Origin of the sequence: Paenibacillus sp. FSL R7-0048, assembly GCF_038004505.1 — a bacterium.
In the GTDB taxonomy this organism is placed as follows: Bacteria; Bacillota; Bacilli; order Paenibacillales; family Paenibacillaceae; genus Paenibacillus_AQ; species Paenibacillus_AQ odorifer.
The window spans coordinates 1,326,445-1,441,787 of the sequence record NZ_JBBORF010000001.1; the positions used below are offsets into that span (position 1 = coordinate 1,326,445).

General features: G+C 43.9%; 112 protein-coding genes, 2 pseudogenes and 1 riboswitch (2 of these 115 only partly in view). Of the genes and pseudogenes, 82 read left to right on the forward strand and 32 right to left on the reverse strand.

Going from position 1 to position 115,343, the window contains the following annotated elements:
* On the reverse strand, positions 1 to 392 hold the 5' portion of the coding sequence (locus tag NSQ91_RS05730) for a glutathione peroxidase (RefSeq protein WP_038569095.1). The gene continues 88 nt to the left of window position 1, outside the view; the window shows 392 of its 480 coding nt (coding positions 1–392); it begins with the start codon at positions 390 to 392; the stop codon falls past the left edge of the window.
* Positions 393 to 572: 180 nt separating this feature from the next.
* On the opposite strand from NSQ91_RS05730, the gene NSQ91_RS05735 reads away from it, so the two are divergent.
* From NSQ91_RS05735 to NSQ91_RS05765, 7 genes are all read left to right on the forward strand, one after another.
* Entirely contained in the window at positions 573 to 995 is a 423-nt protein-coding gene (locus NSQ91_RS05735) for an organic hydroperoxide resistance protein (RefSeq protein WP_036681676.1), read from the forward strand.
* 190 nt (positions 996 to 1,185) lie between these two features.
* Positions 1,186 to 1,464: a hypothetical protein gene (locus NSQ91_RS05740; RefSeq protein ID WP_036681678.1), complete on the forward strand. Its 279-nt coding sequence runs from the start codon at positions 1,186 to 1,188 to the stop codon at positions 1,462 to 1,464.
* 94 nt (positions 1,465 to 1,558) lie between these two features.
* Complete coding sequence (locus NSQ91_RS05745; protein WP_076308658.1) at positions 1,559 to 1,978, forward strand: thiol-disulfide oxidoreductase DCC family protein; 420 nt, start codon at positions 1,559 to 1,561, stop codon at positions 1,976 to 1,978.
* 79 nt (positions 1,979 to 2,057) lie between these two features.
* Positions 2,058 to 2,963 (forward strand): copper amine oxidase N-terminal domain-containing protein, encoded by a 906-nt coding sequence (locus tag NSQ91_RS05750; RefSeq protein ID WP_076304492.1) that lies wholly within the window; start codon positions 2,058 to 2,060, stop codon positions 2,961 to 2,963.
* A gap of 32 nt (positions 2,964 to 2,995) precedes the next feature.
* Entirely contained in the window at positions 2,996 to 3,433 is a 438-nt protein-coding gene (locus NSQ91_RS05755; RefSeq protein ID WP_340916829.1) for a DUF6526 family protein, read from the forward strand.
* Between the two features lie 185 nt (positions 3,434 to 3,618).
* Positions 3,619 to 4,782: a hypothetical protein gene (locus NSQ91_RS05760; RefSeq protein WP_339189933.1), complete on the forward strand. Its 1,164-nt coding sequence runs from the start codon at positions 3,619 to 3,621 to the stop codon at positions 4,780 to 4,782.
* Positions 4,775 to 5,152: a hypothetical protein gene (locus NSQ91_RS05765; protein ID WP_340916833.1), complete on the forward strand. Its 378-nt coding sequence runs from the start codon at positions 4,775 to 4,777 to the stop codon at positions 5,150 to 5,152. The genes NSQ91_RS05760 and NSQ91_RS05765 overlap by 8 nt, the downstream gene beginning before the upstream one ends.
* A gap of 359 nt (positions 5,153 to 5,511) precedes the next feature.
* On the opposite strand, the gene NSQ91_RS05770 is transcribed toward NSQ91_RS05765, so the two are convergent.
* The 3 genes and pseudogenes from NSQ91_RS05770 to NSQ91_RS31975 form a co-directional block, all read right to left on the reverse strand.
* Positions 5,512 to 6,231 carry a hypothetical protein gene (locus NSQ91_RS05770; protein WP_340916836.1) on the reverse strand — a complete coding sequence of 240 codons (720 nt, stop codon included), beginning with the start codon at positions 6,229 to 6,231 and terminating at the stop codon, positions 5,512 to 5,514.
* Between the two features lie 67 nt (positions 6,232 to 6,298).
* The gene (locus NSQ91_RS05775; protein ID WP_340916839.1) at positions 6,299 to 6,895 is read right to left on the reverse strand and encodes a hypothetical protein; all 597 of its coding nucleotides are present in this window, start codon (positions 6,893 to 6,895) and stop codon (positions 6,299 to 6,301) included.
* Positions 6,896 to 7,332: 437 nt separating this feature from the next.
* Positions 7,333 to 7,467 (reverse strand): annotated as a pseudogene (locus tag NSQ91_RS31975) (hypothetical protein); the annotation flags it as partial.
* A 109-nt stretch (positions 7,468 to 7,576) separates the two neighbouring features.
* Here NSQ91_RS31975 and NSQ91_RS05780 point away from each other — a divergent pair.
* The 3 genes and pseudogenes from NSQ91_RS05780 to NSQ91_RS05790 form a co-directional block, all read left to right on the forward strand.
* A pseudogene (locus NSQ91_RS05780) lies at positions 7,577 to 7,927 on the forward strand (transposase); the annotation flags it as partial.
* A gap of 291 nt (positions 7,928 to 8,218) precedes the next feature.
* The gene (locus tag NSQ91_RS05785; protein WP_340916842.1) at positions 8,219 to 9,175 is read left to right on the forward strand and encodes a hypothetical protein; all 957 of its coding nucleotides are present in this window, start codon (positions 8,219 to 8,221) and stop codon (positions 9,173 to 9,175) included.
* Between the two features lie 247 nt (positions 9,176 to 9,422).
* Positions 9,423 to 9,707 (forward strand): hypothetical protein, encoded by a 285-nt coding sequence (locus tag NSQ91_RS05790; protein WP_340916845.1) that lies wholly within the window; start codon positions 9,423 to 9,425, stop codon positions 9,705 to 9,707.
* A gap of 236 nt (positions 9,708 to 9,943) precedes the next feature.
* Here the strand turns inward: NSQ91_RS05790 and NSQ91_RS05795 are convergent, their stop codons facing one another.
* The gene (locus NSQ91_RS05795; RefSeq protein ID WP_340916848.1) at positions 9,944 to 10,540 is read right to left on the reverse strand and encodes a chloramphenicol phosphotransferase CPT family protein; all 597 of its coding nucleotides are present in this window, start codon (positions 10,538 to 10,540) and stop codon (positions 9,944 to 9,946) included.
* Positions 10,541 to 10,801: 261 nt separating this feature from the next.
* Between NSQ91_RS05795 and NSQ91_RS05800 the strand changes: the two genes are divergently transcribed.
* Complete coding sequence (locus NSQ91_RS05800) at positions 10,802 to 11,293, forward strand: hypothetical protein (protein WP_340916850.1); 492 nt, start codon at positions 10,802 to 10,804, stop codon at positions 11,291 to 11,293.
* Positions 11,294 to 11,444: 151 nt separating this feature from the next.
* On the forward strand, positions 11,445 to 12,074 hold the full coding sequence (locus NSQ91_RS05805; RefSeq protein ID WP_340916853.1) for a serine/threonine protein kinase: 630 nt from the start codon (positions 11,445 to 11,447) through the stop codon (positions 12,072 to 12,074).
* Positions 12,075 to 12,326: 252 nt separating this feature from the next.
* Here NSQ91_RS05805 and NSQ91_RS05810 read toward each other — a convergent pair whose 3' ends face one another.
* The 3 genes from NSQ91_RS05810 to NSQ91_RS05820 all read right to left on the reverse strand — a co-directional run bounded on the left by NSQ91_RS05810 (position 12,327) and on the right by NSQ91_RS05820 (position 14,177).
* Complete coding sequence (locus NSQ91_RS05810; RefSeq protein ID WP_340916856.1) at positions 12,327 to 13,100, reverse strand: hypothetical protein; 774 nt, start codon at positions 13,098 to 13,100, stop codon at positions 12,327 to 12,329.
* 384 nt (positions 13,101 to 13,484) lie between these two features.
* Positions 13,485 to 13,799, reverse strand: a complete 315-nt coding sequence (locus tag NSQ91_RS05815) for a hypothetical protein (protein ID WP_340916859.1) — start codon at positions 13,797 to 13,799, stop codon at positions 13,485 to 13,487.
* A gap of 246 nt (positions 13,800 to 14,045) precedes the next feature.
* Positions 14,046 to 14,177, reverse strand: a complete 132-nt coding sequence (locus NSQ91_RS05820) for a hypothetical protein (protein WP_340916862.1) — start codon at positions 14,175 to 14,177, stop codon at positions 14,046 to 14,048.
* A gap of 731 nt (positions 14,178 to 14,908) precedes the next feature.
* Here NSQ91_RS05820 and NSQ91_RS05825 point away from each other — a divergent pair.
* Entirely contained in the window at positions 14,909 to 16,171 is a 1,263-nt protein-coding gene (locus NSQ91_RS05825) for an FHA domain-containing protein (RefSeq protein ID WP_340916864.1), read from the forward strand.
* A gap of 27 nt (positions 16,172 to 16,198) precedes the next feature.
* Here the strand turns inward: NSQ91_RS05825 and NSQ91_RS05830 are convergent, their stop codons facing one another.
* Both NSQ91_RS05830 and NSQ91_RS05835 read right to left on the reverse strand, forming a co-directional pair.
* Positions 16,199 to 17,101, reverse strand: coding sequence for a TIGR01777 family oxidoreductase (locus NSQ91_RS05830; protein WP_445670808.1), 903 nt, complete (start codon positions 17,099 to 17,101; stop codon positions 16,199 to 16,201).
* A gap of 48 nt (positions 17,102 to 17,149) precedes the next feature.
* Positions 17,150 to 17,611, reverse strand: a complete 462-nt coding sequence (locus NSQ91_RS05835; protein WP_036681700.1) for a DUF2621 domain-containing protein — start codon at positions 17,609 to 17,611, stop codon at positions 17,150 to 17,152.
* 172 nt (positions 17,612 to 17,783) lie between these two features.
* Here NSQ91_RS05835 and NSQ91_RS05840 point away from each other — a divergent pair, with 172 nt between their 5' ends.
* The 14 genes from NSQ91_RS05840 to NSQ91_RS05905 all read left to right on the forward strand — a co-directional run bounded on the left by NSQ91_RS05840 (position 17,784) and on the right by NSQ91_RS05905 (position 33,334).
* Complete coding sequence (locus NSQ91_RS05840; protein WP_036681702.1) at positions 17,784 to 18,893, forward strand: deoxyribonuclease IV; 1,110 nt, start codon at positions 17,784 to 17,786, stop codon at positions 18,891 to 18,893.
* A 65-nt stretch (positions 18,894 to 18,958) separates the two neighbouring features.
* The gene (purU, locus tag NSQ91_RS05845) at positions 18,959 to 19,858 is read left to right on the forward strand and encodes a formyltetrahydrofolate deformylase (RefSeq protein ID WP_340012027.1); all 900 of its coding nucleotides are present in this window, start codon (positions 18,959 to 18,961) and stop codon (positions 19,856 to 19,858) included.
* A gap of 175 nt (positions 19,859 to 20,033) precedes the next feature.
* Positions 20,034 to 20,783 carry an SAF domain-containing protein gene (locus tag NSQ91_RS05850; protein ID WP_076307115.1) on the forward strand — a complete coding sequence of 250 codons (750 nt, stop codon included), beginning with the start codon at positions 20,034 to 20,036 and terminating at the stop codon, positions 20,781 to 20,783.
* A 12-nt stretch (positions 20,784 to 20,795) separates the two neighbouring features.
* The gene (locus tag NSQ91_RS05855) at positions 20,796 to 21,860 is read left to right on the forward strand and encodes a hypothetical protein (RefSeq protein WP_340916874.1); all 1,065 of its coding nucleotides are present in this window, start codon (positions 20,796 to 20,798) and stop codon (positions 21,858 to 21,860) included.
* Positions 21,857 to 23,302, forward strand: coding sequence for an ATPase, T2SS/T4P/T4SS family (locus tag NSQ91_RS05860; protein ID WP_340916876.1), 1,446 nt, complete (start codon positions 21,857 to 21,859; stop codon positions 23,300 to 23,302). Before NSQ91_RS05855 ends, NSQ91_RS05860 begins: the two co-directional genes overlap by 4 nt.
* Before the next feature lie 12 nt (positions 23,303 to 23,314).
* On the forward strand, positions 23,315 to 24,364 hold the full coding sequence (locus NSQ91_RS05865; protein WP_076185800.1) for a hypothetical protein: 1,050 nt from the start codon (positions 23,315 to 23,317) through the stop codon (positions 24,362 to 24,364).
* 11 nt (positions 24,365 to 24,375) lie between these two features.
* Positions 24,376 to 25,245: a hypothetical protein gene (locus NSQ91_RS05870; protein WP_036681711.1), complete on the forward strand. Its 870-nt coding sequence runs from the start codon at positions 24,376 to 24,378 to the stop codon at positions 25,243 to 25,245.
* Positions 25,246 to 25,302: 57 nt separating this feature from the next.
* A complete protein-coding gene (locus tag NSQ91_RS05875; RefSeq protein WP_076137569.1) occupies positions 25,303 to 25,512 on the forward strand; it encodes a hypothetical protein in 210 nt (69 codons plus the stop codon).
* A 5-nt stretch (positions 25,513 to 25,517) separates the two neighbouring features.
* Positions 25,518 to 25,661, forward strand: a complete 144-nt coding sequence (locus tag NSQ91_RS05880) for a hypothetical protein (protein ID WP_162636675.1) — start codon at positions 25,518 to 25,520, stop codon at positions 25,659 to 25,661.
* A 15-nt stretch (positions 25,662 to 25,676) separates the two neighbouring features.
* A complete protein-coding gene (locus NSQ91_RS05885; protein ID WP_076220818.1) occupies positions 25,677 to 26,057 on the forward strand; it encodes a hypothetical protein in 381 nt (126 codons plus the stop codon).
* A 20-nt stretch (positions 26,058 to 26,077) separates the two neighbouring features.
* Positions 26,078 to 26,575, forward strand: a complete 498-nt coding sequence (locus NSQ91_RS05890; RefSeq protein ID WP_076128182.1) for a hypothetical protein — start codon at positions 26,078 to 26,080, stop codon at positions 26,573 to 26,575.
* A gap of 35 nt (positions 26,576 to 26,610) precedes the next feature.
* The gene (locus NSQ91_RS05895; RefSeq protein WP_076304501.1) at positions 26,611 to 27,255 is read left to right on the forward strand and encodes a hypothetical protein; all 645 of its coding nucleotides are present in this window, start codon (positions 26,611 to 26,613) and stop codon (positions 27,253 to 27,255) included.
* Between the two features lie 13 nt (positions 27,256 to 27,268).
* Complete coding sequence (locus NSQ91_RS05900) at positions 27,269 to 29,527, forward strand: PKD domain-containing protein (protein ID WP_076304502.1); 2,259 nt, start codon at positions 27,269 to 27,271, stop codon at positions 29,525 to 29,527.
* 12 nt (positions 29,528 to 29,539) lie between these two features.
* On the forward strand, positions 29,540 to 33,334 hold the full coding sequence (locus tag NSQ91_RS05905; RefSeq protein WP_076304503.1) for a glycoside hydrolase family 78 protein: 3,795 nt from the start codon (positions 29,540 to 29,542) through the stop codon (positions 33,332 to 33,334).
* Between the two features lie 87 nt (positions 33,335 to 33,421).
* On the opposite strand, the gene NSQ91_RS05910 is transcribed toward NSQ91_RS05905, so the two are convergent.
* Complete coding sequence (locus NSQ91_RS05910) at positions 33,422 to 34,054, reverse strand: hypothetical protein (protein ID WP_036681725.1); 633 nt, start codon at positions 34,052 to 34,054, stop codon at positions 33,422 to 33,424.
* Between the two features lie 303 nt (positions 34,055 to 34,357).
* On the opposite strand from NSQ91_RS05910, the gene tkt reads away from it, so the two are divergent.
* Both tkt and ppnP read left to right on the forward strand, forming a co-directional pair.
* Entirely contained in the window at positions 34,358 to 36,400 is a 2,043-nt protein-coding gene (tkt, locus tag NSQ91_RS05915) for a transketolase (RefSeq protein WP_076128175.1), read from the forward strand.
* A 33-nt stretch (positions 36,401 to 36,433) separates the two neighbouring features.
* On the forward strand, positions 36,434 to 36,751 hold the full coding sequence (gene ppnP / locus NSQ91_RS05920) for a pyrimidine/purine nucleoside phosphorylase (RefSeq protein ID WP_036681729.1): 318 nt from the start codon (positions 36,434 to 36,436) through the stop codon (positions 36,749 to 36,751).
* A gap of 1,866 nt (positions 36,752 to 38,617) precedes the next feature.
* On the opposite strand, the gene NSQ91_RS05925 is transcribed toward ppnP, so the two are convergent.
* Positions 38,618 to 39,520: an NAD(P)-dependent oxidoreductase gene (locus NSQ91_RS05925; RefSeq protein ID WP_076206557.1), complete on the reverse strand. Its 903-nt coding sequence runs from the start codon at positions 39,518 to 39,520 to the stop codon at positions 38,618 to 38,620.
* A 235-nt stretch (positions 39,521 to 39,755) separates the two neighbouring features.
* On the opposite strand from NSQ91_RS05925, the gene NSQ91_RS05930 reads away from it, so the two are divergent.
* From NSQ91_RS05930 to NSQ91_RS05940, 3 genes are all read left to right on the forward strand, one after another.
* Positions 39,756 to 41,111: a glucose-6-phosphate isomerase gene (locus tag NSQ91_RS05930; protein ID WP_036681734.1), complete on the forward strand. Its 1,356-nt coding sequence runs from the start codon at positions 39,756 to 39,758 to the stop codon at positions 41,109 to 41,111.
* 146 nt (positions 41,112 to 41,257) lie between these two features.
* Positions 41,258 to 41,890, forward strand: a complete 633-nt coding sequence (locus NSQ91_RS05935) for a YigZ family protein (RefSeq protein WP_076099036.1) — start codon at positions 41,258 to 41,260, stop codon at positions 41,888 to 41,890.
* A gap of 3 nt (positions 41,891 to 41,893) precedes the next feature.
* Entirely contained in the window at positions 41,894 to 42,475 is a 582-nt protein-coding gene (locus NSQ91_RS05940) for a TetR/AcrR family transcriptional regulator (RefSeq protein WP_036681739.1), read from the forward strand.
* A 146-nt stretch (positions 42,476 to 42,621) separates the two neighbouring features.
* Here NSQ91_RS05940 and NSQ91_RS05945 read toward each other — a convergent pair whose 3' ends face one another.
* On the reverse strand, positions 42,622 to 43,023 hold the full coding sequence (locus NSQ91_RS05945) for a secondary thiamine-phosphate synthase enzyme YjbQ (protein ID WP_076099035.1): 402 nt from the start codon (positions 43,021 to 43,023) through the stop codon (positions 42,622 to 42,624).
* 208 nt (positions 43,024 to 43,231) lie between these two features.
* Here NSQ91_RS05945 and cysT point away from each other — a divergent pair, with 208 nt between their 5' ends.
* The 7 genes from cysT (at position 43,232) to NSQ91_RS05980 (ending at position 50,704) form a co-directional block, all read left to right on the forward strand.
* Complete coding sequence (cysT, locus tag NSQ91_RS05950; RefSeq protein ID WP_038569140.1) at positions 43,232 to 44,047, forward strand: sulfate ABC transporter permease subunit CysT; 816 nt, start codon at positions 43,232 to 43,234, stop codon at positions 44,045 to 44,047.
* Positions 44,044 to 44,841 carry a sulfate ABC transporter permease subunit gene (locus NSQ91_RS05955; RefSeq protein ID WP_076104839.1) on the forward strand — a complete coding sequence of 266 codons (798 nt, stop codon included), beginning with the start codon at positions 44,044 to 44,046 and terminating at the stop codon, positions 44,839 to 44,841. Before cysT ends, NSQ91_RS05955 begins: the two co-directional genes overlap by 4 nt.
* Position 44,842: 1 nt before the next feature.
* Positions 44,843 to 45,907: a sulfate/molybdate ABC transporter ATP-binding protein gene (locus NSQ91_RS05960; RefSeq protein WP_340916889.1), complete on the forward strand. Its 1,065-nt coding sequence runs from the start codon at positions 44,843 to 44,845 to the stop codon at positions 45,905 to 45,907.
* 308 nt (positions 45,908 to 46,215) lie between these two features.
* Positions 46,216 to 47,283 carry a sulfate ABC transporter substrate-binding protein gene (locus tag NSQ91_RS05965; RefSeq protein WP_076277702.1) on the forward strand — a complete coding sequence of 356 codons (1,068 nt, stop codon included), beginning with the start codon at positions 46,216 to 46,218 and terminating at the stop codon, positions 47,281 to 47,283.
* Between the two features lie 139 nt (positions 47,284 to 47,422).
* Entirely contained in the window at positions 47,423 to 48,208 is a 786-nt protein-coding gene (locus tag NSQ91_RS05970; RefSeq protein ID WP_076185771.1) for an MBL fold metallo-hydrolase, read from the forward strand.
* 313 nt (positions 48,209 to 48,521) lie between these two features.
* Positions 48,522 to 48,902 (forward strand): GNAT family N-acetyltransferase, encoded by a 381-nt coding sequence (locus NSQ91_RS05975; protein ID WP_076304507.1) that lies wholly within the window; start codon positions 48,522 to 48,524, stop codon positions 48,900 to 48,902.
* A 17-nt stretch (positions 48,903 to 48,919) separates the two neighbouring features.
* Complete coding sequence (locus tag NSQ91_RS05980; RefSeq protein WP_340916894.1) at positions 48,920 to 50,704, forward strand: ABC transporter ATP-binding protein; 1,785 nt, start codon at positions 48,920 to 48,922, stop codon at positions 50,702 to 50,704.
* A 73-nt stretch (positions 50,705 to 50,777) separates the two neighbouring features.
* Here NSQ91_RS05980 and NSQ91_RS05985 read toward each other — a convergent pair whose 3' ends face one another.
* Both NSQ91_RS05985 and NSQ91_RS05990 read right to left on the reverse strand, forming a co-directional pair.
* A complete protein-coding gene (locus tag NSQ91_RS05985; protein WP_036681768.1) occupies positions 50,778 to 51,581 on the reverse strand; it encodes a Cof-type HAD-IIB family hydrolase in 804 nt (267 codons plus the stop codon).
* A gap of 12 nt (positions 51,582 to 51,593) precedes the next feature.
* Positions 51,594 to 52,541 (reverse strand): DMT family transporter, encoded by a 948-nt coding sequence (locus NSQ91_RS05990; protein WP_340034100.1) that lies wholly within the window; start codon positions 52,539 to 52,541, stop codon positions 51,594 to 51,596.
* A gap of 228 nt (positions 52,542 to 52,769) precedes the next feature.
* Between NSQ91_RS05990 and NSQ91_RS05995 the strand changes: the two genes are divergently transcribed.
* The 6 genes from NSQ91_RS05995 to NSQ91_RS06020 all read left to right on the forward strand — a co-directional run bounded on the left by NSQ91_RS05995 (position 52,770) and on the right by NSQ91_RS06020 (position 59,908).
* Positions 52,770 to 53,483: a metal-dependent hydrolase gene (locus tag NSQ91_RS05995; protein ID WP_076128159.1), complete on the forward strand. Its 714-nt coding sequence runs from the start codon at positions 52,770 to 52,772 to the stop codon at positions 53,481 to 53,483.
* 59 nt (positions 53,484 to 53,542) lie between these two features.
* Positions 53,543 to 55,354, forward strand: coding sequence for a cache domain-containing sensor histidine kinase (locus NSQ91_RS06000; RefSeq protein ID WP_076307126.1), 1,812 nt, complete (start codon positions 53,543 to 53,545; stop codon positions 55,352 to 55,354).
* On the forward strand, positions 55,347 to 56,546 hold the full coding sequence (locus tag NSQ91_RS06005; RefSeq protein WP_340034101.1) for a response regulator transcription factor: 1,200 nt from the start codon (positions 55,347 to 55,349) through the stop codon (positions 56,544 to 56,546). Before NSQ91_RS06000 ends, NSQ91_RS06005 begins: the two co-directional genes overlap by 8 nt.
* Positions 56,547 to 56,735: 189 nt before the next feature.
* The gene (locus NSQ91_RS06010) at positions 56,736 to 58,067 is read left to right on the forward strand and encodes an ABC transporter substrate-binding protein (RefSeq protein WP_340916900.1); all 1,332 of its coding nucleotides are present in this window, start codon (positions 56,736 to 56,738) and stop codon (positions 58,065 to 58,067) included.
* Between the two features lie 107 nt (positions 58,068 to 58,174).
* Positions 58,175 to 59,050 carry a carbohydrate ABC transporter permease gene (locus NSQ91_RS06015; RefSeq protein ID WP_038569153.1) on the forward strand — a complete coding sequence of 292 codons (876 nt, stop codon included), beginning with the start codon at positions 58,175 to 58,177 and terminating at the stop codon, positions 59,048 to 59,050.
* Positions 59,051 to 59,080: 30 nt separating this feature from the next.
* Positions 59,081 to 59,908 (forward strand): carbohydrate ABC transporter permease, encoded by an 828-nt coding sequence (locus NSQ91_RS06020; protein ID WP_036681776.1) that lies wholly within the window; start codon positions 59,081 to 59,083, stop codon positions 59,906 to 59,908.
* Between the two features lie 90 nt (positions 59,909 to 59,998).
* Here NSQ91_RS06020 and NSQ91_RS06025 read toward each other — a convergent pair whose 3' ends face one another.
* Positions 59,999 to 61,000 (reverse strand): lipoate--protein ligase, encoded by a 1,002-nt coding sequence (locus tag NSQ91_RS06025; RefSeq protein ID WP_076128152.1) that lies wholly within the window; start codon positions 60,998 to 61,000, stop codon positions 59,999 to 60,001.
* Positions 61,001 to 61,227: 227 nt separating this feature from the next.
* On the opposite strand from NSQ91_RS06025, the gene NSQ91_RS06030 reads away from it, so the two are divergent.
* The 4 genes from NSQ91_RS06030 to NSQ91_RS06045 all read left to right on the forward strand — a co-directional run bounded on the left by NSQ91_RS06030 (position 61,228) and on the right by NSQ91_RS06045 (position 64,881).
* Entirely contained in the window at positions 61,228 to 62,316 is a 1,089-nt protein-coding gene (locus tag NSQ91_RS06030) for a pyridoxal phosphate-dependent aminotransferase (protein WP_340916904.1), read from the forward strand.
* A gap of 129 nt (positions 62,317 to 62,445) precedes the next feature.
* Positions 62,446 to 63,183 (forward strand): adenosylcobinamide amidohydrolase, encoded by a 738-nt coding sequence (locus tag NSQ91_RS06035; protein ID WP_340916907.1) that lies wholly within the window; start codon positions 62,446 to 62,448, stop codon positions 63,181 to 63,183.
* A 49-nt stretch (positions 63,184 to 63,232) separates the two neighbouring features.
* The gene (gene cbiB, locus NSQ91_RS06040) at positions 63,233 to 64,192 is read left to right on the forward strand and encodes an adenosylcobinamide-phosphate synthase CbiB (protein ID WP_076280084.1); all 960 of its coding nucleotides are present in this window, start codon (positions 63,233 to 63,235) and stop codon (positions 64,190 to 64,192) included.
* 8 nt (positions 64,193 to 64,200) lie between these two features.
* Complete coding sequence (locus NSQ91_RS06045; RefSeq protein ID WP_340395133.1) at positions 64,201 to 64,881, forward strand: histidine phosphatase family protein; 681 nt, start codon at positions 64,201 to 64,203, stop codon at positions 64,879 to 64,881.
* Between the two features lie 105 nt (positions 64,882 to 64,986).
* Here NSQ91_RS06045 and catA read toward each other — a convergent pair whose 3' ends face one another.
* The gene (catA, locus tag NSQ91_RS06050) at positions 64,987 to 65,646 is read right to left on the reverse strand and encodes a type A chloramphenicol O-acetyltransferase (protein ID WP_340916916.1); all 660 of its coding nucleotides are present in this window, start codon (positions 65,644 to 65,646) and stop codon (positions 64,987 to 64,989) included.
* A gap of 142 nt (positions 65,647 to 65,788) precedes the next feature.
* Here catA and NSQ91_RS06055 point away from each other — a divergent pair, with 142 nt between their 5' ends.
* The 8 genes from NSQ91_RS06055 (at position 65,789) to NSQ91_RS06090 (ending at position 73,189) form a co-directional block, all read left to right on the forward strand.
* Positions 65,789 to 66,337, forward strand: a complete 549-nt coding sequence (locus NSQ91_RS06055) for an AAA family ATPase (RefSeq protein ID WP_076128141.1) — start codon at positions 65,789 to 65,791, stop codon at positions 66,335 to 66,337.
* 112 nt (positions 66,338 to 66,449) lie between these two features.
* A complete protein-coding gene (pdxR, locus tag NSQ91_RS06060; protein ID WP_340916921.1) occupies positions 66,450 to 67,901 on the forward strand; it encodes a MocR-like pyridoxine biosynthesis transcription factor PdxR in 1,452 nt (483 codons plus the stop codon).
* A gap of 13 nt (positions 67,902 to 67,914) precedes the next feature.
* Positions 67,915 to 68,847, forward strand: a complete 933-nt coding sequence (locus NSQ91_RS06065; RefSeq protein WP_340916922.1) for a D-alanine--D-alanine ligase — start codon at positions 67,915 to 67,917, stop codon at positions 68,845 to 68,847.
* Entirely contained in the window at positions 68,840 to 70,003 is a 1,164-nt protein-coding gene (locus NSQ91_RS06070; RefSeq protein ID WP_076304518.1) for an aminotransferase class I/II-fold pyridoxal phosphate-dependent enzyme, read from the forward strand. The genes NSQ91_RS06065 and NSQ91_RS06070 overlap by 8 nt, the downstream gene beginning before the upstream one ends.
* Positions 70,004 to 70,098: 95 nt before the next feature.
* Entirely contained in the window at positions 70,099 to 71,160 is a 1,062-nt protein-coding gene (cobT, locus tag NSQ91_RS06075; protein WP_076104822.1) for a nicotinate-nucleotide--dimethylbenzimidazole phosphoribosyltransferase, read from the forward strand.
* Positions 71,157 to 71,705 carry a bifunctional adenosylcobinamide kinase/adenosylcobinamide-phosphate guanylyltransferase gene (cobU, locus tag NSQ91_RS06080; RefSeq protein WP_076137512.1) on the forward strand — a complete coding sequence of 183 codons (549 nt, stop codon included), beginning with the start codon at positions 71,157 to 71,159 and terminating at the stop codon, positions 71,703 to 71,705. The genes cobT and cobU overlap by 4 nt, the downstream gene beginning before the upstream one ends.
* Positions 71,702 to 72,517 (forward strand): adenosylcobinamide-GDP ribazoletransferase, encoded by an 816-nt coding sequence (gene cobS, locus NSQ91_RS06085; protein ID WP_076128130.1) that lies wholly within the window; start codon positions 71,702 to 71,704, stop codon positions 72,515 to 72,517. Before cobU ends, cobS begins: the two co-directional genes overlap by 4 nt.
* A gap of 345 nt (positions 72,518 to 72,862) precedes the next feature.
* Positions 72,863 to 73,189 (forward strand): YnfA family protein, encoded by a 327-nt coding sequence (locus NSQ91_RS06090; protein WP_076128128.1) that lies wholly within the window; start codon positions 72,863 to 72,865, stop codon positions 73,187 to 73,189.
* A gap of 1,264 nt (positions 73,190 to 74,453) precedes the next feature.
* On the opposite strand, the gene NSQ91_RS06095 is transcribed toward NSQ91_RS06090, so the two are convergent.
* On the reverse strand, positions 74,454 to 76,142 hold the full coding sequence (locus NSQ91_RS06095; RefSeq protein WP_340916930.1) for a methyl-accepting chemotaxis protein: 1,689 nt from the start codon (positions 76,140 to 76,142) through the stop codon (positions 74,454 to 74,456).
* 366 nt (positions 76,143 to 76,508) lie between these two features.
* Positions 76,509 to 76,554, forward strand: a riboswitch (PreQ1 riboswitch).
* Between the two features lie 10 nt (positions 76,555 to 76,564).
* Between NSQ91_RS06095 and NSQ91_RS06100 the strand changes: the two genes are divergently transcribed.
* From NSQ91_RS06100 to NSQ91_RS06145, 10 genes are all read left to right on the forward strand, one after another.
* Positions 76,565 to 77,278, forward strand: coding sequence for a queuosine precursor transporter (locus NSQ91_RS06100; RefSeq protein WP_340916932.1), 714 nt, complete (start codon positions 76,565 to 76,567; stop codon positions 77,276 to 77,278).
* A gap of 278 nt (positions 77,279 to 77,556) precedes the next feature.
* Positions 77,557 to 79,038 carry an AMP-binding protein gene (locus tag NSQ91_RS06105; RefSeq protein WP_339247037.1) on the forward strand — a complete coding sequence of 494 codons (1,482 nt, stop codon included), beginning with the start codon at positions 77,557 to 77,559 and terminating at the stop codon, positions 79,036 to 79,038.
* Complete coding sequence (locus tag NSQ91_RS06110; protein WP_340916935.1) at positions 79,035 to 80,186, forward strand: thiolase family protein; 1,152 nt, start codon at positions 79,035 to 79,037, stop codon at positions 80,184 to 80,186. Before NSQ91_RS06105 ends, NSQ91_RS06110 begins: the two co-directional genes overlap by 4 nt.
* A complete protein-coding gene (locus tag NSQ91_RS06115) occupies positions 80,183 to 80,584 on the forward strand; it encodes an FAS1-like dehydratase domain-containing protein (protein WP_076128119.1) in 402 nt (133 codons plus the stop codon). The genes NSQ91_RS06110 and NSQ91_RS06115 overlap by 4 nt, the downstream gene beginning before the upstream one ends.
* The gene (locus NSQ91_RS06120) at positions 80,559 to 80,900 is read left to right on the forward strand and encodes a MaoC family dehydratase (protein WP_076185731.1); all 342 of its coding nucleotides are present in this window, start codon (positions 80,559 to 80,561) and stop codon (positions 80,898 to 80,900) included. The genes NSQ91_RS06115 and NSQ91_RS06120 overlap by 26 nt, the downstream gene beginning before the upstream one ends.
* 2 nt (positions 80,901 to 80,902) lie before the next feature.
* Positions 80,903 to 81,724, forward strand: coding sequence for an SDR family NAD(P)-dependent oxidoreductase (locus NSQ91_RS06125; protein ID WP_340916942.1), 822 nt, complete (start codon positions 80,903 to 80,905; stop codon positions 81,722 to 81,724).
* A complete protein-coding gene (locus tag NSQ91_RS06130) occupies positions 81,725 to 82,525 on the forward strand; it encodes an energy-coupling factor transporter ATPase (RefSeq protein ID WP_076142165.1) in 801 nt (266 codons plus the stop codon). It begins immediately after the preceding gene.
* A complete protein-coding gene (locus tag NSQ91_RS06135) occupies positions 82,510 to 83,367 on the forward strand; it encodes an ATP-binding cassette domain-containing protein (protein WP_076142166.1) in 858 nt (285 codons plus the stop codon). Before NSQ91_RS06130 ends, NSQ91_RS06135 begins: the two co-directional genes overlap by 16 nt.
* On the forward strand, positions 83,360 to 84,163 hold the full coding sequence (locus NSQ91_RS06140; protein ID WP_340393483.1) for an energy-coupling factor transporter transmembrane component T family protein: 804 nt from the start codon (positions 83,360 to 83,362) through the stop codon (positions 84,161 to 84,163). The genes NSQ91_RS06135 and NSQ91_RS06140 overlap by 8 nt, the downstream gene beginning before the upstream one ends.
* A 6-nt stretch (positions 84,164 to 84,169) precedes the next feature.
* Positions 84,170 to 85,135 (forward strand): NAD(P)H-dependent flavin oxidoreductase, encoded by a 966-nt coding sequence (locus NSQ91_RS06145; protein ID WP_076302281.1) that lies wholly within the window; start codon positions 84,170 to 84,172, stop codon positions 85,133 to 85,135.
* Between the two features lie 84 nt (positions 85,136 to 85,219).
* On the opposite strand, the gene NSQ91_RS06150 is transcribed toward NSQ91_RS06145, so the two are convergent.
* Positions 85,220 to 86,314 carry a M24 family metallopeptidase gene (locus NSQ91_RS06150; protein ID WP_076128106.1) on the reverse strand — a complete coding sequence of 365 codons (1,095 nt, stop codon included), beginning with the start codon at positions 86,312 to 86,314 and terminating at the stop codon, positions 85,220 to 85,222.
* Between the two features lie 225 nt (positions 86,315 to 86,539).
* Between NSQ91_RS06150 and NSQ91_RS06155 the strand changes: the two genes are divergently transcribed.
* The gene (locus NSQ91_RS06155; protein ID WP_340397825.1) at positions 86,540 to 87,382 is read left to right on the forward strand and encodes an SDR family oxidoreductase; all 843 of its coding nucleotides are present in this window, start codon (positions 86,540 to 86,542) and stop codon (positions 87,380 to 87,382) included.
* A 25-nt stretch (positions 87,383 to 87,407) separates the two neighbouring features.
* On the forward strand, positions 87,408 to 87,911 hold the full coding sequence (locus NSQ91_RS06160; protein WP_076142169.1) for a GNAT family N-acetyltransferase: 504 nt from the start codon (positions 87,408 to 87,410) through the stop codon (positions 87,909 to 87,911).
* A 17-nt stretch (positions 87,912 to 87,928) separates the two neighbouring features.
* On the opposite strand, the gene NSQ91_RS06165 is transcribed toward NSQ91_RS06160, so the two are convergent.
* A complete protein-coding gene (locus NSQ91_RS06165) occupies positions 87,929 to 88,273 on the reverse strand; it encodes a winged helix-turn-helix transcriptional regulator (RefSeq protein WP_076128100.1) in 345 nt (114 codons plus the stop codon).
* A gap of 91 nt (positions 88,274 to 88,364) precedes the next feature.
* Here NSQ91_RS06165 and NSQ91_RS06170 point away from each other — a divergent pair, with 91 nt between their 5' ends.
* From NSQ91_RS06170 to NSQ91_RS06215, 10 genes are all read left to right on the forward strand, one after another.
* Positions 88,365 to 88,625, forward strand: a complete 261-nt coding sequence (locus NSQ91_RS06170) for a YqkE family protein (protein WP_076142170.1) — start codon at positions 88,365 to 88,367, stop codon at positions 88,623 to 88,625.
* A gap of 228 nt (positions 88,626 to 88,853) precedes the next feature.
* Entirely contained in the window at positions 88,854 to 89,801 is a 948-nt protein-coding gene (locus tag NSQ91_RS06175) for an ABC transporter permease (protein WP_036681839.1), read from the forward strand.
* A 2-nt stretch (positions 89,802 to 89,803) separates the two neighbouring features.
* Positions 89,804 to 90,748: an iron chelate uptake ABC transporter family permease subunit gene (locus NSQ91_RS06180; RefSeq protein ID WP_036681842.1), complete on the forward strand. Its 945-nt coding sequence runs from the start codon at positions 89,804 to 89,806 to the stop codon at positions 90,746 to 90,748.
* Complete coding sequence (locus NSQ91_RS06185; RefSeq protein WP_036681845.1) at positions 90,742 to 91,497, forward strand: iron ABC transporter ATP-binding protein; 756 nt, start codon at positions 90,742 to 90,744, stop codon at positions 91,495 to 91,497. The genes NSQ91_RS06180 and NSQ91_RS06185 overlap by 7 nt, the downstream gene beginning before the upstream one ends.
* Before the next feature lie 122 nt (positions 91,498 to 91,619).
* Positions 91,620 to 92,624, forward strand: a complete 1,005-nt coding sequence (locus NSQ91_RS06190; RefSeq protein ID WP_282579687.1) for a siderophore ABC transporter substrate-binding protein — start codon at positions 91,620 to 91,622, stop codon at positions 92,622 to 92,624.
* A 166-nt stretch (positions 92,625 to 92,790) separates the two neighbouring features.
* Positions 92,791 to 93,294 (forward strand): sigma-70 family RNA polymerase sigma factor, encoded by a 504-nt coding sequence (locus NSQ91_RS06195; protein WP_036681849.1) that lies wholly within the window; start codon positions 92,791 to 92,793, stop codon positions 93,292 to 93,294.
* Positions 93,287 to 94,480, forward strand: coding sequence for an anti-sigma factor (locus tag NSQ91_RS06200; protein ID WP_076128099.1), 1,194 nt, complete (start codon positions 93,287 to 93,289; stop codon positions 94,478 to 94,480). Before NSQ91_RS06195 ends, NSQ91_RS06200 begins: the two co-directional genes overlap by 8 nt.
* A 202-nt stretch (positions 94,481 to 94,682) precedes the next feature.
* Complete coding sequence (locus NSQ91_RS06205; RefSeq protein WP_076128097.1) at positions 94,683 to 95,189, forward strand: metallophosphoesterase family protein; 507 nt, start codon at positions 94,683 to 94,685, stop codon at positions 95,187 to 95,189.
* Between the two features lie 102 nt (positions 95,190 to 95,291).
* Positions 95,292 to 95,753 carry a GNAT family N-acetyltransferase gene (locus tag NSQ91_RS06210; RefSeq protein WP_076142175.1) on the forward strand — a complete coding sequence of 154 codons (462 nt, stop codon included), beginning with the start codon at positions 95,292 to 95,294 and terminating at the stop codon, positions 95,751 to 95,753.
* Positions 95,754 to 95,786: 33 nt separating this feature from the next.
* Complete coding sequence (locus NSQ91_RS06215) at positions 95,787 to 96,509, forward strand: HAD family hydrolase (RefSeq protein ID WP_076142176.1); 723 nt, start codon at positions 95,787 to 95,789, stop codon at positions 96,507 to 96,509.
* 321 nt (positions 96,510 to 96,830) lie between these two features.
* Here NSQ91_RS06215 and NSQ91_RS06220 read toward each other — a convergent pair whose 3' ends face one another.
* On the reverse strand, positions 96,831 to 97,937 hold the full coding sequence (locus NSQ91_RS06220; protein ID WP_076128094.1) for an FAD:protein FMN transferase: 1,107 nt from the start codon (positions 97,935 to 97,937) through the stop codon (positions 96,831 to 96,833).
* Between the two features lie 173 nt (positions 97,938 to 98,110).
* On the reverse strand, positions 98,111 to 99,043 hold the full coding sequence (locus tag NSQ91_RS06225) for a glycosyltransferase family 2 protein (RefSeq protein ID WP_340916954.1): 933 nt from the start codon (positions 99,041 to 99,043) through the stop codon (positions 98,111 to 98,113).
* Between the two features lie 236 nt (positions 99,044 to 99,279).
* On the opposite strand from NSQ91_RS06225, the gene NSQ91_RS06230 reads away from it, so the two are divergent.
* On the forward strand, positions 99,280 to 100,002 hold the full coding sequence (locus tag NSQ91_RS06230; protein ID WP_076142179.1) for a DsbA family oxidoreductase: 723 nt from the start codon (positions 99,280 to 99,282) through the stop codon (positions 100,000 to 100,002).
* Between the two features lie 139 nt (positions 100,003 to 100,141).
* Here the strand turns inward: NSQ91_RS06230 and NSQ91_RS06235 are convergent, their stop codons facing one another.
* The 9 genes from NSQ91_RS06235 to NSQ91_RS06275 all read right to left on the reverse strand — a co-directional run bounded on the left by NSQ91_RS06235 (position 100,142) and on the right by NSQ91_RS06275 (position 108,808).
* Entirely contained in the window at positions 100,142 to 101,722 is a 1,581-nt protein-coding gene (locus NSQ91_RS06235) for an oleate hydratase (protein WP_076128088.1), read from the reverse strand.
* A gap of 157 nt (positions 101,723 to 101,879) precedes the next feature.
* On the reverse strand, positions 101,880 to 102,449 hold the full coding sequence (locus NSQ91_RS06240) for a TetR/AcrR family transcriptional regulator (RefSeq protein ID WP_036681438.1): 570 nt from the start codon (positions 102,447 to 102,449) through the stop codon (positions 101,880 to 101,882).
* Between the two features lie 20 nt (positions 102,450 to 102,469).
* Complete coding sequence (locus NSQ91_RS06245) at positions 102,470 to 102,865, reverse strand: hypothetical protein (RefSeq protein WP_076185711.1); 396 nt, start codon at positions 102,863 to 102,865, stop codon at positions 102,470 to 102,472.
* A gap of 47 nt (positions 102,866 to 102,912) precedes the next feature.
* On the reverse strand, positions 102,913 to 103,434 hold the full coding sequence (locus NSQ91_RS06250) for a hypothetical protein (protein ID WP_076128085.1): 522 nt from the start codon (positions 103,432 to 103,434) through the stop codon (positions 102,913 to 102,915).
* A gap of 153 nt (positions 103,435 to 103,587) precedes the next feature.
* Entirely contained in the window at positions 103,588 to 104,568 is a 981-nt protein-coding gene (locus NSQ91_RS06255; protein WP_340916959.1) for an RluA family pseudouridine synthase, read from the reverse strand.
* Between the two features lie 101 nt (positions 104,569 to 104,669).
* Positions 104,670 to 104,858, reverse strand: coding sequence for a CLC_0170 family protein (locus tag NSQ91_RS06260; protein ID WP_076219379.1), 189 nt, complete (start codon positions 104,856 to 104,858; stop codon positions 104,670 to 104,672).
* 24 nt (positions 104,859 to 104,882) lie between these two features.
* Positions 104,883 to 106,106, reverse strand: a complete 1,224-nt coding sequence (locus NSQ91_RS06265; RefSeq protein ID WP_340916965.1) for a Ger(x)C family spore germination protein — start codon at positions 106,104 to 106,106, stop codon at positions 104,883 to 104,885.
* The gene (locus NSQ91_RS06270; RefSeq protein ID WP_076128078.1) at positions 106,099 to 107,202 is read right to left on the reverse strand and encodes a GerAB/ArcD/ProY family transporter; all 1,104 of its coding nucleotides are present in this window, start codon (positions 107,200 to 107,202) and stop codon (positions 106,099 to 106,101) included. The genes NSQ91_RS06265 and NSQ91_RS06270 overlap by 8 nt, the downstream gene beginning before the upstream one ends.
* On the reverse strand, positions 107,195 to 108,808 hold the full coding sequence (locus NSQ91_RS06275; RefSeq protein ID WP_340916970.1) for a spore germination protein: 1,614 nt from the start codon (positions 108,806 to 108,808) through the stop codon (positions 107,195 to 107,197). Before NSQ91_RS06275 ends, NSQ91_RS06270 begins: the two co-directional genes overlap by 8 nt.
* A 170-nt stretch (positions 108,809 to 108,978) precedes the next feature.
* On the opposite strand from NSQ91_RS06275, the gene recQ reads away from it, so the two are divergent.
* Both recQ and NSQ91_RS06285 read left to right on the forward strand, forming a co-directional pair.
* The gene (gene recQ, locus NSQ91_RS06280; protein ID WP_076137470.1) at positions 108,979 to 110,814 is read left to right on the forward strand and encodes a DNA helicase RecQ; all 1,836 of its coding nucleotides are present in this window, start codon (positions 108,979 to 108,981) and stop codon (positions 110,812 to 110,814) included.
* 15 nt (positions 110,815 to 110,829) lie between these two features.
* Positions 110,830 to 112,737: a B12-binding domain-containing radical SAM protein gene (locus tag NSQ91_RS06285; RefSeq protein WP_340395145.1), complete on the forward strand. Its 1,908-nt coding sequence runs from the start codon at positions 110,830 to 110,832 to the stop codon at positions 112,735 to 112,737.
* Positions 112,738 to 114,630: 1,893 nt separating this feature from the next.
* On the opposite strand, the gene NSQ91_RS06290 is transcribed toward NSQ91_RS06285, so the two are convergent.
* On the reverse strand, positions 114,631 to 115,343 hold the 3' portion of the coding sequence (locus NSQ91_RS06290; RefSeq protein WP_076128072.1) for an alpha/beta fold hydrolase. 238 nt of this gene lie beyond the right edge of the window; the window shows 713 of its 951 coding nt (coding positions 239–951); the start codon falls outside the window, past its right edge; the stop codon is at positions 114,631 to 114,633.

The following is a 115,343-nucleotide window of genomic DNA, read 5'->3' on the forward strand; positions in this document are numbered from 1 at the left end:
ACCAGAAACTTCGTAAAGTTCCATTTCACGCTTTTTGAGCCTAAGACACCAGGGGCTTCTTTGGATAAGTATTTGAATAATGGATGTGCTTCATCGCCTTTTACGTCAATCTTCTCGAACATAGGGAAGGTTACCCCATAATTAATCTCGCAGTATTCCGCAATTTCATCACTTTCGCCAGGCTCTTGTCCAGCAAATTGATTGCTTGGAAATCCTAAAACTTCGAACCCGCGGTCCTTGAATTTCTCGTACACTTCCTGAAGACCTTTATACTGGGGAGTAAATCCACATTTGCTGGCAGTATTCACAACCAGGAGTACTTTACCCTTGTACTTTGACAATGATTCCTCTTCACCCTTAAGAGTGTTGACCTCAAAATCATAAATACTCATGGATGACACCTCCATAGCTAATTTAAGTTTTTAACAATTTAATTGTACACTATTTATGGTCTGGAGCCAAATAAGAAAGTATTATGAATCATTCCTCATCATCGTTTCAAATCATACCTGTTGTTTAAAGTATAAAGTATGAGCATGACCAATACAGCTTGATGAAGGAGAAGATGACTCATGAAAGCATTATACACAGCAACTACAACAGTCCATGGCGGTCGTGAAGGCTCCATTGAATCCTCGGATGGCGTGTTAAAGCATAATCTAAGCATGCCTAAAGAGCTTGGAGGGCCGGGAGGTTCCGGTACCAATCCAGAGCAACTATTCTCGGCTGGTTATGGAGCGTGTTACGAGAGTGCACTAGCGAATATCGCCCGTAAAGAGGGCGTGAAACTCCATGACGTGGAGGTCACTTGTAATGTGTCCATTGGGAAGGATGACAGCGATGGAGGCTTTAGACTTGCTGTGAGAATGGATGTGAAGCTGCCAGGGATTGAACACGACAAAGCAGAGGAACTGGCGAAGAAGGCTCACGAATTCTGTCCTTACTCCAAAGCAACCAGAGGTAATATCGAGGTTGAATTAAAGATTGTTGATTAAATGTATCTGTATATATTTTATGGAAATAATGGCTAAATAGAGACGTAAATCATAAAAGAGTAATAAATAGCTGCCGTGTTAGGCGTCTTTGGTTGACATCACCCTTAAAATTCTTTAATATGTCTAAGTATCTGAGAATGTGCCTGCGTGTGCAATTTACAACCAAAAATTTAAATAATGGGTGATGAAGATGTCTTACAGACCGAATATTACGAATGTGACCAAAGCCAGCAGCAACGATAAGGAAGGATTGTACGAGTTCATTATCAAGCTTGCTGATGGAACGGAGTGCCGCGCGTTTTATCATCGGTTTCCGGAATGGAAAATGACGAACATCAGCCGCCTGCTTAAAACTCCATGTCCAATTTGCCGCAAAGATTTCATCTGCAAATGCATGGAGGCATTCACTGCTGATTTCGAAGGGCAAATGATCGGGGATCAATGGATTGAAAAAGCAATCGCAGAATAATTAAAGAACGGCACTTGATGGCGCGGGAGGTTATCCCGCGTTTTTGTTTACCCAAAAAAGCAGAAATTTACGCCTTTAAGACAGAGGGGGAGCCATGAACGAGGAACTGAACCTTATGAAAGGTAAGTCCATTGTGTTGATAGACGGAGTGTGTCATCTTTGCCAGGGGGTAGTTCGTTTCATTATCCCGCGTGACCCCGAGGCTAAATTTCTATTCGCACCTTTACAGAATGAGATTGCGGCAAAGCTAATGAAAGAGTCCGGACTTCAGCCTGGACAATTAAACACGGTGATTTTACTGGAGAACGGAGTGTATTATACAGAGTCGGCTGCTGTGCTAAGAATTGCCCGTAAATTGAGATTTCCTTGGCCTGCCGCATACGTGTTCATCTTAGTACCACGCCCATTGCGCAATGCTCTTTATCGGTATGTAGCTAAGAACCGCTATCGTTGGTTCGGACGTGATGAGCAGTGTATGCTCCCTACCCCAGAGATCAAACGGAGATTTTTGTAAACCATAATCTGGGAGAATGTTATAATGAAACTATAAATGGGTACAGTTTTTTCATATTATCACTAGGGGTGAACGAATAGTGAAACGGAAAGGGCTTCTGCTTTTTATAGTCATGTTGTTATCTTTAAGTATGATCGGTACGGCCTCAGCTGCCCCCAAGCTTCGCATTATGGTGAACAATTCAAGTGTGGATGTTGGTGTGCAAATCGTGTCGGGGAAGACGCTGGTTCCGCTGAAGGCTTTTGAAAGATTCAAGAATACTTCTATTCAATGGGATGCCAATACCAAGCAAGCTACGATTGCTAGAGATTCTATGAAGATTAAGCTTACGGTTGGCTCACGGACGGCTTGGAAGAACTCGGAGGCTGTACAACTGGATGTATCGGCCAAAATAGTGGATGGAAGAGTAGCGGTACCCCTGCGGTTTATTGCGGAGGCTCTTGGAGCGAGAGTAACAGTAGATGCTGCTTCGAATACAGTCTGGGTTCAGGAACGGGCCAATGCTAAACTTGTGCAGAATTATAATAGTAATGACTTAGTTGTTTCCCGCATAGCTGCTCTGCAATTCCCGGTTGAAGAAAGAGAACCCTCCAAATTGACGGGTGATAATGAAGCATTGTCTATGACGTATTATTTTCCTGAAGGCAGATCTGATGGTTATTTTATATTGTATGGACATTTCGTAAAGTATTATGAGATCAAGGATAATATTGTAAAAGTAGTTTGGGAAGCTGATCTGGATATGTCCAAGGAGGCTACAAATAAAGATTTTACCGCGATATTCGGTTACCCAGTTGCGAAGGAATATGGTAAAGCACCTGTTCTAGCTCCATCCTATGCCTCTTTTTATACGAGTGTTTGGGGAAGTCAGATTATTTATGGAATGGTTAATGCGGATGGAACTACTAAAGTTTCAGGACAGTCTCTGTACTGGGGGAATAATGAACCTTTTGTCGTAGCTATTCCCGGAGAGACTAAGCTTTAAGCAATATATAAGTCATATAAATATGGAGATGAATGATGAACAAGGGGAAGCCTAAAGGTTTTATGCGTTTTGATTGGCCTTATCATTTTGTAACTATGCCGCTAGCGCTGATTATATTTGTATGGTCGGGAATTTATGTCGTTCAGGTGTTACGTGATGATGGTGCTCTAACAGTGCCCTTGCTATTATTTGGTTTATCTCTATGCTTATTATTTGCGATTACTCGAATTCGAATTTATGCCACAAAAAATCAGGATCGAGTAGTGAGGGTAGAGGAGCAGTTCCGGTATTTCCGATTGACAGGTGAAGTATTAAATTCAGAGCTTGAATTAGCTCAGATTATTGCGCTTCGGTATGCAGGAGATGAAGAGTTTCCGGCACTATGTCAGCGGGCGGTGAAGGAAAAGCTTAGTCCTGCCGATATCCGGTCTGCCATCAAGAATTGGCGTGAAGATACGATGAGAGTCTAAAAACCACTTGATGTGCGAAAAAACTTATTGCTGCCTTCTTATATATATGCTACTATAGCTGTAAATTAAAGGGATAGTAACGGAAGCACCGTTCAATGTACCGTATCCACGGTTATTGTCGGTGCTTTTTTGCTGTCTTTTTTTTGACAATATTTATAAATTTCTTGCGAAAGGAGAGAGGTTTTATGGCGGCAAGGATTGTACTCGCAGTGCGTGAAAGCCAATATATCGAACCATTGCTACACTATCTTCATCATAGTGAGTATGGAGAAATGCTGCGAATCACGGCTTTTAGTCGGCTGGATGCTTTTATCGATTTTATGAGGGGAGAGGATATGCCGGATGCTGTTGTAGGTGACGTTACTTTTATCGAGGCTTGGCTTGTGGAGGGAAGAACTAAGGTGCCTTGGGCAGTTTTGAGTGAGGAGGGAGCTTATCTTAGCAGGAGTTCTAAAAGCCTGGCTGGAGGCATCATGATTGCGAAATATCAGGCACTGCCTTCTCTGCTGGGAGCATTTATTCAACTATGTGAAGTGAAACGAGCTAGAGGTTCCTCTGTATTAGATGAAACGCTGCTGCTCGGTATCGTCTCCTCAAGCGGGAACACGGGCAAAACCACAGTAGCTATGAATATGGCTAAGCAGCTAGGTGAATTGGGGCTTTCGGTCTTTTATTTGAATCTTGAAAGTGTGGACAGCAGTGGATTATTTTTACGGCCCCCTGCAGGAAATACGCCTGGACTAGAGCGGCTCCTTTATGAAATCAAAGCCAGCCGGGATAAGGGCGGAGCCGATACGATTGATTTGGGGCAATACGTGATTAGGTATGATCACCTTCGAAGTGCTGCTTTTAGGCCAATTATTAATGTAAAAGAAATGCTGCAGATGACTACGCAGGATACGCTAGATTTGTTGGCGCTGTTGGTTGCGGAAAGAAATTTTGACGTAGTTATAATAGATACCGGCAGTATTGAAGAAGAACGTGCCAAAGCTGTGTTACATAAATGCGGAATTCTATTGTGGGTAGTTAGAAATGACGAGGTAAGCATTCATAAGACCATGAGATGGCTATCCCATTGCAATGCTCCTAATTCTGGTATGCCCAGCCAAGTGATGGACAAAAGTAGATTTGCCGTGAATTTTGCCGCAGAGGGTTTAGAGGTGTGGACACCTCCGGAAGGAATTACCGTTGAAGGTGTACTTCCGTATATCCCATCTTGGACGCTGCAGCACCGTGAGGAGCTTTTTCTGAACTCACCACAATTCCAAAAGGAGATCTTACAGCTGTGCAAGCAGATTATAGAACCGTCGCTTCCGCAAGTATTCACTGGTAAGGGTTTACATGAATGAGGAAATGTTTAAGGCACTTCGCAGTGACATCCGGGCAGGATTAGATGTTACTTCTGCAGTTGGAAATCGTGAACTCACCCAATATATTGAAAGGACAATTTTGGACAGCGAAAATCTGCGTTATTTAACAGCACAGGAGAAACATGAGCTCGTGAAGAGATTGTTCGATTCTTTTCGAGGATTGGATGTACTCCAGCCCTTAGTGGATAATCCGGCGATCACTGAGATTATGATTAACAGCCATACTGAGATTTTTGTAGAAGAGGAGGGGCAGATTCGTCGTCTCCATTTGGAATTTGAGTCCAGTAGCAGGTTGGAGGATATTATCCAAACGGTTGGCTGCGCTTTCACTATCAGCGATTCAAAGTAACAACAATTATTATTTGCGTCCGAACGTTCGAATTGTTTGGAAGGATATTTCTCATTAAGAAAAGAAGAAGAGCGACCAAGACAGACTTATTTAAACTAAGCTTTGGTCGCTGCTGTTGCCATTGAAAAAAACGCAGTTTTCTAATTGAAGTTTATCTATGATTACTTATTAATTGTAGCCAATAATTCAAATATTCTCTTGCACTGATGAGATCATGAAGTTCAGAATGACAAATAAAAAATGGGAATCCTGTGCAAGCACCGCGTAATCCTGTATTAATCGAGTTTATAAGTTGAATAAAATACAAAAAGACGCAACTGATGATTTTCAGTTGCGTCCATTTACTTGTCGTAACTGTATTAAAAGGGCTCTGTGAGTGTAACTTCGATATTAGTATCACTCATAGATACTGCATATCCACCAGCAGACTCATTATAGACTCCTACCATGGTGCCAGTCGAAGAATATTTTTTCCATTGCAAACTCCCGCTTGCATTAGCCGCAACTTGATAATTTGTTAAATAGACCGTTGTGTCTTTTAACACCTGTTGATTCGTACCATATTTTACATTTTTGATCCATCCTCTTTCCATACCCCATGAGCCGCCAACTTGAACCTCTAATTTGGTTAAAAAAGGTACTTGAAACTCTGTTTTCCCACTAATGTTAGTTGATACATTCCACTTTCCAGATGTGGTGTTTTGCTGTTCATACTGGATCGATGCAGTACCACCAGTACCGTTTTGATAACGAAATATTCCAAGATTCTTATAATGCCAATCTCTCTCTACTTTAGTTGGCACATATTGATCAAATACATAACTATATCCATCATTAGTAGGGGGGCTCTTTAAATTCGCTCTTTGGGAAAGAGGGATAACTTCCTTGGTATTCCCGTTTAAGTCCGTTTCCCAAGCTCTAACTTCAGGAGTCGGAAGTTTCGTAGAAACCTTCGAATCTGCCAACTCTTGTATTTTGCTAGGGACAACCTCTTGAGCGTTGACGATAGCACTAGAGGTTGACATCGTGAGGAGAGCGAGAGCGGTTACTGCAATCTTCTTATTAATCTTAAAATTCAAAATAATTACCTCCTAGTATTTTTTTACTACTAACCCAGTATATGCTAGTTTTATGGAAAATTCAACATTATTTGCTATAATATGAATCTAATGTGCTTAGTACGGATTTTACTGCATTTTTGGTAACGCTTAAATTTGCTTTTGTTTTTGCATTTTGAGTAACGGTAACGATTAGATTTCTATATGTGTACGTTGCCATATCAGTTCTATTTAATAATTCAGAGTCGGCTTGGTCATATCCAGTAGGGACCTCCCAAGCAACTAAGTTGTTTCCCATATCTACTTCTGTATACGCAAAACGGACATAAAACTGAATAGATTTATCCTTATTTTCAAAGATAAATAGTTGTTGTGTGGGATTGAAATCACCACTTCCGCCTCCAACAGTTATGGTGTCTTTTTTGTTAAATGTAAAATCTCTTTCTATTAAAAAAATTGTTTTATACGGTTGAATTAATGAGAATCCAGCTATATCAATATTGTTTTCAAAATCCTCCATGAATTTTGCGAAATCATCATAGTTGGGTATGTTAACGATTTCCTTTTCGATCTTGTTTATTGCTGTGAATTGTGGTGTTTGTACACTAGATTCACTCGAACAACCTGTTAGAAAAATGGTAATCATCAAAAAAGAGCTAATTAACAATAAAAACATTTTTTTCATATTGCAGAATCCTCCAATATATTATTTACTTTTACTTTAATATATTCTAGAATTGGAAACAACTAGTTTTTTGAAAAAGAAATCTGATTTCGGGTTATTCTTTTTAATCATCATAAAATCCTTAAGAGTGCAAATTTTGCATTGGTATACCATCGATTGATTTAATATTTTTAATTTGCTCCAATACTTTGCGAACTTCGCTTAAATACCTAACTAATCTATAAATTGACGTATAATCAATTTCGATATTTAAGTAATTTATTGGAATTAGTGAGATAACTGATTAAGCCCCGAAATAGAGTTCGGGGCTGGAAATGTTTACTGAAATTATAAAGAGGATTTTTAAATACATCCAAATCAATTAAATGTGTTTCTTATCGGAACTACTATCCTTCAATTAATAGCATTAATATACTGAACCCTTCCTTCAAAAATCTTTACAAAAGCAATATTTGAGGAACGGTAGGTTTAGCAGACCCTTCAAGTGTAATTCGATCCATACCCACGTAATTATGAGGTCCAACAAAGGGCTTCACTTCCACTGTGATTAAGAGTTCAAATCCACGAAATCCGTTTTTTTTTTTTTTTTTTTGCTATGTTAAACAACAATGTTGATATTTGATGTTTACGAACATTCGTTCTATAATATAGGTAATATCATTGCTCGGAGATGATTTTCCTATGGAAATGAAGGAATTGAAAAAGCTTGCTAATGCATTGGACGATAAAAGTAAGCAAGAACTTATCCAGTTTTTGCAGTCCAGAATAGAGAGGACAACGACTCCAATACGAGCAATTGATGAGATTCAGGAGCAGAAGCATAAACATGGACTTGTTTGTCCCCATTGTAAAAATCACTCAGTCGTACGCTTCGGAAAATACATTATTAAAACACGTGTTGGAGAGGTCAAACGGCAACGTTACCGCTGTAAAACCTGCTGTCAGACGTTTAACGACCTTACTAATACCCCACTTCAACGGACACGGAGACCCCACTTATGGATTCGATTCATTGAATGCATGATTGAGGGGAGGATATTCTTCAATAAGAAAGAAAAAGCGGCGAGCAAGGCTTAATTAGCCAAGCTTTTGTCGCCGCTGTTGCCATTGAACTAATGTTCTTTGATAGCTTAACACCACCGATAGCTTATAACTATATTTCTAAGGTATAAAAGTTTTTCTGTCTATTTCTTTATTTTCATCGATCAACTGTAGGAGGAAAACGATTAGCACTAACAAACGCTACGCAAATGATCTTTTTTTACAATATGAGATTTCGGTTGTGTAATTATATGGTATCCTGTTAAGAAAGAGGGGGATACCATGATGACTTGGGATATCAATTTTCAATCTGCAGATGAACTAGTGCAAACATTTAAAAAGCATAATAATCAGGCGTATGATCTATTTCAAAAGCATCCAGAATACGAGGAAGTCTTAATAAAGAGGGCTGAGGAAGCAGGTTATAATTACTTTGAAGTTATGAACGTTGGAAATGCAGAAGAGGTTATTATATTTCAGTTATGGGAAGATATCCTCTCCTTGTTTACTGAAGAAGAGGTGTCAGAATTAAAAAAGAGAGTAGCAATCGGACTTGTCAATAGCGGTGAGCACAGAGCGCGAGTGGAGAGAACTAAATATGATGTCATTCTTATCAACTATGGCATGATTACCTTTATAAATCAGTGCACAAAATATAAAATAGCATCCAATGAACTTGAATATATTGAATTCTGCGACAGAAAAGAACCAAAAACGGTCACGTTGGATGATATCAATACATTTTACAACGAACTGATTGTCAATTATAGAACACATGGGGTTCCATTCGGTCCACTCATTCTCCTAGCTAAGGAGGCAGATTTTCTGCGGGGGGATATGCTCTATGTTAAGGAGCTGTTTATTGTATCGCATGAACTCGCTCACATTTTACTGGATCATAGAGAACAATCACATGAGGTAGAATATCATGCTGACCATCTTGCATATCGCATTACAAAAGATGTTCTTACCAAAAAGCGGATCTGGCTTAATGAAAAATTTATGTTGTTAGCTCTCAAGGATCTGTTTCAGGATATGCAGCATCTAAGAGGGGCGGTAGAAAGCCCCACTCATCCCCAGCCATATGGACGGCTGCTTCAGCTCACAACATCATATTATGGAGAAAAACTAGCAAATGCTTTAAAAAAAGCATTACTCTATGGTGAAAACGGAGAATATGAGAAGCTATTGAGCGAAATTCCAGATTACCCACAAAACGTGCTACCAGCAAGGGAGTGACTGAAATCAGATGCTGCACCGCTGGTGCAGCATTTTCACCACGCTAACCTGGTATAGCTTAATGAAGCAGTATCAGTCTAAATGCTTACTTTCTCAGTCTGTGTTGTCAAAAGAAAATCCGAAAAATAAGTGTTAGATTCGGGAAATAAAGTTCCAGTAGGTCGAGTTATCTTTAATATCCTTTCTCTTTTGCCGAATCAGGTGATTCATTTGGATATGATGTGATATTGCGATAGGATTAATATATATGTGCAACTTAAAGACTAAGGAAAATAAAACAAAAACATGGGAAATTCATAACAGTTTAATACTTAATGATGAAGGTGTTTTAATAGTTATTTACTTAAATTTCCTAAGTAAGAACGACTGGGAATTCGAGTATAGGATATGGAATGCTGAGAAAATCCCTAAAGTAACCTTGTTAGAGGGGAAACCCCCGATAGTTGAAACTATGTTGGAAGAAAAACGAGATATTGAAATGCTATCTGCGTATTTATTCCCTGAGCATGGCTTTAAATTAGGTGTTCGCTGAAAATAGAGTATTAGACTGGAGTTATTGATTAAACGGGTTTTTGCATTGAAGAGTTATTAGTTTTAAAAACAAATTAATAAAAGCAGCGGCAGTCTAAGACTTGATAATAAGTCCTAGACTGCCGCTGTTGTCGTTCAACTAGCGTTTCCGTTTAGCTTAATTCCTAAATCCGTCGGGCAGCCAGAGGGGGAGTAGCCCCAATGCTTGAATTTAGTGTTAATTGATGAATTTTCCTTCTATGAATCACGAATCTCTCTTTTACTTAATTTTTTAAATACCGAGTGTGACAGATCGTGATTAATAAACCTTAATATTTTATCGGCACATTCAGTTGGGTTCAACTTTTCAGTATTAACTTCAAGGTCATATTCATCAAAGGAATATACTTTGTTGTACTGGTAAAGCGCTAATCCAAAGGCTCGATCTCCTCTAATGTGCTCTCTTCTTATGAGTCCGTCCCTTGAACACAATACACCTACAAACAATGTGGGAAGATCCATCAGCAGATCATGTAATTCATTGAAGTGCTTGTCATTATCAATTACGGTATCGACGATGACATTCAGCCCCATTTCCGAAAACAATTTAATGGTCGCATAGTACACTGAACTGATGGGATCAAAAAGGATCTCTGAGATAACTTCATCATCCAATACTCGTGTAGGTCTAATACCTGGATATGTTTTATTGATAAAATCATTGTAGTTACCAGAAAAATCATCATAGGATAAGTGATGAAATTGGATCTCGTTCTGTTTTTTTAGTTCCATAGTAATACTGGTTTTTCCTGAGCTTGAAGCTCCATTCAATAAAATAACAAGTCCTTTCTTCAAACGAACCACCTCACATATCAAGATTTGCGTATAAAATAACGTTATATCGAGAAATTCTTTAAATTATCCAAGTGATAAAATATTCGAGGGACGATTCGACTATCCTGCCTGTTAGTTGAAACAGCGGCGAGTGATGTTACTCGGCTGAAGCCTTTCAATAGTATAGAACTATACTATAAAAAAAGAGAGTTAAAAGTCATGTTTTTACAATATTATACCTGTTACAATGTACTCAAATTTGAATTGAAAGGAAGTTTTAATATGTTTGGTTTACTGAATAAGTTTGAAATTAAGGAATGGTCTTTATCTTTTGGAGCGCTAAGTGCTACGATTGGAAAAAGGAGCGACGAGTATAAAGAAGATATTTTAAGAGAGCTATTCGTCATTAGGCATATTTTATCAAACTTTTGCTTTCGTTATGATGCTCTCCAAGATCACTTGGGTAATATTATGGATGACGATAATGAGCGTCTAGCGCACATTGCAAATGAATTGTTTGACAAAGTGTTCGTAACTTATGAAGAAGTATCTAAAGAAATTTTAGGTAGTAAATACTTTGTATTACTTGAAAAGGAACAAAGGAATAATCTTTTAGAGGGTTTTAATTACATAACAAGTGAAAAAGTGAGTATGGAACAGATTGTAGATTATGATTTAGACCCTGACGAAAAGATAGACCTTGTCATTGGATTAAATAATCTACTTGCAAAAATTGATGAACAAATTGAATTAGTCCTTAACAGCATTGATTAAAATCATTCTTTAATTAAAAGAAGAAAAACACCGTTCTATTGTTCAACATTAGTCGTAATACGATTCTCCCTGCTGCTTGTAACCCCAGGTTTCCAAACTTAACTTCAAATGGTATTCTAAGTTTACCAAACTTTTTTTAGGGGAAATGAAGATGAAATCTACTTTTCGCAAAGACCAACTACATAAATGGGAGGAATTTCTACATGGAATTTTTCCTGACGGTATACCCCAACAACATGAATGGACAGAAACTACAGAAATCATTGGAATTCTTGAAAAAATCGGACACGCAAATGCATTGAATCACACATTTATACCCTTTAGGGGCGGTATGGATTTGACTGGAGCAAGACAGTCGTACGAACAAGGTTGTGTAGAAATGTATTTGTGTGGTTTTCCATACATTTTGAAAATTTCAAAGGTGAAGTTTCAATCATTCAATGAAGCTCCTTTGGAATGGGCACATTTTCGTGTAATCACTGTTCCGCTCAAGCCAAGTGGTGTATACGAAAAATCTGAATCTAATTTTGAAGAACTTACAGAAATTACACCTGGTGATTACATTGATCTTAAGTTCCATGAGAATGGTGAATTTCAAGGAGAATCCTTGCCTCAAAGTGCGCGATCCTTAGTCAGATTGTTCAGTGGAGATTTTGTGGTTTTTTCAAAAGGATCATTGTATAACGCTAACCCGAATACATACGATGGTAGACACAGCAAATTGGGTGAAGAATGGTTTCTTATGTATTTGAGAAACGAAATTCTTCAGACGACAAATTAATAAAAAACAATAAATATTTAAATGATCTTCTTAAATTCAAGGCACATGCAAATTATCAACAACTGGGAAAAACGTCGAAGGCATGCTCCGAACGGAAACGGCATCTAAAGCTCTGATCGAACACAATGATATCCCGTCGCCGTCAGCTAGCTCACTTTTATCTGATCTCAAAAATAACAAGTGGATGTAAAGACGATGGCCTTAGAAAGTTTTGTAAATGGAACTCAGATAAAAATTGTTGTATTTACATAATCAATCTAAGACTTTATTTGCTTCTACACCTACAACGTCAGTAGCTACCTTTTTTATCACCGAAGAATCGATTTTTGAAATTTCACGCAAATAAGCTTTGTTAAACCTTGGATTATAGATACCTAATTTCTTTACATCATGAAACTCCCTATGTATTGAACAAATACCTAAAATGTAATACATCAATAATTGCAAAGTATGACCAGTCGTTGGCTTATTCTTTGAAACCTGGAAATCCCATAGGGTATTTTCGGTGAGAAAGTCTCCATCGCCTGATGTAACCGTTGGTGTGTACCCAAGTTCAAAAGTGAAGCCTTCTTTGATGATTGGCCCATATTCTTCAAAAAAAGCAAGACTACGGTTAACCATGGTGCGGATATTAAAGACCGTTTTTTCGTCTACATGAATATCATCTGCATTCTTATATCCGATAATCCCCACTCTAGTGCATACATCATAACCCACAAGTTTACATGCAAATCTTATAGATAGATCATCCAACCCCCGCACTCTAGACAGGAAGAAATCGGCGTCTTCTCTTTCGCCAATAATTGATGCACCACGCAATGAGATATCAAATGCTTGTTCCGCAGGAGTCCCCATTGTATAACGGGTCAAATAATCAACTGCTAACCCAACTAAACCTGCATGAATGTTCTCTTCTGGATAGAGTTCAACCCCATCATCCAATAATATTTCAACAAAATCTTTTGGTTTCAGGTAGCCCCCGCGAGGTTGCTTAATTTGTGCAATTCTTTGTGTGACTGATGTCATGAGACTCACTCCTTAGTCCATTTTTCCGATTTTTCCTTCTAAAAAAAATTATATTAACATATATTGGGAGTATCCTGCCCGTTAACTTAATGAAGCTACCGCTAGTCTAATACTTTATTTTCTTTGGAAACTTTTATCGTTAAAAAAATGAACCACGATTGCCTTTTGCATGAAATACTCTCCCTCCAAGAAAGCGTGATGAAATATTTTCAATTGCCACTTCTATTTAATTCTTGTTCATTATTTCTATATGTAAATCAAGTGTAATGCTATTCATTAATGTCTAGAGGATGGACCACATTATGATCCATTATTATATTGTCTAAGGTCGCTATTAAGTAGACAAGCCCTTGCTTCTATGCAGGGGCTTGTCTAACTGTAAAACTAAAAACCTAATTTTTTATATACCACTTCAGCAAGAGCAGCCTGGGACATTTCATGAAAAGTCGTAAATTTCGTCGTAGAACTAACATAGCTCTCTAAGTCTTCCTGGGGAAGGGCCGCAAAGTCTTCTTCCGATTTAACGCCAACGCCTTCAAGAAAGACAGAGATGTTCTCACATGGTGTGTGTTTCTGAATAAAGGAATCTGGGAAGAGTTCCTCAAAGGACATTTGTTTTTGTGCACCAAGTTCCTGAACGCCTTTACTCATTTGTTTCAATCTGTTGTTTAATTCATTAAAACCAGTTACTTTTAGCATCTAGATCACACCTTTACAGGAATTTTTGTATCATAAACCTTACTGTAGGAGCTATGGTTATTTTCGAAAAGATGAATATCGATATATGATAAAGAATCACTCTTGGAGAACAGGTATGTGTGATTCGAAAGGTGATTAATCTGAAAGAAAATGATTGAGGGATTATTTATTCGTAATTATTTGTGATATAAGAGTCTCCTTCAGATGTACCCGCATCTGAAGGAGGAGAAGTTTAGGTTATGAAGCTTACTTTAATCTTTTTATTAATTTGTCGAATTGCTTATCCACTTCACGTGAGATTTCACGTTCAAACCTTTTTAGATCGTTTTTGGTTTGTGACTTCGATCCGCCGACTCTAATCTTAATTGTTTTACTCATAGACTCACTCCCTTTTATGTTATTTGATATTATTTGGATTGCGAGAGGACACTGGCAGCTAGAGACTTGGTTAACTTACTGGTTTGTTTATTTTGTAGAGCTTTCGAAGCAACAGTTGACATCTTGGAACTTGAAGTTTTTTGTGAACTGGATTTAGCCATTATGACACCTCCATATCTATATATTGTATTTTCAAATAAATGGTAACCCAATATATTGTGTTTGTAAACATTTTTTTTTACTAACAGCTTGTCCACAGGATATTCACAGTAAGTACGCTTGTTCCCATGGGTTTATCCACAAAATGGGGCAGAAAATCCACTCTGAAAATAAATAATGAGCAAATTTACGTATGATTCGCTTTAGAAATTTAAAGATATATTATCCTGCTTTTTTAGACCCAAATACGGTATGCTAAATAGAACAGTTTATTTTAGAGAAGTGAAATGAATTCTACCTACTTTCGTAATACGTTTCTGTTCAAAATCTATTAAAGTATTTATGTATTCGTAAGAATGCAGAGGTTCTGAATAGCGTAGTTGACACTGATTAAGAAAATTAAAGGAGTTAATTAACCGTATATAAAGTTTGGAATGATAAATCTAAGATTTTAATGATGCCATTTCGAACATTAAGAATTATTATTTTTGAGAAGAAGAGTAATTAAATAGACGTTAGCTGGCTATCGAGGCGACTTCATCAATAAAGTTACTTTTTTATTAGAGGGAAAAATGAGGGCTTATACGCAAACAGAGGCCATTTTTATTGAAGGGTCGTTACAGAGCGGTAAAGTATACCTGACCTACATACCCATTCAGGAGAATAAGTCTGGTTCAAAGCTTGGAGAGTCACTCAAGTCACTAATCATGGTGTTAATGGCATCTATCACAGAGCTAACTGGCAGTGGTGTGCAAAGACTATTGCAATATTGCAGTGAAGAGGGATTTACTCCAGCTGGCTTAAAGATTCTTTTATCAGAGTTGCTGACAGAAAGAGAGCCCGTTACACCTGAAAGACAGCTTCATGAAGGCGTAAAAGAATATCTAGTGAAAGAGGCAGCAGCTCCACCATTAAGAAAAATATATGAGCATCGCGAAGATAAGGGATTGGAGCAGCCGACTGCTACTCCTTGGATCAGCAGCTATCCTAATCTTAAGATAAAAGAGGAGGAGAGCGTGTCTCTAAGCTTGGAGGATGAGCAGGTAACGAATCCGCAAGCCTCAAGCTCAAGAACCTATATAGTGCTAGGGTGTCTATTAGGAGATGCACTACTGTGGAAGTTTCTATATTTGGATAGTCCAAAGCCGTTATGGCTTGCCGTCTGTGTAGTTGTGACGATTGTATTGGCTGTTTTAAGTTGGATGGTTTGGAGCGGAAGGTTAAAGCTTGGTAAAGAAGATGATGATAGTCTGAGTGAAGATTCTGAAGATACTAACTGTAATCCGAGTCGGAAAGAATTGGAGTGGAATTTTGGCAGGAACCCTGTGACTTCTACGCGTCCTCCAGCAACAATCCCAAAGGTAACACCGCAATTCTCAGATTCAGCAGCTAACGTTCCGGCAACCCGTCATGAATCACTAGCAGAGGAACATTGTTCTGTTAAAGCACAAGAAGCCATAGCGCCAACAACTTTATTATCACAGGAGAAACCGCCTGAGCAAGGACGACAAATCGAAAAGCTGGATCAGAGTATTCCTTATCTTCAAAGAAGCGGTGAGGAGGGTGAAGAGGCGGAAATGATCGAGTTAAATCGAACTAGCTTCATTATCGGCCGATCGGCAGAGGTCGCTCAATATGTGGAAAGATCAGAAGGAGCTTCTAGAGTACACGCTGAGATATCTAGGAGCACCAGCGGATATATTCTCAAGGATCTTGACTCCAGAAATGGAACGCCTTTTCAAGGTGAAGCCATGGTCCCGTATAAAGAGTATCCACTAACAGAGGGGACCACATTTAAAATTATAAAAGGAAGCTACACATTCCATATAGTATGAAGGTGAGTTCTAACGATGAATGTGGCTCTACAATTTTTGTTTTTTCAAATCTTCTAAAGCGACTTGAAGTGTAGGGAAGGTAAAGTCAAAGCCATGATTTAATGCCGCTGCGGGCAGGACGCGCTGACCTTTGAGTAAGATTTCGGATAATTCTCCGACTGCTGTTTTTAACAGGAAGGCTGGCAAAGGGAACCAGTGCGGCCGTTTGTAGACTTTGCCAATCGTCCTGCCGAACTCTTCGTTCGTTACCGGATGTGGAGCAGTCGCATTAACAGGTCCGTTAATCGTGGGATTTTGCGTACAGAAATCAATTAGACGGACGATATCCGTCAGATGAATCCAAGAGACCCACTGCTTTCCGGAGCCAATGTTACCGCCAAAACCTAATAAATAAGGCAACTTCATTTTGGGGAATGCTCCGCTCTCATTGCCGAGCACAACTCCGGTACGCAGCTTGACCACGTGGATACCATGGTAAGTTTCATCTGAAGCCTCTTCCCATGTCTTAACTACTTCTGAAGGGAAATCCATGACCTGGGCTGGTGAGGACTCACTAAAAGTATCCTCTAAAGAGGTACCGTAAATCGCCACGGCGGAAGCCTGAATGATTACGGAAGGCTTTTGCTTCATTTGATCTACTAATTTAGCTGCTGCGGAAACGGTTGCAAGTCGGGACTGCATAATCGCTTTTTTGCCACTTGGACTCCAGCGCTGGCTAAGGGAAGCTCCGGCGAGATTAATTAGGGCAGCTGCATTTTCCACTGGAGCGGGATTAGAACTTAGACTGTCCCAGGTGTGGTAACTCAGCTTAGGATGAATTGTTGTTGCGTCTTTTGGTAAATTCCGACCTACAATAGCAACTTCATTACCTGCTTGCAGCCAGTATTTTGCTAGTTCGCTACCTATAAAACCGGTGCCGCCACATATCACATATTTCAAAGGAGGGCCTCCGTTCTAAATCGTACAATTCATTAAAAATTACTTAAACAAATGCTGGTAAGCAGAGTAATCGATTTTATTCTTTTCGAGAAAATTGACAAGAAAACGGTTATCGCGCCGCGGTGTGGCAACTATGTAACCTTTAATGCAGTGATCGCGAGTAACTTCTTTTGCATTGCTCTCGACGGCGATTTTTCCGATCTCGGCAGCAATAGAATGCTTCGCAATATCACGAAATGGACCAGGTACAGGTTGAACAAGCTGGTCCAAAAAGGCTTTTGTTTCGTCACTCCAGAGCGGGCGGCTACGTTCCACCCAGTAATTTTGCCAGTCTAGCTTTGACTTTCCATCAGCTTTGGGCAGGACCTTTAGGAATTTGCGGAACATAAAAAAACCGCCGATACACATGGAACCGAGCAGCATAAATGTCCAGAAAGCGATAGAGTTCATAAACCAATTGCTCGGTGTGGATAATAAACCAAGTCCTGATTGGATAAACATGCATACACCACCTTTTGGCAATGAGGATTCTCACACGAATTATTCTCATATTAAAGTATAGCTTATTTCCAAAGTTTTGCGAAGCAGAACCCGGCATATTGGCCTCGTCTAGATTTATTTTTCCGATCACGGTAGAATAGGGGTTAATTCGTGAAGGAAAGAGGGAAGAAGTATGCTGAAAATAGGTTCACACGTGTCTTGCTCGGACAAGGGTCTTTTGACCGCAGCAAATGAAGCAAATGAGTATGGTTCTAGCTCGTTTATGATATATACAGGAGCGCCGCAGAATACGCGCCGCAAGCCGATTGATGCCATGTATCCCAACGAAGGGAAGCAGGTTATGAAAGAGAATGGTGTAGAGGAGATTGTTGTCCATGCACCTTACATTATTAATCTCGCTTCCTATAAAGAGAATACGTACCAACTGGCTGTTGATTTCCTGCAAGAGGAAATACGCCGTACCCATGCACTTGAGGTCAAGCATATTGTATTACATCCAGGTGCGTTCACTGATAAAGATGCTGAATATGGTATTCAGCGGATTGCAGATGGTCTGAATGAGGTGCTTGGAGGCACGAATGAAACGGAAGTGCATATCGCTCTAGAAACTATGGCTGGCAAAGGAACAGAGATCGGCCGCAGCTTCGAAGAAATCGCTTCTATTATTGCTAAGGTCGAACATAACGAACGTCTATCGGTCTGTCTTGATACTTGCCACATTCATGATGCTGGTTATGATATCGTTAATGATTTGGACGGTGTTCTCAACAAATTTGATGAGACTATCGGGTTGAATCGTCTTGGTGTAATCCACATTAATGACAGTAAAAATCCATGTGGCGCTCGCAAAGACCGTCACACGCCAATTGGCTCGGGTTGGATTGGGTTTGATACGATTAACAAAATCGTACACCATGAAAAGCTGGAAGGTCTGCCTTTCATTCTGGAGACCCCATGGATTGGTAAAGATGCTAAGACACAACGTCCGATGTATGAGGTGGAGATCGCTTTGCTGCGAGGTAACGTAGCTGAACGCTTTGGACCGGAATTCGTGCAGGATGTTGAAACATTACGTGAATTTTTTGCCAAGCAGGAGATTGATTCCCGTCAATATGTACTTAATGTCTGGGAGCTGCTGAAGAACGATGCCAAAGCTAAAAAAGCTGATCCACGTGAACCACTGGAGCGTCTATACGATGAAGTTGTCGCTGCCCAGCTGTTCCCGCAACTAAGCGAGGAAGCTATTAATCATCGTTTAATTGCTTGGTTAGCAGGCAATTAAGTGCTCGTGAACGCTTAAGCTATACTTCAGATTGCGTATGTAGATGAGAGGATGGGAAGAGGGTCATGGAATTACACGTAAAAAGAAACAATTCGTCAGGTGTCGAGCATTATTCCAACCGGGCACGTATGCTCATTTCCTGTCCTGACGGACCGGGAATTGTGGCGGCTGTATCACACTTTCTGTATCAGCATGGCGCAAATATTGTGCAGTCGGATCAGTATACGATGGATCCAGATGGTGGAATGTTCTTTATGAGAGTCGAGTTTGACCTACCTGAATTAGGCGATCGTCTGGAAGAGATTCGCTCTCAATTTGGCGGAGTGGCGGAGCGTTTTAAGATGGACTGGAAGATTTTTAATGTTCGTCATAAGAAGAAACTTGCCATATTCGTCTCTAAAGAAGACCATTGTCTTGTTGAACTGCTCTGGCAGTGGCAAGCGGGCGATCTCGATGCCGATATTGCCCTCGTCGTTAGTAACCATTTGGATATGAAATCTTATGTCGAGTCGTTTGGCATTCCATTTCATCATATTCCAGTCACAGCGGATACTAAGGATGAAGCAGAAAAACACCAGTTAGCGGTCATCGGAGACGATATCGATGTTATTATATTGGCACGGTATATGCAGATTATCTCGCCGTCCTTTATTGAGCATTATCGCCATCAGATTATTAATATTCACCACTCTTTCCTGCCTGCCTTTATTGGCGGCAATCCATACGCCCAAGCGTACCAACGTGGGGTGAAAATTATCGGGGCAACCGCTCACTATGTTACTGAAGAACTAGATGGTGGACCGATTATTGAACAGGATGTGCAGCGGGTAAGCCACAGTGATGATGTTATTGAGCTGAAACGGATTGGGCGTACCATTGAACGTGTTGTTCTGGCTCGTGCGGTGAAATGGCATATCGAGGACCGGATTCTCGTCCATCAGAATAAAACTGTAGTATTTAAATAAAGGTCTTCTCCGGTGAAAGCAACGGTTATGCCCGAGGGCTTTCACCGGAATCCTTTAATTTAATAGTTCACTAAATCTCTATCAGGTAAAAAAGCATTTTACCAGCAGCTTGGCTATTTATGCCAAGGTGCTTTTTGTCGTTCTCAAAAATCATGTAGTTAAGGAGGTGGAAGGTTTGGCGTTACAGCGGGGACGTTTGTTAAAACGTAATTATTTTTTCGCAAGTCTCATTTTGATTACTGGATTCGGGGGATTGCTAGGTTATGATCTCTATTTCAAGCCCTACGTGCTTTCCCAAACCGTGGTCAAAGTTAAGGTGCGAGCTGGGGAATCTCTACCTAAAAATTATGAGCTGAAAGCAAGTGATTTGTATCTGGATTCTGTTCAGACCAAGGATATACCCTCTGGTGTAATTACGGAAATCGCACAAGTGGAGTACAAAATTACGAATGTGAATCTGACTAACGGTAGTATTTTGACAGCATCACTGGTGGATGTTAGTGATTTAGAGCCTTTGCAGGATGAAGGTATATTTCCTATTCCGAAGGAGGCTATTTATGCCATCAATGGTTCGTTGCGAAGCCGGGATAAGGTAGACATTTATCTTGTAGAAGGTGAGCGAGAGAAGCAGCGAGAGGCGCTTGATTCAAATACAGTTAAAAAAGAAAACGAGGAACAGGTGAAAAAACAAAGCTTGCTTAGCGATCCTGCTAAAGAGATCTTTTTATCTGGAGTTACCGTGAACTATGTGCGAACAGAAGACAATAATGATGTGCAGGATTCTGAGAAAGGCAACAACAATAACCGATTCACTTCTACTGGCAAGGTGGCGACACCAGAATTGAAGCTGAAGAAAAGTGAGGGTCAACGGCTAGGGCAATTTTTGGAGCAGGGCAAAAAACTGTGGATCGTACGGGTAGAGTAGGGGGAGATTGCCTTGAAAATATTTAGTCTCGGCATAGATCAGTTAACGATTAATGATATCAAAAACGCGGGATTTAATGTAATTACACAAAACGTGTATCCCGATCCGGCGCATACCGAAGGTCATATGTTAATGGTTACTAGTGACCAGGTATCTGTTCAAGCGCTTAGCGAGCTGCGATACAAATATCCAAGCTCTATGATCCTGTATTTATATCTGCAAAAGGGAATTCGCGGCTATCAAGCTGTGCATATGTTATGTGAAAGCTTAGGTCTATATTTTATTCCTCCTCGTTGTACCTCGTCAGCAGTGATAGAGAAGATTCGTTTTATCCTGGAAGAGGATGGCGAGGAACGGAGCAATTTGGTTGGCTTTTTTGGCTCAGGTCCAGGCATTGGCTGCACGAGTGTGGCGAAGCTGTTCGCAAGACGAATTGCTGCGGCAGGTCTACGTGTTCTTGTACTTGGTTTGGATTTATATGACCCCGGGTATGACCGCAAAGCGACGATAAGTCTAGACAAACTGCGCCCCAAGCTTACAGGGAAGATGATTCATGATGAAGATTTCGAGCAATTGATTAGGCAGGATGGCTATTTGTATCTACCGGGGAATTACGACTACTTGAGTGTCCAGGATTATCTGGAGGAAGAGATCGAATATTTCTTGGCTAGAGCTGGAGCAAATGCGGATGTGGTTATTGCTGATTTCGGTTCAATTCCCGAGAGTGCTGCGTGGTATGTCGGTATGCAAAAGTCGTCGTTACGCATGATTGTCACTCATCCTAAACATGAACACAGATTAGAACCTCTATTCGAGCTTGCGGGGCATATAGATCTGCGTCCGCATGATTTCCAGCTGATCATTAACCGCAGTAATGTGGAGGAAATATCTTCGTCCAAAAATATAGCCCTTAGATTTGGCACTGAAATCTTGCTGGAGCTACCGTATTACCAGCCCTTGCAGGAAAGCTTGCCTCTAGGCAAAAAAGAGCTACAGCATGTGGATGATAAGGTACATTCTCTATTGGTGTCGATGGGATTAGCGCCAGAGAACAAAAAGAAAGGGATATTTCTATGATTGAAACTCTCGCGAGTCGTCCACTCTTTTCTCTAAAACAAAGCGTGCTGCGCACTAGCAAACCGGGCAAGGAAGATTTTTATGCTTTTTTACAAAAAATGAAAACCGAGATGAACGAAGGGTTAGAACGTGAGGATGACGCTTACTTCGAGCTAAATGCAAAGGCATTAATTGGCGATCCGCAGGCAGTTAGCTTTTTTATGAATGAGATTGAGAAGTACTTACGAAAAACACCTTTTACTGGAAAGGTTCCAGAAGCGTACCGAACGGCGGCAGAGGCCCTGTATCACGAGTGGAAGGGTTTTGGACCAGCGTATCGTTGGTTTACTGATCGTGCATACAGCGAGTCAACCGGATTACAAATGATTGGGAAGCAAATTTTTTATAACCATAAAGGTGAGTTTATAGCTTATCCGTATGAAATGCCTTCACTGGATCGGGTGGAGCAGCTGAAGCGTTCCTTGCTAAAAAGTGATCCCAATAAAAAGCTGAACAAGGATAATCCTTCGGTGGAGTTCAAAATGGATGATCCGCTCTGGCCAGGTAGATTTATTCGGCTTGCGATTTGGGTATCACCTAGGGTCTGGGAGGGTTTTACTACGATATCACTGCGGCGACAGGTTGTAGAATTCCTGGATTTGGAGGATCAAGCGGGTACGGAATGTATTCCTGCCGAGGCGGTTGAGTTCATTCGGGCGTTATCGTCCACATTTCGCAACACCATTATTGCGGGTGCTGTAGGGTCAGGAAAAACAACATTTGCCAATACGATCGTTGGTGAGCAACTGCTTGGCTCTTCCTCCTGCATGGGAGTAGTGATGATAGAGAAACATCCGGAATCCATTTTACCGTATCAAATTAAAGGGCATCGAATTATTCCAATTCAAGCTGCGAATGAGGAACTGATGGAGGTGGGAGTAGAGTCGCTGCGGCATGACCCAAATATTTTGTATATGACAGAGATGCGTTATAACGAGTGGGAATTTTATTTGTGGAGTGGGGAAAAAGGATACGACGGGATCACCGGAACCTTCCACACCGTGGATTCGGAGGACATTCCTTATCAAGGTGCGTTTGCTGTGTCGACAAGAATTGGCGGGAGTCTAAAGGGGCATTTGATTTCTGCGCTGAAATCATGCGAGCTGGTGTTTATTTTGGAGAGTGTCCCGAACGGGAAGAAGCGGCTGGCGCGAATATCAGAAATCTTTTACGAAGAGGAGAGAAATTCAGTGTTTGCTAATGATCTTATGCGCTGGGAGCCGGAGGAAATGTGTTGGTCTTATAATGACAAGCTGACGAAAAATCTGATGCTGAAAATGACTAAGAAAAATGCGAAGGCTACACAGATTGTCCTGAAAGAGCTGGGACGACTTGCATCAACAAAGCCGATGGATCAGCCGCTTAAAGAAAGCTTGAAATCTAAGATAGTACTTAATGAGTGAGGAGGTACAGCTATGGATTTACTATTTTATATTTTTCGTTTTGTCCTTCATTTATGGATTGTGTGGGGACTGTGGTTACTCACCAAACTGCTCATCGAAAGGCATTTACGGCAGGTAGTCCAGAAATTTGATTTTCGAATTAAACATAAGATGAGCAGTTTTGGCAAAAGAGTTAGCTCGGTTAAAAAAAGGCTGTGGCTCTACCGCCATCTGGACAAGCTTCTGTATTTCGTACACCGGAAGTATGAACCGGGTATTAGCGTTATGCGTTTTGTTATGCGTACAGCCATTTTGTTTATTGCGGTTTTCTTATCAGGACTACTGACACTTAGTGAGCTCCCTGGAAAGTTGAGTTTTAACAATCCTTTTTTGGAGGGGATTACTTTTAATGAGGGACAGCCGATTCAGGGGGCGTGGAGATTTCCGCTTTTTATAGCTGTAATATCTGCGACGATTCCTTATTTTCGTATGAGATACATCTATGCACAGCGGAAGGTACATGGAAGCTACGATCTCCTCGATGTAGTCAAAATCTCCACCAAATTCACACATTTGTCGGTAGATTCGATCCTTGATCGGACAGCGGATTTTCTTACAGATAAAAATGTACTAAAGAGCCCTCTGAAGCTGCTAGGTGCCGCATTTTCGAATTACAGTAATGAGAAGGAGCTTGTTGAGGAGGCAGGGAGATTCTCCAGCGCGATTGGCACCACCTTCGCTTTAGAGTTTATATCAGATCTGCTCTATGCCGAGAAGGAGGGAACCCGTTATTTAAAAAGCTCGCTAATGCTGTTGAATCGTTCTATGGAGCAGCAGAGAGAGACGATTTTGACTGTAAAAGCAGGAAGCAGAGATGCGATCAGCCTTGGCTTATATGGGAATCTTCTGGTTCTGGTATCTACGGTTGGAACCTTTATGTATATGCTGAAGCCCGATGTCTATTTTCAACTGCAGTTCGAAACTACGGTAGGCCTTTCCTTTTTGATGGTGATCGTCTCCGGCCTTTTTATCTCTTTTGTGATCAGTACTATTCTTGCCAGGCCCAAACTGGACTACCACTAAGGTGATGAACTATGGATAGATTATTACTACTAATTACAGTGATCGGGATCGTGTATGTCGCATTACTTGTGTTTGTGAGCAGCAGCAGTAAGCAGGAACGATATCTTGTCCGACTGGGCATCCGGTGGAATTCGCTGGGTGAACACGTGCAGAGTGATAGATTTCAGCAATTGTTGAATGAATGCGGTTTATCAATTTCGGCTCGAAAAGTTACGCTATTTCGTTATTCAGCGGCAATCATCTATTTATTTAGCCAAGTCGTCAGCGATTTCATCCGATCTGTTCCTTTTTCATTCTATGACCCTCTAATTGCTCTACTTATTCTCGTAATCAGCAGTCCGATGCGTTATCTTCCGCTTGGTTGGGTGTTGGCGTGGCTTCACCAAAAGACGAATATTCAAAAAGATGGCGAGTTGATCTCCTTCATTCGTCTCTATGAGAATAATCGCCTACGTAAGCGCGGATATGTGCAGTTTGGTGCTTTTTGTGGGAGTACAGCGGGACATTTTCAATATATACGTCAGGATTTGTATGAGCTGTCAGAACGGGCAGTAGATGAGGGTGTGGAGGGGGCGATTGAATGGTTTTGTGCCAAATTTCCGGATAACCATCACTTTATTAATGACATCCGGTCCATTTTGCTGGCGACAGAAGGCATGGATGATGACACGGAAGCTGCAAACTATTTGCGTGAACAAGGCAAGATTATCTCCAAAATCTCCAGCGATCAGTATTTAAAAAAATGGTCTTTCATCGGTGATCTATCGACGATTATTAATGTTATTCCATCGATTGCTACTTTTTTGATGATCGTTGCCATGGCGATGCAGTACATTTTGCTAATCAAAGGAAATTTTAATGGAGTCGGCATGTTCCAGTGAAAAATTGTATATTCAACCTTATTTTTAAAACCTAAAATAAAAAGGGAGAAATTAACAATGAAAAAAGACGCTATTTCTACAGGTTTGTTTATCGCTATCGGTTTTTTGTGTGTGGCCATCGTAATTGCCATTTTGATTCCTCTGGTGCGTGACGTGATTAATGCTGCCGATGATAATAGACCGACGATCCCGGGGGTATCTCTAACTCAACCGCTGGATTCCAGCCAGACTGCACTAACTATGTCCATGACTCACGTTTCGGTATAAGTCAGATGAAAAAAGACTCTATTTCCGTCGCTATGTTTTTGGCCATTGGCTTTGTAATTGCGGGGATGTTTGTCACGGTAGCTACGCATATGATCGGCAGCAGTCAGGATGATATCATCTCACATACTAAGCAAGTGGAACAGTATTAGAAGGAGGCGTGTCTAATGAAGGAGACCGTCCTCCGGGCATTGTTCATGTGGCTAGTCCTGTTTATTATCCTGCAGCCTATCTTCTCCTACATAGATTATCTGCTAGATTTACAGGTCAAAGCTAATACGTCCTATATCACACAAAAAGCAGCAACAGAGGGGATGGTTACAGCTTCTATGCGGAATGAAGTAATTTCAAATCTGAAGGCGATTGGATTTTCTGAAGCTTCGATAGAAATTACTAGCAGTACAGACACCGTTCAAGAGCGAAAGCAACGAATTGATGTGTATGTAACCGCGCCGCGGATAAATCTGTTTCCTTATAATTTTTCTACGGTTTCGCAGCCGACTCGATATTATGGGCATGGATCAATTATGAGTGAGTATCTCGATTGACTAAGGGATGAGCGTAATTTATGGATTACATTATTAAGCTGGCATTTGTCCTACTGATCTTTATCTACTCCTGGTTCTTTCAGATCCAGAATCAGGAGTGGGACCAGCTGCGCAGCATGTTAAAAGACGCAAATAATATCGCTGTTCACGATGCCGCACAGGAATTAGATGAGACCGAATTGACTCGTGGTCGTCTGATTATAGATCCCGAAGATGCGTACGATACTTTTCAGCAAACCCTGCAGAACAATCTAGGCCTTGATAGCGGCCTTTCCCCCCAAGGGGGCAGTCGTTTTAAGACACAAGTAAAGATTGTGAAGTTCGATATTATTGACGATTCCGATGGCGTGAATTTTCCACTTTTATACGAGGATAGCGAATATGGCATAACCAAATACATCGCAGGTCCTTCGGTTATTGCCGTCATAGAGACGGAACACCCGGTTCTGATCTTCAGATCCAAAACACAACAGCCCATCAGGGTGCCAGCAGTTCAGGAGTATAAGTTCAATAAGTAAGAAAAGCCAATTAAAGAAAAGGGAGAGATTCAGTGATGAAGAAGAACATTTTAAGAGCAGCTTTGACTACAACAATGTTACTTAGCATGGTATTGGGGCAAAACGTGATTACTAACGCAGCAGCGGTTACACCAGTAACCGCATCTACACCATCAGCTACAGCAAAACCTGCTGCTACACCAGCACCCATTATGAGGGATAACTTAAGTAAATATGGTTTGAAAAAGGATTTAGAGTTGCCGGTTACGGTTACGGCGGGTGGGCTTAGTTATACGCTGGAGAAGTTTATGATTTATGATTTCAAGTCAAAAGATGCACAAAATTTAGTGAAACAATTTAAATATGACTCATTTGGAGTAATGGTTAGCAAACCTAAACATTTCATATGGACTAAGATTACGATTAAGAATAACAGCAATAAAATTGTTAAAAGATCCTTAAATGATCAAAAAGAAAAATGGGTTTTATCACTAAAATATGGGGGGGAATTAGACCCAATTTGGCCGAAGGTAAATGAAGAGAAAATCAACAATAAAAGTGCATTCTATTACTACACGCTCAAGCCAGGGGAACAACTATCCACTTATCAAGCATTTTTATATGAAAAAGATTTTGACTATTTTGCAATTCGTATGTATCATGCTGGTGGATTTGATGAAAAATTAATAGTCAACTATTAAAAGGACAATCAATATGAAAAAAGATATTTTAATATGTCTGTGCTTTTTGTTACTTGTTCCTTTTGCATTCTCCACATCTGTGCAAGCTGCTGAAACAAAATTAACTTCAATTTCTGTTCCTATTACGACTGGTTTGCTTGGATCTAACAATTCAGCTAAAGATTTTTATTTGGAGCTACCTAATGGTATAACTGGCTCTTCTATCAAAACAGACACTTTAAAATATACTGGATCTAATGGAAAAATAAGCATCTCGTTGGAAAATGGGAAAATCAAAGTTGCACTTAAAGGAGTGCCTAATCAAAAATATATTAGTAATGTAGTAGGATATAAAGCTTCTTGGAAAGCAATGTATAGAACAGACATATACAACTCGATTTGGTTGTATTCAGACGGAAGAAGATGGCAAATAAATCAATACGATGAAAGAAATGATCGGATGGTGACAGATGATAAAATTGCCACTGATGGGTATCCCTCAAAAAATCCACCTAGAACAAAGGTAACGGCAGGACCTTATCAAGATAAAGAATATCTAAAATGGTATAACGGATCGGTAAATGATGTTATTAATGATCAAGATATCATTCAATCTACTATAAAAGTTGTGCCTTTTGAAAAATCATCATATGCAGACGATCCTAAATTTAAAAATGGGAGAATTATATTGAATTATATGATCCCTGACGGTGTTCCTTGGGATAAAGAAAGTAATGACGGATTATCTGGTAAAGCGGAAGGACGAAAGTATAAAGCATTCGCATCCTATTATTACACTGCAGACGCTAAAGTCACCACCTACAGCTACGGGGGAACAGTCAGCTTTGAATATGGTCTCCCAGATGAAGCTACACTCACAGGTTCTGCAATTCTAGAACAACCTAATCCAAACCCAATTAAGTTTGATAATAAGAATGTGCCAGTTAAAATCGCTTTGAAGGGTGAACTGCTATCCTATAAAGATATTTCGAATATTTCAGAATGGATTTTTTATGCCAAAGAGAAAGGTAATGAAGGCTCACTCCAGACAAAAAAAGTGTATACCAAAACTCTAACGGCAAACGAAACTTTCAAGTTTGAAATTCCGAAGGAGAAAGTGGCAGGTAAAAGTAACTACAGTCAAGAGTACGAACTAAGTATAGTAGTGAGATTTAAGAATGAAGTCGTGACCAAAAGAAGTAAGTTCGACTCGTTAAAAGAATCTTTTACAGTCAAAGCAGGAGTGTATACAACCTCAGATCCTCCGGGAGGAGGGTTTCCAGGTCCTACATCACCGTCAGAACTACCGAGAGAGTTAAAACCTCCAGTAGCTCTTATAAATGCACCGAAAACTGTAAAAGCAGGACAAGAGTTTGTAGCCAGTGCAGCAGGGTCGTATGACCCCGATGGTTATATTACGGATTACTTTTGGGATACGCCTAATGCTAAGGGAGAATTGAGCACTTTGCCAAGGGGAACGCTTTGGTATGATAAAGACCATTTGGGGGAACAAACACTTGCTTTGACTGTAATGGACGACGACAAAATGACTGGAAGTACTAGTACTGAGGTTAATGTCATTGAGCCAAAACCAGATGCATCTATCAGGGTAGATGGTACATTAAAGCAAAATCGAAAGGTTATCATACAAAGTTACGTTAGTAGCCCGACCCACTACCCATTAGTAGATGCTAAGACTAAATTCACGATCACAGCCGTATCAGGTGGAACGAATTCTGATATTAAATATAGCGGATCGCTGAACGGAGTATATAGCAAAGATGTGCTATTCAAGAAGCCAGGGAAATATAAAGCAACCATTTATGTGGAGAATACATTAGGGCTAACTGCCAGAAACGAAACAACTTTTGATATAGCACCAGACCAGAAGCCTTTTGCATACTTTACGATGGCTGGAACAGTGTATCGCAATCCTTCAGATGGTAAACAAGCGATCCTATCAATAGATGATATGTCTTACTCTCCAGATCAAGATATGGTGGCTCGTAGGCTTTGGGAATACCGTTACGATTCAGATAACAACGGTAGTTTTGCAGGTGAGCAATGGGTTATTTTTAGCAATGAGAATTTAGATCGTTTGAATCTTAAGGTAAGGGAAGTTGGAAAATACGAAGTGCGACTGACTGTATTCGAAGAGTTTGGCCAGCCGACCATCGAGGAGTTTGTGACGCAGGCTGATCGGCAATCCATAGATTCAGAAGCTACACAAAATGTGATCGAACGGATCTTCACGGTTAAAAATCAGGCACCTGATGTCGACTGGTCATGGTAGAGAGGAATAGAGATGCAGAAATTAAAAAAAACAATTTCAACGTTTATGGCCCTTGTATTACTACTTCTTTCATTCCCTGAATTTTATTCGGGGAGTGTCAAGGTAGAGGCAGCAGGTGACCCAAATATCGTCAATTTTATGGATGTTCGTCTTGAAGGGTTTAACAAAACATCTTCTTGGGACCCAACTATGGGGAATATAGGATCTTTGAATTTGAATATGCCTGCTATGACCCTAACCAATATTACTTTTAATCTAACAACAAGAATATTACGCTACGATTATGTACCTGATGCGCCTGTAGTTTTAACATCAGGGGACATTAATTGGTACTATGATACGCAGCGTACTAGATTTCTTAATATTTACAGTTATATGTACAGGACAGATGGAAGTGGTAATACTGATTATGCTACTGATGCCTCATGGAGAATTGAAGAAATGCCACCTGTGAAAAGTTCGGATAGTCTTCAGTTTAACCTTGACAGAAATACAACCGCTTTTTATGAAAGTTATGCCTATCCAGCGAAGTATGGCATTCCAAAAGCCCTTAAAGTCGCACTAAGAGCAAGTGATGCGCAACACCAACCTAACGAATGGATGAATGGTTGGCATAACAACGTATATTATGATTGGGTTAACATACCTCTAGTAATAAATTCAGCACCTACGCTCACAGTGACTACACCAAGCGAGCAGCAGCTACTGAATGAGCCAGGATTCAGTGGTATGAATATCGAAGGATATGTTCGAGATGTGGACAATAATGATCTAGTCGTTAGTGCTGAAATTCCTAATGTGTTCTATAAACAAGTCAATGTCCAACAGGCACTAAATAATAAATGGTTTTCCATCCCAATAGATGTTTTGGCAGACGGAATTCCTCCCGGACGACACAATATCATTATCAAGGTTGTGGATCCCTATAATTATAAGGATGAGAAATCGTTGGTCGTTAATGTATCCTATAGGCTTAGGAATAAATCCTTTATATTGATTAACACTCCTATAGACGTATCAACCACATACAAGGACTATGAAGGAGATTCTAAATATCAAGAACGCTATAGATACGATCATAACCCGTATTTCTTCGATAATTCGATGGGTATCATTTCGGATAGTGGGTTATGGCGTTCAGAAAGGTATACCTCCTTTCCATATAGCGGACTCTATAACGCAACCTTTCAAGCACGAGATAATCCTAAAAACGATGACAGATTCGATGTCTATCGTTTATGGAGCCGAGATAATTTATCTTCAATGACCTATCATGTTCATCGGAAGCCAATTGCATTGTTTGCTGCCAAACTGGCGTGGGGATCTCTTCTGCTAACAGATTGTTCCTACGATTTGGACCACATCACGGCTGTTAATAAGGGACTTATAGCTTGGCAATGGCAGTATAAAAAAACTGATTCTGAAATATGGACAGATGGTCAACCGCCAGCTCAATTGCCTAGTTCTGGACAATATGACATACGCCTTAGAGTACGTGATGTCGATGGCGAAAATGGGTTGGGGGTCTGGAGCGACTGGTGTGTAAGGACGGTGGGGACTGCAGGTAATCTACCTCCGGTAGCGTTATTTAGTGTTGATCCTAATATTGTTTCCTATCGTAAAGCTACTACCATAACAGACAAATCGTTTGATCCGGATAATGATCCATTAGATGTGTATTACTGGACGGTTATCAAAGACGGTTGGAACAAAGTTTGGGAGCATTGGGGTGGAGCTACAACGCCACCTAATATCGCAGCTTTTGGAATTGGTAATTATCAAATTAGTTTACAAGTACATGACAACCGAGGATTATGGTCAGATTGGTATCGTCAAAATGTTCAGGTGATTAATCACCCACCCGCAGCAGCATTTAACATGCCAGCTGAAGTATATCGAGACACTGTAATTACAATGGATAATCTAACACCAGATCCTGATGAAGATGGAGATTCGCTTGCTTATTTATGGTACGCCAAACTCAACAATAGTCCTTATTATTATGCTGGCAGTAACCGCAACCAATCTTTGACGATACGAGATCTTATTGCTGGAAACGGAATTTCACCGCAGCAGGCTATATCAGAAGGATGGGAAATGCGCCTTAAGGCAACAGATGTACCTAATCCCTCAAGTATTGGAGCTTTAAGTTCCAATGCAACACGTGTATTTACTGTTAAAAATCATGTTCCAACAGCTGCTATTAATGGTCCATCGGCAGTATTCCAATATGATACCCGACAATATACATCTTTTGATGAGGATGGAGATCCCTCCGACGTCGCTAGTCTGCAATACTTCTGGAAAGTAACAGATAGTGATGGCCTTACGCAATGGTTTCGAACTCCTAGTATTGATGTTAATTTTCCTGAGTCCGGTATCTATACATTGGAACACTGGGTTATCGATCAGATCGGTGATAAGTCTAATATAGCTACGTTGAAGGTGAGTGTTACTAAAAATCTAGCGCCCTCAATGACGTTGATAACCCCGGCGGGAACCGTAACCAATCCATCCGTTATAGATGCCGAAATACAAGGAGATCCATTAATTAAATGGAATTATACAGACCCAGAGAGTGATCCGCAGGAGAAGTACCGTTTAGAATTTTTTTCAAAAGACGGACTCTTAGTTAAGACAGTTGAAAACCTTGACACCACAGGACAGCTGCGGCAGTATCAACTCCCTAACCATACATTTAATCGATTTGAATACTTCACCGTATATGGGCGGGCTTATTCCAAATTAAGCTGGTCAGAAATATCTAACGAAAAAACGTTTATCATCGACAATCCGCCGCAGCCCGGATTCACACTTATCACGGATACAGGCAGAGATGCTGCCAAAGAGCCGATTTATCGCACGGATCTTCTAAATATCAAGAGCAAAGCGACGGATCCAGACCTTCCAAAAGGAGATACAATCAGCCATAAGTATGATTTGAAATCATCTAACGGGACGGAAGGATTGGCTAGTACTCAAGCTGAATTTACGAAGAAATTCACCTCAAATGGCGTCTTTACCTTGAAACAAACCGTTATGGATTCTCTAGGACTGTATCGAGAGCTATCTCTGAGTATCACCGTAGCCAACCGTAAACCTACCGTAACGATAACGTACCCAACAAGTACTGACTCAAGTAAGCCTATGATCGCAAGTACGCTTACACCAATCATCAAGTGGGATTATCAAGATGAGGATGGAGATGAACAACAGCGGTATAAGGTACAAATTATCAACTTGGCGACAGGGATGGTTAAGGTTCAATCTGGCGAACAAAATTCAAGTGCCAAACAGTGGCAAGTGCCCGCGGGAATATTGGTTGAGAACGAAAAATATGCCGTGGAAGTGGAAGCTTTTGATGGTTATAACTGGAGTAATATCTCAGCGCGTAAATATTTCATGGTTAATCTACTGAGTATTAAAGGTGGGGTCCAGCACACAGAGGAATGGAATAACAACCGTAAAGGCTACAATTTGAACAAGAGCGGTAATGAGGAGAGTCCAAGAGGCTATAATGTGTTTTGGGCAGGTGAGCGATTTATTTTGCAAGGGATAGCAACCGGTCTACCTGATACTGTTGAGGTAACGATGACGGGAGGTTATTCTACGCAACTAAATCCAACGAACAGTGACAAAACCTTGTGGACAGGCGAATTATATGATCCAGCATTTGTGAAACTTCCCGATGGTCCAGTGAAATTTACCTTCACAGCTAAGAATGAGTACAATACCAAAATAGATACAGTTACTGTTGTGATCGCTGGCGATTGGTCCGAATATTTTCGGAACCATCGTGTGAAGTAATGATACATCTACGACTTTATCCTTTTTCCATCTAAAAAGGGCTACGCGGAAATACGACCCGCATAGCCCTTTTTTACGAGCAACAACTTATATAACTCCTTCAGTCCGTTCTTCATTCATTCTCATCATTCTTGTCGCAACGGAAGGGGTATGTAAAGGTATATTCGTCGAACGTGCAGAGGCTCTTTGAGCTCTACGCACATAATAGGATAACTTGCCGCTGAATATTTTATGGGAACAGAGTGAAAGAGCGAAATCCTCCGGGGTAACAAAGCATGAAGGCTTATTCACAGGCTGAACTGCGGTATTTTCAAATAAGGAAGCAACAAAATGAGAGCAGAAATAAGCGTTCTCTCGATCTATTTTAACATTTAGAAGTACGCCGATCAGGCCTAAAAGATGGTATTTATAACGTTCCTGATTTTTCATCATCCCTTGGACATGATTGTACATGGCATCGTATTCCGTGGCACTGACACGTAACTGATAAATAGAGCAATTTGCGCTGCTATAGAAAGGGTGAATGAAATTTTCTTGAATCAGACCCGCGACGAATGGATTGTGCATTTTTTTTCTTCCGAAGCTGTACACCTCACGTAGTTCACTATCAAAGGCGATCGAAGCATGGTTCAGATCAGCTTTTGTAAACCACTTAATGAAACCACTGAAGGCTGTACCTGTACCGGTAAGCACAATATAAACATCCTTTTTCGAAGTCATGTTCAGAATTCCTTTCCACTTGGAGATATTGGATAATGAATGAAAATTTTACTTGTGTAACTCCATCTTACTTTATATTCGAGCATTGTAAAACAAACTTTAGTCGCAATAGAAAACTAGACCATAGGCTAAGTAAAAACCCGTCTCATGACATAGTTACTTTTGCGTATATAAATGCGTAGATATTGCAAAACATAAGCTGTCAAACAAAGAGTTTTTAAAAACAATTGGAATTGCTTCCACACTAGTGATACAATAAGAGTCAAAATGACATTCTTGAGATTTCAGAGGAGGAACTATTAAATGAGTGAACAAGAACAAGCGATCCAGAAGGAAGAAAACTCAACAGTAGATAACCTGTCGATCACAACAATTCGTACTTTGGCTATTGATGCTATCGAAAAAGCGAATTCCGGCCATCCAGGTATGCCAATGGGTTCTGCACCAATGGGCTACCAACTGTTTGCAAAAACAATGAATCATAACCCTGATCATCCAACATGGGTAAACCGCGATCGTTTTGTATTGTCCGCTGGACATGGTTCCATGCTTCTGTACAGCTTGCTGCACCTTAGCGGCTATGATCTTCCTATGGAAGAATTGAAACAATTCCGTCAATGGGGTAGCTTGACTCCTGGTCACCCGGAAGTTGGTCACACAGCTGGTGTTGATGCAACTACAGGTCCGCTTGGACAAGGTATTGGTATGGCCGTTGGTATGGCTATGGCCGAAGCTCAATTGGGCGCAACCTACAACAAAGAAGGACATAACATAGTTGACCACTATACTTATGCTATTTGTGGTGATGGTGACCTTATGGAAGGGATCTCTTCTGAGTCCGCTTCTCTTGCTGGTCATTTGAAACTCGGAAAATTGGTTGTATTGTATGATTCAAATGATATTTCCCTTGATGGTAAATTGAATCTTTCTTTCTCCGAAAATGTAGCTCAACGTTTTGATGCTTATGGTTGGCAAGTTCTGCGCGTAGAAGACGGAAATGACCTTCCGGCTATTGAAAAAGCTATTGCTGAGGCGCAAGCTGAGACTAGCAAACCGACTTTGATCGAAGTAAAAACAGTTATTGGTTATGGTAGCCCTAACAAACAAGGTAAAGGCGGCCATGGCGGTACTCACGGCTCCCCACTTGGAGCAGAAGAAGCTAAGCTGACCAAAGATTTCTACAAATGGGTATACGAAGAAGATTTCTATGTACCTGATGAAGTTCGTGCACATTTTGCAGAAGTGAAGAAAAACGGAATCGCAGCTAACAAAGCTTGGGACGACAAATTTGCGGCTTACAAAAAAGCATATCCAGAGCTGGCTGCACAATTCGAAACTGTAATCAATGGCGATCTTCCAGAAGGCTGGGATGCTAACCTTCCAACTTACACTACTGAAGATAAAGCAGTATCGACTCGTGTCGCTTCCGGTAGTGCGCTTAACGGTCTGACTGCTGGCGTTCCTCAGCTAGTGGGTGGTTCCGCTGACTTGGAAAGCTCCACTATGACGCATTTGAATGGTTTGACATCTTTCACACCAGAATCTTATGATGGCCGCAACATTTATTTCGGCGTACGTGAGTTTGGTATGGCTGCTGCAATGAACGGTATTGCTCTACACACTGGTCTTAAAGTATTCGGAGGAACATTCTTCGTATTCACAGACTACCTGCGTCCGGCAATTCGCCTGGCTTCGATCATGAAATTGCCAGTAACCTATGTACTGACACATGACAGTATTGCAGTTGGTGAAGATGGTCCTACGCATGAACCAATCGAACAATTGGCTTCCCTGCGTATCATCCCAGGTCTGACTGTTATTCGTCCGGCTGATGCTAACGAAACTTCTGCAGCATGGGCTTATGCTATGGAAAACAAAGAGAATCCGGTTGCTTTGGTTCTGACTCGTCAAAACTTGCCAATTCTTGCTGGAACCGTAGATGGCGTTCGTGAAAACATCAAACGTGGTGGTTATGTTGTCTCTGATTCCAAAAATGGCACTCCACAAGCACAGCTTATCGCAACTGGTTCTGAAGTACAGTTGGCAGTTAAAGCGCAAGCTGCTTTGGCAGAAGAAGGCATCGATGTTCGTGTAATCAGCTTGCCAAGCTGGGATCTGTTCGAAAAACAAGACAAAGAATATCGCGATTCCGTAATTCTTCCAGGAGTCAAAGCTCGTCTTGCTATCGAAATGGCACAAACCTTCGGCTGGGAACGTTACACTGGTGACCAAGGCGATATCCTAGGCATCACTACTTTCGGAGCTTCCGCCCCTGGCGATAGAGTTATGAAAGAATACGGCTTTACTGTAGAGAATGTAGTTAGCCGTGTGAAAGCACTTCTGTAATTAACTGAATAATCATTAGGGGGAGAACAAGTAATGAGTCAGTTTAACAACGCAACGATCGAAAAAGCAGCCAATGTATATTATGGCGGACAAGTAACCAGCCGTACGGTAATTTTGCAAGATGGATCTAAGGTGACACTGGGCATCATGTTGCCGGGTGTGTATGAATTTGGTACAGATGGTCCTGAAATTATGGAGATTCTGTCCGGCGATCTTAAAGTGCTGCTTCCCGGCACTGAGGTATGGCAGGAGATTAAGGGAGCATCAACGTTCAATGTTCCTGGCAACTCTAAATTTGCGTTGGAAGTATTTGAAGTAACTGATTATTGCTGTTCTTACCCGGTTCTATAGAAAACAGACTTTTCTAAGGGCTGTCCTATAAGTAGCTTTTTTCTATGAGTGAGACGACCCGGATTCAATTTAAAAATCTTAAAAGTCAGCAAGGCAGCGGTTCTTCTGTTATTGGAGGATCGCTGCTTTTTGTGTTGTTGGTTGGTGATATTGCTTGATGTTCAATTATGTATTCATCATTCTATTTTGAGGCTTAAGGACTCAAATGACGTTAGGGCTGAATCGGATCATCACCAAATTAGCACTGAGTCATAACCATCCCCACCGCGTACGGACCCAGATGACGTTAGCGCTGGAGCAACACCAATTTAGTACCGGGTCAACAACATTCCCCGCGTACGGACCCAGATGACATTACCACTGGATTCAACACCAATTTAGTACCGGATCAACACCAATCCTACCGCTTAAGGACCCAGCTGACGCTATTAGCAAATTTATAGCCTTTTGAGCAGGTTTTCGGACTCCAGTGCAGCTATTTCATAGAAACAGGCTCATAATTGGCGCTTTTTATGCCAATAGCGACTATGGAGTCCGAAAGCATGCCAAATGTGGGATTATACTGCGAATAAGGTCAGCTGAGTCCGAAGGTGCTGTGTCATCACCAACTTGGCACCTGGTTAGCGCCAACCCACCGCGTACGGACCCAGATGGCGTTAGCGCTGGAGCAACACCAATTTAGTACCGGATCACCACCAATCCTACCGCTGTAGCACCTGGTCACCACCAATCCTACTGCTGTAGTAGTACCGGGTCACCACCAATCCTACCGCTTAAGGACCCAGATGACGCTATTAGCAAATTTATAGCCTTTTGAGCAAGTTTTCGGACACCAGTGCAGCTATTCCATAGAAACAGGCTCATAATTGGCGCTTTTTATGCCAATAGCGACTATGGAGTCCGATAGCATACCAAATGTGAGATTATGCTGTAAATAAGGTCAGCTGAGTCCGATGGCGCTGTGTCATCACCAACTTTGGCACACGGTTAGCGCCAACCCACTGCGTACGGACCCAGATGGCGTTAACACTAGATCAACACCAATGTAGTACCGGGTCACCACCAATCCTACCGCTAAGGACCCAGATGACGCTATTAGCAAATTTATAGTCTTTTGAGCAGGTTTTCGGACACCAGTGCAACTATTCCATAGAAACAGGCTCATAATTGGCGTTTTTCATGCCAATAGCGACTATGGAGTCCGATAGCATGCCAAATGTGGGATAATACTGCGAATAAGGTCAGCTGAGTCCGATAGAGATAGCTGTGTACCGCAGAGGTTACTTAGTTAAAGGAGCTTGAGGTTTGGAGCGAGCGAGGGAGAGGTTCCAGAAAATACGGGATATACCGTAGTTATCAAGCAATCAACTTGGTACCAATTTGCTACTAAACAGTAGCTCACCCAGTGACTATCCAACAATTTCTCCAGTATCTATCCAACAATTCAGCGCTCCTTCAGTAACTTTTCTGAAATTATCTAACAACTCATCCAGTAACTTCTCCAGTATCTATCCAACAATTCAGCACTCCCTCAGTAACTTTTAAGCGACTATTTAGCAACTCATCAGTAACTCCACCAGAACTATCCACCGTTTCATCACTAATACAGTAACTTTTGCGACAAACTAGTACTTCGCGACCTTCTTAGTAACTATCCCACCAACACCACCACAACGTTCTGAGTAACTCCACAGCAACCAATATTTTCTTGCACTACAACTGTTAATTTGGTATTATAATTATACAAACAAACGTTCGTATAATTGGTTTGACAATGGGATTGTCCATAAAGAAAAGACCGCATCGCAATATCATGTGCGAGGCGGTCGTAAATGTTCTTATGAAGTAGGTTTTGAGCTCTTGGATTTATTTATTGGATACATTTGCACCCATCTTTTGGCCGATCCACTCTTCGTAACATTTCACTACGGCAGAGAGATCTTCTTCACCATAACCTTGGGTGAATCCAGCTTGGAACATGCTTTTAGCCAAGCCCAGCATAGGAGAAGGAACGCCTGTGGAATCGCTATGGGCAGAGGCAAGCTTCAAATCCTTAAGCATTAGAGCGAGGGAGAATTGATTGCTGAAATCATCTTCTATGATTTTACGGCCTTTAAGCTCAGCTTGTTTGCTGCCCGCAGAACCAAGTTGTACCAGTTCCAGGAACTTGTCTGCTGGTACGCCTGATTTAACAGCAATGGCGAATCCTTCGGCTAGGGCAACATTATGAATACCAACCATAGCATTGTGAGCCAGCTTGGCCACAGCGCCGCTGCCGTTCTCACCCATATGTAGCAGCTTCTTACCCAAAGTATCAAAGATATCACGATGTTGTTCTATGACCTCAGCACTACCGCCGACCATGAACACTAAGGTTCCTTCAATCGCTGCCGGTTTGCTTCCAGTTACTGGCGCGTCTAGGAAATGTCCACCGCGCGCTTCTACAGCAGCGGCAATCTCACGAACTAGTCCTGGTGAAATTGTGCTGGAATCAATAATTAGTCCACCAGGCTTCACAGCATCAAGTATACCATCTTGACCATAAAACACTTCACGAACCGAATCATCATTGCTGATCATGGTAATAATAACATCCTTACCCTCAGCCGCTTCGCGGGGCGTGAGAGCAGTCTGGGCACCTTCTGCTTCAAGAGGTTTACACTTGGCTGCCGTACGGTTGTATACCGTAACCTGAAAGCCGCCACGTAGTAAATTGGAGGCCATAGGCGCACCCATCGTTCCGAGTCCGATAAAACCGATTTGTTTCATTTATATAGCCACCTTCCGTTTTCTTTATTCTATCACGGCACTTAGTCCAGCACCACAGCACACCTATGTCTTTTGATACAGGAAACGCTTCCAAGGAACTTTGGAAAACTTGGTTCTAATGCCCTCTATGTGCCCTAAGACCTTGCCAGTCAAGGCAAATTAAAGTATCCTAATTATAAAGTTGTAACAAACGGTTTTAAATTTAAAGAGATAAAACAGGAGGTTACCATTACCGATGTCTAAGAAGATTAATTTTGACTACACAAAAGCTCTTTCGTTTTTTAACCAACAAGAAATCGACAACCTTGCCGCCCCAGTTAAGCTAGCACACGAACAGTTGCATAACAAAACTGGTGTAGGCTCTGACTACCTTGGATGGATCGATCTGCCGACAGCTTATGATAAGGAAGAATTTGCTCGCATTCAACAAGCTGCTAAGAAGATCCAAAGCGATTCCGAGGTACTGATTGTAATTGGTATCGGAGGTTCTTATCTGGGAGCACGCGCAGCTATTGAGGCGCTATCGCATTCTTTCTACAATAACCTTTCTAAAGATAAACGCAAAACTCCAGAAGTTTATTTCGCTGGTAATAACATTAGCTCTACATACATCACGCATCTGCTTGATCTAGTAGAAGGTAAAGACTTCTCCGTGAACGTAATCTCCAAATCTGGAACTACTACTGAGCCAGCGATTGCTTTCCGCATTTTCCGCGCTGCTCTGGAGAAGAAATACGGCAAGGAAGAAGCTCGTAAACGCATTTACGCTACTACAGACAAGGAAAAAGGTGCCCTTAAGAAATTGGCAACTGAAGAAGGTTATGAATCCTTCATCATTCCAGACGATGTTGGCGGACGTTACTCCGTATTGACACCTGTAGGCTTGCTGCCAATTGCTGTAGCTGGCATTAACATTGAAGAAATGATGCAAGGTGCTGCTGCCGCTGCGGATGAGTTCAACAATCCAGATGTAGCTACTAACCAAGCTTATCAATATGCTGCAGTTCGTAACGCTCTATACCGTAAAGGTAAAACAACTGAAATCCTCGTCAACTATGAGCCTTCCTTACACTTTGTATCTGAGTGGTGGAAACAATTGTTTGGCGAAAGTGAAGGTAAGGACTTCAAAGGAATTTATCCTTCTTCCGTTGATTTCTCCACAGATCTACACTCCATGGGTCAATTTATCCAAGAAGGTAACCGCAACATTTTTGAAACGGTTATCCAAGTAGATCAAGTAGCTCATCATGTTACGATTGAGAATGATCCGGATGATCTGGACGGCTTGAACTTCTTAACAGGAAAGACTATGGATTTCGTGAATAAGAAAGCTTTCCAAGGTACAATGCTTGCACATACAGATGGTCAAGTACCTAACCTTATCGTTACTATTCCTGATCAAACACCATACACCTTTGGATATTTGGTGTACTTCTTTGAAAAAGCCTGCGGTATCAGCGGATACTTGCTCGGTGTTAACCCATTTGACCAACCAGGCGTAGAAGCATACAAGAAAAACATGTTCGCATTACTTGGCAAACCAGGTTACGAAAAAGAAAAAGCAGAGCTGGAAGCAAGACTTACTGAATAGTATTGCAGTAGGTTTTACAATAGCTATTAATCACAGAACATTCATACTAATGTAAGTCACCAGGAGCAGTCCATAGGTAATCCAATACCGGGACTGCTCCTGACATTATATGAAGACATCATATGTAAATAAGGACTGGAATAATTATGTTAGAACAATATCAAACGGTCCGCTCTTCCGGCTCAAAGGAAGTTGTGATCCGTAAATCCCGTTTCATTGGTCATGTTATGCCAGTGGAGAATGAAGAAGAAGCTTTGTTGTTTATCGAGGACATCAAGAAGAAACATTGGAACGCAACGCATAACTGTTCTGCTTATGTGATTGGGGAGAGAGACGAAATCCAGAGGCAATCGGACGACGGGGAGCCGAGTGGTACAGCCGGCAAACCGATTTTGGAAGTAATCCGCAATCAGGGAGTTAAAAATGTCGCAATCGTAGTGACCCGTTATTTCGGAGGCATTATGCTGGGTGCCGGTGGGCTGATTAGAGCTTATACGGATGGAGCAGTGCTTGCGCTTGAAGCAGGAGAAGTAATCACCCGTGTACTGAGACGAGAGGTATTCGTAGAGATCGAGTACACTTGGCTGGGCAAGGTTGAGAACGAACTTCGAGGAAGAGGGATTCAGACTGGCGAGACTTTGTTCACCGACAAAGTAACGTTGTTATGTTTGCCGCGAAATGATGAGGGTGACACTTTTATGGCATGGATAACAGATCTAACCCAAGGGCAAGCCCTGATAACAGAAGGGCGGCGGATTTACTACAGCGAAGGGGATTAGTATATGGCAAGGAGAGCAGTGGAGCAGGAGTTGTCGAGGGAAAGGATTTTAGAGGCCGCTAGGCATCTGTTTATAACCAAAGGGTATCGAGCAATTTCAATGCGAAGTATTGGTCAGCATTTGGGATATAGCCACGGCTCTCTCTATTATCATTTCAAGGAAAAGGCGGAGTTGTTCTACGCTATTGTTGTAGAGGATTTTAATCATGTGGCTGCTTTACTCAGTCAAGTGATGAATAAACCGCCTGAAGAAGGAATGACAAGGGTAGAACAGCTGATTATGGAATTTATTAGATTTGGAATAGATCATCCCTATCAATATGAAATTATGTTCATGATTCGCGATGAGGAATTGCTAGCTTATTGTAGAGCAGAACAGGGACGATGTTTTGATTTATTCTCAAGTATTGTGCGCCGTCATATGAAGGAAGAGGGATATGTGTCTGAGGACTGGCAGAATGTGCCGTTAACAATGTTCTTGTCTGCACACGGATTTATTTCTTATTATATCCAGGATAAAGTATCATTTGACGATGTGAAAGAGGCAGCGTTAGCTCATATAAAGGTTTTATGTCGCAGCCTTTAAAATGCTGTTTTTTTTATAGATCTTCACTTTAAAGCTGTGCATTGGTATAACACTGCTTCTCTGCTTGATGAAAGTATTACTAGACTCTAGTTATAGTCTAAATGGCCGCTCCGCAGCGATAACGGAAGCGGCCATTTGTATGTTTATTATCCCTCTACTATTTTTAAGAAACATTGCCGGCGTCTAGGTCCATCGAACTCACAGAAATAAATACCTTGCCAACGACCGAGAATTAATTCACCTTCGTGGATGATCAGGGTCTGGGAAGGCCCGGTAGTAATAGATTTAAGATGAGAGGCAGTATTGCCTTCCGCATGCCGATACTTCGGATGCTCCCAAGGGTAGACCTCATCCAAACGCATCAGAACATCATGCTTCACATCAGGATCCGCATTTTCATTAATAGCAATACCAGCAGTGGTATGAGGACAATAAACTACAATCAATCCGTCTTGAACTCCACTTTTTTTCACATAAGAAATGACTTCCCGAGTAATATCACGTAATTCATCCCGCTTTGTAGTAGTGATCTCCAGAGTATGCAACATAATCAATCCCCTTCCTGTGAGGTGCCATTTTTTAGTGTACCTTTGATACATATATTTTAACCCAAATTCACTTGAAAGTAATTGACGGCGGTGAGAAGGATTTGGTAAAGTAGTAATAATATAAAACCAAGTATATAAATAGGAATAATTAATGAAGATTTTGGTTAGTATACCGACCGGTTATCCGGAGGTGGGAGGGCAAAAATCATTGAATTCGCTGCTTAGACACAAAGGCTGGACTTGGGGTTTCCGAACTACAATTTTGCTCTATTTTGTAGTATTGATCGTGTTGCCCATACTCGGGGTCTATTACAACTCTTTTTCTCTTGGTTTTGGCAATTTTGTGGAAAGCGTCAGCGATCCAATTGCTTGGAAGTCGGTGCTGTTAACCTTAAAGCTGGCGATTATCGCTACTTTAATTAATGTCTTGTTAGGAACTATGATTGCTTGGGTCCTTATTCGTTATCAATTTGCTGGTAAAGCGCTGCTAAACAGTCTGGTCGATTTACCTTTTGCACTGCCAACAGCTGTCGGAGGTTTGATGATTCTACTGCTGCTTGGACCAGGGAGCCTTATCGGCAAAGCAGCTGAGGCACTTGGATTTGAAATTGTTTTTCATCAACCGGCTATCGTAATTGCTATGGTGTTCGTGACGTTTCCATTCGTGATTCGAGCGGTTCAGCCCTTGCTGGAGGAGTTGGATCCATCCGAAGAGGAAGCAGCATATACAATGGGTGCCAAGGGGGCAAGGGTATTCTGGCAAGTTATTCTTCCATCAATGGCGCCTGGGATGATCAGTGGTGGGATGCTCGCATTTTCAAGAGCACTTGCGGAATTTGGTGCAGTGGTACTCGTCGCAGGTAATATTCCGGGGCGTACGCTTGTATCTTCTGTTTTTATTTTTGGTGAAGTTGAAAGTGATAATCCGGTCTCCGCCGCTGCGGTTTCTGTTATTCTCTTGACCTTATCCTTTCTCATTCTTTGGCTGATTAATATGCTGCAGATGCGGGGGAGACGCTCATGAGGAAATTATGGATTGCTCTTACTTATTTAGTGTTTTTTCTGCTCATTGCTGCTCCATTAGGAAAAATGGCTATCGGTGCTTTTAGTGAAGGATTTGGTGGTTTCTGGAATGCTCTGACTAGGCCTGAAGCGCTGCATGCGCTCATGATGACTGGGCTTGTTGTGATAGTAGTTACGTTATTAAATACATTGTTCGGTATTATGATGGCTCTGTATCTTGTTCGGGCGAACTGGATCGGCAAGCGTCTAAAAGGATTATTGAACAGTATTGTGGATTTGCCTTACGCGGTATCCCCTGTAATCGGAGGATTGATGATTGTCCTGTTGCTGGGTCCCGATAGTACCTTGGGAGCGATTTTTGAGGGGATTGGACTAAAGATCGTTTATGCGATTCCCGGGATGATCATTGCCACTTTATTTGTTACCTTTCCTTTAATGGTGCGTGAGGTGATGCCGGTGCTTCAGGAGATTGGTTCACAGCAGGAGGAAGCGGCTTCGACATTGGGCGCTCGTAGCTGGACTATTTTTTGGAAGGTAACCTGGCCTTCGATTCGTTGGGCGGTTGTGTATGGTGTCATTCTTACGGTGGCACGTTCACTTGGAGAGTTCGGCGCGGTGCTCGTGGTTTCGGGGAATATTATGAACAAAACCCAGACGGCGACAACTTTAGTCTATCAGGATGTTGAGAATTTTAATGTGACGGCTGCTGGAGGAATAGCGCTAGTTCTGGCTGCATTTTCCGCAGGTCTGCTGCTGTTGATGGAATGGACCAAGAGAAGAAAGGAAGTGCAGTAATATGCATGTAGAAGTGCGGGGGTTAAACAAGCATTTTGGAGATTTTCATGCGGTCAAGGACGTCAATTTCACCATTACAAAAGGTCACCTGATTGGATTGCTCGGCCCAAGTGGAGGCGGGAAAACCTCAATTCTACGTATGCTGGCGGGACTGGAGTCACCGGATACCGGAGAGATTATTTTTCATGGTCAGACGGTGAACAATCTTCCTCCTCAAGAACGTGGGATCGGCTTCGTTTTCCAGAACTATGCACTCTTCAAACATATGACTGTATTTGATAATATCGCTTTTGGCTTAAAGGTTAAAAAGGCTAACAAAACAGCTATCCGCGATCGTGTTATGGAACTTGTAGAGCTTACAGGGTTAAAAGGGTTCGAGAAACGTTATCCGCATCAGCTATCAGGGGGACAACGTCAGCGTGTGGCTTTTGCACGTGCGCTTGCGCCTGAACCACAGCTGCTGCTTTTAGATGAACCTTTTGCCGCTATTGATGCGAAGATCCGCCAGGAGCTGCGCGCTTGGCTGCGTGAACTGATTGAGCGTGTAGGTATCACCTCTATTTTCGTAACCCATGATCAAGATGAAGCGATTGAAGTAGCGGATGAAATTATGATCATTAATCAAGGACGTTTGGAACAAAAGGGTACCCCGTGGGATATTTACAAGGAACCCAAAACACCGTTCGTGGCAACATTTATCGGCGAATCTACGCTGATTGAGGACGCTTCTGAGGTTAAGGGCTTTACAGGTGCGGGGGACGGCAAGCCTACCAAAGCGCTGATTCGTCCTGAATATATTGAAGTGGGTAACCTGCATGAGTTCAAGATGGCTTCTGCCACGGAAAAAGGTGTTGTGAAACATCTGCATTTCCGCGGCAGCGAATGGCTCGTTGAGGTTGAAGTAAATGGCCACAAGCTGGTCACCTACCGTTCGTTGGAGAAAGAAACCTTGCAGCCGGGTCAGGAAATCTCAGTACTGGTACATCGGGCTTATCTGTTTAATGATGAGCGCAGCTGGATCCAGGAGAACAACCTGAAAGAAGATCCAATGCCGATTTTTATTTAAAAATAAATAAAATTATTTTCAATTTCTTTTGATAGTAGCGAATGTGATTCGCTAGGATTAGAGGAACTGATGTGAAGGCCAGAAGTAATGAAGTGGAAGTTTGGAACTGTAGGAGCGGAGCGACCGCCTTTGTTTCCGGATTTAATCCGCTGAGGATATAAAATTAATAAATCTGGGAACAACAGCGGCCGACATTCCGCGTAATTACGGCAAATACCGAACGTTGGATACTTGAATTTTAAGTTTCAGCCATAGAGCTACTTTCAAGGAAATATTAAAAATCATTACCTCGAAGGATGTGGGCCGCAATGAATGTCAAAAGGAGCAGACAACTGCACGGATGTTTTGCTGCCCTAATGCTGGCCATACTCACGCTGACAGCAGTCGGTTGCGGGAATGAGAAGGCAGCTACGACGATGGCAGAGCCTTCGAAGCAAGGGGATGTTACGTTGGTAATTGGCGCATACAGTGTGGCTAAGGATGCGATGCAGGATATTTTGCCGTTATTTGCTGCCAAGTGGAAGGCGGATACGGGTCAGGATATTAATTTTCAGGAGTCTTATGAGGCTTCAGGGACACAGGCGCGAGCGATTGTAGGTGGATTTGAAGCGGATGTGACGCTGCTAGCCATGGAAGGTGATGTCGAGAAGCTAGTTAAGGCTGGACTCGTAGCGCCAACATGGAAAGAGCAGGGTGAACAAGGCATGGTAACACGTTCAGTAGTAGCTCTTGGTACCCGCGAAGGAAATCCCAAAGGCATTCGCGATTTTGCGGACTTAGCCAAGCCAGGGATTAAAGTGTTATATCCAAACCCGAAGACCTCTGGTGGTGCGCAATGGGATATCAACGCGATCTATGGGGCTGGTCTGAAGCTGTCAGAGGAGCAGGAAGGGGCAAAGGATCCAGCAGCAGCCAAAGCTTTTTTGGAAAGCATCCATGCCAATGTAGAGTCTCTGGATAAGAGTGGCCGCGCTTCTATGGCAGCCTTCGAGTATGGAGTGGGGGATGTAATTGTCACCTATGAGAATGAACTGCTGGCCCGGATTGCTCAGGGTGTTAAATACGAAGTCATTATTCCTAAAAATACAATTCTGATTGAGAATCCGGCGGCTGTTGTAGAGAAATATGCGGATGAGCATGGGACACGCATAGCATCAGAAGCACTGGTTGATTTTTTGATATCCCCACAGGCACAAGAGATCTTTGCAAAATATGGCTTTCGTCCCGTGGATAAACAAGTCTATGCTGAGCACAAAAGTGATTACCCTGATCCGGCGGGCCTCTTTGATATTAACTATTTAGGAGGCTGGGATGAGGTGCGAAGCTCACTTTATTCCAAGCGTGGAATTTGGTATCAGGTACTTGCCGGAATATAAGGTAGAGGTATAACAAAAGAGTCATCCCAGCAGTTCATCTGTGGTGGGGATGGCTTTTTTTGGTGGGTCTCTTTAAGATAGAGAGAGGGTAATTTAGATTTATTACTTCGTTGAAGAGAACCTGAAGGAGAGATAGCAGATGGATACGTTGGTGTTTTTGGGTACAGGGGATGCCATGGGGGTTCCTCGGGTATATTGCAGTTGTGAGACCTGTACAGAGGCAAGGGAACAGGGTAAAAATATTCGCCTGCGCTCTTCTGTACTTATAGATAATGGCAGTGACTTTTTAGTGATCGATTGTGGGCCTGACTGGCGGCGTCAGATGGAGGCGCAGGGAGTACGGAATATGCGCAGACTGCTGGTGACACACGCTCATTTTGATCATATTGGTGGGCTGCCGGAATGGGCGGATTCTTGCCGCTGGATGGGATATAAGGGCCAGCTCTATGCCCCAGCAGAAGTGATCCCGATAATAGAGCGGCAATATCCATGGCTGCGCAATCAGATCGAGATGATTCCTTGTGATGAAGGCATAGAGCTAGACGGCTGGACAATTGATACCTGGAAAGTGAACCATGGCAAGAATGGATACTCGTATGCTTTTCGTCTGGAGAAGGAGGGCTATGTATGGGTGTATTGTCCAGATTCCATTTCTCTTGGAGCTGAAGAGACACGCCTGATGCATGGAGCTGACTTGCTGGTATTAGGTACAAGCTTCTATTACGAAGCAGCGGAGTTATCGACTCGTTCTGTATACGATATGACGGAAGCAGCGGAGCTGCTGCAAACTGTGAAGCCTCAAAAGGCAATCTATACCCATATGTCGCATGATGTGGATATGAGAAAATCATATATTTTACCGGAAAATGTTACGCTGGCCGAGACGGGGATGAGAATACCCTTAGGATCTTCGGAGATCAGCTGAAATTTAGATAAAAAGAAAACTCCCTTTTGCTGGAAGGAAGTTTTCATGATCCTATTTAAACCTGTTATATTCCGCCTTGTTGAATATGTTTAATGAACTCTTCAAGCCAATAAATGGAGTGGTCCGCTTTAGTTGAGATATTCACTAAATCAAAAAGGGACATCATTCGGGCAACTTCAGCCTGTTGATGTTCCTTTTGTGATTTCTATTGCATTTAGTATTCAGATCCCGATATATACTATATAATCAAAAAGCATATCGTATTATTTTTACATATTTAGAATAATTATCATCTCCAAAGGAGGAGTACGAAGTGGCTGACTCCAAGGATCCAATCCTGCTTGATTTTCCCGAGAGTTTTGAAACAGAGAGGCTGCTCATTCGTGCCCCTTTATGGGGAGATGGAGTTAGCATGAATGAGGCTATCCGTGAAAGTATAGATGAATTGAGACCTTGGATGGCTTTTGCTCAAGTAATACCCACATTAGAAGAATCAGAGAAAGTTTTTGCCATACGGGAATTAGGGGCGAATCGTCTCGAAATCTTTTGTAGTGCACGAAATACCAAAAGTGCCGCGGTAGCCGAACGTGCGGGTTTTACCCTGGAAGGGATCCTGCGCAGTGCGAGTCTTGGGTATGACGGGGAACGGCATGACAGTAAGGTGTTCGCTAAGGTTAGAGGTATAGAATTTTAAGTGAGAGGGCTGGTTCTTTGAAGCAGAAAGGCGTATTTTCAAGATTAAGTACATATATGTTAAGGCACAAGCTCTTATATACGATTTTATTATTTACGACTTTATTTGGGATTGTTCTGGATTTAACGATTGCTTGGCTGCTCTCAGTAATTACGGATGCTGCGGTTAGACTCGATGTGAAAGCTTTTAAAGGGCTGGTTATTTTCGGATTAATCTACTTATTAGTGAGTGCAATTAATGGTTTCATCGATCGATATCTCAAAAATAAAATCGCAGCTAAGATCAGAAATGAGCTGCGGTTGGATATGATGCGGCATGCCTTAGCTCTTCCTCAGTCTTATTTTGACCGTAATCATTCCGGGGATTTATTGTCCCGCTTTACTAATGATAATCAATCTGTTGGTAATGCTACAGGCGAGGTAATGATTGATCTAATCCGTAACCCTTTACTAGCCCTCGCGGCATTTGGTTATTTGCTCTATATTAACTGGCTACTGGCATTGATCTGTTTTGCAATGGGGCCTTTGATGTTCCTTACGGGAAAAATCTTCGGTTCAGCGATGCGTGAGAACAGTGTGAAGATTCAGACTAATATGAGCAAGATTACTTCCTTTTTACATGACATTCTAGGCAGTAGTATGGTGTTTAAATCCTTTAGCATTGAACGCAGACTAATGAAGCAGTATCAGGAGCATAGTGAGAATATTACTTCTGAAGAATTGAAGCGGGGAAGAATTGAGGGAGCTACTGGCTCATTCTCCTCTTTTTTGGGAAACTTTACGTTTCTTCTGGCGCTGGTCGTGGCTGGTTATTTTGTGGCAAAAGGATCACTTGAGGTCGGTGCGATGATTGCTTTCATCCAGCTCATGAATTATTTAGTGATGCCGTTCTCGTCATTGCCGGGACTGATCAATTCGATGCAGCAATCACTTGGGGCGGCGGGACGGATCTTTGAGGTGTTGGATAGCCCGGTGGAGGTTGAGACCCTTCCAGAAGTGGAGACTAAGCAACCAGAATTTGAGAGTATGGTTATGTCGTCGATCTCTTTCTCGTATCCGGGAGCAGAGAGACAAAGTATAAACAAGATTAGCTTAGAGCTTCAAAAAGGAACACAGATGGCGGTTGTGGGACCGAGTGGTGGAGGTAAATCTACGCTTTTTAAACTATTGCTGGGATTGTATGAACCCGATGAAGGCGAAGTAATAATCAATGGGCAGCGGATCAACGAGATGAGTCTGGCTAAGCTTAGAAGTTATTTTTCCTATGTGCCGCAAGAGGCAGGTCTTTATACAGGAAGCATTCGTGATAATATCCGGAATGGAAATCCAGAGGCGGATGAGCAAGAAATTCTGGAAGCTTTGCGAAAAGCGAATGCCTATGATTTTGTAATGGAATTGCCTGAGGGACTGGATACTGATAATGGTGAGGAAGGCTCACGACTGTCCGGGGGACAACGTCAGCGGCTTTCCATTGCAAGAGCAATTCTGAGAAACGCTCCTATTCTACTGTTGGATGAAGCTACTGCTGCACTTGACAATGAATCAGAAAAACTGGTGCAGCAGGCCATTCGTAAACTAATGGGAGACAAAACTACACTTGTTATCGCGCACCGTTTATCTACGATTCAGAACGCTGATATCATTCTCGTGATGGAGAATGGTGAAATTGTGGAGAGCGGAACGCATGATGTACTGCTTGCTGCTGAAGGAAGATATAATGATCTGTACTATTCTCAGCTAGAGCAGGAAGAAGAGAGTGGAATGGGACCCGAGAAAGTGGAATTAGCTTCTACAGGAGTTTGAGTTTTTGGAAATAAAAAAGGGTGCAGCAACGTCATAAAATATGGCGTTGCTGCACCCTTTTACTTAAGGAAGTTTAGTTCACTTTATTAAGAATGAATTTATCAATCGCATATTTCACGCCATCGTCATTGTTGCTTAAGGTCACGAAATCAGCAATTTCTTTCAGAGCAGGAATAGCATTCTCCATAGCGACGCCAAGTCCGGCAGCTTCCAGCATCTCATGGTCGTTCCAAGAATCACCTACAGCAATGGTCTCGGAAAGATCACAGCCGTAATGTTTGGCTAGGAATTCAAGTGCAATGCCCTTGGTTCCTTCATGATGCATGATTTCCAGGAAGTGTGGTTTGGATTTGGTAATATGCACGGAATCGCCAAGCAATTCATGCAGGATTGGAGCCAGTTCATCCAAGAAATCAGGATCATCGATAATTAGCATTTTTGGTGTTTTTTGCGGAACAAGCTTTTCCCAGTCAGGCTCAATAAAATATTGCGTTTTATTCAAGTCCGTATAGTCTTTGATCTTTTGGTTGTCTTCACGGGCATATAGCTTGTCGTCAATGTAAGTTTGCAGATGCAGATTATGCTCCACGCAGTAAGTGAACAGCTTGCGGACTGCATCTTGCGGGACGTAACGCTCATACAGTACTTTTTCATCGAGCAAGTTCTTAACGAGTGCACCCTGGTAAGTAATGATAGGTACGTTTAGTCCAGTTTGACGGGCAATGGCTTGAGCGGAAGCGTAAGCACGGCCTGTAGCAAGGGTTACAACAACACCTGCGGCAACAGCCTCTTCAAGCGCAGTTTGGGTAGCAGGTGTTACTTCCTTGTCATCATTAATCAGAGTGTCATCAATATCAATCGCGATCAATTTGTACATTTGTCTCTCTCCTTATCTCTTTCTAAATAGATGTAATTTGGAAAAATAACTCTTCTTATGTTGATTCTGACCCGGTTCCGGGCTCAGCTCTGCCATAAGCATAGCCCCCAGAATACAACCACAACCGAGCAGAGCGGACAACCCGAGTGTTTCCCCGCCAAAGGCTAAACCCGTCAGAACGGCAAATACCGGTTCTGTGGCATAAATAATGGCTACCCGTGATGGGGTAGTATATTTCTGACAGGCGGTTTGAATCCAGAAGGCAAAAGCGCTGGTTGGCCCGATGGAGATCAGCAGAGCCCAAAGCACATCTGGGTCCTTAATCAGCTCCCCGCTGTGGGCGAGCGGTGTTGCCCCTTCAAAAATAAGCGAGGCAGCAATACTGAACAGCCCAACGAAAGCAAGCTGCAGAGTAGCTAGCGGCAACGCCGGATAATGAGGTGCATAAACGCCAGTATAGGCTACCTGTAACGCAAAAGCTACGGCACACAGAAGAATCAAGGCATCGCCTTTATTCAAGGATAATGCAGAGCCCGTGAAGGTCAACAGATAAAGCCCGATTGCGGCGAGTGCCGCACTGAACCAAGTGTATCGTGAAATCGCATGCTTCAATAGGGCAAGAGACAGAAAGGGAACTAGGACAACCGATAGCCCGGTAATAAAGCCGGTATTAGAGGTTGTTGTATATAGAAGTCCCATCGTCTGAAAGCCATAGCCCATAAACAAAAAAAGGCCAAGCAGCAGAGAATCGCGTACCATGCGGAAACTAAGCTGTTTCCAATCCTTGCGGTAAAAAATAACTGTGATTAGAGCCAGCAACAGGGCAGCGCCCATAAAGCGGATACTATTAAACGCGAGCGGTGGCAACACCTTGACAGCATTTTGTACAATCAGAAAGGTACATCCCCACATCATCGCCACCAATAGCAGGCTAAAATCGGCTATACGGGAACGCTTCACTACTTAGGTCATCCTTTCTTCAGCAGCTGCCGTCTCTATGTAGACGACAAGGTCAAGTTGTCCAAATTGTATCGTATATTCATGGGGAGGACAAGATAGAAATCGCGTAAAGGCTTATATACTAAGCGATTTCAGCGTTTTATGTAGACAAAAAAACCGGGTCTTGATATACTTCGATAACCGCACATTTGTTCTTGTTTTTGCATCTTAGAAAGGAGCGGTTTCACTATGATGGGCAGATCCCATTTAATTATCAGCACCGGGGTTACCCTATCTGTTATGAGTTTGATGGCCCATGAGATTACAATCCCGGTTATTGCCGTCGCCGCATTAAGCTCGCTCCTGCCAGACATTGATGAACCGAATTCGTTACTGGTACGCAAGGCGATTCCTGACTTTCTGCTCAGGGTACTACAGGTTGCTTTGATAGGAGCAGCGATTTATCTTTATTTTGCAGGAATCGTTGAAAGCCCTTGGAATATTGTACTGGCCCTACTTGTGGGGAGTGTGACTTTCCTGCCGGGAAGAAAGCTGCGGCATCTGGTGATGGTACTAATCGCTACTGCGGTATTTGCATACGGAGGGGCATATGACCCTTGGAACTACATAGTAGCTTGTATACTCGTAGTTACATCACTTGTCCCGCATCGTGGATTGACTCATACCTTATATGCTGTTGCAGGCTGGAGCACTTTATTGTATTTTGCTTCATCGGGTATACAGGATGGTGGCAGTCTATGGATAGCAGGCGGCATGTCTTATGCGCTTCATCTATTAGCCGACTCTCTCACCCAAAGGGGAATTACGCCCCTGCCGCCCATTCCATTTAAGCTGCGTCTAAAGCTAATGAGTACAGGCACGAAAAAAGGTGGAGCTGTAGAGAATGTTTTTATCCTGCTGACACTAGCCCTAGTTGTATATGTATTTATACTTTCTCCTTGAGATTTACGGATATGAAGCACATAATGAATTACCGCTAGAACACACAGGAGGCGGCTGTTATGCGGGGGGATTCCTTAGTGAAGTGGTTTGGAAGATTGCAGATTCGTAATAAAATTATCCTTATTTTTATACCGTTGATCATTTTTCCATTGCTTGCTTTAGGCTTGCTCTCAGGACAGATGTTCAGCCGTTCGATGATCGAAAAGGCTAAGTACAATTTTAAAGATGAATCCAAGCTCATCATGCAGCAAATAGATACGATTGTAAAAAATACGGAGAGTAGTGCTAACATTATAACTACCGACATCCATCGGATGTATGCTGAACGTCCGTTGTTATCCTCGACAGTGGAGCAGACGCGGTTTCGCAATTTAATGCAGAGCCAGCTTTCTATCGATCTGATTATTTTTCCGGATGTTGATTCTGCTGTGTTTGTGGATACGGAAGGCCAGATTTATTCCTCTTACGCCTACGGTAATCCTAACGAACAGAAGGTATTCACCAGCGATATGCTGGAGAAGGCTAAAGAAAAAGGCAGCTACGGGGTTAACCGTTGGCTTCCCATGGAACAGAGAGATTATCTGGTTAGTGATCCGGCAGTTCCGGTGCTCACACTAAGTAAAGTCGTGTACAATCTTAAAACGGGCAACCTAATAGGTACATTATTTGTGAACGTAAAAGAAGATGCTCTCTCTGCTTTTCTGGAAACCGCTAGAGAAACCTCTTCGGACAAGAAATATTTTGTAGTAGACGGAACGCAAAGGACCGTGTCTACACCTGATAAATCAAAGCTCCTACTGAAGCCTGAGGACAGACTGAACGATAGTCTTAGGAAGACGGGAAGCTCTGTCTCGGAAATTATCGGCAGGGGGAGCGGGCGAGAGCTGGTCACTGTGACGTATTATGATAAGCTGAATTGGAAGCTTGTGAATACCATTTCGCTGCAAAAGTTAACCGCTGATATTCATCGCAATATAACGTTAACTATATTCGTGGGAATAGGATGCCTGTTACTGTCTCTGCTGCTTGCAGGAAAGCTGTCACAGATTATCGTAAATCCGCTTCTTCAGGTGACGAAGGCGATGCGTAAAGTAAGGGAAGGCGATCTGAATGTCACCTCACCAGTGACTACAGAGGATGAGACGGGGCTGATCTCCACCGTATTCAATTCCATGGTTGGTCGTATTCAGGAGCTGATGCGGACGATTACGAATGAACAAGTCCGGAAACGTGAATATGAACTAGCTCTGATTCATGCCCAGATCAAACCACATTTTCTGTACAACACACTGGATACGATTTATGTACTCAACGATTTGGAGCTTAATGAAGCGGCTCGGGATACGACCAAGGCACTGGCAGACTTCTATCGGGTTGTTCTTAGCAAAGGAAACGAGGTTATTCCACTGTCCGAGGAAGTATCAAATGCAGCTGATTATTTGGCTATTATGCAGGTTCGCAACCCCGACGTATTACGTTACGAGATTAATATCCCGAAATCTCTCGAAGGAGTCAAGGTACCCAAATTGTCCCTACAGCCACTCATAGAGAATGCAATCTACCATGGATTAAAAACAAAGGGTAGTCAGGGGCTTATCTCAATAGAGGCTTATACACACGGAAGAGAAGTTATCATTACCGTGGAGGATAACGGTGTTGGCATGTCCGAGGAACAGGTGTCCCGGATTGTAGAATACCGCTCACGAGAAGGAAAACCGGCATCCATTGGTATATACAGCGTTCATGAACGGATTAAGCTGTATTTTGGAGAACCATATGGCCTATCGGTGGAAAGTAGACTGGGAAAGGGTACTGTTATGAAAATGACGATTCCCGGAACGGAAGCGCAGGGGGGCAGCATAGATGTATAAAGTGATGGTTGTAGATGACGAGCCGCTGTTTCGTTATTATATGCGGACCAAGCTGGATTGGAGTAAATATGATTTCAGTGTCTGTGGTGAAGCGTCAAATGGCAGAGAAGCGCTGGAAGAAGCGGAACGGACGAAACCTGATTTGGCTTTAGTGGACATTAGCATGCCCTATATGGACGGTATGGAGCTGGTTACCCGGTTACAGGCCAATGCTCCTGATATGCTGATTGTTTTTGTAACAGGGCACAATGAATTTGATTATGCGCAAAAAGCGATTCGCTTAGGTGTACAAGATTATTTATTGAAACCGTTTAACCAGCAAGAGTTTAACGAGATGATGATCAAGGTGAAGCAGCGCCTTCAGTCACATAAAATAGGTGCACGCAAAGCTGGTAAGCCGGAAATAATTGCAGAAGGGACGGCTTCTAGTAAGCTCTTTCCACTCCAAATGGACGAGCAGAATTCCTCTGAAGGGATAGAGGAGTTCTCCTTTCCATCCAAAGAAATCACTCATCTTGGAATTCAGGATGCCATGCTGATGGCGTTAAAGATGGGGGATGGCGATGCAGCGGCGAAGGACATAAGCAAATTAATTGAGATTCTACGACGCCAGAGAGGGGGAGGCAGCTATTCCTTTACTCTATTAATGAGTATAGTATCCCTTTGCCTTGCCTATGCTGGAGAAAGAGGGATCAATCCGGAAAGTCTCTGGAAACCAGCAGGTTCATCAGAGCAGCGGCTATGGGAGATGGATAACTGGGATGAGACTGAAAGCTGGATAAAAGGCTTGTACAGTAAAGTCATTGATCAAGGTCGTGAGCACCGCCCCTCTAAGTCGTACAATTTATTCATTGCCGCCAAAGAGTACATCCGGGAGCATTATTCCGATTGTGAGCTGACAGTTGACCAGGTGGCGAATGGCGTGTATGTAGATACCAGCTATTTACGGAAGGTTTTTCGAAAAGAAGGTGGAATCTCTGTACTTGATTTCATTACCTATACTCGTATGAAGCAGGCCAAGGAACTGCTTGCTGGAGGAAATGTGAGACTGTCTGAAATCGCCGGTAAAGTGGGCTATAATGATCCGAATTATTTCAGTAAATGCTTTAAAAAACACTATGGCATGCCGCCGTCTGAATTTGAGCAGCTGGCTGCCCGTTCCCGCCATATTGGCGTTAATAATGAAATTTAATAAACAAATTTGGTGGCGGCTCTCTGGTGAGGCCGCTTTCATTTTGTCCTGTTTATTACCGATTGTGCCCGATATGGCTCTTTTTGGGTCTTCAAGGCTCAAATATAATAGAAACAGGACGATGAAAACGCTAACAAATAGCGGATTCAACTAGCTCCACTAAATAGAGCATCAGAAAGGGGATTCATTATGAGCAACAAGCTATTCAGAACACTGGGGGTTGCAACCGTTTTATCCTTAGCTTTCTCACTTACAGCCTGTGGTGGTAACAATGCCGGAAACGGTGGTTCAACCTCTGAAGATTCCAATACGACCGCTGGGAACACCGATAAGAAAATTCAAATAAAAATTTATGCACAGCATTTTGACGAAGATACTTCAAAGCCATTTGATTATGCCGTAGAGGAATTAAAAAAGGAAATGCCGGAGGTGGAGATTGTACTGGATGAGGCTGTTCAAGACGGCTACCAGAAGCTGAAAACATATGCCGCGACTGGGAACATGCCGGATATTTATGAAACAGACTGGCCTACGCTGCAAACCTTCGCCAAATCTAAAAATGTCGAGCTGCTTGATGAATACCAAGCCACCAAAGATTTCAAAGCGAATCTAAACACAGGGAATGAGTCCCGTCTAATTGCCCCAGACGGTCATGTATACGCATTCCCATATACGGGAATCGAATTCCAAATGTTGTTTTACAACAAGGATATCTTTAAAGAGGTAGGCATCGAGATGCCGATCAAGACGATCGATCAGCTGGCTGAAGCGGCTAAGAAGCTTTCTACAGCAGGGTATACACCGCTCTCAATTTTCGCGAAGGAGAAATGGATCACTACTTCTTTTTATAGCGGACTTGTGACTCGTGAGGAGACGAAAGGGTTCGGCCCACTCGAAACGAAGGGAACGACAACATTGCCTTCGCCTTATGTAACAGCAGCAGAACAAATGAAGAAGCTGGAAGAAGCAGGCTTGTTCGACGTCAATGCTACGAATACCAATTATGATCAAGCTTCATCTTTGTTCTACCAAGGAAAAGCTGGCATGTTCGTCAACGGTCAGTGGGAAATCTACAGCAGTGCTGAGAAGCTTGGGGATAAAGTGGATTGGATGTACTGGCCAGCTAAGGACGAAGCGACTTATGAGAACAACAAAATGTACATTAACGGTGCAGGAGGTCCTGGTGGCTTTGCCGTTTCTCCTAGCAGCAAGAATCTTGAGACCGCAGTGAAAGTAGCTAGTTTTATCGCACAAAAATATAGCGAATACAAATATACACAGCTGGGTAGCCCGATCGTAGCGACTAAAGTGGATAAAGAAATGACCGGTGAAGTGCCTGCCATGATGAAAAGAATCGCTGAAGAAGTGCTGCCAAACGTAAAGGGTTACGCCAATGCGGTAAGTAGTGTTCAAATTAAAAATGCACTGGACGACAATACACAAAATATGTTGATCGAAGGATTCTCGGCTAAGCAGTTCACGGATAACATGAACCGAGTGCTGAACAAAGAAAATAAATAATTAGAGAAATAAAATAAATAAAAATTGGTCCATGCCCTGCAGCTCACCCGGATCGAGCCCTTATATCGGGTGAGCAGCTTGGTAAGGAAGGAGTGGAATCTTACCGCATGCATAAATACTTAGGTAATAAGAAAGCCATAATGCTGTTTCTGCTTCCCGCTCTGTTGATTTATAGCGTAGTGATTATCTATCCGGTGCTTCAATCCTTTTATCGTAGCTTTTTCGAGTGGGACGGGCTCAGTACGGCTACTTTTAACGGATTGTCCAACTATGTAGAGATGTTTGATGATCCATTGCTTTTGACATCCCTTCGTAACGGCCTTATTTTTGCACTGGTGCTCGCTGTATTTCAGATCGGATTGGGAACCATTCTTGCGCTTGCCTGTGCCGATCCGCGAATCAAAGGGCGTAAGTTATTGAAAACAGCTTATTTTATCCCCGTAGTTCTGTCGGTTACGGTTGTTTGTCAGCTATGGATTGCCATCTACGATCCGAATAACGGATTGATCAATAGGCTTTTTGAAATTTTGCATATTCCTTATCAACAAAACTGGCTCACTTCTCCAACCACATCCATAATTGCGATTGCCTTTGTTAATGCCTGGCAGTTCATGGGTTACCAGTTCAGTCTTTTATATGCGGGGGTTAAATCTGTCCCTGAGCAGTACATGGAAGCTGCCACGATTGACGGTTGCTCCAAGTGGATGGCGCATCGTAAGGTGACGATTCCAATGATGAAGGAGACGTTCAAATTCTGTCTGATCATTGCCATTACTTCAGGAATCGGTGCTTTTGTACAAATGTTGATTATGACTAACGGCGGACCGGGAACGAGCAATTATACGCTTACCTTTATGATTTATCGTTATGCTTTCTTGGAAAGCAACTACGGCTATGCCTGTGCGGTATCGGTTGTGCTTGTCCTTCTGTCGCTTCTGGCCACCATTATTATCAACAAGACATTTGACCGAAATGAAGCATAAGGCAGTACGCCGGAAAGGAAAAGGAACGTTATGAAAAAAGTGAGAGCATTGCTCATACAGCTTCCCTTATGGATTTATTTTATCATTTCCATCTATCCGCTATTATGGATGATTTCTTATTCTCTGAAAAATAACGATGAGATTTTTGTCACCAACCCTTTCGGATTTCCGACTAATTTCCGGATTGAAAACTATGTGGCCGCTTGGTCACAGTTCAATATACCGCGATATTTTACGAATAGCTTGGTAGTCTCTACGATTTCAACGCTACTTATTATCATATTATCGCTGATGTTCTCATTCGCAATTTCCCGGCTGCGGTGGAGATTCCGTGAAGGGGTCAGATTGTATATGACGATCGGAATGTTCATGCCGCTGCAGGTAATTATGATTCCACTTGCTATACTCGTGCGGGACTTACATCTGACTAATACCTACGGTGGGCTGATTGTTCCTTATGTCGCCATTGGATTGCCGTTCTCTTGTCTGGTATTCTACGGCTTTATGAAGGGTATTCCTGGGGAGCTGGAGGAATCCGCTTGTATGGACGGCGCGAATGTATACCGGATGTTTCTGCAGATTATTGTGCCGGTTGTAACACCAGCTGTCGCAACAGTAGCCATTTTTCAATTTCTGAACAACTGGAATGAATTTTTGCTGGCTTATATTCTGATCTCTGATGAGGGGATGAAAACACTGCCGCTGGGTCTATTGTTCTTCCAAGGCCAATACAGCACAGACTGGGGTGGCATGGGGGCGGTTATGACGATGGCGAGTCTGCCAATGGTTATTGTCTATTTGTTCTTTAGTGAGCAGGTAGAACGGGCTATGACAGTTGGATCTGCTGTAAAAGGATAAAGCGAAGAGTATTAATTCATGCAAAAGAGGACTTCTGGCGAATGCGCAGGAGTCCTCTTTTTGATTCAAATCATGACCAGTGAATTCATCCTATTCCTCTAGGAAGACCAATCCGATAAAATCCTCCGGCTCAATACGACCGAAATAATGCTTCAAATCGAGATCAGCTAATGCTTCTCTAACCTCAGCCTCGTCATAACGTTTGCCACGAAGTGCATTTTCAACATCTACTACGTCACCGACTCCGAAGAAGTCACCATAGATTTTGATGTCTTTAATGAGGGAATCTTCAATATCCATCCGAATATCAATAATTCCGGCAGGGAATTTGCGCGTGTGCTTAACGTTGCTTTTTGGTGACAGACCGTAGTTCCAGTCCCAGTTCTGGTAGTGCTCCTTGGAGATCTCATTAATTTTGTCCCAGTCGGCTTGTTGCAGCTTGTACTGAGGAACCTCCGAAGGATCCATACCAAAGATCGAACGCAGCAGGCCGGCGCGGAACTCCTCGATCGTCATATCTGTACCCAGCAGCTCTTTGATATTCGCTACACGACTGCGTACGGATTTGGTGCTCTTTGATTTAAACTTCTCTGGATTCACTTTTAGAGAGGCTTGTACATCATCTAAATTAAGATTGAACATCAAGGTACCATGGCTGAACATACGTCCGCGTGTGGAGAACTGAGCGTTACCGGAAATCTTTTGCTCACCAACTTGCAGGTCATTCCGTCCGCTTAGCTCGGCGTTAACACCCATGCTTTGCAGGTAATCGATGACCGGTTGGGTAAATTTCAAAAAGTTATGAAAGGATTGGCCGTCATCCTTGGTAATAAAGCTGAAGTTCAAATTTCCAAGATCGTGATAAACAGCTCCACCGCCGGATAGACGACGTACGACCTGAATATTATTATCTTTTACATACTCTTGGTTAATTTCTTCGATAGTATTCTGGTGTTTCCCTATGATGATGGATGGGCTGTTGATATAAAAAAGCAGGTAACTCTCGTCCATCGGCAAGTGCTTCAGCGCATATTCCTCAATCGCCAAATTGATGGATGCGTCAGTAATCCCTGTGTTATCAATAAAAAGCATAGTGAATTCCTCCGTCGCAGCAAAATTGATTACAACCTTCATTTTAAACCAAAAGCGGTTTTTTAACAAAAGAGATCACATTGTTGAGATTCATGTCGGTTTGAGGGAAGCGGGGGATTTAGCTGATTCCTTCTGCGAAAGCATTGACGTTCTTCCGGCAAAGAGGCAATAATGGTGGCAATGACATACATATCGTGCTAGAGAAAGTAGATAGAGGGAGTGTAATTATGCTTGAAAAATATGGGCATGGCGGTGATTTGTTGACGGCAGCGGAGCTCTATGGAGAAGCTGGGGGCACATTTCTCGACTATAGTGCCAACATCAATCCGCTCGGTCCCCCACCGCAAGTTTTGGAGCTGCTCAGAACAGCACTGTCAACGGTGGTGGCATATCCGGACCCTGGACACCGATGCTTTAAACGCCTACTGGCGGAAAATCTTGGCGTAGATAATAGCTGGTTAACCGTGGGCAACGGAGCAGCGGAATCTATGGCTTTGCTGCTGCTGGCGATAGCTCCGCAAAAGGTTGGCATCGTGGAGCCTTGTTTCTCTGAGTATCGGCAACTTTCCATACAATTTGGCGCTGAAGTATTATCGGTTCAGGGGACAAGGGGACAGCATTTCCGCGCTGGAGTGGAGGAGATTGCCGGGCTGCTGGAACAGGTGGAACTGTTATTTCTCGGACAGCCGAATAATCCCAATGGCGTTCAGTATGCTGTGGAGGAACTGCGCTTGTTAGCGCAGAAGGCTGAAAGCTGCGGGACTTATTTAGCTGTGGATGAAGCTTTTATTGACTTTATCCCGGAGTCAGAGCGAAATACACTCCTGCCGGAGCTGGAGCGGTTTCCGCATACGGTTCTGGTGCGGTCGATGACGAAGTTTTATGCGATTCCCGGCTTGCGTCTCGGGTTTGCGATTTCACATCCGGAGCTGGCGAAGGCGATGAGCGGAAAGCAGGTCACCTGGAGTGTGAACGGCTTGGCGCTGCTCGCAGGGGAAGCCTGCCTTACAAGTGGACGTGACTATGAACAGCGTACGCGTGAGCTTATTGCAGCAGAACGCGAAAAACTGCGGCAGGGTCTTATGCAGCTGGGCTGCGATGTCCCACCGGGAGAAGCCAACTTTCTGCTCTGTGGCTTGCCATCACCGTGGAGCGCGGCTGAGTTTCAGACTAGGCTTGGCCGCGTAGGTATACTAGTGCGCAGCTGCGCTATGTATGCAGGGTTAGGAGCTGAGCATATTCGAGTTGCCGTTAAGGGACATGAGGATAATGCCCGCCTTTTGCTGCAGATGGCGGAGATTCTAGCGACTAAGTGACAGGTGGATGTAGTCTTTAATGACTCTATGTGCGGAGCGAGCTGACAGTGCGATTGGCGGGACATCCTTTCGCGGATGGTTGTAAGTATTTAATGAAAGAAATGAGCGGTGAAAGGAGCGGGATCGGCTATGATGGAAGTGAAGATTCCATTTAATCTTACAGGGGGAATCAGGGAGTATCGTCCGGCCGTCTGGCCAGGGCTTGCTCTGCAATGGAAGGATAAGCATCTTCTGCTGGAGCTGCCAGCAGAAGCCGATGGTTTATCGAGCGCGTTCTACGGCGGAGGAATGAATCGGCTGCAGCGGGCCGTCAATTTATATGTAGATCGCAATTACGAATGTAGTGATCCTGTCCAGGATATGGAGAATAAGCTGCACGATTGGGGTTATCCTTTATCCGGCTGTGCTGGTCTGATGACGGCTGTGCCGCTAGAGCATGCAGCGGTAGCTGAAGAGGACACGGGTTCAGCGGGGATTTTTGTTTGCGTTACAGCCGCCGCAGGAAATGCTGCGCGCGCAGGTGTGGAACGCAATGTGCTGGCTGTGTATCGGCCGGGTACGATTAACATCATGCTCTGCATTGATGGCCGCCTGACACCGGCGGCCATGGTCAATGCTGTGCAGACAGCTGTCGAAGCCAAAGCTGCTGCGCTGGCAGATCTCGGGATTACCGATCCCGAGAATGGCCTGATCGCAACCGGCACGACTACGGATGCTATTGTACTCGCTGTGAGCCAAAGCGGGCGATACAGCGCCGAGCATGTATATGCCGGAACAGCAACCGATCTTGGAGGCGCTATCGGCCGGCTTGTATATAGCGCTGTGACGGGCAGCCTGCTGTCGGTGCAGGCAAGGAAGGATAGCTAATGAGAATGGATAGCTGGAGAAGTAGAAGCTTGTTCAGAGGTGATTGCTTGTGACAATCGCTTTGGTGTTGCTTGCAGCTTATGTGATTGACCGGATCGTAGGTGATCCGCGTAACCTGCCTCATCCCGTAATTGGTATGGGCAAAGCAATCACGGCTCTGGAGCGGGCGATCCGTCGTTTATGGTCCCGCCCGCAAAGCCTGCGCAGAGCAGGGGTGTTACTTCCGCTATGTGTGGCGGGCGGTGCTTGGGCACTGACAGCCATCCTGCTATGGCTGCTGTCATCTATCTCACCGTGGCTCGTCTGGATAGCCGAGGTTTGGTTGATTTCAACCACGATTGCCTCCAAGGGACTAAAGGATGCAGGAATGGCGGTGTACGTGGAATTGCAGAAGGGCGATATCCCTGCTGCCCGCAAGGCGTTGGGGATGATCGTGGGACGTGATACGACTTCGCTAGACGCCCCGGAAATTGTCCGTGGAACGGTGGAGACCGTAGCAGAAAACATCGTCGATGCGATTATTTCTCCACTTTTCTACACGCTGATTGGCGGTGCACCGCTTGCTATGGCTTATCGGGCGGTCAATACACTCGATTCAATGGTTGGTTATAAGAACGATAAATACCGTGATCTCGGCTGGGCATCTGCCCGGCTCGATGATGTGGCTAACTTTATCCCGGCACGAATTACGGCATTGCTTTTGGCTCTATGTGCAGGGATGCTTCGTCTGGATTGGCGCAGATGCCTGCAAATGGTGAAGCGGGATGCACATCTACATCCAAGCCCTAACAGCGGTTATCCAGAATCAGCTGTGGCTGGCGCACTCGGCATCCGACTCGGAGGCGAAAATATGTATCATGGCGTCGCTTCTTTTCGGGCTTATATGGGTGATCCGGTACGTACGATGGAACCGGATGATATCATCCAGACCTCGCGGATGATGATGCTCTGCTCTTCAATATTTGTAGGTCTATGCGCGGTTGTGGCATGGATATGGATTGGAGGCTGAGCGTCGGTATGGCAATTCCCTCTATAGAGCTTGAGCTAGTGCTTATCCGACACGGGCAGACGAAATGGAATGTTGAGCATCGTTACCTGGGATATACGGATCTTCCATTGCTTCCTGAAGCAAGTGAGCGGCTATCCCAACCTCAGCAGCAGATCTGCATGCAGACTGAGTTATCAGGTGGTTTTTGGCGTGTGTTCTGTTCCGATTTGCTAAGGTGTCGGGAGACCTTGGCTTTCGTAGCACCTTCACTAGAGCAGGACGCTGTTTATGATCAGCGGCTTCGTGAAATGAACTTCGGAGCTTGGGAAGGCTGCACTTATGAGCAACTGAAAGATAACTCTCTATATAGACGTTGGATTGATGATCCTTCAAAGGTTACACCGCCAGAAGGAGAATCGTGGACAGCATTCGATGCTCGGTTGCGTAGTTTCCTGTTGGACCTAGGTCAAGCTGCTGTGGCTGCATTTGGATGCTGTGCTATCAAGGAGAAAAAAAGTGAGGTTACATCGAATAGAGTATTGGTAGTGACGCATGGGGGTGTTATCAGGAATTTACTTGCACAGTTAGTTCCTGGTCTCACATTCTACAGTGCAGTGGCTCCTTCTCCAGGGAATGTAATGGTACTAAAAATACTCTGGCAGCATGGACAATGGTCAGCTGATAAAGCTCATATTTTGGAAAAAGGATGATTACATGAAAAAAGGTTTCCACGTCATTAGGAAAACCTAATAGGTGGAACCCTTTATGTTTGAACTATCGTTTGCTGTCAGCAGAATAACATGGTTAATTAGATATTAGGTAATAGGTAACCATTCCTTATAGGTATCTGCACGTGATTGTAATTCATTATACAGCATGCTGGCATGGTAACCGTCGCACACGGCATGGTGGAATAGCCCCGAGATGGGTAATAGTATTTTTTTGTCTTGCTGAAAATATTTCCCTATCGTAAAGATGGGAAGTAGGTAGGTTCCTTCGTTATACACGTTCAGGTTAAAGCTTGTGAAGCTGACCCACGGAATGCTGGAAATAGGGAAGGTGTTCGGCGGTTCGTTTGCTTTAGCGATAAATTGTTTCACGCTTCCGTACATTTTCATATCATCGAGATAACGGTTATAGAAATCATTAAACTGTTCACCGTACGAAGTCCAGATGCTTGAGAAAGTCTTATCATCATCATGGAAAATTGTAAAACTAGGGGACAAGCTATCCCAATAACCTAATCTACCTTCAGAATCAAAACATGTGCGGAATTCACTATGACGGTTCACCACCGTAGTTATCATGTGGATTAGTGCTGGGTACAGCTTAATTCCCTTATGCTTAAGCTCTGACAGTAGAAGGGTGATATCAATATTTACAGTCATGCTGTAGGTGCATCTGACATTGTTTAAATAATGTTCAAAATAGGGTTTTCTACTCCAGTTATCAATGACAATCGGGTTAAAAATCATTTATTATGACCTCCTAAAATTATTTCATTTTTCATTTTAGGAGGTCTGCTGGACTGATTTCACCATATCTTTATCACAATCCCTTGAGAAAGTATTTTGTAACGATGAGTATACCATCAATTGGAAGGGAGATGCATTTATAATGCTGAGCGAAAAGTTGGTTATTGAAAAATTGCTTCAGCAAAAGCGTACGAGTGTTGCTTCCAGCGTAGTGATGATGTGCGGTGTAGCGGGGTCGGGTAAAACAACCTTTGCTAAAAAGCTGGAGAAAGAGGGATTCGCCAGACTTTCGATAGATGAAGATATTTGGGCCACGCACGGCCGTTTCGGGGTGGATTATCCAGAGGACAATTATGAGTCCTATAAGGAAGAGTCGGAGATAAAGCTGCGGGGGGAGCTGGTGAATCTGCTTCAGGCAAAACATCATGTTGTCATCGATTTCAGCTTCTGGCAACGTCAGAGACGGAACGATTACAAGCAGCTCATTGAGAGTTATGGTGGCGTGTGGGAACTGATTCACTTAAAGGTTCAGCCGGATGAATTGCGTCAGAGACTGCTTATCCGGAGTGAACGTTTTGACGCCAATGCCGCATTTCCGATTACGGAGGACATATTAACCCGGTTTTTAAATGGTTTTGAGATCCCTGCTGGAGAAGGGGAGCTTGTGATTGAGCATAGATCTGTAACTTGATTTTTTGGGCATTTGTCCTCTTATAGAACCACAGCCGGATTAAAATCCCATGGCTGTGGTTCTTTTTTTAAGCGAGTGATTGTGCCATGATAGTCATGGGGGCGATTGAGAGATGTTTAAGGATTTTAAGCTCATAGCCGGACGGCCGGTGTATATACAAATTAAAGACTATATGAAGCACTTAATCATAAAAGGCGGTCTGCAAGGCAATCAAAAGCTGCCCTCCACACGAGAGCTCAGCATATTGCTTAAGGTTAGCCGCAACTCCGTAATCTCTGCTTATGCAGGGCTTGAGGATGATGGCTTTGCTTATGCCGTGCAAGGGCAAGGAAGTTATGTTGCTGCTACGCCGCCTGGCAGTGAAACGATCTCTTCCTGGACGATGGACTGGAAGTCACGTCTCAATGATCACGCGGTGCTGGCAGAGGAACTGGATATCATGAAGCGCGGGATTCGAGCGGAGAAGGGGACGATCTCCTTCACCAGCATAGCGCCTGATGAGAGTCTTTTTGATCTGGATAATGTGAAGCGGTCCTTTATGGATCGGATGTCGGTAGAAGGCAACGTTCTGCTAAATTACGGCTATGCCAAAGGGTATAAGCCTTTAATAGACTATTTGAAGCAGTATATGGAGCACAAGGGCGTTGAAATGAAAGGCAAGGATATATTGATCACCAATGGCTTTACTGAGGGGTTCGATATTGTATTGTCTGCTCTGAGTAAAAAAAATGGTTCGGTCATTTGTGAGAATCCGACGCATCATACAGCGATCAAAAATTTGAAGCTGAACGGTTATGAGATCACCGGGATTTCGATGGAGCGTGATGGGATTGATTTGGCGGAGCTGGAGAAAGCATTGCAACAGCAAGCTTTTGACTGTGCATACTTCGTCCCTTCTTATCATAATCCGACCGGAATTGTAATGTCTCCAGAGAAAAGACAGCGGCTAATGAAGCTGATGAATCGCTACCAAGTCCCGGTGATTGAGGATGGTTTTAACGAGGAATTACGATATTCGGGCTCACATGTGGCTCCACTTATCGCAGCAGCAGGCAGCGGCAACAGCGTGATTTATCTCGGCAGCTTCTCCAAGGTATTATTTCCGGGACTACGTGTAGGTTGGGTGCTGGCGGATCAGGAGTTGATCAATTCTCTCGAAAGCGTCAAGCGCGCCCGTACCATTCATACCTCGACGCTGGATCAATCCATTTTGTATCAGTATTTATTGGGTGGTCATTTAGAAAAGTATTTGAAAAAAGCCAGAGCGGAATACAAACGAAAGTATGAATTAACCCTGCAATGCTGCAAGGATTGTATTCCTTATACGGCGCTGTCAGGGGACGGTGGCCTGCATCTTTTTGTAACCTTCGCGGAGGGCTTTAATACAAGGACGCTGTTGGCGGCCTGTCATGAGCAAGGGGTTATTTTTACAGCAGGAGATATATTCTTCACAGACGGTAAGGGTCAAAATACGATACGGATCGGTTTCTCCAGAGTGACGGATGAGGATATCCGCAAGGGGATCGAGATTATTGGCAGAACAGCTCGACAACTAATGGGATAAAGAGGTGCTTGAGATGAAGGTAGGCGTAATTATGGGCGGGGTATCCTCAGAGTATGAGGTATCCATGAATAGCGGTAGAGAAATATTGAAGAATCTAGACCCCAATAAATATGAAATTATTCCAATTGTGATCACCAAGCGTGAGGAGCTTATTGAGCAGGCAAAAGGGATCGATATCGCACTGCTTGCACTTCATGGAGCTTACGGCGAGGATGGTACGGTTCAGGGAACGCTGGAGACGATGGGGATTCCGTATACGGGCAGCGGGGTTTTGTCTAGCAGCATTTGCATGGATAAAGATCTCTCCAAAAAGCTTATGCGCTGCGCAGGCGTCAATACAGCAGATTGGCTATGCTGGGACAGCATGAAGGATTATTCGGCTGAAGCGGTGGAACGGCTCGGATATCCTGTTATGGTGAAGCCATGTTCAGGCGGCTCGAGTATCGGAATGGAAAAAGTGAGCAGCAGCGAGGAGCTGTTGTGCGCAGTGCAGAAGGCTTTTACCTGTGATCAGTCGATTTTGATTGAAAGCTACATTCAAAGCCAAGAAATCACCTGTTCTATTCTAAACGGAGAGCTGCTGCCTATTCTGGGAATAACCTCAGCAAATGCCGAGTGGTTCGATTACAGTGCTAAGTATGAAGAAGGCGGAGCAGATGAACGGGTCATTGAACTGCCTACTGAGGTGCATGAGCGGGTACGCGAGGCTGCCTTGAGCTGTTACAAAGCACTAAAATGTAGCGTGTATGCACGGGTTGATATGCTGCTTAAAGAGGGGATTCCTTATGTGCTGGAGGTGAATACGTTACCAGGCATGACGAAAGCCAGTCTTTTACCCAAAAGCGCGCAAGCGGCAGGTTACACCTTCAGCGGACTGCTGGACGAAATCATCTCCCTTTCCCTAATGGAAAAGAGTGCAAAAGAAGAGGTGTACAGCCATGCATAATGAATGGATTGCTCCACGTGTGCGGGAGATTGCACCCTCGGGGATTCGGGCTTTTTTTGATCTAAGTGCGGGGAATCAGGATATTATATCGCTGGGTGTAGGGGAACCGGATTTCGTTACACCGGAGCATGTAAGAGCTGCCTGTATTCGTGCCTTGAATAATGGGGAAACGATGTATACGCCAAATTCCGGTTTACTGGAGCTTAGACAGGAGATCGCTTCTTATCTGCACACAAGTTTCAAGCTTCGCTATGAGCCAAACGATGAGATTATGGTTACGGTGGGAAGCAGCGAGGCTGTGGATTTGGCATTACGAGCTTTCATTACACCTGGGGATGAGATTATCGTCCCTTCTCCGAGCTATATCGCATATTCGCCGATTACCCATTTGAACGGGGGGGTTACGGTGGAGGTAGAATCATCGGCCGAGCAGGGGTTTAAGCTTACTGCTGAAGCGTTACGGAAGGTGATTACTCCGCGTTCCAAGCTTCTTATGGTGAATTTTCCGACTAATCCTACAGGTGCAGTAATGACTTATGAAGATTGGCTGCCTATTGCACAGATTGTAAAAGAGAATAACCTACTGGTCATTTCAGATGAAATTTATGCCGAGCTTACGTATGACAGTCAGCATGTCAGCATCGCCTCTCTTCCCGGGATGCTGGAAAGGACGATTGTGATTAGCGGCTTCTCCAAAGCTTTTGCAATGACTGGCTGGAGAGTGGGTTATGCTTGTGGCGATCGAGAATTAATTGCTGCGATGCTAAAAATCCATCAATACACTGCGATGTGTGCCCCAGTGCTCGGTCAAATTGCTGCGATTGAATCATTGCGCAATGGAATGCAGCATAAGGAACACATGAAGCAATGCTTCGATGAGCGGAGAAAGCTGCTGGTTAGTGGATTTCGATCCATAGGACTACCTTGCCATGAACCTGCGGGTGCATTTTATGCCTTTCCTTCCATCGCTCACACCGGAATGAAATCAGAAGACTTCGCTTTGCAGCTGCTCAGGGAGGTCGGTGTCGCTGCGGTTCCGGGTCATGTGTTTGGAGCAGGCGGAGAGGGTTATATCCGCTGCTCCTATGCCGCTTCCTTACAAAAATTGACGGAGGCGCTGGAGAGAATCGATGATTTTATGAAAGTGAAGTTGTAATTCTAGAAGTCCCCCTCTATCATAGATGGGGGCTTTTCTGCGAATATGAGATAGAATAGGTTATACGGATACATTTAATAGGAGGTCGTAATTATATGCTTTCAGATATTCAAGACGTAATTAAACAAATCATTCCGGCTGATGATCAGTCCATCCTCAAGGCGGAGCATCGGCTGAACATTTTGACCAAACCTCCGGGCAGTTTGGGACAATTAGAACCTCTGGCCGTTAAGCTCGCTGGAATTTCGGGTACGGAGCAGCCTAGTTTCACCAAACGAACAGTTGTTGTGATGGCTGCTGATCATGGGGTGTGCTGCGAAGGGGTTAGCGCATTTCCACAGGAAGTCACGCTACAGATGGCCCATAACTTTCTCAGCGGTGGAGCGGCTGTGAATGTATTGGCACGTCAAGCGGGGGCAGAGGTACAGTTTGTTGATGTCGGCATAAACGGCGATCTTAGTCATGTCGATCTGATTGATCGTAAAGTGCGCCGGGGAACGGATAATATGGCTGTGGGACCTGCGATGAGTCGTGAGGATGCCATGAATGCTCTTCTTGTTGGGATAAGAGTTGCGCAGGAAGCGGTTAAGAACGGCACGGAGATTTTTATAACAGGCGAAATGGGCATTGGGAATACTACGGCTAGTGCTGCCATTCTATGTGCTCTCAAAGGAATAGCCCCTGAAGTAGCTGTGGGACGAGGAACGGGAATTGATGATGAACGTTTACTACATAAAATTGCAGTGGTGGAACGCGCCTTAAAGGTAAATCAGCCGAATTCAGCAGATCCGTTGGATGTATTATCTAAAGTTGGCGGACTAGAAATCGCTGGCTTGGCAGGACTGATTCTTGGTGCCGCTGCTAATCGGACACCTATCATTTTGGATGGTTTTATTTCGGGGGCGGCAGCGCTTGTGGCAAAAGCTCTTGCACCTGAATCCATCGCTTATATGATAGCGTCTCATGTATCAGGAGAACGGGGACACAAGTTAATGCTGGAGCAGCTTGGGCTTGAACCGCTGCTTAACCTCGGTCTGCGATTGGGTGAGGGAACAGGGGGAGTATTATGCCTTCATTTAATCGAGGCGATCTGCCGCATTTTGAGCGAAATGGCAACCTTTGAAAGTGCAGGCATCTCTGGAGCTGGTCAACGATGAGCATTCTTGTAACGGGAGGCGCACGTAGCGGGAAAAGTGGTTTTGCAGAAAAACTGATACAGTCACTGGCAGATCAGGCCTTCTATGTAGCAACCGGACAGGCCTTTGACGACGAAATGAAAGAACGGATTGCTCTGCATCAGCATCAACGAATGGAAAGTGGTTACGCTTGGGAGACACTTGAGGAACCGTATGATTTACCAGATCTGCTAAAGCGATTATCGGGTGAAAAAGCGGTGCTCGTAGATTGTTTGACCTTATGGTTATCCAATGCATTATTGGCCGTGGAAGGTTTTGAAAATAGACAAGAGCTTGTTGAGAGTGAAATAACAAGACTTGAAGACAGTGTGCGTTCTTTTCAAGGGACGCTTATTCTGGTCACTAATGAGGTTGGCGACGGGATTGTACCAGAGTATGCGCTTGGCCGATTGTATCGTGATCTGGCGGGACGAATGAACGCCCTGATCGCTCGGCAATGCGAACAGGTCTTTCTAGTAACTGTTGGAATTCCAATTGAGCTGAAGAGCAGGGAGTATCGTTTATGAGGGAGCGTAGGGATGCAGCTGTAGCTGCCTTTCAGTTCTTATCCCGATTTCCTGTAAAAGGTGATCCGGGATTCTCTCCTGAACTGCTGCGCCGGAGTGTAATCTTCTATCCCATGGTAGGCGCAGCAATTGGGCTGTGTGTAGCTGCTGGAGCAGCCCTGACGGGATTGCTTTTACCTGCTTGGCCAGCAGCTGTGCTCACTCTGATTCTGTGGGTAGGCCTCACTGGCGGGTTGCATCTTGATGGCTGGATGGACAGCGCGGATGGTCTGCTCAGCTATCGGCCACGGGAGCGGGCCCTGGAGATTATGAAGGACAGCCGTGTGGGTGCGATGGGCGTACTCGCCTGCGTGCTGCTCCTGCTGTTTAAAGCATCTTTGTTGGCAGCTCTAATCGAAGGCTTCGCCTACTACGAGCTGCCGCTGCTCTTGGTACCAGCGGTCTGGAGCCGCTGGTATATGGTGCGGGCAATGGTGCGTTATCCCATTGCCCGTGGAGACGAGGGGCTGGCCGCGAACTTCGCCGGCCTAGCTTCCTCGCATGAGCGGCGCGCGCTGGCAGTCGCCGCGCTGCTCTCGCTGGCCGCCGCCGCTGCGCCACTGGCGCTCGGCGCTGGCTTAGCCGCGTGGCCGCTGCATCTGGCGGCAGCTCTGCTGCTGCCGGTCGCGGCCTTGGCCTGCGGCACCGCGGCTGCGCGGCGGATCAGCAGCCGGCTCGGCGGGCTCACCGGCGACGTGTACGGCGCGCTGAACGAGCTGCTGGAGGTTGTACTGCTGCTAGTGTTATTGCTGCTCCAGCACAATTTAATGTGAGCTCCACGGATAAACCTTGAGTAATTTGGTGTAGGTGGTACTACGGATGAACCTTGAGAAATTTGCTGTAGGTAGCTCCATAGGTGGATTTTAAGTAATTTGCTGTAGGTAGCTCCGCAGATGAACATTGAGTAGTTTGCTGTAAGTAGCTCCACGGGTGAACATTAGTAGTTTGCTGTAGGTAGCTCTAAGGGTGGATCTTGAGTAATTGAGTAATTTGCTGTAGGTAGCTCCATGGGAGAACCTTGAGTGGTTTGTTGTAGGAGTTCTACGGGTGAACCTTGAGTACAATTTGTTGTGAGCAACCTTTGCGTTTTTATGAGATAGATAGGGAAGAGGGATGACATGTTATTTGCCATTCTGCTGTTTATAATTGCTGGGCTTGCTGAGATCGGTGGCGGATATTTAGTATGGTTATGGTTGAGAGAATCACGGCCACTTTGGTACGGTTTAGTGGGGTCTTTGATTCTGATAGCGTATGGGATTATCCCTACGTTGCAGAAATTCCCTTCCTTCGGAAGAGTGTATGCGGCTTACGGCGGGGTGTTTATCGTACTTGCGGTCTTATGGGGATGGCTTGTAGACAAGAAGACACCAGACGTATACGACTGGGTCGGAGCTGTTATTTGTGTGATCGGTGTATCGGTTATCCTCTGGGCACCGCGGCACTAGGTTGAGTGAGGTTTGCTTAGCCATAAAAGCGGAATGAAAGCTGAGTAACCTAGTTTTTACTGAGTGAGTAACTTGGCTCCGGACTCAGGAGACCTTATTTGTGATAAAAGGGTTAATTTGGAGCGTTTTCGGACACCAGAGACGCTATTTGAACAAAATAGGCTGAGTCTGGGTTGATTATGAGGCAATAGCGTCTCTCGAGTCCGAAAAAGCCTCCAAATGGCAGTTTTTCGAGTAATAGCGGCATCTGAGTCCGCAAGCCAGTAGCAAATGGCGTGCTGAGTCTAAGTGAGAGCTTCGCGCAAGCTAGCGCATGTAGCCGAGTCTATTGCTGTAGGTAGCATCGACGGATGAACTTTGAGTAATTTGCAGTAGGTAGCATCCACGGATGAACTTTGAGTAATTTGCAGTAGGTAGCGCCACGGATGAACTTTGAGTAATTTGCTGTAGGTAGCATCGACGGATGAACTTTGAGTAATTTGCAGTAAGTAGCATCCACGTAGGAACTTTGAGTAGTTTGCTGTAGGTAGCATCGACGGATGAACTTTGAGTAATTTGCAGTAGGTAGCATTGACGGAGGAACTTTGAGTAATTTGCTGTAGGTAGCATCGACGGAGGAACTTTGAGTAATTTGCAGTAAGTAGCATCGACGGATGAACTTTGAGTAATTTGCTGTAGGTAACATCGACGGAGGAACTTTGAGTAATTTGCTGTAGGTAACATCGACGGATGAACTTTGAGTAATTTGCTGTAGGTAACTTGGCTCCGGACTCAGGAGATCTTATTTGCGATAAAAGGGTTAATTTGGAGCGTTTTCGGACACCAGAGGCGCTATTTGAGCGAAATAGGCTGAGTCTGGGTTGATTATGAGGCAATAGCGTCTCTCGAGTCCGAAAAAGTCTCCAAATGGCAGTTTTTCGAGTAATAGCGGCATCTGAGTCCGCAAGCCAGCAGCAAATGACGCGCCGAGTCTAAGCGAGAGTATCGCGCAAGCCAGCAGCAAATGACGCGCCGAGTCTAAGCGAGATTATCGCGCAAGCCAGTAGCAAATGACGCGCCGAGTCTAAGCGAGAGTATCGCGCAAGCCAGCGGCAAATGGCGTGCCGAGTCTAAACGAGAGTATCGCGCAAGCTAGCGCATGTAGCCAAGTCTAATCGAGGTTCCGCGCAAGCCTAGCGTATGCCCCCAAGTCTAAGCGAGCCATCGCAAACTAAAAACCCCCGTTCAACACTTTCGTGTGAACGGGGGTTTTAATTTACAAGCGTTAAATCTTAAATTGCTGCACAGCTTCTTGGAGTTTCTTGGCTTGCTCATACAGATGTTTAACGGTTTCTGCATGGCCTTCCAGTTCGACGCGCTGCCGCTCTGAGTTAGCAGCGAGTGTGTCCGCACTTTCTTGCGATCTTGATGTAATTTGTGCAGTTTCTTCGACGGAAGCACTGACTTCTTCTGTACTTGCTGAGATTTGCTGTGTAGCCGCAGATACGGATTGGATGCTGTGATTGATGCTTTGGATAAGAATCAGGAGGTGATTAAAGGCATCACCTGCTTCTGCTACTTTGCCGACTCCAGAGGCAACCTCAGAATTCACGTGGTTCATCTCGGTAACGGAGCGACTCATATCTTCTTGAAGCCCAAGTAGGAAGTCACGGATCTGTTCGTTTGCGTTACGGGATTGTTCAGACAGCTTGCGTACTTCTCCCGCAACAACAGCAAAGCCGCGTCCATGCTCTCCTGCGCGTGCAGCTTCAATTGAAGCATTCAGCGACAGCATTTGGATCTGTTTCGTAATTTCAGTAATGCTGTGAACGACTTCTCCGATCATTACTGAACGCTCATTCATGATTTGTAATTGATCCAGCGACTGTAGGGAAGCACGTTCAACCTGGCGCATTTGCAGCACAGCGCTTTGAGCAATTTCATTACCGCCACTTGCTTCAGCGGAAGCCTCACTGATTTGCTCCGTGACTTCATTCGCTGCTGAGGCAATACTTTGAATGCCTAAATTGATTTCTTCCATTGCTCTCGAGTTATCTGATGCACTGCTAGCGATAGTCGTACTACCTTTGCCGATTTCTACTACCGATGAGCTGGAGTGTTCCGCCATATCATTGAGAACCTCAACACGTTCTTTTAAAGAGTTGGAATCCGCAACGACAGTATTAGAGGTTACCAGTACATGTCCAATCATTTCTTTCAGGCGTTGGGTCATCGCTTGGAAGCCTACGGACAACTGTGCAACTTCGTCATTTCCTTTAACTGATAATTCTTCGGTGAAATCTCCCTCTGCGAGCCGGGCACTATAAGCTGCCAGTTTTGAGATTGGACGTGTTATACGCACACTCATGAACCATGCACCAGTTAGGCCGATGATCAACGTCAGAAGTGTGATTCCGGCACTTGTCCATAGAATACTGTCTGTTTTTTCTTGAATGAAGCTTACGTCACTGCTTACACCGATAACCATCGTACTTCCGGGAATACCGATATAAGCTGTTTTATGTATACCATGTGCGTCGCTATATGTATCGCTTAGTCCAGTTTTTCCTTTAGAGGCTTGTTGCATTGCAGAGGATACGGTGACACTTTCTGCCCGTTGCAATTTTGCATCGTGATCTGCGGATAGAATCTCAGCTTCTTTCCCCTTCAGATTGACCAGAAAAATGGTTTCCACTCCATGCTGTTTCCTCTTTTCCTGAAAATAGAACTCGAGATTGGTGGCAGACTGATCGTTCTTATTTAGGGTTTGCTGGGCGTGCATTACGTTGAGATTCTTATATACGTCCTGAGCAGCGGCAGTAAGGATTTTGTTAATCTGCGGCATAACATAGCTGTTGAAGATACTGATAGAGATAAAATAGAAGCTGGTGCTTAACAAAAGAGACGTGAGCAACAGAACAACAAATAATAAACGCGTAAATTTGCGACTGATCGAATGCTTGATACGAAACATATCGTTCTCTCCTTTTTTTATGGACGGTGAGGTCATTTCTTTTTTAGTCTTCACTAGATACTCCATGCCAACTGCTGGAAATTGGCGACCCGAGATATATTCCATAGTTATGTCATATTTCTACTAAATGGATCGGGAATAAGGTGTTTGATACTATTCTATAGAATTAACCTCTGGATGAATAGTGAAAGTTTTGTCCTATAGAGCATTTTTTTCTGAAAAAAATGAATTATTGCTGACTATTTTAGATAATTGGCGAAAAAAAAGAAATGGAACTACCAATTTCATATAAAAATATTATTTTTATGGATTGTTAAGCGCTATTGTGATAGAATATTAATGTTTTGTTCCGAAAATTTAATATTGTAAGCCGCGGTTCGTAACCATCCCGCGTAAACAAAACTAGGAGGAATTTCAGTAATATGTTTAATTTGCTGTGGGGAGTTTTATTTGTTATTGTCAATTTTGCTTTTTTTCTACTCTGTTACCGCTTGTTCGGGAAAAGTGGAATGTACGCCTGGGTAGGTATTGCTACTGTAATTGCTAACATTCAGGTAGCTAAGACGATTGCTATGCCATTTGATATTGTGATGACACTCGGAAATACGATGTATGTCACTTTATATATGACCAGCGATTTACTTAATGAGAAGTACGGAAGAGCGGAAGCACGTAAAGCGGTCTGGTTTGGTTTCTTCACCTTGCTTATGACTACAGTCATTATGCAGATGGTACTAGTATTTAAGCCGCAGGAGACCGATATCGCTCAGTCTTCTTTGGAGACGATTTTTGGGCTGATGCCTCGACTAGCTTTGGGTAGTCTTACTGCTTACTTCATTAGTCAGTTCCTAGATGTTCGGTTGTACTCTTGGATTCGGAAATATTACAGCACCTCAAGTCAGCTGTGGATTCGTTCCAACGGTAGTACGATGATTAGCTCCTTTGTGGATACACTTATTTTCTGTACCATTGCGTTTGCGGGCTTGTATGACTGGAATGTATGGCTTGAAATTTTGCTTACGACTTATCTAGCGAAGTTCTTACTAACCGCAGTAAGCACACCTATCTTATATATCGCCCGAACCTTTATTTTTGCTGAAGAGGGTTCACCATCATCCGTTCAAAAGAAGGACTAAACAACAATACAGCCAGCGCGTACCGATCATAATCGATGCGTGCTGGCTGTTTTTTCGTTGTAAGATGGACTTAATAGTTACATGAAAGATGTGTACATAAAAATAATATAAAGCTAAAATAAGCTATCGTAGCAATTCTAGCGGGTTAGTTTAACAGGAGCGCCGGCGATGGCGCTTATCACATATCCTTTAGTTTGGGCTGGACTTGCGGGGCAGTCCGATTGAAGAGAATGTATATAATCGGTAGTCACAGAAAATACGAACAGGTGTGATCTAGGATGAATCTAGTAGTTCCTATACTGCGTCATGCAGCACAGCAGCCCGACAGCATTGCCTTAACCCATGACCAAGCAAGTCATACCTATGCCACATTAGTAAAAACGATGCGGAGAATCGCGAATGGCTTACAGCAAAAGGGTCTGAGGCATGACAAAATCGCGATTTTATCTACGAATCGTATTGAATTTGTTGAGGTTTTTTTGGGGGCGATTTATGCGGGCTGTGTTCCCATTCCCTTAGATCCCAAGTGGAGTGCTAATGAACTGCAGGTTATTATAGAGCAGTGCCAGCCGACAATGATTTTTGCCGAGCCGGAAGCCGCAAAGAATCTGACCTTCAAGGATCAAATGATCCAAACATTGACCTTCTCAAATGAACGAACAGGTTCCTATGATCAGTGGCTGGCTGCCCTGAAGCCGGAGGCTGAGTTGGATGAGACGAATGAATTATTATTTATTGGCTTTACTTCAGGCACAACCGGATTGCCCAAAGGTTATATGCGTACCCATTTATCATGGTTAAAAAGCTTTGAGGTTTCGAATATTGCTTTTGAATTGGACGCTATGAAGGATGTTTTGGCACCAGGTCCATTTGTGCATTCCCTATCCTTATTCGCCGTAATGCAGAGTCTATATGGTGGAGCAACCTTTCATATCACACAAAAATTTAGTGCCACGCAGGTGTTAGAGTTGTGCCAGCAAATTCCGGGCGTGGTGCTGTTCGTCGTACCAACAATGATCGAATCCATGATGCAGCAGGCTGTACCTGGGCAGATACAGATTGATGCGATTATTAGCTCAGGTGCAAAGTGGTCGGAGTTGTCCAAGAAAAGGGGCATGGAAGTGTTTGGTGGAGCGCGGCTTTATGAATCCTACGGTTCTTCAGAAGCGAGCTATATTAGTTATTTGAATGTTCTGACCGAGCATAATCCGACCTCTGTAGGCAAACCTTATCCCGGTGTGCAAATTTCCATTCGTGATGACCAGTTCCGGGAAGTCCCTCCTGGGGAGATTGGGCAGCTATATGTGCGTAGTGATATGATATTTTTAGGCTACCATCAATTGCCGAATGAGACAGCAGCAGCTTTTAGAGAGGGATGGCTTGTTTTAGAAGACTATGTTTATCAGGATGAAGCTGGTTATTTATATATGGCGGGACGTTTGAAGAATAAAATCATATCCGGAGGGCTGAACGTTTATCCGGAAGAAATAGAGAGGGTGCTGGAGTTTCTTCCGGAAATAGATGAAGTGATGGTGCTTGGCGTGCCTGACGATTACTGGGGAGAACAGCTGATAGCCCTCGTGAAGTGGAGCGGAGAACAGCATTTATCTGTCGAAGAAATTAAGAATTATTGCCGCCAGTATTTAGCGAGCTACAAAGCGCCGAAGCAGCTGCTAACCGTGGATGAATTTATCTATACAAGTAGCGGGAAAATTGCCCGGCAAGCGATGAAAGACTATGTGAAAAGAGCGATGATATGATAGAAGCAGTAATTGTCATGGCAAAACGTACACCGGTTGGCAGAATGGGTGGCTTATTAAGTACACTTGAGCCGGAGGCATTACTGGCGCCGCTTATTCAGCATATTGTAGCCGAAACGAACTTGCCTAAAGAACTGATCGATGATGTCATTATTGGGAATGTTGTGGGCCCAGGAGGTAATATTGCCCGGGTAGCTGCGCTTGAAGCGGGGCTGCCTGTTTCGGTTCCGGGCGTCACCGTGGATCGTCAGTGCGGATCTGGGCTAGAGGCAATTAATATAGCAGCAAGACTGATTCAAAGCGGCGCTGGTGAGATTTATTTAGCAGGTGGTGTCGAAAGTACGAGCCGTGCTCCATGGAAAATGGCTAGACCACAGACGTTAATGGGGGTTCCACAGCTGTATACCCGTGCACATTTTACGCCTAGCTCTTACGGTGATCCGGATATGGGAATTGCTGCAGAGAATGTAGCTAGGAAATACGGGATTTCTCGAGAAGAGCAGGATCAATATGCCTTAAAAAGCCATCAAAAGGCGGTTCATGCTCAGCAAAGTGACCGGTTTCACCAGGAGATAGTACCTCTTCAGGTAGAGGGGCAGTGGGTGAGCACCGACGAATGTCCTCGGGCAAATACGAGTCTGGACAAGCTGCAAAAGCTGCCGCCAATTTTTGAAGAAAAGGGTACCGTCACTGCTGGAAATGCCTGTCCTATTAATGATGGCGCAGCGCTTCTATTAATGATGTCTCGTGAGAAATGCCAGCAGCTTAAGCTTACCCCTATTTTGCGGGTCGTGGATGCGCAAGCTGCGGGTGTAGATCCGAACTATTTAGGTATGGGGCCTGTACCAGCTGTGCAAAAGGTGTTAGAACGCCAAAAGCTTACCGTTGCCGATTTAGATATCGTAGAGTTTAACGAAGCTTTTGCTTCACAAGTATTGGCATCACTGAACGAGCTTCAAATTCCACAGGAAAAGGTCAATCTTGGCGGGGGGGCATTAGCAATAGGCCATCCATACGGAGCTTCCGGGGCTATGTTAATGACTCGCTTATGTGCTGAAATGCAACATGCCCCTTACCAACGAGGGCTTGCTACTCTGGGAATCGGCGGTGGGATAGGTCTGGCAACACTCGTGGAGGTTATAGAATGAACAGTGTCCGACATCAGATCCATATGACTGCTGAATGGATTTCGGACTATGCACAGAGTATTGAAGCACCCGTGCAGACGATAAATGGAAAGCTGATCGCTCCTGCGACGATGCCTATTATTTTCTGGCAAGACTTCGATATTCCTTGGTTAATCATCGGTGAACCCTTGCTTCACGGCACTCAGAAATTTTCATATCAGGCTCCGATTACGGCGGGGATGATTTTGGATTGTGAATTAGCGTTAACGGGCGAGGTGCAAAAAGAAGGCAGACAGGGTAAACTGACTTTTTACACACATACGCTGGTTTGTAGGTGTGAGGGTAAGCTAATAGTCACCGCAGAAACGGTGTTAATTCGGGTAGGTGATGATCATGATAAAAAAGTGCATAACAGCTGAGGCTATCCGGCAATATGCAACTGCTTCCCAAGATTTGGCGCCTATACATCTAGATGCAGAGGCCGCAGCCAAGGCTGGTTTGGAGCGACCCATCGCACATGGGATGTATCTTATGGGATTAGCCCAATCTTTGTATATTGCTGAGCACCCTACACAGTGGATCACTCAATATGATATGAAATTTCATAAGCCAATAGAGGTCGATAGTGTCGTAATTTTTGATTTTGCAGAGGACGATTGCTTTGTGAAAGTGATCCTTACAACAGAAGCTGGCGATGTTATTGCTGCGGGAGCTTTTGCAGTGAAAGAGGTGTAGTGATGAATAAAGTGGCCTTAATTACTGGAGCAACAAGAGGGATCGGACGTAGTATCGCCATGCAGCTTGGCAAGTCAGGTTATATAGTGGTTGTAAATGGTACGAAACAAGTCTTAATTGATGAGGTTGTGCGCGAGATCCGCCAGGCAGGCGGAGAGGCACTAGGGTACGCTGCTAATGTAGCCGATTCCGTCGCAGTCACTGCCATGGTAGGTGAGGTCATTGCCCGATACGGTCGTATCGAGGTGTTGATAGCTAACGCGGGAATTGTGCAGGATCAGAAATGTCAACGTATGACGGATGAACAGTGGAAGAATGTTCTGGATGTGCATTTAAATGGCACTTATTATTGCATTCAACGAGTATTACCACATATGCGTGAAACAGGTGGGGATATCCTGTTGATGACCTCTGCTGCTGGACTAGCAGGTTCCGTAGGTCAGGTGAATTATAGTGCAGCCAAGGCTGGAATACTGGGCATGATGTGGACGCTCGCAGCAGAGCTGAAACGTGACCAGATTAGGGTCAATGCGATTTCTCCAGCGGCATTAACGGATATGACCAGACCTATAATTGACCATTTGAAGGAAAAATATTTCAGTCGTAATGAACCTTTGCCTGATTTTTGGAGAATAGGTGACGCGGAGGCTATTGCTTCCTTCGTGACTGCATTGTTGAGGGAGTCCGACGCGGATTTAACCGGTGAAATCTTTGCTGTGAATGGATCAAAAGTGACAAAATGGGAGAAGCCTGCACCTGCATTTTCCGAGAGTAGCATTGAGGCATTTTTTGCTGCTTGGCACCGTCAAAAGGGGACTGAATAAATGCTTACCTTCGATCAAGTTTGTTTTTATTATAAAAAAGGACAACCTCTTCTGGAGGATATTAGCTTTACGATAGACGCAGGGGAGTTTGTGGCGATAGTCGGGGCGAATGGTTCTGGCAAATCCACTATTGCAAAGCTCATGGACGGACTGCTGCTGCCGCGAAAAGGGACTGTACAATTTAAGAGCTTGGACACAGCAAAACCAACGGATCTTGCGGAGATTCATCAGCAAATCGGTTTTGTTTTTCAGAATCCAGAGGATCAATTTATCACCACAACCGTTATGGATGAGGTGCTTTTTGGTTTGGAGAATATCCGTGTGCCGAGGGAGGAAATGCGCAGCCGATTGGATCATGCCTTACAGGCCGTTCATATGGAGGATTATCTGGAAGCTATGCCACATCAGCTATCTGGAGGTCAAAAGCAACGTGTCGCTATCGCAGCTATATTGGCGATGCGCCCGCAAGTCATTATTTTTGACGAGGCTACCTCAATGCTTGATCCTCAGGGAAGACAGCAGGTTCTTTCTATTATGCAAGAGCTGCATCGTCAAGGCCTGACCCTAATTCATATCACCCACCATATGGAGGAAGTGCTTGCAGCAGAACGCGTATTGCTCCTGCACCAAGGACGACTTGAGTTTGACGGCGATCCACTGACTTTTTTTGAATCCATGCCTGTTGCGGACTATCAATTACAACTGCCCTTCGCAGTGCGTGTACATACATTGCTCCATTCAGCAGCACCGCTAACAGCCGATTGGAAGGGGATAATTCGATCACAATGGTCTACCAATTAAAAAATCTAAGTGTGAACTATGCCGATCATGTGGCTTTGCGCAATATAAACTGCACTATTCCTGAAGGCAAATGGATTTCTATTATCGGTCCAACAGGCGCAGGAAAGTCTACCTTTGTCAAAGTGCTGAAGGGCTTGATTCCCACCGTAAAAGGAGACTATTGGATTAACCAGCAGCCTGCCAGCAGAGATGCTAAAGGACGCTTAAAGGTTGTCCCCGAGTTGGGTTTCGTTTTTCAATATCCGGAGCATCAGCTATTCGAAACAACGGTGCATAAGGAGCTTGCTTTTGCTCTGAATCAGCAGGGTGCTTCACGTCAGCAAATTACAGAGGCGATTGAAATGATCTTGCCGCAAGTGGGTTTGCCAGAGGGGATTCTCCCCTTAAATCCATTCCAGCTAAGTGGTGGTGAAAAGCGCCGTGTAGCTATTGCCTCTGTACTGATGACAAATCCGAAGCTGCTGATATTGGATGAACCGACAGCGGGTCTCGATCCAGCTAGCCAAGTGTCTTTGCTGAGGCTACTAAAGGAATGGCAGCAACAAGACAATCGCACCATCCTCTTCGTTTCGCATCAGATGGGTGATGTTGCCGAATTCTCAGATGAGGTCATGGTTTTTCATGAAGGTCAGTTAAAAGGGCATCATGATACCAGAACATTGTTTCTGGAAAAGGAAGAATTACTGCTGGAACTTGGACTATCCTTGCCTGAACCCGTACAGCTCTTGAAGCTAGTGGAGGAATTATCTGGTCAGAAGATTGAAGTTGCCAGCTGTAAAGAGCAGGATATCTTCGAAGCGATTTTGCCGATTTGGCATTCGAGGGGGCAAGGGCATGGCTGATTCCGTATTAGTCGGTCAATATGTGGAGACACATTCGATTTTTCATCGTTTAGATCCTCGTACAAAGCTTGTAAGTATCGTGATGCTCATGCTTAGCTTTATGATGCTTGGTACGGGGCTTAGTTATGTTGTTGCAACCTTTTTTGTATTGGGAATGTTATTACTGTCTAAAGTTCCTGTGCATTTTTTTTGGCGAGGGCTACGGCCGGTATTATTTATTTTATTATTTACTTTTGTTTACAATGCCGTGTTCACCAAGGGGACGATTCTCTGGTCATGGTTTTTTATCGAGGTGACTGAAGAGGGATTGCGGATAGGATTACGTTTTGTATGGCGGATTATATTGCTCATCTTGTTAGCCTCAATTCTGACATTAACTACTAAACCGCTAGACTTAGCTTATGGTCTGGAGAAGCTGCTTGCCCCTCTGTCCAAATTGGGGGTACCCGTAGAGCAGTTCTCTTTAATGATAGTGATTGCGATCCGTTTTATCCCTACTATCAAGGAGGAGCTTGATCGTATCCTTCTCGCACAAAAGGCTAGAGGTTATGATCTTACAGTATTATCACTGCCTAAACGGATATATGCGTACATTCCGATCATTATCCCTCTGCTCTTCACAACGATTCAACGTGCTGAACAGCTGAGCTATGCAATTGATGCGCGTGCTTATGGGAATGGTAAAGGAAGGACTTCTTTTAAAAGACTGCAATTTCAGCAAATAGATTATCTGGCAGGGGGAGCTGCCCTTTTAATTGCCGTGATTCTGCTTTGCTTAAAGATAGGAAAGGTGTAGATGAAGATGAAATGGAACACCCGTATTACGGAGTTATTGCACATAGAATATCCTATTATTCAAGGAGGACTTGCTTATTTAGGTTATGCAGACCTTGCGGCTGCGGTTTCAAATATCGGTGGACTGGGTCAGGTCACAGCAATGAGTCTTCCGGATGCGGAGGCCTTACGTGCAGAAATACGTCGGGTACGAACACTAACGAACAAACCATTTGGTGTTAATTTTGCTATCGGCATGCATGGGATTGGTTATGAAGATCGGGTGCAGGTCGCCATCGAAGAGCAGGTTCCCGTGGTGAGCCTCACTGGAGGGAATCCAGCCCCTATACTGGAAATGTTACAGCCCACCGATATTAAAACACTCGTGCTCGTCTCCTCACGCAGACAAGCCCAAAAGGCTGAACAATTAGGGGCTTCTGCGGTTATTGTTGTTGGGCATGAGGGAGGGGGCCACTTAGGGCGTGACGATGTTGGAACCATGGTGCTCGTTCCGCAAGTGGTTGATGCGGTTAATATTCCTGTGATTGCTTCCGGAGGGATCGGAGATGGCCGTGGATGGATGGCTGCTCATGCACTTGGGGCTGAAGGAATCGAAATGGGCACTCGTTTCGTTGCTACAGTGGAATGTGTTCATGCGGCCGCTTCTTATAAAAAAGCTTTAGTAGAAAGCTCAGAGTCGGATACGGTTGTAATCAAACGTTCTATTGGAGCACCCGCACGAGTGTTACGTAGTGACTACATTGATCAAATTCTTGAAATCGAGCGCGTGACACCGACCTATGAAGCATTAAAAGAGTATATCAGTGGTGCAGCCAACAAGCGCTGGATCTATGATGATATCAAAGAAGAGGGCATCGGCTGGGCAGGTCAAGTGACAGGAATGATCCAAGATATTCCTACAGTCGCGGAGCTGATCGGCAGGATGGTGAAAGAGGCTAAGTTGGTTCGCGGGATGTGGGGAACACAGGTTTGAATTTAAAAAAACACAGAGCGGCGATTCTCTCTTTATTGGAGGAATCGCTGCTCTGTGTTTTTGGCTATGGCTTGTAATTCTTTTCTACAAATGAAGAATAGTCAGTTCCTTAGGGAAGCTTGTTAAGGTCTCTGCACCTTCAGCTGTAATAATCAGATCATCTTCGATACGTACACCCGCTAGTCCAGGCACATAAATTCCTGGCTCAACGGTGAACACATTGCCGATCTCGATAATGTCGTCGTTCTGTCCGTGAAGTGATGGATATTCATGAACATCCATGCCCAGTCCGTGTCCGACACGGTGTAAGAAATATTCTCCGAATCCAGCTTCTTCAATTACATCACGTGCAGCTTTGTCGACTGAGCCGAAAGGTGCTCCAGGATTGGAGGCAGCGATCCCAGCTTCGTTGGCAGCCAGCACAGTGTTATAGATAGTGACTAGCTTGTCGTCTACGGATTCAATAGCAAAGGTACGTGTAATATCAGAAGCATAACCATCGGCATACACCCCGATATCAAACATCAGGAAGTCGCCGGGTTGAATGACCCGGTTGCCCGGAACACCGTGAGGCAAGGCAGTTTTCGGACCAGAAAGCACCATAGTGTCGAAGGAAGGGCCGGAAGCGCCAACCTTTTTCATTAGATATTCTAGCTCCGCCACTAGATCGTTTTCTGTAACGCCTGTTTTTACGTGGGTAAGAACGCGGCGCAAGGCTTCCTCAACTAGCTCAGCGGCATGTTTCATGCGCTTAACTTCATCCGGGGTCTTTTTAGAGCGCATGCTGCGCAGCAATGGACCAATATCACTAAACCGTTCAGCTGGAACAGCAGCGGTTAGGTGCTCAAAACGGGCTACTGAGAAATGTTCCTTTTCTATGCCAAGAGTACCTAGCTTACTGCTGCCGAAACAATCCTTTAGCAGGTTATAGGGATTATCAGTGTCAGTGTGAGTTAGAATTTTGGTGACCGAAGAAGCCGCTTGAGCCGCTTCTGCATCCAATGCAGGCAGAATGAGCATAGGCTCTTCTCCGCGTATCAGCAGCAGACCCAGAAAACGTTCATGCGGATCGCTGGCGAAGCCGGTTAAGTAGTAGACATGCTTGGGATCTGTTACGAGCAGGGCATCCAGACCTTCGCCCGCCATTTGCTGCTCTAGGCTTGTCAGAGCATTATTCATAGTTGGTGTTCCCCTTTCAACTTCACGATTAGAACTGCAATATTCCTATTATAGATCAAAAATAGACCAGACGCACCTGACGAACTATAACTATCGTTGGCTAATCATGACATGAAGCTTTTCTTAACCCTACTAGTTGGTGTAACATATCTTTAAATATACTTCTCCTAAGGTTAGGCTGAAGCTTATTCGGGTACGGTTGTTGAGAGAGGAGTGATTCTTGCAATGAGAGGAACAATCGCACTTGTTACCGGAGCGAATTCCGGTATGGGGCTGGCCACAACAGTTGAACTGGCTCGCAAGGGAGCTAAAGTTATTATGGTTTGCCGTAATCGCCAGCGGGGAGAAGAAGCACTTGCTGCCGCCAAACAAAAGAGCCGCTCCGAGGATATCGAGCTCATGTTGTGTGATCTGGCTTCACTTGAGAGCATTCGCAGCTTTGCTGAGGAATTCACTATGAAATATCCGATGCTAGACATACTTATCAATAACGCCGGGGTAGTCACGATTAAGCGTCAGCTTACGAAGGACGGCTTTGAGATGGATCTTGGCGTAAATCATTTGGGGCATTTTCTACTTACCAATTTGTTACTTAAGTCGTTGCAGGCAGCAGAGCAAGGCCGTATCATTGTGGTTGCCTCCGGTGCTTACAAGATAGGTGCGCTCCATTATGAAGATCCAACCCTCGCTCGCCGTTTTAATCCTGCAAAAGCCTATGCCCGATCCAAGCTAGCCAATATTCTCTTCACGCGGGAGCTGGCTTCGCGTCTTCACGGAACAAGGGTGACGGTGAATTGCCTGCATCCAGGAGCAGTGGGGACGAATATAGGTGTAAACCGGGAGACTGGTTTTGGCAAGTCGGTACTTAAGTTACTCTCATACTTTTTCTTAACACCTGAACAAGGTGCCGATACAGCGATTTATTTGGCTACAGATCCCGATCTTGGAGAGGTAACCGGTCAATATTATTATCGAAGAAAGATTAAACAACTGTCTCCCAGAGCGCAGAATACAATAGAGGCCGAACGGCTGTGGCAATGGAGCCAGGAGCAGGTCGGCCTGAGTTAATTAACACATTTGGAGGAATTAAGGGATGAATTGGGAGAACAGCAGAATTGAAGATGCAACATCTGCAGACTTAGCAGCTATTGTAGATATTTATAACTCAACGATTGCTGGGAGGGTGGTAACTGCAGATCTGGAACCCGTTACTGTTGCAGACCGGGAGAAATGGTTTCTTGAGCATAATAGCCATCACCGTCCCTTATGGGTACTGAAGCAAGGAGATGAAATTGCTGCATGGTTCAGTTTTCAATCCTTCTATGGTCGTCCAGCGTATAATGCAACAGCAGAAATCAGTGTATACGTGAATGAAAAGTTCCGTGGTGGTGGTGCGGGCAGAATTCTTCTGACAGAGGCCATTGAGAAAGCCCCTAGTCTCGGAATTAAGAATCTAGTCGGCTTTGTGTTTGGACATAATGATCCAAGCCTTGGTTTGTTGAAAAAGTTTGGTTTTGAAGAGTGGGGAATGCTGCCTGGTGTGGCTGAACTTGACGGTATAGAGCGTGATTTAGTCATTGTCGGCCTTAAAATCTAATGCCTTATATAAAACGCTTACATTTTGAGAGTTGAATTTAGATTATCGGTGTCACAATCGACCCATTCTTTGGACCAACTCTGTAAGTCTCGGATGACTGATTCCAGAGCAAGACCTTTATCCGTCAAAGAATATTGGATCCGCACGGGGGTCTCTGGGAACACTTCTCGAAGAACGATCCCTTCCTGTTCCAGCTCTTTGAGCCGTTCGGAGAGCAGTCTTCCACTGATGGGTAATGCCGCTTCAATTACATTGAAACGTTGGGGTCCTTGAAGGAGCTGGTAGATAATTAAACCAGTCCAACGCCTGCCGATAATATCCATACTTTTTTGTAGCCGGGGACATAAATCATTGGACTTCATAGGGCTCACCTCTTAGTAAACATTATAAACGAAAAGACCAATAACTTAAACAAATTCCAATTTAATTCAGTACTAGAAAGGATGATGGACAGTGTCTAAAAAAAAGAAAATGCCTACCACACCAAGAGCCGCTACGAATGATGGCCCTGCTACGTTAAAAGATCTGCTAAGCAGTGATGTTCTAGGAAAGCTGAAGGCGCAATCTGATGCGTTGAAAGCGGAGGAAAATGACCGTAAAGAAGCTGCCCGTAAGGCAGTGGAAGATCAGCGCAAGGCTGAGCAGAAGCGGTTGGATAATGATTTTGCACATCTGCTGGAGAACAGTAATCAGGATTGGAAGAAATATAAATAAATCCTATAGCTTAGCGCTAAAAATATGGCAGAGATTAAAGAAGCACCCGTTAGGGTGTCTTTTTTTTTGTAACTTAAGCCGATAAGCCTAAGTCTTAATTATTTTAAATTTAAGTATATGAAAGGGTTGACCCTCAAAGTGGGCTTAGGTATAATTTAAAACATTGCGAATGAAAATCATTATCATAAAAGCGCATTTGTAAACTATTAAACAGATAAGGAACAACTCATGAAACTAAAATATTTGTCCCTACTTCTAATAGTATTTTCATTTATATCTTTGTTTATAGGCGTTAAAGATATATCCCCATTAGATCTCTTTCATCTTACGGAATCTCAAGCACAGACCTTGCTGGTAAGCCGGATTCCCCGGTTAGCCGCATTGATTATCGCTGGAGTCAGCATGAGTATTGCCGGATTAATTATGCAACAGCTGTCACGCAATAAATTCGTCTCCCCGACTACGGCAGGGACGATGGATTCCGCGAAATTTGGTATTCTCGTATCCCTAATGTTATTCACAGGCGCAACGCCAATGCAGAAATTGCTGGTTGCTTTTGTTTTTGCACTATTGGGCACCTTTATTTTTATGAGAATCCTGGATCGGATCAAGTTCAAGGATAGTATTTTTATCCCGCTGGTCGGACTCATGTTCGGCAACATTGTAGGTTCGATTACAACATTTTTTGCGTATAAAAATGATTTGATTCAGAATATCTCGTCTTGGATGCTTGGAGATTTCTCAACGATTATCAAAGGCCAATACGAATTAATTTATATCAGCATTCCACTTGTCATTCTGGCGTATCTCTTCGCTAATAAATTTACGGTAGCCGGTATGGGCGAGGATTTCTCCGTTAATCTTGGCATGAATTACAAAGCGGTTGTCAACGTGGGATTGGTAATTGTAGCGTTAATCTCTTCTGTTGTCATTTTAACCGTAGGTACGATTCCATTTCTGGGTCTGGTAGTACCTAACATTGTAACGTTGTACATAGGAGATAACCTCAAAAAAAGTCTGGCGCATACAGCCATTCTCGGAGCGGTGTTCCTCCTGTTCTGCGATATTCTGGGCAGGCTCATTATCTATCCATATGAAATATCAATCAGTCTCACGGTAGGCGTCATCGGTAGTGGTCTGTTTATCTACTTGCTGATGAGAAGAAAGGCGAACTAGAGATGAAGACAAAACTAACTATATTATCTATAAGTGCTGTCGCCCTCATCGTCTTGTTTATGACGTATCATGCTTTGGGAAATTGGGACTACGTTCTGCCCAGCCGGGGAAGAAAGCTGGCGGCCATTCTGATTACCGGAGCTGTGATAGCTGTCTCTACCGTAGTTTTTCAGAGCATCACGAACAATCGTATTTTGACACCAAGTATTCTCGGGCTCGATTCCCTGTACATGTTAATCCAGACGTTCGGTGTATATGCCTTAGGTTCATCGAATATGACCTTTATGAATAAAAACATCAACTTCTTGTTCTCTGCGTGTCTCATGGTCCTGTTTTCAGGCGTATTGTATAAGCTAATGTTCCGTAGGGAAGGACAAAATATTTATTTCCTGCTGCTGGTAGGGCTGATCATGGGGACGATGTTCCAGAGCGCGTCTTCTTTTATGGAAGTGCTTATTGATCCGAACGAATTCCTGATTCTACAGGGGAAAATGTTCGCCAGCTTCAACAATGTCAGCAGTGACCTATTGATTCTTTCCACCATTGTTCTGACGCTAACTACGTTGTATTTCTTGCGATTTGTTAAGTATTTGGATGTTATTTCGCTTGGAAAAGATGAAGCCATTAATCTGGGCATCAATTATGACTATGTGGTCAAAAGGCTGCTAGTTATTGTATCTATCTACGTTTCGATCTCGACGGCTCTAGTCGGACCAATTACTTTCTTAGGTTTGTTGGTAGCTAATGTGGGACACCAGCTGTTCCGTACCTATAAGCATGCCTATCTGATTCCTGGAACGATTCTGCTGAGCATTGTTGCGCTTGTCGGCGGGCAGTTCCTGGTCGAACGTGTTTTTGGATTCAATACTACGGTTAGTGTGATTATCAATTTTGCAGGCGGCGTCTACTTCGTCTATCTGCTGTTAAAGGAGAATAAGTCGTGGTAGAAGTTAAAAATTTAACCAAACGTTATGGCGGAGTAACCGTCGTTGATGATGTGTCCTTGTCCATCAAAAAAGGCGCAATCACCTCGTTTATCGGACCAAATGGTGCGGGTAAAAGTACACTGCTCTCCATGATCAGCAGACTTATCTCCAAAGACGCGGGAGAGGTGCTGATCGAAGGTAAGGAAATCGGTACCTGCAAAAGTAATGAGCTTGCTCGTAAAATATCGGTGTTAAAGCAGTCCAATCATATTAGCGTACGCCTCACTGTGAAGGAGCTCGTTTCTTTTGGGAGATTCCCGTATTCACAGGGGAAGCTGAGTCCGGAGGATCGGGCGTTCGTTGACGAAGCGATTGCTTACATGGATCTCCAAGAGATGCAGGATAAATATATTGATCAGCTCAGTGGAGGACAACGCCAGCGGGCATATATTGCCATGGTTATGGCTCAGGATACAGAGTACATTCTGCTCGATGAACCGCTCAACAACCTTGATATGAAGCATTCCGTCCAAATTATGAAGGTGCTTCGCCGTTTGGTGGACGAGAAGGGGAAGACGATTGTGCTCGTTATCCACGATATTAACTTTGCATCTTGTTACTCTGACTACATTGTTGCGCTTAAAAATGGAAGAGTAGCTTCCTCGGGTACAGCGGATGAAATTATAGATTCTGCAGTTCTTAAAGAGGTATATGACATGGACATTCCTATTGAAACTATAGGAGGCCGAAAAATCGGTGTCTATTTCTAAAAAGGTGACTATTACTATGCGGATATTATTATGACGTAACGTAAGAAGTGAAAGGCGCCAGCTTCTTAACGCATACGCGAATAATTCAAATAGCTTCACTATAAAAATTAGGGGTGAATACATTGAAGAAGAACTTATCTTTACTGATTATGACAGTATTTCTTGCGGTAATCTTGGCGGCTTGTGGCTCCAATAATGCAGCAACTTCAAATAACAACACAGCAGCGGCAGGCAATTCGGAGGCTACTACTGCACCAACAACGGAAGCTACTACAGCACCGACAGAGCTTACTTTCAAGCATGCGCTTGGCGAAACAACTATCAAAAGCAATCCGCAAAAAGTGGTTGTTTTTGACTTCGGTACACTGGATACGCTGGATAAACTGGGTGTAGAGGTGACTGGAGTGCCTCAAAGTAATGTACCGGCTTATCTCTCTAAATATAACGATGCTAAATATGAGAATGTTGGGGGTTTGAAAGAGCCTGACTTCGAAAAAATAAACAGTCTTTCTCCGGACCTGATCATCATTTCCGGCAGACAACAGGATTCTTATGAAGAATTCAGCAAAATTGCACCTACTCTGTATGTGGCTGTAGATAATGCAAACTACATGGAATCTTTTACGAATAACGTGAAAATGCTGGGTCAAATTTTTGGAAAAGAAGCAGAAGTAGAAACTGAGCTTGCGACTATCAATGATTCCATCAAAGCTTTGAATACGAAGGCAACAGCTGATGGCAAAAAAGCACTTGTTATTCTTGCGAATGAAGGAAAAATCAGTGCTTACGGTGCAGGTTCCCGTTTTGGGATTATCCATGATGTGTTCGGATTTGCACAGGCTGATGATAAAATTGAAGTATCCACTCACGGACAAAGCGTATCCTACGAATATGTAGCGGATAAGAATCCGGATTATCTGTTTGTAGTGGACAGAGATGCGGCTGTGAAGAGTGATGGCGGCGAAGCCGGCTCAGCTAAAAAAGCAGTTGAAAACGATCTAGTGAAGAACACAAATGCCTTTAAAAACGGTAAAATCATCTACTTGGATCCTAACTACTGGTATTTGTCCGGTGGCGGTTTAATATCCGTTAGCGAAATGCTCAAAGAAGTTGAAGTTGTTCTGTAAGCTGAGTAACTTGGTGAATTAAAAAGCCTGTTGGCAGGAGTAATACTCCTTGCCAGCAGGCTTTTTTCGCTTTTTTCCATGGAATTACTGGTATATTCATACTAGTTGCTAAATTTATCTGTAACTTTTCAGGCTGGGATACGTGGTTAGGTTAAGGGGGGAGTGCATGAAGCGAAAGTCATTGGATGAAATATATCAGATGTATGTGATGGATATTTACCGCTATTTGCGCTCCCTTTGTGGTGATCATTATGCGGCTGAAGATTTGATGCAAGAAACCTTTTATCGCGCTTATCTACATTTGGAGGATTGTAAAGAAGAGAAGATTAAGCCATGGTTGTTCCGTGTCGCTTATAACGCCTTCGTAGATTACAAGCGAAAGGAAGGCCGCAGTACAGTTCAGAGTGAGGATTATTTCAAAAAGCTTGCTCATCCAGATACCACAGAAAGCACACTGCTTCATCAGGAACGTTGGGAAGAGATGAGGATAGCAGTAGGTGAGCTACCGGACAATCAGAGAAATGCACTGCTGCTGCATGATTTTCATGGGCTGAGTTATCGGGAAGCATCGGACATTATGGATGTGGGCTTGTCCCAATATAAGATATTGATCTTTCGGGCCAGACAGAAGCTGCGTGAGGCAGAGCGGAGGAGAAATGAACATGAGTGAAGAGTTTAAGGAGAAGTTAAGAAGGTATGGCGAAGGCACTCTTGCTGATGAGGATAGGGATGAGGTTGAACGTGAGCTAGAGAAGATGGAAGCTTACCAGGCCTATCTGGATGAACTGATGGGCGAAGAAAAGCCGGCTTCAGAAGAGGAGAAGAGCATAAAATTCGGAAAGGGTAAAAGAAACAGACCCGGCAAAGAAAAAAAGATCATCCGCCGTGGCAAGTGGAAAGCACGTATATCAAATACTTTGACGGTGATTTCTGCATTTTTGATTTTTTTGATCGTCAGCAGTATCATCACAGCGGTATTTTATGGCACTGGAGAAAGAGGAGAGACTTACCGTGATGTCGTTTCTTCCGCAATTGCTGTTTCACAGCCGAATACAATCGTCCATTTGAGTAGCGATTCCGGACCGTTTTTTAGTATGAATCTGCAGGGTGAAATAATAAAACAAATTGGTGATGCGCGGATTAATGTTGGAGATTATTCGATGAAGTTTCTATTAGGCTGGCCCAGAATATATAGTTATTCATGGACATATGAACGCAGTGGGACAGGTAATTACTTTATCTATCCCACTGAGAACCAGTCTGCAGAAAATAGGATGGATGACAGCAGTGAGTGGGAAAAACTAGAAAAGCTCCCTGAAGGTACGGTAGGAGAAGCCTATTTGTCTTTTGAACAATTTTTTACGACAGATGAGCTATTGAAGAAGTTTCAGCATAAAAATCTTGAGCTTTTATGGTTCGCAGCAGATACAGGTCCAAGGACACAAGAGCCAGTAATAAATGATCCCTTAGGATTTCCAAGTACGCCCATCTGGCATGCCGATGATATGAAGGTGACACAAGAGTCAAAGAAAAAGTGGGGTTGGTTTGGAGGGGTGACTAGCCGCACGAGTGTTTCTCCATCTGTTGACTCATATGGGGATGGTGAACTTCGTAATGCGAACTTCCTTAAGACACTGCACTTAATGCAGGAGCATAAATCGATCGCCAACAAGGTAATTCCGTTTATTGATCTGGATGACTCCATTAGTTATCTGGAGAAGAACGGAGTTAGGCTGTATGGAGCTGTCGTAACCGGTCCGGTTAAAGAACTGCTCAAGTTAAAGGAAGAAAAATGGGTCAGTAATATTCATGTTGAAGAAGTAAGATTATGGAATTGGCAGGATAGAGAGAACTGAGTTGGGATGCTAAATACTGTAGAAGGTAGTAAGCATAAATGATTTCTTTGGAATTACTTTATGGCAGCCGGATATGCCCTGTGTTAGTTGGGTGTACCCGGCTTTTCTGTGTGGGAGAAGTCACAGAGCTTGCTTCTCGTTTAAGCAAATCGTACAATTATTTGAATATGAGATGAGTATGATAGATTAGGAGCTGAGTTATATGAAAGTAGGCGTGGTATCAGATACACATATGACAAGAATGGCTAAGTCTCTGCCCAAAGCACTTGTTGCTGAATTCCGGAATGTAGACTTGATTCTGCATCTTGGAGATTGGGTGAGTATGGGAATCTACGATTTGTTGGCTGAATTGGCTCCAGTGGAAGGGATTGCTGGGAATAACGATGGAATAGAGATCATCGAGCGTTTCGGGGAGCGTAAGCTGCTAACGCTTGAGGGAGTCCGGATCGGAATGGTCCATGGTCATACGCCACATTCCCGCAAAGGAACGGACGGGAATGCGCTGCTTGCTTTTGCGAACGATAAGGTGGATTGTATTTTATTCGGTCATTCGCATCAGCCTTTATTGCGGGAAGAGAATGGGATTCTGCTCTTTAATCCAGGATCGCCAACGGATAAACGACGTGAGAAACTGTATTCCATCGGAATTTTGGATATCGAAGAGGGTAAAGTCAGTGCCCGGCATGTGTTCTACGATTCCAAAGAATAAGAATAATTGTCCAAATGATCTGGCGTTCGCTCCATGGTGCACGGTACGGCTGAAATATACAATAACGTTAAAACGGCCCAAGCCGGAAAGTGAGCGTTGAGGATGAACAACTATCGTATTGAACGTGTGATCTATGATGATTTGGAACGGCTTATCCCATTGTTTGATGAGTATCGGGTATTTTATGGGGCAGTCTCTGATCTGGATGGTGCACGTGCTTTTTTATCAGATCGATTGAAGCTGAACGAATCGGTAATCTTTATTGCGGTGGGGGGAGAAGGCGAGGAGAAACGAGCGTGGGGCTTCACTCAGCTCTATCCCTCTTTTTCATCGGTCTCTATGGAGCGTCTCTGGATATTGAATGATCTATATGTAACTACGGAACTGCGAGGTCATGGGCTCGGCTCCAAGCTGCTGGAAAGTGCCAGAGCTCATGCGCTCGCTACGAATACGAAGGGCTTGTCCCTGACAACAATGACGGCGAATGTGGGGGCACAGCGTTTATATGAAGCGCATGGCTACATTCGGGATGATGATTTTTATACCTATAACCTTTTTTTCTAAAGCTAGAGAGAAAGACGAGTAAGGGGCGTTAAAGTGGATACAAGTAATAAGCTGGCAATCTTTTTTGACCTTGATGATACCTTATATGATCATTTGATTCCTTTTAAAGAAGCGGTGCGTCAAGTACTTAAACCGGATGAGAGCAGTCTGGACTTTGCGGAATTATTTTATAAAGTAAGACATCATAGTGATGTATTATGGCCTATGTATTTACGTGGAGAAATTCCGCTGGAGGAGACTAGGGTACGCCGATTGGAGCTTGCTTTTGCAGAGTATGGTTTACAGCTCGATCGTGATCAAGCCACGGCGGTACAAGCGGCTTACATTGGCCGTCAGTACACCATTCAAATGATAGATGGAGTCCGGGAGCAATTGGAAAGGTTCATTACTGCTGGTCATAAAGTAGGCATCATTACGAATGGACCCAAAGATCATCAAATGAAAAAGATTCGCGGATTAGGTCTGGATCAGATGATCCCCGAGGAGATGATTTTTATTTCTGACGCTGTAGGTCTGGCCAAACCAGATCCGCAACTCTTTTTGCATGTGAATCAGAAGTCTGGCACTTCACCAGACCATTCACTTTATATAGGTGATACCTGGGCTAACGATGTAGTAGGAGCGCTTGCGGCTGGCTGGAAGGTCTGCTGGTATAATCCGAGAGGCAGACAGCCGGCTACGGATCATAAGCCTAGTTATATTTTCACGAATTATAAGGAATTTAGCGAGTTGCCTTTGGTGCTGCAAAAATCTTGATCAGGAATTAATTAGGGAAAAACTCCCTGAAATTAACCGGTTAGAGCGCGGAATTGAGGTTATTGGGGAATTTCTCCCTAATAAAACCTAAATAAGCACGGTTATAGCCATATTCGGGTGATTTTCAGGGAGGTTTTCCCTAATCGAAGGTTTACCTTGAAAAAATCTAATGATTTTAGGGAGGAATTCCCTGATTATCAGGCTGCTGGGCGATGAATGGGCGATGAATATCCCTCAGCCACGCCAAAGAACCTTTATCCACAACAAAAGAGCTTGCCTCCCAAAGCCAATAATGGCTTTATGGGGGCAAGCTCTTTTCTACTAATCAGCGAAGCTGTACGTAGGGTCAGTCAGATTCATTCTTTCTTTAATGCCTGGTGTGGCGTAGATTTTGTTGTCATCGGTAATAAAGAAAGCTTCTACATCTTCAGGTAACGACTCCAGATATTTCATGCCTTCTTCGATCCCCATCAAGAATACCCCAGTGGACAAAGCGTCCGCATCTGTTGCATTAGGGCTCATAATGGTCAAGCTTTTGAGACCGTTCTGAGAAGGGTAACCTGTGCGAGGATCAAGAATATGGTGGTAACGAACATTGTCTTGCATAAAATAACGTTCGTAAACACCAGAAGCATCGATGACCTCATCTGCGATTTTAATCGTTCCTAGCTGTGTGCCGCGGCTTTGGTCAGGGTCTTGCAGACCAATATTCCAATCCGTTCCGTTTGGTTTCGTACCTAATGCAATAATACTGCTGCCGCCGAGGTTGATCATTGCACTGTTAAGGCCTTGCTCTTTTAAATAATCAGCGATACGGTCAGCAGCATACCCTTTGCCGATACCTCCAAGATCCAGTACCATATTTTCCTTCAGTAGCTTCACGGTCTTAGCAGCTTCGTCAATTTCAACGTCTCTGTAATTGGTTAGGCTCTTGGCTGCATCGATAGCTGCTGGATCAGGGACTTTATCCCCGCCACTACCGATGTTCCAGAGGTCGATCAGCGGACCAATCGTGGGATCGAATAGCCCGTCCATTTCTTTTGCATATTGCACCGATTGTTTTACAACATCTAAGGTCTCTTCCGAAACGACAACCGCTTCTTTTCCTGCTGCTTGATTGACTGCGTAAACCTCGCCGCCTTCTTTTGTACGGCTAAGCTCCATATCCATTCGCTCCAGCATTTGCTGGATATCATCCATATTTTTTTGGGCTACATTTTCTCCGAACACTTTGATATTCACGACCGTGTCATAGATATAAAAGGTCTGCGAGAGTGACTTGGCTTCGCCTTTTCCTGAAGCTGTTGCGCCACCCGGTGTTTCCGTCGCTTTGTCATCCTTATTTTTAGTAATTAGCCAAGCGCCGACAGCTATGACGACGATGAGGATAACAACGAGGATCAACGTCGTTTTTTTGTTCTTGAACATATTCCACCATCCATAAAGTTAGTTTCTAAAACACATTATTACTATCATACCCTAGATCAGAAGTTGATGGAAATTAATTTCATGGCATATTTAGGTACAACTCCGTCTGCACGAAAAAAAAGCCCCGCAATCTGATTCGGAGCAACGCTGTGGATATAGAGGTAACTATTAAGCTAATCTAGCATGTATTCACGGTATTTGTTTTTACGAGGATTCATTACGAAAAGGATTCCCTTGGCATAACCGCTAACGGCTTTGAAATTTCGTTTGAGAGTTTCTTTGCCTGTCAGACAGGTTAACGTCCAGATCAAAGCGGCATAATTCATAGGGGGTGCTTTACGTAAGTTGAGCAGATAATAATGATTGATGGCAGTAGCTCTTGCAACAACGCCCGCCTTATCCCGAGAACCCGGCGACTCATGATGAATGATTTTCATAGTGGGGTTAATGACAAGCTTGCCATAACGGCTAGCCAAATGGGACAAGTAAATATCCTCGGCAATGGAGTAACTTGTCATCCAGGGATAGGGTTTCATATCTTGTAATGCTGAGCGCCGGAATGACATATTGCAGCCGTGAAAAAAATCCGTCTCAAAAACCTGCTCTTTCTCTCCCCAGAGGTATAGGGAGCCTGCAAACATGCTTGGGGATAATCTGCCCGGGGATCCGGACATTTGTCCGGTCAGCATGCCAAACAGCCGGCCCGGTTTGCTGCTGCGCATGCCTTTAGCAACCCCGCCTACACCGACAATTGAATCGTCCGCTGCATAAGTATCAAGTAATCGTCGAATATATAAGGAATCATCTAATTCTGCATCATCGTCTAAATGAAGCACAATTTCAGCATTTACTAGTCCAAGTGACTCATAACGGGAGAGCCAGAGACCCGGATTAGTCTTACAATGATATCGAAACTCAGCCTGTGGCAATTTGTTCAGTATGTTACGATAATAGGTTAATCTTTCTACAGGAATCTCACCGTCATCTACAATCCAGAGCTCGATGGAGACATTCTCTAGCTGTGTCTGCTTGCTTATAGATTCTATGCACACTGTAAGGTCGTTTATACGGTTACGGGTAGGTATCACTATAGATACATCATGCATATGGGGATCTCCCTTCGGAATTTCTGGTGTTAACTTCATTCTATCTGCCCTGAAGGGGAGCGTATATACCACTTTCGTTTACTTTTTGCTTTAACATTCACGTCTATAAATGTTATTTTAATAAAAGTTAAGTTTGTAATTTTGAGTTTTTAACTATATAATAGTAAGCGACGTATATTTAGTTATTACTCTTATATAACAGTTACAAATTATCAATAATATTAGGAGGTTTTTTCGTGAGAATAGATATCTGGTCCGATTATGCATGTCCTTTTTGTTATATTGGCAAAAGACGTTTGGAGAATGCGCTCAGCCAATTCCCGAACCGTGATCAAGTGGAGGTAGTATTCCGTAGCTTTCAATTGGATCCACATGCAGAGGTAAGTACAGACAAGAGTATTCATGAGCTGTTGGCTACCAAATACGGGATGACCGTCGAAAAAGCAAAAGCAATGAACGCACAACTAGCGGAGCAAGCTAAAGATGTGGGTTTGGAATTTAATTTTGATACAGTGAAGCATACCAACACTTTTGACAGTCACCGACTGAGTCATTTTGCAAGCACAAAGGGAAAAGGCGCAGAAATGTCCGAACGTCTGCTGCGCGCCTACTTTACGGATTCATTAAATCTTGGAGATCGCAGTGTACTGGCTTCACTCGCTGCTGAAGTAGGTCTGGATCAAGCGGAAGCTGCGGCAATGCTGGAAACGGATGCTTTTGCGAATGAGGTTAATGGCGATATTGAAGAAGGAAGCCGTCTTAATATTACCGGTGTACCTTTCTTTGTATTCAACAATAAATATGCTTTATCTGGTGCACAACCAGGTCCTGTATTTACAGAGGTACTGGATACTGTGTGGGCGGAGGAACAAGCAGGACCAACGTTACAAGTGGTTGGTAAGGGGAATTCTGAAGTATCTACCGATGATGGCTGCGCAGATGGATCTTGCAATATTTAAAGTTTAGATTCGAGTAAAACAAAAGAGCTGAGGGAGCCCTCAGCTCTTTTTTGTTTCGATAAAACTGTTCTTTTGTTGCTTCCCACACTCAAAAACAAGCGCTCCCGATATCCGGAAGCGCTCGCTGCTGATTGTTGTTTTATCTGAAAGATGTAACAAAGCTTGAGAATAGTGTACGTACATCATATTGATATTGGTTGATTGGTTCGATAGGCCGTTCGATACCAAGTAGAGTATATACCGCAATTCTCGCTGCTCTCACGGAGTATTCTTCAGTGAATACAACGTCATCTGGAATTTCACAGAATTGTCCAATAAAGGCCAGGTTCGTGGAACCCTCAGGGACAACTTTTGGTCTGTCACTATTGAGTCTAGGCATGAACTGTGAAGTGATATAAGGCATCATGCAAGGAATACAGTTGGCGGTAGCCATGATCTCGTCCTTATGTTCTTCAAAGTGAAGATGACCGATCAATTCTTGCATGATTTCTTCGCCGGTACAATCACACATTCTCTTTTTCACGAAATCCCCAACTTTGTCTGGATACAGTCCGTAACCCCAGAACACTTTAACATGCTCAGGTTGATTGCGGAAATGCGGTTGGTAGGCCAGTACAACGGACATAAACCAGCTCGAATCCTTGAATGTGACCAAAGCGCCTGTGCCGGCACGGTTACGTGTGAAATTTTCCATCAGATCGAAGAATTTGGAGTCATGGAAAGTTACAGTAAAGGACTCCCATTTCGAACCGTCTACATGATCATCGAACGAAGAAGGATTGCCAAGACTTGGTTTCTTGGAAGCGATGTTTTCCCATAATTTCCACGAGCTTCCCTTGCCGTTAAGGCGTGGAGCAGAAGTCATAGAACCAAGGCTGGAGCCTTCGGTCATAGAACCGTTTGTGATAATCACGAGATCATCTTCTTTTACATCAATCACATCTTTGACACCTTCGCGCACTACATTCATTTGGGTTACGGTAATTCCGTCACCTTTTTTGAACTGCAGATCAGTCACTGTACATTTCAGTGTGAAATCGACACCAAATGGTTCAAGATATTTGTGCAAAGGCAGAATGATGGAATCATATTGGTTATAAGGAGTGCGGGTTACACCTTCCAGTGTTTGAATTCTTGGGAATTCATGGAAGAAACGGAGCATATATCTTTTAAACTCTACAGCGCTGTGCCAAGGTTGAAATGCAAAAGTAGTAGCCCACATATACCAGAAGTTAGTTGTGAAAAAGTGAGGGGCGAACCAGTCGTTGATACGCGCTTTCCCCATTTTATCTTCTGGTGTAATAATCAGCTTGCCCATAGCGAGACGATCAGCCATATCAAAACCCATGGACAATACATCTTCTACTTTGCCGTCTTTATTTACTAGTCTGGCGTTTGAGTGTGTTGGATTAGCGGTATCAAAAGCAATAATTTCATCCCGCACAGACAACCCCGGACGGTCGACAGAAGGAATCGTTGTTAATAGTTCCCAGAGATTTTCATAAGCTTCATCGTTGAGCATACGGCCGCCGCGGACAACGTAACCATGTTCAGCGTCACCTGCGCCGTCATTGCTACCACCAAGAATCTTCATCTCTTCAATAATGTGAATGTTTTGTCCCGGAAAATCACAGTCTCTGACCAGGTAAGCAGCGCCCGCTAGGGATGCAATTCCGCCACCGACAAAATAAACCTGTCTATTACCGTACTCTTTTTTCACAATGGTCGCCTCCAAGTAGTTGTTTAAATAATCACACTCTTAATGTAAACCAACTCCTATTTTGAAGGTATAATCAAACTCTTTAGAGTGTCTGGATTTTTGTCATTATGGGTGATCTGTCTAGTTTTTAGACAAAAAAAACCGCTGCAACCAAAGGTTACAACGGATGGTTCTCATATTTGTGTAAAGCTTTCAGAAAATTTCCTTCAATTAGATCACTTAGCTTCTCAATCATATGGTGCGGTTGTTCCTTCATGCCTTCTCTCATCCACTGAATGATTAGGCCTGTGAAGGCTAGCGTATAGAAATTGGCTATAAAATGCTTGTCTTCTTCGCAAACCTCCATCCCGGAGGACAGCTCGTTTATAACCCCCATGATGAGATCGTTTGTCACCTCGTACAGATATGCATCCAGGTGATTTCTGCCTAGTGAATTTAGCGTGTTACAGCAAAAGGATTTATTCCGCTCAATATAGCAGAAGATTCTATAAAAACCGTCCGTCCAAGTGCTGTAGCTGCGATACTGGGCGAGGCTTTCGACAGCCTCAGTCTTATAGATCCAACCTAGCAAATCAAATATATCCTGAAAATGATAATAGAAGGTTTGTCTGTTTAGTCCGCAATGGTCCACTAGTTGTTTAACAGTAATTTTATTGAGCGGTGTATGCTCCATTAGTTCTTTTAAAGAATGGGACAATGCATTTTTGGTTAGAAAAGAATTGGACAACAGCGTTTCACCTCTTCCATTCAAGACTTCGATGCTCGCGTATACAGCAGACGAATACCTTCCGCTAATAAACCCAGTGCAAATCCGGCACATGAAAATAAGGAAAATGCGAGGAAGCCTGCGAGATCCTCCCAACCGGACATCTCTTTGTAGGTGTAGCCCAGCATAAATGCCGCGCCTATGATTATTCCCGCCGTACTAAATACCCAGAGCAGACGTGCTCCGAGCCAGCCTAAAGTGTTGACGATGCCTGCCACTACTACGGAAAAAAGAGCAAAGCGCAGTAAGAGTGTGGTATCCATTTCTTGGGCCAGCATCACAAATCGGTGCAGAGGGAAAAGAAGCCATAGCAGAATGGCATAAACGGTCATCCAGAGAAACCAACGTTTACTTTTGGCAGCAGGCAGGAATTTCATTTCATGCACACCTCTTTTCCCATAGTTCGAACGTTAAAAAGTAGGAATTATACCGTGAAGGATTCCAGTTCTTCCGCACTTTGCAGCAGGTGGCTTAGCAGGTTTGGAATGTCCTCCATTTGTTCTTCTGTAAGTTGTCTTTTGAATTGCAGCTCGATGCAGTTATTGTAAGTTTCACTTTCCTGGCCATATATGAAGCTTAAAGATTGCACAGGCTGGAAATCAGGTCCCCAGATCGCTTTTAGAATACTGTCTATCGCCTGACATTCGTTAGGAATATCTTCGACTTCCATATAAAAACGAAGTGAAAGATTACAGCCGGGATCCGTATTAGGAACCTCCATGATTTCATCGCTGAGATCTTTCGTGGTCGAAGTGAGCAGGATTTCGGCGGTTACTTTCCTGCCTGCAGTTAATTGGAAGGAGAGACTGAACTCTCTGGACATCAGCGCCATATTCAGAAGGTCGGAGCGATCCGTAACCACCAGTATTCCGTCTAAATTATCGTAGTCATAAATCTGGTTCTCAAAGGCGATCTTAATATTATCGAAAACAGTAGGATGGAACAATAAGGGCACCTTCTTTGTTTATTTATATTGTAACATGATGTGATAGGAAGTTAAAAAAAGACGCCCAGGACCAAATGGACCGGGCATCTTGTGTAGAAGTTACGGCTTCCCATAAGCGGGAAGGCTCGTCAGTCGTGGGTATACGTTCAATTCTTAGTTTGTAGGCGCAGGCGCAGTATATTTCAGGAACGTCTTCGGAATCGGGCTCTCAAAGGTCATCAGTTCTCCAGTGGTTGGATGAATAAAAGAGAGCACTCGAGCATGTAGGCCAAGTCTCCCTACCGTTTTGGTCTCTGCCCCATACTTCTTGTCACCTGCGATAGGGTGGCCGATATCTGCCATATGCACCCGAATCTGATTTTTTCGTCCGGTTTCGAGTTTAACCTCTAGCAAGGAAAAATGGCGGTTAGCCTGAATAAGTTTATAATGTGTAATTGCATGTAGTCCATCGCCTTCATGAGGACTGGAATACATTTTAAGGGTTGAGGTTTCTTTGAGCCAAGAGCTTATCTTGCCTTCAGGTCTTTTAACCGCGCCTTCGACGAGCGCTACGTAAGAACGTTCCTTCACAGTATCTTTCCACGTAGTTTGTAATGCCTGCTGAATCCGTTCGCTTTTGGCAAACATCATTACGCCTGAAGTATCTCTGTCCAAACGGTGTACGACAAAAATCCGATTTTTTGGATTGCTAACACGGACATGCTCCATAAGCTGGCGGTAAGCCGTCAATTCATTTTCTTCCGCAGTGGCGATAGATAGCAGTCCAGCATCCTTTTGAACAATAATCAGATCTTCATCCTCATGAACGATTTTAAGTCCGGTCATCTCTGCTGTTTGTACAGGCTTCTCTTGATCAATAGTAACGTTTTGACCCGGATGCAGTTGGAAATTATGCTGTGTAACTACCTTATCATTCACCGACACTTGTCCACGCGATAGGATGGATTTAATCGCATTTCGTCCGCGACCCGTGACGTGGGTGAGTAAGAAGGGCAACAGTTCAGAAGGTTCGTTTACAGTAAAAGACTTGGGTGCTGCGGTTGTTTTAGTTTTATGGTTAAGCTTGCCAGTAGGCTTGCTGTGAGAACGAGTACCTCTTTTGGCTGTTTCTTTAGGATTTCTTCTTGAGTTCATGGATGCATTCTCCGTCCTTTAATATTGTACTCCTCAATATACCATGGGCTGTGAAGAAATACTATGGAGAGGGCAGGCTTGCTGGTTTGGTTTGTAAATGCTCATAAATAGAACAGCTGGGCTAATCCAAGAAGCAGGAATAAACCGAGATATACCCAGCCTAATATGCGGGCATATTTCTTTTCCCGGTGCATGGCATTGACTGCATATATTTTAGTATCCACAGTAAGCAACAGAACACTGGAGATCAGCAGCGCAACAATTACGTAGGTTAGCTGGTGATAGAGCATAGTAGAGCCTCCCATAAACGTCATTTAATTTTGTTTAAGACCTACTCTGTCGATGTGAGTTTTCAACTTAACTTCAATACTGAGATTGGAATACTGCTGCTCCCAGTCATGTTTGTCACGAATATTGGCTTTCCAGTAGGAGGGAGCATATGCACGAATATATTCACCCATGCCAAAGACATCGGAATGCGCTTTTTGAGTTTCTTCGATAAGGTGGTTGAAAATACCGATCACTCTCTTTTGAAAAATATCTTCAATCTTTTCTAAAGAACGGCTGGAATCGATAGGGATATCACTACGTAAATGCTCATCTAGAGCCGCCTCTAAAGTGAGGTTATAGGTGATGTGAGGTTTGCCCTCTTTGAAATGAACCTTCACCCTCGTGAACCGGTCGTTGACCTTGAGCATCACCGGACCGAATTCATCAGCATAAAAAAGATCGGAGTATCCCCCGGGATTAATGCCCTTCATGGACATATATGCGCCAATCTCAATCGGAATCGTCGATCCGACCATCACTCCACCACTAAAGTAAGCTAGGCCTTTAATCATGATATTGTCTTCCTGATGTAATGAGACGTAAGGCAGATAACCACTTTCGCCCCATTTGGATTCTGCTGACCAGAATACACCTATATAATCAGCGGGGAATTTTCCTGATGTTACTGCTTTTTCCATAGTGGAGAGGATGTAAAGGGTCGGCACTCGCTGCAGCGGAGGATTAATATTCATAAATTTAGCAGCCTCCCCTTCGGATACTAGCAGCCAGGTCCGGCGACGAACTTCTGGATTTCGCCGCAAATAATCATTTAAGTCATTCATGCTTTTTTTTGCTATGTCCTCACTAATAATAATCACTCGTAAATGAATTAGATAACGTGGATCAGAAATTTGCTGCTGTAAATTGTTCATGGCGTCATCTAAGGTGTACCCGTACACTTCTACGACCCATACTGGATTTTGATTCACGCCTCCGCCTTCACCCCCACTGCCTGGTCCGAGTGGAACTCTTCCCGGAACCGCAATTTGGGCGGTCACACGGATTTTTGGAAGGTTAATATTTGCGCTTTTAAGATGAGTGGTTTGATCATCATTTATTTTGCTGTCTGGAGGGACGGAATCAATGGATAACCCTAGTACCAATGCACGGTCTTCTATTTCAAGCTGGTCCCAGCACCCTGAGAGTAAGCCAGACATGAGTGAGAGAATAAATATAAGAACTACACGCTTGCAAATTTTTTTATTCATGAGAAATGGCTCCTTTATTTCGGATTAGAGAGACTAACCATAATAAAAGAGGATAGAAGGTCAAAAAAATCAAACCGATTATCGCTGTAATGCTAGCAAATGAATAGACCTGAAATATATTTCTCGGCAAAAGTGAAAAAGTGATGATAAGTGGAAGTAAGAAGCTGGATATTAGGCGGTGATCCTTGTGCCGCAGCACTTGTTGCAGAGAGTATGCAGCTAAGTAGTAGTTCGTAAAGATGGAAGTGAATATAGAAACCACCCAAATTATTATAAAAAGAGCATCAAACCGTTCTAAAAGTCCTGCGCCGATGGATATGGAGCGAGCTGCTTCTAAGGTTGGATAGGAAAGTAATTTGGTTTCTTGAGCTCCAAACATGCCTAAAGTGACCCAAACGATCATTACATAAATGAATCCAATGATACAAAGCGCAACAGTACCTGCTTTAAGGATCTGTTGAGGTTTTTTCATTAAAGGGACCAGCAGGATGATGACAAATGTGCCCTGATAAAGGCCAGCGGACGTAATCGTTCCTTTGGAAAAGCTTGAAAAGGTGGTGTGATTTCCGGTGAGGGGTAGCAAGTTTAGAACATCAACATTTTTCATAGCTACCAAGGCAATTGCTATAACAGATAATAGAATAAAAGGTAAATAGAAAACATGGACATAAGTGAATTTCACAATATTTCTTCGGATTGATAAGGCAACCAGTAGGAGCATTAAGAGAATTACTGCTTCGATGGGTGTCTTTTTAAAGACAACCGCAATACATACTTCTCCGAATTGGCGCATGGTGATCCCGGCAGAGAAAGCAAAAAACAAAGAAATAAAAATGGAGAAAATATCCGCGAGCCCAGTTCCGAGAAGGCGGCGGCTGAATACGAACAACGTTTCGTTCGGGAATTTTCGGCAGACAGCTGCTGTAAACCAGCAACCCAAAAAAGCAACAGGTACACCAGAAGCAGTCACGAGCGGTGCACCACTGTCTCCGGCTTCAGCCATATAACGAGGAATACTTAAGATTCCTATTCCTATAATCGTACTAACGATTACAGCCATGACTTGGATCGTTGTTATGGGGCGGTTACTATTCATCAGCTTCACTTTTCTCCTTAAAAATCAGATCGGTATGCATTTTCGGAATATCCTTGGCAAGAAGATCAGGATCAGGTGTATTAAGAAAGCTTGGGCGGCATCGCATCCACCATAAAGGTACCCGAACGATACTATCCTTAAGGTCCTTCCATATCGTAGGGACAAAGGGGGTCATGTAGGGAACGCCAAAAGATTCCAGGAATAATAAGTGGTTGATAATAACAATAGTGCCCAGCATTACTCCGTACAGGCCAAAGCAGCCTGCCAATATGATCAATGGAAATCTAAGCATTCTTGAAGAGATTGCGGCATTGTAAGCGGGTGTGGCAAAAGACCCTATGGTCGTTATAGCCACAACAACTACGGTGGTTGGACTCGCCAGACCTGCTGCTACGGCTGCCTGACCAATGACAAGCACACCTACAATAGAAAGAGCCCCGCCAATCATTTGCGGTAGGCGAATGGTTGCTTCGCGCAGCACCTCCATGAAGACTTCCATAATCAGAACTTCCAATACGGCTGGAAAGGGTACGCCAGCTCTTGCACCTGTTATTGCTACGGCGAACTCTGTCGGCAGTAGCTCAGGATTGAAAGAGATAATGGATACATATAAGGCAGGGAAGAAAAGGGAAAATAATAATGCGATCAGGCGGATCATTCTTAGGAGGCTTCCTACGATAAAACGTTCCGTATAGTCATCCATCGTCTGAAAGAATTGGTTGAAAAGTGCCGGGACGATAAGGCAGAAAGGTGAGCCATCTACAAGGATGATGACTCGTCCTTCTAATAAAGAGGCTATAGATTTATCCGGACGTTCAGTTGGCTGAACCTGTGGAAACGGGGAAAGGGGATGATCCTCTATAAATTGCTCGATATACCCCGCATCAAGGATGCCGTCTACATTTATTGCTGATAATCTCTTCATCACCTTTTGAACTAGCCCTGGATCGGCTATTCCTTCGATATAACAAACAGCTACTTTTGAGCGCGTCCGTACGCCAAGAGGGGCAGTTACTACACGAAAATCCGGCGTTTGTAGTCGATAGCGAAGCAAAGAGATGTTGGATTCTAAATTCTCTATAAACCCATCACGTGAACCGCGTATAACTTGTTCAGTTTGAGGTTGCTCAATGCTACGATGCTCAATTTTACGCAGATTGAAGTAAAGTGCCTGATCCATTCCATCTATGATTAGAACTACATTTCCATCCAACAAGACGGAGACTAGAGTATTTAGGTCCTTAGTGCGGTTACCTTGTGTGACTTGTACCGTCATACTCCAGATGTAATCAGGTAAATCCTTTAGATCTTTTGGAATTTCTGAGTGGTCGGAGGAAACATTCATTAATGGCTTTAAAACATAGTTCTGAATTTGATTCTGGTCCACCACAGAAGAAAAAAAGATAATAGCCGCATCATATCTACCGTATACCTTGAAGTTACGGACAATAAGGTCGCTGTCTTCTCCAAAGACTTGTCGAATGAAGCTTATATTGCTCTTCAGGCTGGAATCCAATGGCTTTACTGGACGATTGTCCTGGGCAGAGGACTCGTTACGTGCAGGCTTTTGTTTAAAGGAGGTATATTTTTGTTTCCAATTTTGCACGGTCGCTCCACCTTTCTATGAAATCACGCTTATTAAAGCTTGGCTTAAAAGAAGACCTTTTATGTAAATATTTCAAAAGAAGAACAGGGTGATGATAGTTAAGAAGTGTTGCTCATTACACCATTGACCGCTAAACTAAAGATAGAAACGCCTAAGGAGTTATGAGAGATATGAAGATGCAAGCACCTACTATTGAACAGGCGCAGGCTGAGCTGCAAAAATATTACGGTTATCCAGACTTTCGGGATGGCCAGAAAAAGATTGTTCAGAACTTGCTGGAAGGACGCGACACACTGGGAATCCTCCCTACGGGTGGCGGGAAATCGATCTGTTATCAGGTTCCTGCACTGCTCCTGCCAGGGCTGACACTGGTGATATCACCACTGATCTCGCTGATGAAAGACCAGGTGGATGCGTTAACTACTGCGGGTATTCCGGCAGCCTTTATTAATAGCACGTTAAGCGGAAAAGAAGTGAATGAGCGGATTCGGGCTGCCCGGCGGGGCGATTTGAAGCTGCTCTATGTTGCGCCCGAAAGACTTGAGCTGGACTGGTTCCGTCTGGAAATGGCTGAGCTGTCTATTTCCTGCGTGGCTGTTGATGAAGCGCACTGTGTATCCCAGTGGGGACATGATTTTCGGACAAGTTATCTGTCGGTATCTCCATTTGTAGATGAGCTGCCTGAACGTCCGATCCTGGCAGCATTTACCGCCACGGCGACGCCGGAGGTTATGGAGGATATGGTCCGGCTGCTGCGCTTGCGCGAGCCGGGTATTTTCATGACGGGGCTAGGAAGAGATAATCTGGCAATGTCCGTGCTGCGGGGAGAGAACAAGCGGGAGTTCGTTATGGATTATGCGGCTACGCATTCTCACCAGCCGGGGATTGTATATGCGGCAACCCGCAAAGAAGTAGATGATCTGTATCAGAGGCTGCAAGCTTCGGGCATAGCGGCAGGTCGCTATCATGCGGGTATGAACGACCAGGAGCGGGCAGATAGCCAGGAAGGGTTCCTCTATGACGATATCCGGGTCATGGTGGCTACGAATGCCTTTGGGATGGGGATTGATAAATCCAATGTCCGGTACGTAATTCACTACAATATGCCCAAAAATATGGAAGCCTATGTTCAGGAAGCAGGTCGTGCTGGACGTGACGGGGAGCCGAGTGAATGTATATTGCTGTTTAGTGCGCAGGATATTATGACGCAAAAGTTCCTGATCGAGCAGAATCCACAGGATACTGACCGTAAAGCTAACGAATATCGCAAGCTTCAGCAAATGATTGATTATTGCTATACTACCCGCTGCTTGCGCAGTGCCCAGCTGGATTATTTCGGGGAAGAGCATGGGGACAAGCCATGTGGTATCTGCAGCTCATGTACGGATGAACGAGAGCTAGTGGATATGACCGTCGATGCGCAAAAGATCTTCTCCTGCATCCACCGCATGCGGGAGCGTTATGGTGTAGCGTTGGTGGCATCTGTGCTGAAAGGCTCGCGCAATCAAAAGGTGATGCAGTACGGCTTCGATAAGCTGCCCACACATGGGGCGATGTCGAGCCGGACGGAGAAGGAAATCTCAGAGAGTATCAATGTGCTCATCTCAGAAGGGTATCTTGCCTTGTCGGAAGGCCAGTACCCTGTAGTACGGCTTCAGCCTCTGGCTGCTGAGGTCCTGCGCGGACAGCGTGAGGTGATGCAGCGTGTGGCACGGCCTTCGCGGACAGGTACAACATCTGGTACGAGAGTTCGTAGCCGGGGGCATGACCTGTCGCCATCAGCCGTCAATGAGACTGTCTTTGAGCAGCTGCGTCTTATCCGGCGTGAATTGGCAGGACGCGAGCATGTGCCGTCGTACATTATTTTTAATGATGCCACGCTGCGTGAGATGAGTGTGGTTTGCCCGCAGACCGAAGCGGAAATGCTGAGGGTAAAGGGTGTTGGGGAAGTGAAATACCGGAAGTACGGTAAGGCATTCTTAGAGTTTTTTCAAAATGAAATGTAGAAAAGGTCGTGTAGCATGAAAATCGTCCTGACCACGTTAAACGCCAAATATATTCATACCTCACTCGCAATCCGCTTGTTAAAAGCGTACAGTGAGCATGAATTTAAGGATATTCATTTGGCAGAGTACACCATCAAAGATCCCGTGATGAATATTGTGTCCGACTTGTTTCAGAAACGGCCAGATGTGATTGGTTTCTCCTGTTATATCTGGAACATCGAAGAGACGCTGAAGCTGATTGGTATTCTTAAGCAAGTGATGCCTGAAGTTACGATTGTTCTCGGAGGACCGGAAGTTTCGTATGAGCCGCTTCATTGGATGAAAAGAGAAGCTGGCATTGATTTTATAGTTAATGGAGATGGGGAAGAGACGTTCCACCATTTGCTGCAGGAGCTAAGGGATGATCGTAAGTTTCACTTTGTGTATGGAGCCGCTTATCGCAAGGGAGAAGAGATCATTGTCAATCCACCACGTCCCAAAAGCGATCTGAATACCCTGCCTACGCCGCATCGTTTTCCTGAGGATATTCCAGATTTGAGTAAACGTATTGTTTATTTTGAGACAAGCCGCGGGTGCCCATTTAACTGCCAGTTCTGTTTATCCAGTATTGAGGTAGGCGTACGTTATTATGATATTGAACGAGTGAAATCCGATCTGCTTTATTTAATACAGAATGGCGCCAAAATCATTAAATTTCTGGATCGTACTTTTAATATCAACCGCAACTATGCGATGGAAATGTTTCAATTCCTGATCGATAATCATCAAGGCTGCGTGTTTCAGTTCGAAATTACCGCAGATATCATGCGGCCTGAAGTTCTGGATTTCCTATCTAAGAATGCGCCTCCGGGTATTTTTAGATTTGAAATTGGGGTGCAATCTACCAACGATGAGACGAATGAGCTTGTTAAACGCCGCCAGAATTTCAAAAAGCTGTCCCGTACCGTAATGAAGATTAAGGCAAGCGGCAATATCGATCAGCATCTGGATTTGATTGCCGGATTACCTATGGAGGATTACAGCACCTTCCGTAAAACGTTTAATGATGTATTCGTTATGGAGCCGGAAGAGCTACAGCTAGGATTCCTCAAAATGCTGCGGGGAACGGGGCTGCGGGCGCAGGCGTCTAAATATGAGTACACGTATATGGAACACGCACCTTATGAAATCCTTAGCAGTCATATGATGCCTTTCTCAGACATTATCCGTTTGAAGCGGCTTGAGGATGTGCTGGAGAAATACTGGAACAGCCACCGGATGGACCATACGGCCAAGTACTTGATCCGACATGTATTTGATTCGCCATTCGATTTCTTTCAGGAGTTCGGTGACTACTGGGAGGAGAGAGGCTGGCAAAAGATTGGCCATCAGCTGGAAGATCTCTTCACCCGCCTGCAGTCCTTCCTGATAGATCGCGGGACGCCGTCTATGGATGTTATAACTGGCTTGATGAAGCTGGACTATTTTCTTGGACACAAGTACAAGCCGCGCAAAATCTGGTGGGATTTCGTGCTGGATAAGTCGGATTGGTCGAGCTATTTAAAAGATATCGCGGCTAATCCGGGTCAAATTTCTGCCCAGTTAGCAGAAGCAGGACTTAACGAAAGAGAACTGCAAAAGTATACTGTGCTGGAAGTATTGCCATTCTCGCTGGAAGCGGTGCTGGATTCCATCAGCGGCATGCGTGCCGATGAAGGCTTGGAGGATAGTGAAGCTGATATGGCTAATCTGGAGGCGTTGCCTTCGGCAGACTCGCCATTACAGGGAGCAACGGATAGTAGTTTAGAAGAGACTGCGCAAGCAGCAAACTCGGCTGTAGCTGTAGCGGAGCCCGCTTCCATTAGGGAAGGGCGCACGCTACTAATCGTAATGTATCAGCAGAACGAGAGCCAACGCGCTCAGTACTACACACTGCCTTTGTAATAGGCGGGTGGAAGGATAGACCGTTCCTTTATGGGACGGTCTATTTTTTGCCTTGGGCGATAGCGACATCTGGATTCACAAGTGGCTGGGAAGGGGATGAGGTGGAGCTAGTGGCGATTGAGTCCGCATGTGGTGGAGGAGAGAGATGGTGGGGATATTGACAACTGGGTCCGAAAGCGGTGAGTAACCCGACGCAGGCGGACCCAGCGGACCTTATACGTGGAATTATCTTGTTTTTTTGATGCTAACGGACCGCATAGTCGCTATTGACACGAAAAACACCTAATATGAACCTGTTTCGCATGAATAGCTTCACTGGAGTCCGAAACCTAGCTCGAAAGGCTATAAATCAGCAAATAGCGTCAACTGAGTCCGAAAGCGGTGAGTAACCCGACGCAGGCGGACCCAGCGGACCTTATACGTGGAAATATCCTGTTTTTTGGATGCTAAAGGACCGCATAGTCGCTATTGGCACGAAAAATACTCAATATGAACCTGTTTCGCATGAATAGCTGCACTGGAGTCCGAAACCTAGCTCGAATGGCTATAAATTAGCAAATAGCGTCATCTGAGTCCGGAAGCGGTGAGTCACCCGACGCAGGCGGACCCAGCAGACCTTAAACGTGGAATTATCCTGTTTTTTGGATGCTAAAGGACCGCATAGTCGCTATTGGCACGAAACACACCCAATATGAACCTGTTTCACATGAATAGCTGTACTGGAGTCCGATATTTAGCTCGAAAGGCTATAAATCAGCAAATAACGTCAACTGAGTCCGGAAGTAGCGGGGAGAGTAATGAGTGTAGTTAGTAACAACTGAGATCGAAAGTGGCAGGGGAGAGTGACGATGTGTAGTTAGTGTTAACTGAGTCCGAAATTAGCGGAGAGTGTAATGACTCGGCGTAGGCGGACCCAGCAGACCTTATACGTGGAAATATCCTGTTTTTTGGATGCTAAAGGACCGCATAGTCGCTATTGGCACGAAACACACCAAATATGATCCTGTTTCACATGAATAGCTGCACTGGAGTCCGATATCTAGCTCGAAAGGCTATAAATTAGCAAATAGCGTCATCTGAGTCCGAAAGCGGCGGGGGAAGGTGATGATATGTAGCTAGTGACAACTGAGCCCTAAAGTGAAGGGGGAAAGTGATGATGTGTAGTTAGTGACAGCTGAGTCCGAAACCTAGCTCGAATGTCTGAAAATAGCAAATAGCATCATCTGAGTCCGGAAGCGGTGAGTAACCCGACGCAGGCGGACCCAGCGGACCTTATACGTGGAAATATCCTGTTTTTTGGATGCTAACGGACCGCATAGTCGCTATTGGCACGAAAAACACCTAATATACACCTCTTTGGAAGGAATAGGTGCACTGGAGTCCGAAACCTAGCTCGAAAGGCTATAAATCAGCAAATAGCGTCATCTGAGTCCGGAAGTAGCGGGGAGAGTAATGATATGTAGTTAGTGTCAACTGAAGTCCGAAAGTGGAGGGGAGAGTGACGATGTGTAGTTAGTGTCAACTGAGTCCGAAAGTAGAGGGGGAATGGTGATGATGTGTAGCTAGCGACAACGAGTTTGTACGTGGTGTGGGAGAGCGATGAGCTGAAGACAGCGTCAACTGAGTCCATTAGCGGTGGGGGAAGTTTATTTACTAAGTTCAGATGCGCGGAGGAACTGGAGATTGTTAGATTGAGAAGTCTGCTGAGACAAGCTACGCAAAACGCAAAACGCAAAACACAAAACACAAAACGCAAAACGCAAAACGCAAAACCGCAAACCGCAAACCGCGAAACGTAAACCGCAAAGAAGCGATCTCCCAAATACCGGGAGCATCGCTTCTATGTTGTCTCATTTCTCGTCTCATAAATTCACTAACAACTGCGCTTTTTTCTTAACTTATCTTAGCAACCTCTGAAGGAAGGTGGCGCTCTAACCAGTTGAGCACATCGGCTGTGACTTGATCTCGATTCACTTCATTTAGCATTTCGTGTCTGCCTTCTGGATAGAGTCGGAACTCAACGTCTGACACTCCTCGTTTCTTATACAACTCCGCAAGACGGGGAATGCCTTGACCGTTCATCCCGACAGGGTCCTTATCCCCACCGAATATATAAATGGGCTTACCTGTACATAATGTGCTAAGTGATTCCTCAGTATGGATCTCTCTTAGGAGGTGGAAGAAACCACGGAAAAAGCGTGTTGTACAAATAGCTCCGCAGAATGGATCGGAAATGTACTTATCTACTTCCGCAGTATCGCTGCTCAGCCAGTCAAATGTTGTTCTGACCGGGGAAAAGGCGCGGTTATAGCTGCCAAATACCAGACTGTTCAGCAGTACACTGCGATGATGCTCACCCTTTAGCTTAAGCTGCGCGCTTGCCAGAGATTCTCCAATACGCAGCATACTGCGTGGACCGTTTGTCCCGCTTAGGATAAACCCTGAATAGATTTCGTTGCCTTCTTCGCACATGAGTTTTTGACCCAGAAAGGAACCCATACTGTGTGCGAATAAAATGATGGGCTTTCCTTCATGCTTGGAGAGTGCTGCGGCACCTACCTGCAGAAGATTGCGCCGCATCCAATAAAATCCGTCCTCCCCAACAT

What these genes read in the sequence shown, in the direction of transcription:
- NSQ91_RS05735 (WP_036681676.1), top strand. Translation starts at nt 573, where the DNA reads ATGAAAGCATTATACACAGCAACTACAACAGTCCATGGCGGTCGTGAA.
- NSQ91_RS05740 (WP_036681678.1), top strand. Translation starts at nt 1,186, where the DNA reads ATGTCTTACAGACCGAATATTACGAATGTGACCAAAGCCAGCAGCAAC.
- NSQ91_RS05745 (WP_076308658.1), top strand. Translation starts at nt 1,559, where the DNA reads ATGAACGAGGAACTGAACCTTATGAAAGGTAAGTCCATTGTGTTGATA.
- NSQ91_RS05755 (WP_340916829.1), top strand. Translation starts at nt 2,996, where the DNA reads ATGATGAACAAGGGGAAGCCTAAAGGTTTTATGCGTTTTGATTGGCCT.
- NSQ91_RS05760 (WP_339189933.1), top strand. Translation starts at nt 3,619, where the DNA reads ATGGCGGCAAGGATTGTACTCGCAGTGCGTGAAAGCCAATATATCGAA.
- NSQ91_RS05765 (WP_340916833.1), top strand. Translation starts at nt 4,775, where the DNA reads ATGAATGAGGAAATGTTTAAGGCACTTCGCAGTGACATCCGGGCAGGA.
- NSQ91_RS05775 (WP_340916839.1), bottom strand. Translation starts at nt 6,895, where the DNA reads ATGAAAAAAATGTTTTTATTGTTAATTAGCTCTTTTTTGATGATTACC.
- NSQ91_RS05785 (WP_340916842.1), top strand. Translation starts at nt 8,219, where the DNA reads ATGATGACTTGGGATATCAATTTTCAATCTGCAGATGAACTAGTGCAA.
- NSQ91_RS05790 (WP_340916845.1), top strand. Translation starts at nt 9,423, where the DNA reads ATGTGCAACTTAAAGACTAAGGAAAATAAAACAAAAACATGGGAAATT.
- NSQ91_RS05800 (WP_340916850.1), top strand. Translation starts at nt 10,802, where the DNA reads ATGTTTGGTTTACTGAATAAGTTTGAAATTAAGGAATGGTCTTTATCT.
- NSQ91_RS05805 (WP_340916853.1), top strand. Translation starts at nt 11,445, where the DNA reads ATGAAATCTACTTTTCGCAAAGACCAACTACATAAATGGGAGGAATTT.
- NSQ91_RS05810 (WP_340916856.1), bottom strand. Translation starts at nt 13,100, where the DNA reads ATGACATCAGTCACACAAAGAATTGCACAAATTAAGCAACCTCGCGGG.
- NSQ91_RS05815 (WP_340916859.1), bottom strand. Translation starts at nt 13,799, where the DNA reads ATGCTAAAAGTAACTGGTTTTAATGAATTAAACAACAGATTGAAACAA.
- NSQ91_RS05820 (WP_340916862.1), bottom strand. Translation starts at nt 14,177, where the DNA reads ATGAGTAAAACAATTAAGATTAGAGTCGGCGGATCGAAGTCACAAACC.
- NSQ91_RS05825 (WP_340916864.1), top strand. Translation starts at nt 14,909, where the DNA reads ATGAGGGCTTATACGCAAACAGAGGCCATTTTTATTGAAGGGTCGTTA.
- NSQ91_RS05835 (WP_036681700.1), bottom strand. Translation starts at nt 17,611, where the DNA reads ATGTTTATCCAATCAGGACTTGGTTTATTATCCACACCGAGCAATTGG.
- NSQ91_RS05840 (WP_036681702.1), top strand. Translation starts at nt 17,784, where the DNA reads ATGCTGAAAATAGGTTCACACGTGTCTTGCTCGGACAAGGGTCTTTTG.
- purU (WP_340012027.1), top strand. Translation starts at nt 18,959, where the DNA reads ATGGAATTACACGTAAAAAGAAACAATTCGTCAGGTGTCGAGCATTAT.
- NSQ91_RS05860 (WP_340916876.1), top strand. Translation starts at nt 21,857, where the DNA reads ATGATTGAAACTCTCGCGAGTCGTCCACTCTTTTCTCTAAAACAAAGC.
- NSQ91_RS05865 (WP_076185800.1), top strand. Translation starts at nt 23,315, where the DNA reads ATGGATTTACTATTTTATATTTTTCGTTTTGTCCTTCATTTATGGATT.
- NSQ91_RS05870 (WP_036681711.1), top strand. Translation starts at nt 24,376, where the DNA reads ATGGATAGATTATTACTACTAATTACAGTGATCGGGATCGTGTATGTC.
- NSQ91_RS05875 (WP_076137569.1), top strand. Translation starts at nt 25,303, where the DNA reads ATGAAAAAAGACGCTATTTCTACAGGTTTGTTTATCGCTATCGGTTTT.
- NSQ91_RS05880 (WP_162636675.1), top strand. Translation starts at nt 25,518, where the DNA reads ATGAAAAAAGACTCTATTTCCGTCGCTATGTTTTTGGCCATTGGCTTT.
- NSQ91_RS05885 (WP_076220818.1), top strand. Translation starts at nt 25,677, where the DNA reads ATGAAGGAGACCGTCCTCCGGGCATTGTTCATGTGGCTAGTCCTGTTT.
- NSQ91_RS05890 (WP_076128182.1), top strand. Translation starts at nt 26,078, where the DNA reads ATGGATTACATTATTAAGCTGGCATTTGTCCTACTGATCTTTATCTAC.
- NSQ91_RS05895 (WP_076304501.1), top strand. Translation starts at nt 26,611, where the DNA reads ATGAAGAAGAACATTTTAAGAGCAGCTTTGACTACAACAATGTTACTT.
- NSQ91_RS05900 (WP_076304502.1), top strand. Translation starts at nt 27,269, where the DNA reads ATGAAAAAAGATATTTTAATATGTCTGTGCTTTTTGTTACTTGTTCCT.
- NSQ91_RS05905 (WP_076304503.1), top strand. Translation starts at nt 29,540, where the DNA reads ATGCAGAAATTAAAAAAAACAATTTCAACGTTTATGGCCCTTGTATTA.
- NSQ91_RS05910 (WP_036681725.1), bottom strand. Translation starts at nt 34,054, where the DNA reads ATGACTTCGAAAAAGGATGTTTATATTGTGCTTACCGGTACAGGTACA.
- tkt (WP_076128175.1), top strand. Translation starts at nt 34,358, where the DNA reads ATGAGTGAACAAGAACAAGCGATCCAGAAGGAAGAAAACTCAACAGTA.
- ppnP (WP_036681729.1), top strand. Translation starts at nt 36,434, where the DNA reads ATGAGTCAGTTTAACAACGCAACGATCGAAAAAGCAGCCAATGTATAT.
- NSQ91_RS05925 (WP_076206557.1), bottom strand. Translation starts at nt 39,520, where the DNA reads ATGAAACAAATCGGTTTTATCGGACTCGGAACGATGGGTGCGCCTATG.
- NSQ91_RS05930 (WP_036681734.1), top strand. Translation starts at nt 39,756, where the DNA reads ATGTCTAAGAAGATTAATTTTGACTACACAAAAGCTCTTTCGTTTTTT.
- NSQ91_RS05935 (WP_076099036.1), top strand. Translation starts at nt 41,258, where the DNA reads ATGTTAGAACAATATCAAACGGTCCGCTCTTCCGGCTCAAAGGAAGTT.
- NSQ91_RS05940 (WP_036681739.1), top strand. Translation starts at nt 41,894, where the DNA reads ATGGCAAGGAGAGCAGTGGAGCAGGAGTTGTCGAGGGAAAGGATTTTA.
- NSQ91_RS05945 (WP_076099035.1), bottom strand. Translation starts at nt 43,023, where the DNA reads ATGTTGCATACTCTGGAGATCACTACTACAAAGCGGGATGAATTACGT.
- NSQ91_RS05955 (WP_076104839.1), top strand. Translation starts at nt 44,044, where the DNA reads ATGAGGAAATTATGGATTGCTCTTACTTATTTAGTGTTTTTTCTGCTC.
- NSQ91_RS05960 (WP_340916889.1), top strand. Translation starts at nt 44,843, where the DNA reads ATGCATGTAGAAGTGCGGGGGTTAAACAAGCATTTTGGAGATTTTCAT.
- NSQ91_RS05965 (WP_076277702.1), top strand. Translation starts at nt 46,216, where the DNA reads ATGAATGTCAAAAGGAGCAGACAACTGCACGGATGTTTTGCTGCCCTA.
- NSQ91_RS05970 (WP_076185771.1), top strand. Translation starts at nt 47,423, where the DNA reads ATGGATACGTTGGTGTTTTTGGGTACAGGGGATGCCATGGGGGTTCCT.
- NSQ91_RS05985 (WP_036681768.1), bottom strand. Translation starts at nt 51,581, where the DNA reads ATGTACAAATTGATCGCGATTGATATTGATGACACTCTGATTAATGAT.
- NSQ91_RS05995 (WP_076128159.1), top strand. Translation starts at nt 52,770, where the DNA reads ATGATGGGCAGATCCCATTTAATTATCAGCACCGGGGTTACCCTATCT.
- NSQ91_RS06000 (WP_076307126.1), top strand. Translation starts at nt 53,543, where the DNA reads ATGCGGGGGGATTCCTTAGTGAAGTGGTTTGGAAGATTGCAGATTCGT.
- NSQ91_RS06005 (WP_340034101.1), top strand. Translation starts at nt 55,347, where the DNA reads ATGTATAAAGTGATGGTTGTAGATGACGAGCCGCTGTTTCGTTATTAT.
- NSQ91_RS06010 (WP_340916900.1), top strand. Translation starts at nt 56,736, where the DNA reads ATGAGCAACAAGCTATTCAGAACACTGGGGGTTGCAACCGTTTTATCC.
- NSQ91_RS06015 (WP_038569153.1), top strand. Translation starts at nt 58,175, where the DNA reads ATGCATAAATACTTAGGTAATAAGAAAGCCATAATGCTGTTTCTGCTT.
- NSQ91_RS06020 (WP_036681776.1), top strand. Translation starts at nt 59,081, where the DNA reads ATGAAAAAAGTGAGAGCATTGCTCATACAGCTTCCCTTATGGATTTAT.
- NSQ91_RS06025 (WP_076128152.1), bottom strand. Translation starts at nt 61,000, where the DNA reads ATGCTTTTTATTGATAACACAGGGATTACTGACGCATCCATCAATTTG.
- NSQ91_RS06030 (WP_340916904.1), top strand. Translation starts at nt 61,228, where the DNA reads ATGCTTGAAAAATATGGGCATGGCGGTGATTTGTTGACGGCAGCGGAG.
- NSQ91_RS06035 (WP_340916907.1), top strand. Translation starts at nt 62,446, where the DNA reads ATGATGGAAGTGAAGATTCCATTTAATCTTACAGGGGGAATCAGGGAG.
- NSQ91_RS06045 (WP_340395133.1), top strand. Translation starts at nt 64,201, where the DNA reads ATGGCAATTCCCTCTATAGAGCTTGAGCTAGTGCTTATCCGACACGGG.
- catA (WP_340916916.1), bottom strand. Translation starts at nt 65,646, where the DNA reads ATGATTTTTAACCCGATTGTCATTGATAACTGGAGTAGAAAACCCTAT.
- NSQ91_RS06055 (WP_076128141.1), top strand. Translation starts at nt 65,789, where the DNA reads ATGCTGAGCGAAAAGTTGGTTATTGAAAAATTGCTTCAGCAAAAGCGT.
- pdxR (WP_340916921.1), top strand. Translation starts at nt 66,450, where the DNA reads ATGTTTAAGGATTTTAAGCTCATAGCCGGACGGCCGGTGTATATACAA.
- NSQ91_RS06065 (WP_340916922.1), top strand. Translation starts at nt 67,915, where the DNA reads ATGAAGGTAGGCGTAATTATGGGCGGGGTATCCTCAGAGTATGAGGTA.
- NSQ91_RS06070 (WP_076304518.1), top strand. Translation starts at nt 68,840, where the DNA reads ATGCATAATGAATGGATTGCTCCACGTGTGCGGGAGATTGCACCCTCG.
- cobT (WP_076104822.1), top strand. Translation starts at nt 70,099, where the DNA reads ATGCTTTCAGATATTCAAGACGTAATTAAACAAATCATTCCGGCTGAT.
- cobU (WP_076137512.1), top strand. Translation starts at nt 71,157, where the DNA reads ATGAGCATTCTTGTAACGGGAGGCGCACGTAGCGGGAAAAGTGGTTTT.
- cobS (WP_076128130.1), top strand. Translation starts at nt 71,702, where the DNA reads ATGAGGGAGCGTAGGGATGCAGCTGTAGCTGCCTTTCAGTTCTTATCC.
- NSQ91_RS06090 (WP_076128128.1), top strand. Translation starts at nt 72,863, where the DNA reads ATGTTATTTGCCATTCTGCTGTTTATAATTGCTGGGCTTGCTGAGATC.
- NSQ91_RS06095 (WP_340916930.1), bottom strand. Translation starts at nt 76,142, where the DNA reads ATGTTTCGTATCAAGCATTCGATCAGTCGCAAATTTACGCGTTTATTA.
- NSQ91_RS06100 (WP_340916932.1), top strand. Translation starts at nt 76,565, where the DNA reads ATGTTTAATTTGCTGTGGGGAGTTTTATTTGTTATTGTCAATTTTGCT.
- NSQ91_RS06105 (WP_339247037.1), top strand. Translation starts at nt 77,557, where the DNA reads ATGAATCTAGTAGTTCCTATACTGCGTCATGCAGCACAGCAGCCCGAC.
- NSQ91_RS06110 (WP_340916935.1), top strand. Translation starts at nt 79,035, where the DNA reads ATGATAGAAGCAGTAATTGTCATGGCAAAACGTACACCGGTTGGCAGA.
- NSQ91_RS06115 (WP_076128119.1), top strand. Translation starts at nt 80,183, where the DNA reads ATGAACAGTGTCCGACATCAGATCCATATGACTGCTGAATGGATTTCG.
- NSQ91_RS06120 (WP_076185731.1), top strand. Translation starts at nt 80,559, where the DNA reads ATGATAAAAAAGTGCATAACAGCTGAGGCTATCCGGCAATATGCAACT.
- NSQ91_RS06125 (WP_340916942.1), top strand. Translation starts at nt 80,903, where the DNA reads ATGAATAAAGTGGCCTTAATTACTGGAGCAACAAGAGGGATCGGACGT.
- NSQ91_RS06130 (WP_076142165.1), top strand. Translation starts at nt 81,725, where the DNA reads ATGCTTACCTTCGATCAAGTTTGTTTTTATTATAAAAAAGGACAACCT.
- NSQ91_RS06135 (WP_076142166.1), top strand. Translation starts at nt 82,510, where the DNA reads ATGGTCTACCAATTAAAAAATCTAAGTGTGAACTATGCCGATCATGTG.
- NSQ91_RS06140 (WP_340393483.1), top strand. Translation starts at nt 83,360, where the DNA reads ATGGCTGATTCCGTATTAGTCGGTCAATATGTGGAGACACATTCGATT.
- NSQ91_RS06145 (WP_076302281.1), top strand. Translation starts at nt 84,170, where the DNA reads ATGAAATGGAACACCCGTATTACGGAGTTATTGCACATAGAATATCCT.
- NSQ91_RS06150 (WP_076128106.1), bottom strand. Translation starts at nt 86,314, where the DNA reads ATGAATAATGCTCTGACAAGCCTAGAGCAGCAAATGGCGGGCGAAGGT.
- NSQ91_RS06155 (WP_340397825.1), top strand. Translation starts at nt 86,540, where the DNA reads ATGAGAGGAACAATCGCACTTGTTACCGGAGCGAATTCCGGTATGGGG.
- NSQ91_RS06160 (WP_076142169.1), top strand. Translation starts at nt 87,408, where the DNA reads ATGAATTGGGAGAACAGCAGAATTGAAGATGCAACATCTGCAGACTTA.
- NSQ91_RS06165 (WP_076128100.1), bottom strand. Translation starts at nt 88,273, where the DNA reads ATGAAGTCCAATGATTTATGTCCCCGGCTACAAAAAAGTATGGATATT.
- NSQ91_RS06175 (WP_036681839.1), top strand. Translation starts at nt 88,854, where the DNA reads ATGAAACTAAAATATTTGTCCCTACTTCTAATAGTATTTTCATTTATA.
- NSQ91_RS06180 (WP_036681842.1), top strand. Translation starts at nt 89,804, where the DNA reads ATGAAGACAAAACTAACTATATTATCTATAAGTGCTGTCGCCCTCATC.
- NSQ91_RS06195 (WP_036681849.1), top strand. Translation starts at nt 92,791, where the DNA reads ATGAAGCGAAAGTCATTGGATGAAATATATCAGATGTATGTGATGGAT.
- NSQ91_RS06200 (WP_076128099.1), top strand. Translation starts at nt 93,287, where the DNA reads ATGAGTGAAGAGTTTAAGGAGAAGTTAAGAAGGTATGGCGAAGGCACT.
- NSQ91_RS06205 (WP_076128097.1), top strand. Translation starts at nt 94,683, where the DNA reads ATGAAAGTAGGCGTGGTATCAGATACACATATGACAAGAATGGCTAAG.
- NSQ91_RS06210 (WP_076142175.1), top strand. Translation starts at nt 95,292, where the DNA reads ATGAACAACTATCGTATTGAACGTGTGATCTATGATGATTTGGAACGG.
- NSQ91_RS06220 (WP_076128094.1), bottom strand. Translation starts at nt 97,937, where the DNA reads ATGTTCAAGAACAAAAAAACGACGTTGATCCTCGTTGTTATCCTCATC.
- NSQ91_RS06225 (WP_340916954.1), bottom strand. Translation starts at nt 99,043, where the DNA reads ATGCATGATGTATCTATAGTGATACCTACCCGTAACCGTATAAACGAC.
- NSQ91_RS06245 (WP_076185711.1), bottom strand. Translation starts at nt 102,865, where the DNA reads ATGAAATTCCTGCCTGCTGCCAAAAGTAAACGTTGGTTTCTCTGGATG.
- NSQ91_RS06255 (WP_340916959.1), bottom strand. Translation starts at nt 104,568, where the DNA reads ATGAACTCAAGAAGAAATCCTAAAGAAACAGCCAAAAGAGGTACTCGT.
- NSQ91_RS06260 (WP_076219379.1), bottom strand. Translation starts at nt 104,858, where the DNA reads ATGCTCTATCACCAGCTAACCTACGTAATTGTTGCGCTGCTGATCTCC.
- NSQ91_RS06265 (WP_340916965.1), bottom strand. Translation starts at nt 106,106, where the DNA reads ATGAATAAAAAAATTTGCAAGCGTGTAGTTCTTATATTTATTCTCTCA.
- NSQ91_RS06270 (WP_076128078.1), bottom strand. Translation starts at nt 107,202, where the DNA reads ATGAATAGTAACCGCCCCATAACAACGATCCAAGTCATGGCTGTAATC.
- recQ (WP_076137470.1), top strand. Translation starts at nt 108,979, where the DNA reads ATGAAGATGCAAGCACCTACTATTGAACAGGCGCAGGCTGAGCTGCAA.
- NSQ91_RS06285 (WP_340395145.1), top strand. Translation starts at nt 110,830, where the DNA reads ATGAAAATCGTCCTGACCACGTTAAACGCCAAATATATTCATACCTCA.